Below are 114,378 nucleotides of genomic sequence, written 5' to 3'. Positions count from 1 at the left end.
GGGGGTGAGCCACAGCAGCGCGGGCGCGGTGACGGTCGTACGTCGGCCGTCGGCGCCCCGGTACCAGCCGCCGCCCGTGCTGATCACGACGGCCACGTGGTGGTCGAGGGTGCGGGGGCCGACCGTGGGCAGCGTGCCGTACTGGAGGCCGACGCCGAGGCAGACCAGGCCGAGGCGGTGGTGGGCGGGGCCGGGGCTGAAGAACCGCATCCAGGTGTGGTACATCGGCGCTCCTCCCGGCGTCGGGGACGGCGGACTTTTGTCCAAGCAGCGCCGATCTTCGTCCATGGCGCCGGTCGCCGCCAGGGCCGAGGCTCGGGTGCATGAGCGAGTTCACGGTGGGGGAATCCGACTTCCTGCTGGACGGGCGGCCGGTACGGCTGCTGTCCGGCGCGCTGCACTACTTCCGGGTGCACGAGGCGCAGTGGCGGCACCGGCTGGAGATGCTGCGGGCGATGGGCCTCAACTGCGTGGAGACGTACGTCCCGTGGAACCTGCACCAGCCGGGCCCGGGGCGCTTTCGGGACGTGCGGGCGGTCGGCCGGTTCCTGGACGCGGTCCGCGAGGCCGGCCTGTGGGCGATCGTGCGGCCGGGGCCGTACATCTGCGCCGAGTGGGAGAACGGCGGGCTTCCGCACTGGGTGACGGGCGAGCCGGGCACGCGCGCGCGTACCCGTGACGAGCGCTTCCTGTTCCACGTACGGAACTGGTTCCGCCCTCTGCTGCACGAGATCGTGCCCCGGCAGATCGACCGGGGCGGCCCGGTGATCATGGTGCAGGTCGAGAACGAGTACGGCAGCTACGGCTCGGACGCGGACTACCTCGAACAGCTCGCCGAGCTGCTGCGGGTCAAGGGGGTCACGGTGCCACTGTTCACCTCGGACGGCCCCGAGGACCACATGATCACCGGCGGCTCGCTGCCCGGGGTGCTCGCCACGGTGAACTTCGGCTCCCACGCGCGCGCGGCGTTCGAGACGCTGCGCCGCCATCGTCCCGGGGGCCCGCTGATGTGCATGGAGTTCTGGTGCGGCTGGTTCGACCACTGGGGCGGCGAACACGTCGTACGGGACCCCGGGGAGGCGGCCGGGGCGCTGCGGGAGATCCTGGAGTGCGGTGCCTCGGTGAACCTGTACATGGCGCACGGCGGGACGAGTTTCGGGGGCTGGGCGGGCGCCAACCGGGGCGGCGGCGAGCTGCACGAGGGTCCGCTGGAGCCGGACGCGACCTCGTACGACTACGACGCGCCGGTCGACGAGTACGGGCGCCCCACGGAGAAGTTCTGGCGCTTCCGCGAGGTGCTGGCCGAGTACCACCCCGATCCGCTGCCCGAACCGCCGCCGCTACCTGATCCGTTGGGTTCTCCAACGGAGGTGGCGCTCACCGAATGGGCACCCATGAGTGACGTCCTGGAGGCGCTCGGCGGCGAGGAGACCGTCACCCCCGTACCGCCGGCCTTCGAGGAACTGGACGTCGCCCGGGGCCTGGTGCGCTACGAGGTGAGCGTGCCGGGACCGCGGCAGCCGTACCCGCTGACGGTGCGCGGGCTCAGGGATCTCGCGGTGGTGTACGTGGACGGCGAGCGGGCCGGGGTGCTCACCGAGGAAGAGCCCCGGCTGAAGGAGCCCGTCGCCGGCCCCGCGCGCGTGGAGCTGTGGGTGGAGTCCCTGGGGAGGGTCAACTACGGGCCGCGGTGCGGCGAGGCGAAGGGCATCACCGGGGGCGTCCTGCACGAGCGGCAGTATCTGCACGGGGTACGCGCGCGCGGGCTCGATCTGGACGCCTTCGACGACGGCCTGGAGGCGGTGCCCTTCGGAGCGCTCTCCGGGGACGGCGCCCCGGGGCTGTACCGGGGCACCGTCACCGTCCGCGGGGCCGGGGACGCCCGGCTCGAACTGCCGGGCTGGACACGGGGCTTCGTCTGGGTCAACGGCTTCGCCCTCGGCCGCTACTGGTCCGTGGGACCGCAGCGGTCCCTGTACCTCCCCGGGCCGGTGCTGCGGGAGGGCGAGAACGAAGTGTGGGTGCTGGAGCTGCAGGAGGCGGGACCCGGGCCCGGCGCGCCGCGGCTGCTGCCGGTCTGATCCCCTCGTCGGCCGGCCGCTGCGGAGCGGCCGACGCGGTGCGCGAAAATCCGCTCACGCCCGCATAGAGTGGAAGGCGGTTCTGGGCGTCTCTGGGGGTCGGACGTGGCGAACGGCGGACCGGTCGAGCATGGCTACCCGCATCTGGAGACGGTGCGGGCCGCCATCACCGCGCTGTACAAACGGCTGTCGTACGACACCGTGCAGACCTTCTCGACCAGCGTGGCCCCCGCCGACGTGGCCTTCAGTGACGTGGACGACCTGCATCTGGGCGCGCAGCGGGTGGCCCGCGAGATCGTCCGGCACTTCCGGCTGCCCGATGCCCGGCTGATCGTCGGCTTCCGGGAGATGACCCACGCGGCCAATGTCGAACTGGCGGCGGGCCCCGAGTACTTCGTCGAGCTGAACGACCGCTTCCGTACCCACCGCAGGGACATCGGCGCGGCCCTCGCCCACGAGGTGACCCACGTCTATCTGCACCGCCTCGACCTCGCCTTCCCCACCACGGCGGAGAACGAGATCCTCACGGACACGGCGACGACCTACCTGGGCGCGGGCTGGCTGCTGCTGGACGCCTTCCGCGAGGACGGGGTCTCCTCCCAGAAGCTCGGCTATCTCACCCCCGAGGAGTTCGGCTACGTCCTCGCCAAGCGGTCCCTGCTCTTCGACGAGGATCCCTCCGTGTGGTTCACCAGTCCGCAGGCGTACACGGCCTACGCCAAGGGCATGGACCGGGCCCGGCGGGACCAGCAGCAGCCGCCGCTGACCGGGGCCGGCTGGGCGGGCCGCCGCCGCTACGCCCACGACCGGCGCCACGGCGTCCCGCCCGGAGCGCCCTACGCCTTCAGCCCCGACCCCGCCGGCCACCTCCGCGTCTCCTTCCCCTGCCCCACCTGCCACCAGCGCATCAGAGTGCCGGTGCGGGGGCGGGTACGGGCGCGGTGCGGGTTGTGCCGGACCGTGCTGGAGTGCGACACCTAGGTTCACGACACCGCTCAATTTATTTCGTTCGGACTAACGAAAGACTGCTAGCCTGAGCCCATGACCGAGGCAGACGCGAAGCGGGCCGAGACACTGCGGCACCTCATGGAAGTGGGGCGGAACCACAGCGCCGTGACGGTCATGTTCCACTCGGCGGTCGCCGCCAAGCAGGGACTGAACGCCACGGAGGAGAAGACCCTCGACCATCTCCAGCGGCAGGGTCCGCTCACCGCCAAGGACCTGGCTGAACTGACCGGACTCACCCCCGCCTCCGTCACCGGCCTGCTCGACCGGCTGGAGAGCAAGGGGTTCGTCCGCAGGGCCAAGCACCCTACGGACAAGCGCCGGGTGCTCGTCGAACCGAACCAGGAGAAGCTCGCCGAGCTGGCCGTGTTCTTCGAGGACTGGGCGCGTGACATCGTCGAGGCCTGCGAGGAGTTCAGCACCGACGAGCTGAACACGGTGGTCCGCTTCCTGTCCGTCATGAGCGAGCGGCAGCGCGCGGCCGCGGCCCGCCTGACGGGCTGAACTTCCCTACCCCTGGGCCCCGTACACCACTCCCGGCGGCTCCGCCTGCGCCAGCAGCTTCAGCGTGGCCTCCCCCGCCTCGGCCGGGGTCCAGCGCGCCCCCTTGTCCGCGCCGGGACCCGGGCGCCAGCCCTCCATGACGGTGATCCGGCCGCCCTCCGCCTCGAACACCCGGCCGGTCACGCCGGTGCACGCGGCGGAGCCGAGCCAGACGACCAGCGGGGAGACGTTCCCGGGGGCCATGGCGTCGAATCCGGCGGCCGGGGCCGCCATGGTCTCGGCGAAGGTACGTTCCGTCATGCGGGTGCGGGCCGCCGGGGCGACGGCATTGACCTGGACGCCGTAGCGGGCCAGTTCGGCCGCCGCAACGAGGGTCAGCCCGATGATCCCGGCCTTGGCGGCGCTGTAGTTCCCCTGCCCGACCGAGCCCAGCAGACCCGCCCCGCTGCTGGTGTTGACGATCCGGGCCGTCGGGGTGCGCCCGGCCCTGGCCTCGGCCCGCCAGTGCGCGGCGGCGTGCTTGAGGGGCAGGAAGTGACCCTTGAGGTGGACACGCAGCACGGCGTCCCAGTCGTCCTCGTCGAGGTTGACGAGCATACGGTCGCGCAGGAAACCGGCGTTGTTGACGAGGGTGTCGAGCCGGCCGTACGTCTCGACGGCGGTCCGGACCAGGGAGGCGGCCCCCTCGGTCGTCGCGATGTCGCCGCCGTGCGCGATCGCCTCGCCGCCCGCCTCCCGGATCTCCGCGACCACGGCCGCCGCCGGGCTGTCGGGTCCGGGCACTCCGTCCAGCCCGACGCCCAGGTCGTTGACGACGACCCGGGCGCCCTCGGCCGCGAAGGCGAGGGCGTGGGCGCGGCCCAGCCCCCGTCCGGCTCCGGTGACCACGACGACTCGCCCTGCGCAGATTCCGCTCATCCCAGGCCTCCCTGTCGGCGGTCTTCCTTGCCGTCTTCCCTGCCGTCTTCCTTGCGGTCTTCCTTGTTGACGGTCCCGGCGTCCAGGAAGGCGGGCCGCTCCCCGCCTCCGTGCACCAGCAGACTCGCCCCGCTGATGTAGGCGGCCGCGTCGGAGGCGAGGAAGACGGCGGCCGCGCCGACGTCCGAGGGGGTGGCCAGCCGTCCGAGCGGGACGGTGCGGGAGACGGCGGCGAGGCCGTCCGGGCCGCCGTAGTGCAGATGAGACAGCTCGGTGCGGACCATGCCGACGACCAGCGTGTTGACGCGGACCTCCGGCGCCCATTCCACGGCCATGGAGGCGGCCAGGTTCGCCAGGCCCGCCTTGGCCGCGCCGTAGGCCGCCGAGCCGGGCGAGGGACGGCCGCCGCTCACGCTGCCGATCATGACGACCGAGCCTCGGGCGCGCCGGAGATGGTCGTAGGCGGCCAGGGAAGCGGTCAGCGGGGTGACGAGGTTCAGCTCGACGACCCGGGCGTGCCGCTCGGCGTCCGCGTCGGTCAGCCGCCGGTACGGGGTGCCGCCCGCGTTGTTGACGAGGGCGTCGAGCCGGGGCAGCGCGGCGAAGAAGGCGCGGACGGCCGGCGGGTCGCGCAGGTCGAGGGGTGCGAACTCCACGCCGTCGAGGGGCTGTTCGGGGGGACGCCGGGCGCAGGCCAGCACCCGGGCGCCGGCCTGGGCGAAGGCCTGCGCGATGCCCGCCCCCACGCCCCGGGTGCCGCCGGTGACGACGACGGTTCTGCCGCGCAGCGAGTTGTCCACAGGCCCTGCCGCGGAGTTGTCCACAGGCTCTCCCGCTCGTCTTCGGCGACTGCTAGCTTCGAAGCCTCACACCTAACAAATGTTTGGTGGAAAGGCGTTGAGTGCGAAGGTAGCTGATGCGTCCATGGGTGTCTCCATGTCTGTCCCGGAAAAGGGGATTTCCGTAGTCACCGTCGACTTCCCGCCGGTGAACGCGCTGCCGGTGCGCGGCTGGTTCGCCCTGGCCGAGGCCGTGCGCGCGGCGGGCCGTGACCCCGGGGTGCGGTGCGTGGTGCTGGCCGCCGAGGGGCGCGGTTTCAACGCGGGCGTGGACATCAAGGAGATACAGGCGGACGGGCACGAGGCGCTGATCGGTGCCAACGAGGGCTGCGCGGAGGCCTTCGCGGCGGTGTACGAGTGCGAGACACCCGTGATAGCGGCGGTGCACGGGTTCTGTCTGGGCGGTGGGATAGGCCTGGTGGGGAACGCCGACGCGATCGTGGCGAGTGACGACGCCTTCTTCGGGCTGCCGGAGCTGGAGCGGGGCGCACTGGGTGCCGCCACGCATCTGGCCCGGCTGGTCCCGCAACACACGATGCGCGCGCTGTACTACACCGCGCGCACGGCGAGCGCCGCCGAGTTGCATGCGCACGGCTCGGTGTGGCGGGTGGTACCGCGTGCGGAGCTGCGTGCGGCGGCGCTGGAGCTGGCCGGCGAGATCGCCGCCAAGGACGGACGGCTGCTGCGCATGGCCAAGGCCGCCATCAACGGGATCGATCCCGTCGACGTGCGCCGCAGTTACCGCTTCGAACAGGGCTTCACGTTCGAGGCCAACCTCAGCGGACTGGCCGACCGGGTCCGCGACACGTTCGGGAAGGAGGGTGCGTAGGTGAGCGACAAGACGATGACCGCCGACGAGGTGGTCTCCCGGCTGTCCAGCGGGATGACCCTGGGCATCGGCGGCTGGGGTTCCCGGCGCAAGCCGATGGCACTGGTCAGGGCCCTGCTGAGAGCCGGGATCGGGGACCTCACGGTCATCTCGTACGGCGGCCCGGACATCGGCGTGCTGGCCGCGGCCGGCCGGATCCGCAGGCTGGTCACCGCCTTCGTCACCCTCGACTCCATCCCGCTCGAACCGCACTACCGGGCGGCCCGTGAGCGCGGGGACTTCGAGCTGACAGAGGTCGACGAGGGGATGTTCATGTGGGGGCTGCACGCGGCCGCCCACCGGCTGCCGTTCCTGCCGGTGCGGGCGGGCCTCGGCTCGGACGTGATGCGGGTCAACCCGGGTCTGCGGACGGTCACTTCGCCGTACGAGGACGGGGAGACGTTCGTGGCGATGCCCGCCTTGCGGATGGACGCGGCCCTGGTGCACGTCAACCGCGCCGACCGGCTGGGCAACGGGCAGTACCTGGGCCCGGACCCGTACTTCGACGACCTGTTCTGCGAGGCGGCGGACGCGGCCTACGTCTCCTGCGAACGGATCGTCGACACCGCCGAGCTGACGAAGGAGGCGGCCCCGCAGTCGCTGCTGCTCAAGCGGCTCGCGGTGACGGGTGTGGTCGAGGCACCGAACGGCGCGCACTTCACCTCCTGCGCACCGGACTACGGCCGGGACGAGGAGTTCCAGCGGGAGTACGCGGCCACGCCCTGGCCGGAGTTCGCGGCACGCTTCCTCGACGGGGACGAGCAGGCATACCGGTCGGCGGTGCAGGCCTGGCACCAGGAGCGGCCATGAACACCGTGAGCCGCGCCCCCTCTCCCCCGCCCACCCGCGCCGAGTACTGCGTGATCGCCTGCGCCGAGGCCTGGCGGGGCGGCGGGGAGATCCTGGCCAGTCCGATGGGCCTGATCCCGTCGCTGGGCGCGCGGCTGGCCCGGCTCACCTTCGCGCCGGACCTGCTGCTCACCGACGGCGAGGCGCTGCTGGTCCGCCCGGACGGCACTCCCGAGGGCTGGCTGCCCTACCGGCAGCATCTGGCCCTGGTGGCGGGAGGAAGCCGGCACGTGATGATGGGCGCGAGCCAGATCGACCGGTACGGCAACCAGAACATCTCCTGCATCGGCGACTGGACCCGGCCCCGCCGGCAGCTGCTCGGGGTGCGCGGGGCTCCGCTCAACACACTCAACAATCCGACGAGTTACTGGATCCCCAGACACTCCAGGCGGGTGTTCGTGGAAAAGGCGGACATGGTGTGCGGGGTGGGGTACGACCGGGCGGCGGAGCTGGGGAACACGGCCCGCTTCCACCGCATCCCCCGGGTCGTCTCCGACCTCGGCGTCTTCGACTTCGCCACCCCCGACCACTCGATGCGGCTGGCCTCGCTGCATCCGGGGGTGAGCGTGGAGCAGGTGCGGGAGGCGACGGGGTTCGCGCTCGCCGTGCCCGACGAGGTGCCGTACACCCGGGACCCCGGCGAGGAGGAGCTGCGGCTGATCCGTGAGGTGCTGGATCCGGCGGGGGCCCGCGCGCGTGAGGTGCCCGAGGGGGCGAGGGGGTGATGGAGACCGCGCTGACCCGGCTGGTCGGGGTCCGGCATCCGATCGTGCAGACCGGGATGGGCTGGGTGGCCGGCCCCCGGCTGGTCTCGGCGGCGGCGAACGCGGGGGCGCTCGGCATCCTTGCCTCCGCGACGATGACCGTCGACCAGCTGCGTGACGCGATACGGGAGGTCCGGTCGCGGACCCGGGCGCCGTTCGGGGTGAATCTGCGGGCCGACGCGGCCGATGCGGCCGATCGCGTGCAGATCATGCTGGACGAGGAGGTCCGGGTGGCCTCCTTCGCGCTGGCCCCCTCTGCCGAGCTGATCGCCCGGCTCAAGGAGGCCGGTGTGGTGGTCGTCCCGTCCGTCGGGGCACGGCGGCACGCCGAGAAGGTGGCCGCGTGGGGTGCCGACGCGGTGATCGTGCAGGGCGGCGAGGGCGGCGGGCACACCGGCGAGGTGGCGACGACCGTGCTGCTGCCGCAGGTGGTGGACGCGGTGCGGATACCGGTCGTGGCGGCGGGCGGCTTCTTCGACGGGCGGGGCCTGGTCGCGGCGCTGGCCTACGGGGCGGCCGGGGTGGCGATGGGTACGCGGTTCCTGCTCACCTCGGACTCGACGGTGCCGGACGCGGTGAAGGCCCGGTATCTGGCGGCGACGGTCCGGGACGTGACGGTCACCCGGGCGGTGGACGGGCTGCCGCACCGGATGCTGCGCACGGACCTGGTCGACACGCTGGAGCGGTCCGGCCGCATACGGACTCTCGCCCACGCGGTGCGGCGGGCCTCGGCCTTCCGGCGGCTGTCGGGGCTCACCTGGCGGCAGCTGGTCCGGGACGGCCAGGCCCTGAGGCACGGCAAGGAGCTGTCCTGGAGTCAGGTGCTGCTGGCCGCGAACACGCCGATGCTGCTGAAGTCGGCGATGGTGGACGGCCGTACGGACCTCGGGGTGATGGCGTCCGGGCAGGTCGCCGGGGTGATCGACGACCTGCCGTCGTGCGCGGAACTGGTGGAGCGGATCGTGAAGGAGGCGGAGGGGGTGCTGGAGCAGTTGGAGGGCCTCAGAGGCGTTCGATGATCGTCACGTTCGCCTGACCGCCGCCCTCGCACATCGTCTGGAGCCCGAACCGGCCGCCGGTGCGCTCCAGTTCGTGCAGCAAAGTCGTCATCAGGCGGACGCCGGTGGCGCCGAGCGGGTGGCCGAGGGCGATCGCGCCGCCGTTGACGTTGACCTTCTCCGGGTCGGCTCCGGTCTCCTTGAGCCAGGCGAGCACGACGGGGGCGAAGGCCTCGTTGATCTCCACGAGGTCGATGGCGTCGATGGTCAGGCCGGTCTTCTTCAGGGCGTGTGCGGTGGCCGGGATGGGCGCGGAGAGCATGCGGATGGGGTCCTCGCCGCGCACGGAGAGGTGGTGGACACGGGCCCGCGGGCGCAGCCCGTGTTCCCGTACCGCCCGCTCGGAGGCGAGCAGCATGGCCGCGGCTCCGTCGGAGACCTGGGAGGAGCAGGCCGCGGTGATGGTGCCGCGGTCGAGGACGGGCTTCAGTGCGGCCATCTTCTCCGGGGAGGTGTCCCGGCGTGGGCCCTCGTCGAGGGTGACCTCGCCGTAGGGGACGGTCTCGCGCTCGAAGCGGCCCGTGTCGATGGCCCAGACCGCCCGCCGGTGCGAGCGCAGGGCGAACTCCTCCTGGTCCGCGCGGCTGATGCCCCACTTGGCGGCGATCATCTCGGCGCCGGCGAACTGGTTGACGGGCTGGTCGCCGTAGCGGGCGCGCCAGCCGGTGCTGCCGAGGAAGGGGCCGTCGGTCAGGCCGAGGGGGCCGGCGGCCTGCCGGGAGGCGAAGGCGATGGGGATCTGGGACATGTTCTGCACCCCGCCCGCGACCACCAGGTCCTGGGTGCCGGAGAGCACGGCCTGCGCGGCGAAGTGCACGGCCTGCTGGGAGGAGCCGCACTGCCGGTCGACGGTCACGCCCGGCACCTCCTCGGGCAGCCCTGCGGCCAGCCAGCAGGTGCGGGCGATGTCCCCGGCCTGCGGCCCGACCGCGTCCAGGCAGCCGAAGACGACGTCCTCCACGGCGGCCGGGTCGATCCCGGCCCGCTGCACGAGCGCCTTCAGCACATGTGCGCCCAGGTCGGCGGGGTGGACCCCGCCGAGCCCTCCCCCGCGCCGCCCGACGGGCGTGCGGACCGCTTCGACGATGTAGGCCTCGGCCATGGCGACTCCCTCACAGGAAAGGGGTGTTCAGCGTGATGTCATTCGCGTACGGCGATCCCGTCCAGCACCATCGACAGGTACTGACGGGCGATCTCCTCGGGGCTGTGTTGTCCGCCGGGCCGGTACCAGGACGCGGCGACCCACACCGTGTCCCGGACGAACCGGTAGGTGAGCCGGACGTCCAGGTCGGCGCGGAAGACCCGCTCGGCGACCCCGCGTTCCAGCGTGGACAGCCAGGCCTTCTCGAACCGGCGCTGCGAGTCGGCGAGGAAGGCGAAGCGGTCCTGCGCCACGAGCTGCTTGCTCTCCTTCTGGTAGATCGCGACGGCGGCGCGGTGCCGGTCGATCTCCCGGAAGGACTCGGTGACCAGGGCCTCCAGGGTCTCGCGGGGCCCGAGCCCGGAGGCCAGGACGGTGTCGTAGCCGTCCCACAGCTCGTCCAGGAAGGTCCGCAGGATCTCCTCCAGCATCGACTCCTTGGAGTCGAAGTGGTAGTAGAGGCTGCCCGCGAGCATCCCGGCGTGGTCGGCGATGGTGCGGACGGTGGTGGCGTTGTAGCCCTGCTCGGCGAAGACCTCGGCGGCGGTGCCGAGGAGTTCGTGGCGGCGCGCCTGGGCGGCTGCGGCCGTGGGCTTCTTCGGGGCGGTCACCTGGGGCTTCTTCTTGGTCGGCACGAACCCATTGTGGTCTGCCGTTCGTCAGGGGTGCTGGCTGCTGACGGCGACGACCTCGCCGGTCAGGTACGAGGAGTAGCCGGAGGCCAGGAACACGATCACGTTGGCCACCTCCCAGGGCTCGGCGTACCGCCCGAAGGCCTCCCGCTCGGTGAGTTCCCGGAGCAGTTCGGGCGAGGTGACCTTCACCAGATGCGGATGCATGGCGAGGCTGGGCGCCACCGCGTTGACCCGCACCCCGTAGGCGGCCGCCTCGATCGCCGCGCACCGGGTCAGCGCCATCACGCCGGCCTTGGCGGCTGCGTAGTGGGCCTGCCCGGCCTGGGCGCGCCAGCCGACGACGGAGGCGTTGTTGACGATCACCCCGCCGCCGGTGTCCCGCAGGGCGCGCAGGGCGGCGCGGGTGCAGCGGAAGGTGCCGTTCAAGGTGACGTCGAGGACCCGGGACCACTGCTCGTCGGTCATGTCGACCAGGTCCGAAGTCCCGCCGAGACCCGCGTTGTTGACCACGATGTCGAGCTTTCCGTGCTCCCGTACGGCCGCCTCGAACAGGGCCCGCACCTGGGTCTCGTCGGTGACGTCGCAGGGCACCGCGGCCACCGCGCCGGGGAACTCCCGGCCCAGCCCGGCCTCGTGCTCCTTGAGACGGCGCGTGTGCGCGTCGCTGATCAGCACCCGGGCGCCCTCCTCCAGGAAGCGGCGCGCGGTCGCCCCGCCGATCCCCGCGCCGGCCGCCGCGGTGATGACGGCGGTACGCCCCTTCAGCAGCCCGTGCCCGGGCTCGTACGCCGGACTCTCGACGCCTGTCATAGGGCCACGCTAACCTACCAAACACTTGTTAGGGAAGGACGGTGACGGCGACCGTGGACCTGACCCACGCTCCGGCCGACGAGGAGTTCCGCGCCGAGGCCCGCGCCTGGCTGGCGGCACATGTGCCCCGCACCCCGCTCCCCTCCCTGGAGACCGCGGAGGGTTTCGCGGCGCACCGCGCCTGGGAGGCCGAACTGGCCGCGGACCGCTGGTCGGTGGTGTCCTGGCCCGAGGAGTACGGCGGGCGGGGCGCCGGGCTGCTGCGCTGGCTGGTCTTCGAGGAGGAGTACTGGGCGGCGGGGGCACCCGGCCGGGTCGGCCAGAACGGCATCAGCCTGCTCGCGCCGACCCTCTTCGACCACGGTACGGAGGAGCAACGCGCGCGCGTGCTGCCGCCGATGGCCTCCGCCGAGGTGGTCTGGGCGCAGGCCTGGTCCGAGCCGGAGGCGGGCTCCGACCTGGCCTCGCTCACCTCCAGGGCGGTGCGGACGGACGGCGGCTGGCTGCTGAGCGGCCTGAAGACCTGGTCCTCGCGGGCGGCCTTCGCCGACCGGGCCTTCGGCCTGTTCCGCAGCGACCCCGGGGCCCCGAAGCCGCATCAGGGGCTCACGTACCTGATGTTCGACCTGCGGGCACCGGGCGTCACCGTCCGCCCGATCGGCCGTCTGGACGGGAAGCCGGCCTTCGCGGAGCTGTTCCTGGACGAGGTGTTCGTGCCGGACGAGGACGTGATCGGCGAGCCCGGCCAGGGCTGGCGGATCGCGATGTCCACGACGGGCAACGAACGCGGCCTCACCCTGCGCTCCCCCGGCCGTTTCCTCGCCTCCGCCGCCCGGCTGTTGGAGCTGTGGCAGGCGCGGGGCCGCCCCGGGCACGCGCGCGCCCGGGTGGTCGACGCCCTGATCGGTGCCCGCGCCTACCAGCTGTTCACCTACGCGGCCGCCGGCCGCTTCCTGGAGGGCGCCGCGCTCGGCCCGGAGTCCAGCATGAACAAGGTGTTCTGGTCCGAGTACGACCTGGCACTGCACGAGACGGCGCTCGATCTGCTGGGCGAGGAGGGCGAGTCGGCGGACACGGACTGGGCGGAGGGGTACGTGTTCTCCCTGGCCGGGCCGATCTACGCGGGGACCAACGAGATCCAGCGCGACATCGTCGCCGAGCGCCTGCTCGGCCTGCCGAAGGGACGCCGCTGATGCGCTTCCTCCTCGACACCGAGCAGCATGCCTTCGCCGACTCGCTGCACGCGATGCTGACGGCGGCGGACACCCCGGCGGTGGTCCGGGACTGGAGCCGCGGCGACCATGCGGGCGGCCGCGCGCTGTGGCGTCGTGTCGCCGAGGCAGGGGTGTTCGGTCTCGTCGTGCCGGAGGAGTACGGGGGGCTGGGGCCGCACCCGGTGGAACTGGCCGTCGCGTTCGTGGAGTTGGGCAGGCACGCGGTGCCCGGGCCGCTGGTGGAGACGGTCGCGGCGGCCGTACTGCTCGGCGAGGGCGGGCCGGCCAAGCGGTTCCTGCCCGGGCTCGCGGCGGGCGAGCTCATCGCGACCGTGGCGACGCCCACCGGGTACGCCCTCGACGGCGACGCGGCCGCCCTCCACCTCGCCCCGACCCCCGAGGGACTGCACCTGTCCCCGGGTCCCGGCCCGGTCCGCCCCTCCCTCGACCCCGCCCGCCGCCTGACCCCGCTGGCCCCCGGCGGCGAACTCCTGACCCCCGACCCGTCGAGCGCCCACGCCCTGACCTGGGCACGCCTGGCCACCGCCGCCCAGGCCCTCGGCGTGGGACTCGCTCTGCTCGACCGGACGGTCGCCCATGTCAGACAGCGCACCCAGTTCGGTGTCCCCATCGGCTCGTTCCAGGCCGTCAAGCACCGCCTCGCCGACGCGAAGATCGCCCTGGAGTTCGCCCGCCCCCTGCTCTTCGGAGCGGCCATGTCCCTGCGCCCCGCGGACGTGGCCGCCGCCAAGCTGAAGGCCTGCGAGGCGGCCTACGCCACCGCTCGCACGGCACTCCAGCTGCACGGCGCGATCGGGTACACGGCGGAGTACGACCTGTCCCTGTGGCTGACCAAGGCCCGCGCCCTGCGCACCGCGTGGGGCACGCCCGAGGAGTGCGGGGACGCGGTGCTCGAAGCCGCCTGCTGAACGGTCGGGACCGGCCGGCGCACGACTCAGGCGGGCCGCACTATGCCCGCGGCGCGTGCGGCCGTGAGCCACTGGGGGAACTCGCCGACGAGACGGTCGTACAGCTCGGCGTCGGAGACCCGGCGTGGGTCCTGGCCCGCGTGGAAGAAGCCGGCGTTGTCCAGGGGCCGCTTGCCCGGGACGGCCAGCTCGTCCAGTTTGCGCAGGAACTCGAACTGGCGGCTGTCCGGGTCGCCGAAGCCGACGAACTGCCAGAACAGCGGCAGCCTGGCCGCCTTGCACAGGTAGCGTTCCGCGGCGAGCTTGTTGATCGGGCCGCCGTCGGTCTGGAAGACGACCAGTGCGGGGTCGGTGGCGCCGCTGTCCAGGTAGTGGTCGATGACGGCGTCCATCGCCAGGTGGTAGCTGGTCTTGCCCATGTGCCCGAGCCCGGCCGCGATCCGCTCGATGCGGCCCTCGTGGCCGGCGAGGGCGATGTCGGTGACCGCGTCGATGTCCGTGGAGAAGAACACCACCGGCACCCGTCCGTCGTCGTCCAGGTGCGCGGACAGGCTCAGCACCCGGTCGGCGAGCGCCTGCACGCTTCCGTCCTTGTAGTACGGCTTCATGGAACCCGAGTAGTCGACCACCAGGTACACCGCGGCCCGCAGCCCGTCCAGGCCGTGCTTGCGCAGGCAGACGCCGGCCGAGCGGTACGGCCCGACGAGCGCGGGTGCGGTCTCCTGCACCTTGCGCAGACTGATCGCGGCCACGGTTCCCCCCTGGGCTGTGCGAGAGGCCGAGCCTAAGGGACCAGGAGCCCCGGCTGTCTCTCCCGTCACATCGGTTCGCTATTTTGTTCGCCGCCGTCCCCACCGGCTCACCCTGTCCCGAACTTTCCTCAGAGGAGCCGGCCGTGACCACCGAGTCCGCCGTGACCACCTGCTTCCGTCACCCCAAGGTGGAGTCCCACGTTCGCTGCACGCGCTGCGACCGCTACATCTGCCCGTCCTGCATGCGGGAGGCTGCCGTCGGTCACCAGTGCGTGGAGTGCGTGCAGGAGGGCGCACGCTCGGTGCGGCAGGCGCGCACCGCGTTCGGCGGCCGGATCAGCACGGTGCCGCTGGTGACCTACGTGCTGATCGGGCTCAACGTGCTCGCCTACCTGGCCGAGATGGCGCGGCCGTCGGTCGAGGACCGGTTCGACATGCTGGGCACCGTGCCGGCGGGCTACTACCCGGAGGGCGTCGCCCACGGCGAGTGGTACCGGCTGCTGACCGGAGCGTTCCTGCACCTGACGCCCGCCGAGGGCACGTTCGGCATCGCGCACATCCTGATGAACATGCTGGCGCTGTGGAACGTCGGCCGGGTGGTCGAGGCCCAGCTGGGCCGGGTCCGCTATCTCGCCCTGTACCTGCTGTCGGCGCTCGGCGGCTCGGTCCTGGTGCTGCTGATCGCCCCCGAGACCCCCACGGTCGGCGCGTCCGGGGCCATCTTCGGGCTGGGCGCCGCGTACTACGTCATGGGCCGTCGGCTCGGCTACGACATGCGCGCGGTCAACCAGTACATGGGCGGTCTGCTGCTGTGGCTGGTGCTCTCCGCATGGGTGACCTCCTGGCAGGGCCACCTCGGCGGCCTGCTGGCGGGCGGGGTGGTGACCCTGGCGTACGCGTACGCGCCCCGGGACGGTCGCCGCGTGCTGATCCAGGCGGGCGCGTGCGTGGCCCTGCTGGTGCTGCTGCTGGTCCTCACCTGGGTCAAGGTCGCGGATCTCACGGGCGGCGCGGCCGCATGAGGCGAGCGGGAATCCTGCTGCTCGCCGCCGTGCCCGTGGTCGTGGCGGCGGCGGTGTTCGCCGCCGGCCCCGACCGGTCCGGCTCCTCGGAGGGCAAGGACGTCCCGGCCTCCCAGGAGGCGTCGGTCGTCGCCGACGCCCCGCCGGGCCTGGCCGCGCCCGCCAAGAAGGAGCTGGCGCAGCGGATCGTGGCCAGCGCCGAGAACTCCACGCTGGACTGGCGCAGCGCCTACGGCTACATCGAGGACATCGGTGACGGGCAGGGCTACACCGCCGGCGTCATCGGCTTCTGCACCGGCACCCACGACCTGCTCACCCTGGTCGAGCGCTACACCAGGGCCCACCCGGACAACGGCCTCGCGAAGTTCCTGCCGGCCCTCCGCGAGGTCGACGGCTCGGACTCCCACGAGGGCCTGGACCCGGGCTTCACCGCGGCCTGGAAGGCGGAGGCGCAGCTCCCGGCCTTCCGCAAGGCTCAGGACGAGGAGCGCGACCGCGTCTACTTCGACCCCGCCGTCCGCCGCGCCAAGCTCGACGGCCTCGGCACACTGGGCCAGTTCATCTACTACGACGCGATGGTCTACCACGGCCCCGGAACCGGCCCCGACAGCTTCCACGGCCTGCGCGCACGCGCCCTGAAGCAGGCCGACACCCCCGCCGAGGGCGGCAGCGAGAAGAACTACCTCGACATCTTCCTCGACATCCGCCGCCGGGCCATGAGGACGAAGAGACCGGGCGTCGACACCTCCCGCGTCGACACGGCCCAGCGGCGGTTCCTCTACGACGGCAACCTCGACCTGGACACCCCACTGGAGTGGCGGGTGTACGGGGAGCCGTACCGGATTCCCTAGGGAGTCAGGGACGTCAGCCGGCCCACTTCCGGCGCAGCACCTCCTCGGCGGGTTTGCCGCGCGGGGTGTACGCCAGGCGTGCCGGTGTCTCCCCGCTGTCCGGCCAGTCGTCCCACATCCACCAGCAGACGCCGGCCCACCACTTCCGGCCCTCGAAGGAGTCGAGGAGCGCCCGGTAGGCGGCGGCCTGTTCGGCGTTCGCCGGGTGGGTGCTGACGGTCCAGGAGTACGGGGCGGTGGTGGTGCCGCGCTGGCTGACGTAGCCGGCCTCGGTGAACAGGATCCGGCGGTGCCGGCGTGCCGAGTACGCGGCGAGCTTCTGCCGGATCGGGGCCCAGGCGCGGTTCAGCAGGGCGGGGTCGGTGGTGGCTTTCTCGGCGAGCGGCCAGTAGGCGTCGATGCCGATGAGGTCGAGGTCCTTCCAGAAGTGGATGTGCTGGTACTCGTCGTAGTTGGCGGCGTAGGTCAGCGGGCCGTCGTAGTGGTCGCGGACCGCCTCGATCACCTTCGTCCAGGCGGTGGTGTCGCCGGAGACCCCGGCGAGTTCGGTGCCGACCGCGAGCTGTTCGGCTCCGGTGTCGGCGGCGAGGTCCGCGTAGTGGGTGATGAAGCGGCGGTAGGCGGCGAACCAGGCGGCCCGGTCGCGGGGGCGGATCTCGGCGCGGTCGGCATCGCCGGGCAGGTCCACGTGCGGCTTGATCATCACCTTGAGGCCGGCCGCGTGGGCGCGCTGCACGATCCTGCGCAGGCTCGCGTCGCTCGCGGTCTCCTCCGTGGTGTGCGGGGCGGAGTCGGTGACCCGCTTCTGGTACCAGGTCGGGGTGAAGGTGACCCAGCGTGCCCCGGTGGCCTTGATGCCGCGCAGATAGCGGGGCGCGGCCGGGCTGTCGTAGTCGGTGCGGTACCACGAGGGCAGGGTGATGCCGCGCATGGTGGTGGTCCCGGTCTCCGGGCGGGAGGCGTGCGTGCCGCCGTGGGCGGGCCCCTTGCCCGCGCCGGTGGACACGCACCCGGTGACGACGGCGAGGACCGCCGCCATGACGGCGACGGTCCTCTTCCTCGGGGCGGGCGCCGTCACAGCGCCGCCGGGCTGACGAAGGTGTAGCCGAGTGCCTTGATGCCGTCGATCGTGTCCTTCAACGGCTGCACCGGGTAGTAGGGGTGGTAGAAGAAGCTCGCCACTCCGTCCCGTACAGCCAGGTTCGCCTTCGCCGACGCGATGAGGTCGGCGGGCAGGCGCGCCGGGTGGTTGTTGTACGCCTCCGGCTCGTAGTTGCCGATGTTCTCGGGCAGCACCTTGGTGCCGTACACGTCCTTCACCACGTACGGGAAGAACTGCCCGATGAACCGGTTCGGGTCGGCCGAGGCCCCGCTCAGCGTCCCGGCGAAGTAGAGCGAACGCTCCAGGCGTGCCGAGAAGTTGGCGCCGAAGACCTTGTAGTCGGCCGCGGAGCCCGCGTAGTGCGGGGTGGTCCACAGCGTCGGCCTGGGCAGGCCCGCCAGGGTGAACTGGGTGAGCGCGCTGGTGACCCGGGTCTGCGCCCAGAGGGCGGAGTCCTCGGCGACCGGGCCGTCGTGGACGACGTTGTTCGCGGCGTCGATGTGGGCCCGGTAGAACTCGAAGTCGTCGCCGGTCACCCCGTTGTAGGGGTTGTTGACGTTGCTGTACTGGTGCGTGTAGCCGTGGTCCATCAGGACCGCGCCCCTGGCCAGCATGTACTTCAGTGCGCTGACCACCTGCGGGCGCTGGGCGAGCGTGATCGTCTGCGGGACGCCGTTGTTGTAGGTGCCCTTGGGGTCCGTGTAGACGGGGATCACGTTGATGCCGTACGGGATGTTCTGCGCGTACAGGTAGTCGGCCATCGCCCGCAGTTCGGTGGGATCCGAGTCGGGGCTGATGTCCTCCAGGCGCACCATCGCCCGGTGCCGCTCGGCGGTGGCCGGGGCGAGGGCGTCGAAGAGCAGGTCCTCGAAGGCGATGACGCGGTCGGTCTCGGAGACGTAGGAGAACGGGATCTCACTGATGTAGGTGAGGTTGGCCGAGCGCACCGCCCAGCCGAAGGTGTGCCCGTTCGAGCTGTCCAGGCCCTCCGCGAGCCGGGTGACGGCCGCGTATCCGGGCCCCGTCAGGACGTTGGGGCGCAGCACGCCGCCGTCCTGCCCGGCCGGAATGGTGCGGGTCAGGGTCTGACCGCGGTACGTCACCTGCGTGACGTCGCCGATCGAACCGCCGTCCTCGTAGTACGACGTCGTCGGGTCCCAGCCGTACTTCTGCGTGAACTGGGGTACGCCCACCGCGCCCGCCATGTTCCAGATGTTGGCGCCCATCCAGATCACCGGCTTGGCACTCGCCGACGCGTCGGCGTAGAACGCGGCCGGGACGGCGTCCGGGGTGGCGCCGCCGTAGTACGTCGAGCCGATGTAGATCACGGTCGAGTACGAGCCGATCATTCCGGCGGTGTACTGCTGGACCGGCTTGGCCGTCACCGTGCCGAAGTGGCCGGCGAGGTTGGCCGCGGCCATCGCGTACAGCTCGCCCAGCTGCCCGTAGGGGCCCGCCGTGTCGTAGAGGACGAGTGCGGTCGGGGTGGCGTCGGCGGCCGCGTCGGCCGGGGCGAGCAGGGCCTTCTGCCGGGTCGCGGCGGTCGTGGTGCGGACCGGGTGGGCGGCCGCCGACACGCGGGTGGTCGGGGTGGTCTCCGGGTGCGGCCGGGTGCGCCGTGCCTGGTCGTCCTTGAGCTGGGATTCTGCCCAGCCCTTGAGGTCGACCCGGTTCAGCCCGGACCCGGTGCCGGTGGCCTCGCCCCAGTGCTGCCGCCCCCCGGCGGCCTGGGCGTTGGTGGCCAGGAATGTGCCGCTCAGCAGAGCGGCGACGAGTAGTAGAACGACGGAAATTCTGCTGTGTGCCCTCTTCCGGGGCGGGATCCCTCGTCTCACGATCTTCCCCCCACTTTGCCAAATGATTGACAAAGCATTTGGCGTCAGGAAGGCACCGATTCTTCTGGCCGGCGCGATGACTGTCAAATGTCCTTCTTGCTATCGGAAGGTCTGCTAAGTTCACCACCGCGCGTTGGGGACGCGCACCGAATATGGGGGGACAATGTACGGACGACCCGCCCTGGGGGCACTTCTGCCCATGGCAGGCGCGATGGCCGCACCGGAAGCGATACCCGGCCTGCCTTTGGCCAAAGCACTACAGGCGATAGCCGGGGCCGGATTTCTGTTCTATTGCCTGACGGCGTGCCTGATACTGCTGACCCGGATACGTCTGCGACGCCAGGGCCAGCGGATACGGGCGCATGCCGGAGGCAGCCGTGATCATTGAGCTGCTGCTGTGGTCGAGCATCACGCTGATTGTGATGGCCGGCTGCTACAACACCAGTCTTTTCCTTCTCTCTCGACGCAGAATTCGCCGTTCTCGAACAGATCGGCGAGAACGCTTCTACGTATTTCTGCTGGCGTGTCTGAACGAGGAGAAAGTTCTCGCGGAAAGCCTGGCGCGCATCACTTCGCTGCCCGCCGGGAATTTCATGGCGCTGGTCATAGACGACGGCTCCGACGATCGCACCAGCGACATCGCACGGGCCGCCGACCCGAACCTGGTCCGGCTGCACCGGCGCACTCCACCGAACGCACGCCGGGGCAAGGGCGCCGCACTCAACGACGGCGTGCGGCACCTCAGGGATTCCGGCCTGCTCGCCGGACACGACCCGGCGGACGTCGTGCTGTGCGTGGTGGACGCGGACGGGCGGCTCGACCCGCACGTCGTGCAGTCCGTCGACCCGTACTTCGACGACCCGGGTACGGGCGCGGTCCAGGTCTGCGTTCGTATGTACAACCGGGCCGAGGGGCTGCTCGCCCGCATGCAGGACATGGAGTTCGTCGTCTACGGCGACGTGTTCCAGAGCGCGCGGCGCTTCATCGGCAGCGTGGGCATGGGCGGCAACGGGCAGTTCATGCGTCTGTCGGCGCTCAACACGCTCGACGGGGACGGCCCGTGGAGCGACAGTCTCACCGAGGACCTGGACCTCGGGGTGCGGCTGATCGCCAAGGGCTGGACCAACATGCACTGCACCACCGCCGCGGTCTCCCAGCAGGCCGTGCTCAGCCTGCGGCGCCTGGTACGGCAGCGATCCCGCTGGTTCCAGGGCCATCTGCAGTCCGCCGGACTCGTCCCGCTCATCCTCAGGGACGTGCCGACCCGGCCGGCGCTGGACATGCTCTACCACCTGTCGAGCCCGGTCCTGATCCTGCTCACCTCGCTGCTGCCGGTCTCCTTCCTGGTCGCCCTGGGTGCCACCGTCGTGGCCTCCCTCCAGGTGGGACACCCGCTCGTGTCGCCCATGTGGCTGCTCGGTCCGTACGCGCTCTCGTTCACGGCCGCCTACACCTACGGCTTCGTGTACTTCAAGCGTGAGCGGGCGCTGGGTCTGGTGCGCTGTGTGCTCCTCGCCCATGTCTTCGTCTTCTACGGCTACATCTGGTTCTTCGCCGGCTGGTGGGGGTTCTGGCGGATGCTCACCGGCAAAAAGACCTGGCTGAAGACCGCGCGCACCTGAGGACCTTCGTCCCGCTCCCGCGGCTGAACGGCCGCGCATCTCTCATCTCTCATCTCTCCGCACCGCTCACGCGGTCCTGCGACGACCGCGCACGCCCTAGGGGGGCTTCCATGTCCACACCTCCGTCCACCCTGCCCGTACGCGCCATGCTCGTGCTGGGCACCCGGCCGGAAGCGATCAAACTGGCGCCGGTGGCACGGGCCATGGCCGACAGCGAGCAGTTCGAGCCGATCGTCGTCACCACCGGCCAGCACCGCGAGATGCTCCACCAGATGCTCGGCCTGCTCTGCGTCGACGTACGGATCGCGCTCGACGTGATGCGCAGCCGGCAGCAGCTGTCCGAGCTGACCGCCCGCCTGGTCGGCGAACTCGGCGAGGTCGTGCGGGAGCAGCGGCCCGACCTGGTCGTGGTGCAGGGGGACACCACGACCGCGCTGGCCGGCGCCCTGGCCGCCTTCTACGAGAAGATCCCGGTCGCCCACGTCGAGGCGGGGCTGCGCACCGGAGTCATCGACAACCCGTTCCCGGAGGAGCTGAACCGCAGCCTCATCGGACGCATCGCCCGCTGGCACTTCGCCCCGACCCCGCGCGCGGCACGGCAGCTCACCGGCGAGGGCGTCCCGGCGGAGCAGGTGTTCACCACCGGCAACACCGTCATCGACAACCTGCTGTGGGTGCTGACCGAGGGCACCGGCACCTCCGCGTTCCGCACCGGCGCCCGGCGGGTCCTGGTGACCCTGCACCGCCGGGAGAACCAGGGCGAGCGGATGCGCGGCATGGGCCGTGCGCTCACCCGGCTCGCCGGGCGCGGGGACGTGGAGATCGTGCTGCCGCTGCACAAGAGCCCCGCCGTACGGGACGCACTGCTGCCCGAACTCGACGGCCACGCCGGCATCTCGCTCGTCGAACCGCTCGGCTACCTGGACTTCGCGGCCACGCTGGCCGCGTGCGACCTGGTGCTCACCGACTCCGGCGGCATCCAGGAGGAGGCCCCGAGCCTGAGCAAGCCCACGCTGGTGCTGCGCACGACCACCGAACGCCCGGAGGCGGTCGAGGCGGGCGCGGCCCGGCTGATCGGCACGGACCCGGACGCCATCGTGACCTGGGCCGAGCGGCTGCTGGACGATCCGGTGGAGTACCGGCGGATGGCGGCCGCGGGCAACCCGTTCGGGGACGGCCTGGCCGCCGGCCGCGTACTGGCCCAACTGGCCGAGGACTTCGCCGCGGAAGTGCCCGTCGGCCTCACCGCTTCCGGGCCATACTCGACCGCATGACCCAGACGCCCCTGCGCATCGTTCGCCGGATCCCGCCGATCCCGCGGGGGCGCAGGGGCCGCCTGCTCACCACCCTGGCACTGGCGTTCACGCTGACCGCGCTCCTGGCGGTGGTCCTGGTCCAGTGCCGGGGCGACGCACCGCCGCCCAAGCCGTGGATCGACGGCACGATCCACGGCCGCTGGCTCTCGGTGTTCAACGGCCACGGCACCAACCTGGGCGACGACGACGCCCTGTCGCTCTCCCCCAGGGCCGCGGAAGGCCCCGGCGCCACACACGCGGGCCTGGTGGTGAGCACCGCCTCGTACACGGACGTGCGGTACACGGCACGGATGCGGACGGTGCGGCAGCTGCGCGATCCCGACCCGAACCCGTGGGAGGTCCCGTGGCTGGTCTGGGCGTACACCGATCCGGAGCACTTCTACTACATCACCCTCAAGCCCAACGGCTGGGAGCTGGGGAAGCGGGATCCTGCCTATCCGGGAGGCCAGCGCTTCCTGGCTACCGGGCGGACGGTCTACCCGGTGGGCGCCTGGTACACGGTCCGGGTGGAGCAGAACGGTGCGGGCCTCACCGTCGCGGTGGGCGGAAAGCACCTGGTGACCTTCACCGACACCGAACGGCCGTACACCACGGGCAGGGTGGGGGCGTACACCGAGGACGCGACCGTGAAGTTCGAGGGGCTGAAGGCGAGTTCGCGCTGAAGGGCGGCGCCTCGCGCCGAAAAAGGCGGCGACGCCTGCCCACGTCCGGTCGGGGACTGTGGGGCAGGCGCCGCCAGTGTTCCGTACGCCTTTGTACGGGACGTTCTTGTGATGAACCGTCAGACCATCAGCGAGCGGTCCGTCGGGCGGATCGGGGCCGGCAGGTCGCTGGCTCCGGTCAGGTGGCGGTCGACACCGCGGGCGGCCGAGCGGCCCTCCGCGATCGCCCACACGATGAGGGACTGGCCGCGGCCGGCGTCACCGGCGACGAACACACCCGGCACGTTGGTCTGGAAGTCGGCGTCGCGGGCGATGTTACCGCGCTCGTCGAGGGCCAGGCCGAACTGCTCCACCACGCCGTTCTCCCGGTCGGTTCCGGTGAAGCCCATGGCGAGGGTGACCAGCTGGGCCGGGATCTTGCGCTCGGTGCCCGGCTTCGGGGTCAGCTTGCCGTCGACGAACTCGACCTCGGACAGGTGCAGCCACTGCACGTTGCCGTCCTCGTCGCCCTCGAAGTGGGTGGTCGAGACGGAGTAGACCCGCTCGCCGCCCTCTTCGTGCGCCGAGGTGACCTTGTAGAGCATCGGGAAGGTCGGCCAGGGCTGGCTGGTCGGGTGCCGCTCGTCGTTCGGGCGGGGCATGATCTCCAGCTGGGTGACGGAGGCCGCGCCCTGGCGGTGGGCGGTGCCCACGCAGTCGGCGCCGGTGTCGCCACCGCCGATGACGACGACGTGCTTGCCCTCGGCCGAGATCGGCGCGGTGACGTAGTCGCCCTCCTGCACCTTGTTGGCCAGCGGCAGGAACTCCATCGCCTGGTAGATGCCCTTGAGCTCGCGGCCCGGCACCGGCAGGTCACGGGCGGTCGTGGCGCCGGCGGCGATCACGATCGCGTCGTACCGCTTCTTCAGGTCCGTCGCCTTCAGGTCCCGGCCGATCTCGATGCCGGTGCGGAAGCGGGTGCCCTCCGCGCGCATCTGCTCGATACGGCGGTTGATGTGCCGCTTCTCCATCTTGAACTCGGGGATGCCGTACCGGAGGAGGCCTCCGATGCGGTCCGCGCGCTCGTAGACGGCGACCGTGTGGCCGGCCCGGGTCAGCTGCTGGGCGGCGGCGAGACCCGCCGGGCCCGAGCCGATGACCGCGACCGTCTTGCCGGACAGGCGCTCGGGGATCTGCGGGGCGACGTCCCCGGTCTCCCACGCCTTGTCGATGATCGAGACCTCGACGTTCTTGATGGTGACCGGCTGCTGGTTGATGCCGAGCACACACGCCGACTCACAGGGGGCCGGGCAGAGGCGACCGGTGAACTCCGGGAAGTTGTTGGTCGCGTGCAGGCGCTCGGAGGCGGCCGCCCAGTCCTCGCGGTAGGCGTAGTCGTTCCACTCGGGGATCAGGTTCCCCAGCGGACAGCCGTTGTGGCAGAACGGGATGCCGCAGTCCATGCACCGGCTGGCCTGCTTGCTGATGATCGGCAGCAGGGAGCCGGGGACGTAGACCTCGTTCCAGTCCTTGACGCGCTCGGTGACGGGGCGGGTCTTGGCGACCTCACGGCCGTGGTTCAGGAAGCCCTTCGGGTCAGCCATTGATCGCCGCCTCCATCATCTTCTCGGTGATCTCGGTCTCGGTGAGACCGGCTCGCTCGGCGGCGTCCTTGGCGGCGAGCACTGCCTTGTACGTGCTGGGGATGATCTTGCTGAACCGCTCCGCGGCCGCGTCCCAGTCGGCCAGCAGCTTCTCGGCGACCGTCGAGCCGGACTCCTCGGCGTGGCGGCGCACCACGCCGTGCAGCCACTGCTTGTCCGTGTCGTCCAGCGCCTCGACGGCGCCGGCGTTGCCGACGTTGACGTTGTCCCGGTCGAGGTCGATGACGTACGCGACACCGCCGGACATGCCCGCCGCGAAGTTGCGGCCGGTCGGGCCGAGGACGACCGCGTGACCGCCGGTCATGTACTCGCAGCCGTGGTCGCCCACGCCCTCGGAGACGACCAGCGCGCCGGAGTTGCGGACGCAGAACCGCTCACCGGTACGGCCGCGCAGGAACAGCTCGCCGCCGGTGGCGCCGTAGGCGATGGTGTTGCCCGCGATGGTCGAGTACTCGGCGAGGTGGTCGGCCGCGCGGTCCGGGCGGACGACGACGCGACCGCCGGAGAGGCCCTTGCCGACGTAGTCGTTGGCGTCGCCCTCCAGGCGCAGCGTGACACCGCGCGGCAGGAACGCGCCGAAGGACTGGCCGGCGGAGCCGGTGAAGGTGATGTCGATGGTGTCGTCGGGCAGGCCCGCGCCGCCGAACTTCTTCGTCACCTCGTGGCCGAGCATGGTGCCGACCGTGCGGTTGATGTTGCGGATGGCGACCTGGGCGCGCACCGGCTGGGCCTCGGTGGCGTCCGAGGCGGCGAGCGCGTCCGCGGCCAGCTTGATCAGCTCGTTGTCCAGGGCCTTCTCCAGGCCGTGGTCCTGCTCGACGATCTGGTGGCGCACCGCGCCCTCGGGCAGCGACGGAACGTGGAACAGCGGCTCCAGGTCCAGGCCCTGCGCCTTCCAGTGGTCGACGGCACGGGTGACGTCGAGCGCCTCGGCGTGGCCGACGGCCTCCTCGATGGAGCGGAAGCCCAGCTCGGCGAGGATCTCGCGGACCTCCTCGGCGATGAACTGGAAGAAGTTCACCACGTACTCGGCCTTGCCGGCGAAGCGGTCGCGCAGCGTCGGGTTCTGGGTGGCGATGCCGACCGGGCAGGTGTCCAGGTGGCAGACGCGCATCATGATGCAGCCGGAGACGACGAGCGGAGCGGTCGCGAAACCGAACTCCTCGGCGCCCAGCAGCGCGGCGATGACCACGTCACGGCCGGTCTTCAGCTGGCCGTCCGTCTGGACCACGATCCGGTCGCGCAGGCCGTTGAGCAGCAGCGTCTGCTGCGTCTCGGCCAGGCCCAGCTCCCAGGGACCGCCCGCGTGCTTCAGCGAGGTCAGCGGGGAGGCACCCGTACCGCCGTCGTGACCCGAGATGAGGACGACGTCCGCGTGCGCCTTGGACACACCGGCCGCGACCGTGCCGACGCCGACCTCCGACACCAGCTTCACGTGGATACGTGCCGCCGGGTTGGCGTTCTTGAGGTCGTGGATCAGCTGGGCCAGGTCCTCGATGGAGTAGATGTCGTGGTGCGGCGGCGGGGAGATCAGGCCCACGCCCGGCGTCGAGTGACGCGTCTTGGCGACCCACGGGTAGACCTTGTGGCCGGGCAGCTGGCCGCCCTCGCCGGGCTTGGCGCCCTGCGCCATCTTGATCTGGATGTCGTCCGCGTTGACCAGGTACTCGGAGGTCACACCGAAGCGGCCGGAGGCGACCTGCTTGATGCTGGACCGGCGCGCCGGGTCGTACAGGCGCTCCGGGTCCTCGCCGCCCTCACCGGTGTTGGACTTGCCGCCCAGCTGGTTCATGGCGATGGCGAGGGTCTCGTGCGCCTCCTTGGAGATGGAGCCGTACGACATCGCGCCGGTCGAGAACCGCTTGACGATCTCGCCGGCCGGCTCGACCTCGTCGATGGAGATCGACGGGCGGTCCGACGTGAAGCCGAACAGACCGCGCAGCGTCATCAGGCGCTCGGACTGCTCGTTCACCCGCTCGGTGTACTTCTTGAAGATGTCGTAGCGGCCGGAGCGCGCGGAGTGCTGGAGGCGGAAGACCGTCTCCGGGTCGAACAGGTGCGGCTCGCCCTCGCGGCGCCACTGGTACTCGCCGCCGATCTCCAGCGCGCGGTGCGCCGGGGCGATGCCGGAGGCCGGGTAGGCCTTGGCGTGGCGGGCGGCGACCTCCTTGGCGATGACGTCGATGCCGACGCCGCCGATCTTGGTGGCGGTGCCGTTGAAGTACTTCTCGACGAAGGTGTCGTCCAGGCCGACGGCCTCGAAGACCTGCGCGCCGCGGTAGGAGGCGACGGTCGAGATGCCCATCTTGGACATGACCTTCAGGACGCCCTTGCCGAGGGCGTAGATCAGGTTGCGGATGGCCTTCTCGGACTCGATGTCCGACAGGAAGGTGCCCGCGCGGACCAGGTCCTCGACGGACTCCATCGCCAGGTACGGGTTCACGGCCGCGGCGCCGAAGCCGATGAGCAGCGCGACGTGGTGGACCTCGCGGACGTCGCCGGCCTCGACCAGCAGGCCCACGTGGGTGCGCTGCTTGGTGCGGATGAGGTGGTGGTGGACGGCCGCGGTGAGCAGCAGCGACGGGATCGGCGCGTGCTCGGCGTCCGAGTGCCGGTCCGAGAGGACGATCAGCCGGGCGCCGTTCTCGATGGCCGCGTCGGCCTCGGCGCAGATCTCGTCTATGCGCGCGGCGAGGGAGTCACCGCCGCCGGAGACCCGGTACAGGCCGGAGAGCGTCGCGGCCTTGAAGCCGGGCATGTCGCCGTCGGCGTTGATGTGGATGAGCTTGGCCAGCTCGTCGTTGTCGATCACCGGGAAGGGCAGGGTGACCGTACGGCAGGACGCGGCGGTCGGGTCCAGCAGGTTGCCCTCGGGGCCCAGCGAGGAGCGCAGGGAGGTGACCAGCTCTTCACGGATCGCGTCCAGCGGCGGGTTGGTGACCTGCGCGAACAGCTGGGTGAAGTAGTCGAAGAGCAGCCGGGGGCGCTCGGAGAGGGCGGCGATCGGCGAGTCGGTGCCCATGGAGCCGATCGGCTCGGCGCCGGCCTTGGCCATCGGCGCCAGGATGACGCGCAGCTCCTCCTCGGTGTAGCCGAAGGTCTGCTGGCGGCGGGTGACCGAGGCGTGGGTGTGGACGATGTGCTCGCGCTCGGGCAGGTCGCCCAGCTCGATCTCGCCGGCCTCCAGCCACTCGGCGTAGGGAGCCTCGGCGGCGAGCTGCGCCTTGATCTCGTCGTCCTCGATGATGCGGTGCTCGACGGTGTCGACGAGGAACATCTTGCCGGGCTGCAGCCGGCCCTTGCGGACGACCTTGGCCGGGTCGATGTCGAGGACGCCGACCTCGGAGCCGAGGACGACGAGGCCTTCGTCGGTGACCCAGTAGCGGCCGGGGCGCAGACCGTTGCGGTCGAGCACGGCGCCGACCTGGGTGCCGTCGGTGAAGGTGACGCAGGCGGGGCCGTCCCAGGGCTCCATCATCGTGGAGTGGAACTGGTAGAACGCGCGCCGGGCCGGCTCCATGGAGTCGTGGTTCTCCCACGCCTCCGGGATCATCATCAGCACGGAGTGCGGGAGCGAGCGGCCGCCGAGGTGGAGCAGCTCGAGCACCTCGTCGAAGGAGGCCGAGTCGGAGGCGTCCGGCGTACACACCGGGAAGACGCGCTCGAGGTCGCCGTTGCCGAACAGGTCGGAGACCAGCTGCGACTCGCGGGCGCGCATCCAGTTGCGGTTGCCCTTGACGGTGTTGATCTCACCGTTGTGGGCGACGAAGCGGTAGGGGTGCGCGAGCGGCCACGACGGGAAGGTGTTCGTGGAGAAGCGCGAGTGGACGAGCGCGATGGCCGAGGCGAAGCGGCGGTCGGACAGGTCCGGGAAGAAGGGCTCCAGCTGGCCGGTGGTCAGCATGCCCTTGTAGACGATCGTGCGGGCGGAGAGGGACGGGAAGTAGACACCGACCTCCCGCTCGGCGCGCTTGCGCAGCACGAAGGCCTTGCGGTCCAGCGCGATGCCCTCGCTGGCGCCGTCGGTGACGAAGACCTGCCGGAAGGCCGGCATGGTGGACCGGGCGGTGGCGCCCAGCAGTTCCGGCGCGACGGGGACCTCGCGCCAGCCGAGGACGGTCAGGCCCTCGTCGGCCGCGATCGTCTCGATCTTCGAGATGGCGTCCTGGGTCCCGTCCGTCGGCAGGAAGGCGATGCCTACGGCATACGAGCCCGCCGCGGGAAGGTCGAATCCGGCCACCTCACGGAAGAAGGCGTCCGGCACCTGGGAGAGGATGCCCGCGCCGTCGCCGGAGTCGGGCTCCGAGCCGGTGGCGCCGCGGTGCTCGAGGTTGCGCAGAACAGTCAGCGCCTGCTCGACCAGCGCATGGCTCGCCTCACCGGTGAGGGTGGCCACGAATCCGACGCCACAGGCGTCGTGCTCGTTGCGGGGGTCGTACATACCCTGCGCAGCAGGGCGAGCATCCATGAACGACCAGTTCTGGCCATTCGCGGAATGCTGGGACGGCTGGCGCGGCGTACGCATCGGCTCTCCCGTCGTCGTCATGTGGCATGTGGCAAGTGCCGAGGGACGACGTTGGCCCTCTGCGGAGTGCAAAATTTCGTGCAGGTTACATGATGGAGCGGTTCTCGGGAACCGGATACTCCGTTCCAACATGCGGACGCCGCCCGGGTTTGCGGCAGGTGCCGCAGGGTCACGGCAGCGCCGCACACGAGCGGCGGAAAGTATGGGGGGACCGAGCGGGACAAGATCGATCAGATCGGCGTCCGTCGGCCCGAGGGGGCCGGGGGGAGCGTCTTCACTCCTCCCGCGAGTGCGCCGCAGGCGTCATTGCCCACAGCGCTTACGGCTCATGCCCGCTGGTTAAGCATTCGAAACCAGCAAGTAACGGCTACTTATGCGGCCCATCGCATAGGTAGCGGTCGAGCTATCCTACGGCCGTTCCGAACAGGCTGCCCAGGGCGTACGTCACACCGGCCGCCGCACCGCCCAGCGCGAGCTGCCTGAGGCCGCTGTACCACCAGCTCCGCGCGGTCACCTTGGCCACCACGGCACCGCAGCCGAAGAGCCCGGCGAGCGCGAGGAGCACGGCCGGCCAGAGGGCGGTCGCGCCCAGCAGGAACGGCAGGACGGGCAGCAGCGCGCCAAGCGCGAAGGACCCGAACGACGACACGGCCGCGACCAGCGGCGACGGCAGATCGCCGGGGTCGATGCCCAGCTCCTCGCGGGCGTGGATCTCCAGTGCCTGCTCGGGATCCTCGGACAGCTGCCGGGCGACCTCACGGGCCAGCTCCGGCTCGACTCCGCGGGCCACGTAGAGCGCCGCCAGCTCGTCCTCCTCGTCCTGCGGGTGCTTGCGCAGTTCCCGCCGCTCGACGTCGAGTTCGGCCTCGACGAGTTCGCGCTGCGAGGCGACGGAGGTGTACTCGCCGGCCGCCATGGAGAAGGCGCCGGCGGCGAGGCCGGCGAGCCCGGTGATGACGATCGTCTGATGGCTGACGGAACCGCCGGCCACGCCGGTCATCAGGGCGAGGTTGGAGACCAGGCCGTCCATGGCGCCGAAGACGGCGGGACGCAGCCAACCGCCGTTCACATCCCGGTGCGTGTGGTTGTCACGGTGCGCCTCGTGCAGCGCCGCCTCGGTTTCGATGATGGCCATGCGGTCCCCCAGGAAGATTAGCCAAAGCTAACTTTGGATGAGTTCTACTTTTCGACAACCCCGAACCTACGCCGATAATTTCATCGCCGCCAGCAAGGAAAGGCTCGGCTAACCTGCGGTTTTACCGCCGAACGCTCATCCGTGATCATGACTGCTCAGATGCCGACCGGGTGACACGGCGGCCGCCGAGGCTCACCCGCACCCCTCCCGTGGGAGACATCCGCAAAGGTCCCGCGAAGGAGAGGCCGCCCATGGCATCGATCGCCTGCACTCCCCCGGCCGCGGCGCCCGGAGACGCTGCCGGACTCCGCGAACGGGCCCGCGGCGCCCTGCTCGGCCTGGCCGTCGGAGACGCACTCGGAGCGCCCGCGGAGAACCTGAAGCCCTCCGAGATCCGCGCCCGCTGGGGCCGCATCACGGGGTACGTCACCGAGACGCCGTCCGGCACCGACGACACCGAGTACGCGATCTTCTCGGGCCTGCTGCTGGCCCGGCACGGCTCGGCACTCACCCCCGCCCATGTCGAGGCCGCCTGGCACGAGTGGATCGCCGACCGGGCCGAGGGCCCCTTCCGCGGCGCGGGCTTCAGCGAGCGGGGCACGCTGGAGAACCTCCGCCGTGGCCTCGCGGCCCCCATCTCCGCCCAGCACCGGCACGCCTGGAGCGACGGGCTGGCGATGCGGGCGGCACCCTTCGGCGTCTTCGCGGCGGGCCGACCCGCCGAAGCGGCCCGCCTGGTGGCGATCGACGGCCTGGTCAGCCATGAGGGCGAGGGCATCTACGGCGGCCAGGCGGTCGCGGCGGGAGTGGCGGCGGCGATGGCGGGCGCCTCGCCCGCCGTGGTGATCGCCTCGGCGCTCGCCGTCGTGCCGGAGGACTCCTGGACGGCCCGCTCGCTGCGGCGCGCGGTGACCGTGGCCCACCGCGGCGAACGCGCGGTCCGCTCCGCGGTGGTCATCGGCGGTTACCCCTGGACCGACCTGGCCCCCGAGGCCGTCGCCCTCGCCTTCGGCGCGTACGCGGCGGCCGACGGCGACTTCCGGGAGGCGGTCCTCACGGCGGTCAACATGGGCCGCGACGCGGACACGACAGCGGCGGTGGCCGGCGCCCTGTCGGGCGCGACCCAGGGCATCTCGGCGATCCCCCCGGACTGGGCCTCGGCCATCGGCCCGGCCCGCGGCCGCTGCCTGCCCTCCATGGCCGGCCACCACATCCTGGACGTGGCAGAGCTACTGGTGCCGGAGGAAGGCGGGAAGTGGGGGGCGGGGGTGGTACGGCCGGACTTTCTACCGGAGGACGCACGGTGGCTCGGCCCGACCACTTCACAGCCGACGGAGCCCCCCACACCCCGCCCGGCCACTTCTCGGCCGACCGAACCCTCCACACCCTTCCCGGCCACTCCTCACCCGACCGAACCCTCCACACCCCGCCCGGCCACTCCTCACCCGACCGAACCCTCCACACCCCGCCCAACCACTCCTCACCCGACCGAACCCTCCACACCCCGCCCAACCACTCCTCACCCGACCGAACCCCCCACACCCCGCCCAGCCACATGTCAGCCAACCGAGTCGGGTGGTGGGTGGGCGAAGGTCCGGGGGTCCAGGGGGCGGAGCCCCCTGGTCGGTGCGGGTAACTCCGGGCAGCAGGACAGCGAGCCGGTGTCATGACGCGCCGTATCGAAGGACTCCTGCTGGGCCTGGCCGCAGGCGACGCCGCCGGCTGGCCCGCCGCCCGGCACCGCGCCGCCAGGATGCCCGAGTGGACCCGCCGCCTGACCCGCGAACTGGACACCTTCGCCGAGCAGAACGCCACCACCACCCTCCCCGTACCGATCGCGCTCAACCAGCCCCCGGAACCGCTCCGCCTAGGCCCCTCCGATGACGCCGAGTGGGCCGCGTTCGCCGCGGAAGCGGTTCTGCGGGCCGGCGACGACGACGTACTCGGCGACCTCAGCCGGGAACGCCGTATGCGCGCCGCCATCGACCTCACCTGGACCGCCGTAGCCTCCGAAGTCGCCGCGGCAGCGGACCGCGCCCCCGAGATCGAGTCCGCCGTACTGCCCCTGCGCGCCCGCATCTCCGTCCGCGCCGGCCTCGGCAACCTCGCCGCCGGCCTGCGCCCGCCCGCCACCGGCCACGACAACCCGCACTACTTCGACGACGCCGCCTGCGTCCGCGCCTGCGTCCTCGCGGTGGCCCACCCGGGCGACCCCCAACGCGCCGCCGATCTCGCCGAGTTCGACGCCCGCTACACCCAGGACGGCGACGGCGTGCACGGCGCCCGCGCGATGGCGGCGGCCCTCGCACTCGCCCTCACCGGTACGGACCCGGACACCTGCGTGGCGGCCGCGGTCGCCGAACTCCCCGCGGCGACGGAGATCGGCCGCAACACCCGCCACGCCCTCGCCCTGGCCGAGGACAGCGAGTCGGCGTTCGCCCTGGTCCCCCTCCTGGAACACCAGATCGTCGACCACGTCTACAGCTACGGCATCGCCGCCGCCGAGACCGTCCCCGTGGCCCTGGCCCTCGCCACGGCCGCCCGGGGCCGGCTCGCCGAGGCCGTCCCCGCCGCCGCCTGTCTGTCCCGGGTCGCCGACTCCGCCCCCGCCCTCGCGGGCGCGCTCACCGGCGCCCTGGGCGGCGGCGCAGCCGTCCCGGCGAGCTGGCGGGACGCCTGCCGCACGCTGTCCGGCTGCGCCCTGCCCCGCCTCACCGGCACCGACCTGGTGGAACTCGCCGGACTCCTGGAAGCCGCACAACGGGCCCGACCAGGAGGATGATTCGGGGCATGACGCCCATAGGAGAAGAAAGCCGTGGGTCCAATCTGGACGAACGGATCACCGGAGCCCTGGTCGGAGCCGCCGTCGGCGACGCGCTCGGCGGCCCCGTCGAGGGCTACTCCCCCGACCAGATCACCGAGCGGCACGGCGGCCGGGTGCACGGCGTCGTCGGCCCCTGGCACGGCGACGCCTGGCGCACGGCCCGCCCCATCGCCCCGTACCACAAGGGCGACGGCCACGTCACCGACGACACCCTGATGACCCACGCGCTGGTCCGGGTCTACGCCCGCGTCCGTGACCACCTCGACGCGTACGCCGTCGCCGACCACCTGGTCCCGGACCTGATGACCAACCCGCGCTGGATCCCCGAGCTGGAGGCCGAGGCCCTGCCGCTGCAGCGCCTCTTCCTCGCCGAGAAGTGGCTCGTGGCACGGCTGGCCTACGGCCATGTCGACCCCCGGGAAGCGGGCGTCGGCAACATCGTCAACTGCGGTGCGGCGATGTACATGGCCCCCGTCGGCCTGGTCAACGCGGCCAACCCGGCCGGGGCGTACGCCGAGGCGCTGGACATCGCGGGTGCGCACCAGTCGTCGTACGGCCGTGAGGCCGCCGGAGTCCTCGCCGCGGCGGTCGCCGCCGCCACCGCACCGGGCGCGACCCCGGACTCGGTGGTGACCGCCTGCCTGTCCCTGGCGAAGGACGGCACGCGCGCGGCGATCGAGAAGGTCTGCGAAGTGGCGTGCGAACACGGCGACTTCGAGTCGGCCCTGGTCCCGCTCCGGCAGGCGGTGTCCCCGTACGACACGGTCGGCCCCGACTACCGCGCCCCCTCCCTCGGCGCCCGCCGCCCCTCCCGGCTGCACTCCATCGAGGAACTGCCCGTCGCCCTCGCCATGTTGCTGGTCTCCGGCGGCGACTACCGCCAGGCGGTCCTGGGCGCGGTCAACTACGGCCGCGACTGCGACTCGATCGCCACGATGGCCGGCGCGCTCGCGGGCGCCCTGGGCTCCCCCGTGCCCGAGGACTGGGCGAAGACGGTGGCGGAGGCGAGCCGCCTGGACCTGTGGGAGCCGGCCCGCACCCTGGCCGCGGTCACCCGCGAGGTCTTCGCACAGGACGTACACCGCCGACGCGCACACGAGCAGGCCTTCGCGTCGCTCGGAGGCACGCCATGCTCCGCCTGACCTGGGTCCAGCCGGAGGACCTGCTGGGCCACGAGCTGCACCAGGCCCGCCTGGACGGCCGGGAACCGTCGAGGATCGAGGCGCGATGGCGCGCGGCGGGAGGCCTGGAGCCTCCGGAGCGAGCGGGAGCCTCCCCGAACCGCGCGTCCCGCTACCTACGCCTCCTCGCCGAAGACCTGCTGGACGAACTGGCCGACCTGCCGAGCAAGTTGGCGGAGGACGAGCCGACGGACCTGGCGAAGATCAAGGCCCTGTGCCCGGACTGGCCCCCGCAGGTGAGTGCCCCCGCCCCCACCCCCCTCACCCTCGAAGCGTCCTGGCTCGGCAGAGCCATCGGCTGCCTCCTCGGCAAACCCGTCGAGAAACTCCCCCTCGACGGCATCCGCGCCCTCGCCAAGGCAACCGGGAACTGGCCCCTGACCACGTACTTCACGGCAAGGGGCGTCCCCGGGGACCTCCTCGCCCAGTACCCCTGGAACCGCCGCTCGGCCACCACCTCCCTCGCCGAGAACATCGACGGCATGCCCGAGGACGACGACCTCAACTACCCCCTCCTCAACCTGCTCCTGCTGGGGCGCCACGGAAGGGCCTTCACCACCACCGACGTGGCACAGCTCTGGCTCGACGAACTCCCGCCCGGCCGCACCTTCACCGCCGAACGCATCGCCTTCCGCAACCTCCTCACCGGCATCGAACCCCCGCACACCGCCCGCCACCGCAACCCGTTCCGCGAATGGATCGGCGCCCTGATCCGTGCCGACGTGCACGGCTGGACCAACCCCGGCGACCCCGGGGCCGCCGCCGAACAGGCCCATCGCGACGCGCGCCTCACCCACACCGCCAACGGCGTCTACGCGGCGATGTTCACGGCCGCCACCCTCGCCGCGGCGGCCACCGGCACCCACGACATCCACGCCTGCCTGCACACCGGCCGCACGGTGGTCCCACCCCGCTCCCGCCTGGCACGGGCGATCGACCACGCCCTCCGGTCGGCGAGGAGGCACCAGGACTTCGACGATGTCGTGGACGAACTCCACGCCACCTACTCCGCGACCCACCACTGGGTCCACGCCGTCCCCAACACCGCCCTGATCGTCGCCGCGCTCACCCACGCGGACGGCGACTTCACCGGCTCCGTCTGCCGTGCCGTGTCCGGCGGCTGGGACACCGACTCGGCCGGAGCGACCGCCGGCAGCATCGCCGGTCTGCTCGCCGGCACGCCGGGCGCGCTCCCCGAGCGCTGGCGGGCCCCGCTGAAGAACCGGCTCGCCACCACCGTCGCCGACTTCGACGGCACCGGCTTCGACACCCTCGCCCACCTCACGCACCTGGAGGCGACCCGCCCATGACCCACATCGCCGTCCTCGGCAGCACCAACATGGACCTCGTCACCTACGTCACCAAGGCTCCGCAGCGCGGCGAGACCGTGACGGGACGGGAGTTCCGTACGATCCCCGGCGGCAAGGGCGCCAACCAGGCGATCGCCGCGGCCCGCGCCGGCGCCACGGTCACGATGATCGGCGCGGTCGGCAACGACGCCTTCGGCGTGCGGCTGCGCGACACCCTCGAACACTCCGGTGTGGACACCGACTTCCTGCGCACGGTCGAGGGCCCGTCCGGCACCGCGCACATCGTGGTGGACGACGAGGGCGGCAACTCCATCGTCGTCATCCCGGGCGCGAACGGCACCGTCGACCATCTCGCACCCGGCGACGAGGGCTTGCTCGCCTCCGTCGACGCGCTGCTGCTCCAGCTGGAGATCCCGCTGGCCGCGGTCGTCGCGGGCGCGCAGGCGGCGCGCAGACACGGCGTCCGTACGGTCCTCACCCCGGCCCCCGCCCAGCCGCTCCCGCCGGAACTCCTCGCCGCGACCGACCTGTTGGTCCCCAACGAGTACGAGGCCGTCACCCTCACCGGCCGCACCGACCCGCGGGAGGCAGCCGCCGCCCTGCTCGACGTGGTGCCGGAGGTCGTCGTCACCCTGGGCGCGACCGGCAGCCTGTATCTGGCCCGGGGCGCCGAACCCCTGGTGGTGCCCGCGCCCCGGGTGAAGGCCGTGGACTCCACCGCGGCGGGCGACACCTTCGTCGGCGCGCTCGCGGTGGCCCTCGCCGAGGAGAAACCGGTGCGGGAGGCCCTGTCCTGGGCGGCCGCGGCGGCGGCCCTGTCCGTGCAGCGGGAGGGGGCGTCGACGTCGATGCCGTACCGCCCGGAGATCGACGCGCAGTTCACGGCATGAGCAGCCCCGCGAACACCCCGCAGCCCCTCACCGGCCTGCGCGTCCTGGACCTGGCCACCCTCTTCGCCGGCCCCATGGCCGCCACCCTGCTCGGCGACTTCGGCGCCGAGGTGATCAAAGTGGAGCATCCGGACCGGCCCGACCCGTCCCGTGGGCACGGCCCGGCGAAGCACGGGGTCGGCCTGTGGTGGAAGGTGCTCGGCCGCAACAAGCGCACCATCACCCTCGACCTGTCCAAGCCCGGCGGCCGCGCGACCCTGCTCCGGCTCGCCGCCACCGCCGACGTGGTGATCGAGAACTTCCGCCCCGGCACCCTGGAGAAGTGGGAGCTGGGCTGGGCGGAGCTGTCCGCCGTCAACCCGCGGCTGGTCCTCGCCCGGGTCACGGCCTTCGGCCAGTTCGGCCCCTACGCGCACCGGCCCGGCTTCGGCACCCTCGCCGAGGCGCTGAGCGGCTTCGCGGCCCTCACCGGCGAACCGGACGCACCGCCGACGCTCCCGCCGTTCGGGCTCGCGGACTCGGTCGCCGGTCTGGCCACGGCGTACTCCGTGCTGACGGCCCTGTCCGCGCGGGACCGGACCGGCGAGGGGCAGGTCGTGGACATGGCAATCATCGAACCGATCCTCGCCGTCCTCGGCCCCCAGCCCACCTGGTACGACCAGCTCGGCTACGTCCAGGAACGCACCGGCAACCGGTCCGCGAACAACGCCCCGCGCAACACCTATCGCACCGCCGACGGCCGCTGGGTCGCCGTCTCCACCTCCGCGCAGTCGGTGGCGGAGCGGGTGCTGCGGCTGGTGGGCCGCCCGGAGCTGATCGAGGAGCCGTGGTTCGCCACGGGCACGGACCGGGCCGCGCACGCCGACGTCCTGGACGAGGCGGTGGGCTCCTGGATCGCGGCCCGCACCCGCGCCGAGGTCCTCGCGGCCTTCGAGAAGGCTGATGCGGCGGTCGCCCCGGTCCAGGACGCCCGGGACGTCCTGGCGGACCCCCAGTACCAGGCCCTGGACACGGTCACCACCGTCACCGACCCGGAGCTGGGCCCGCTGCGCATGCAGAACGTCCTCTTCCGGCTGTCCGCGACGCCCGGCGCGATCCGCTGGGCCGGCCGCCCGCACGGCGCCGACACGGAGGCGGTGCTCACCGAGCTGGGCCTCGCCCCGGCCGAGCTGCGCGCCCTGCGCGAGGAGGGCGCCCTGTGACGCCGTTCCCGCTGACCTGGCTGTACGTCCCCGGCGACCGCCCGCACGTCGTGGCCAAGGCGCTGGCCGCGGGCGCCGACGTGGTGGTGATCGACCTGGAGGACGCGGTCGCCCCCGACCGCAAGGAGTACGCGCGCGCGGCCACGGCCGAGCGTCTGGGCGAGCCGCAGCCCGTCCCGGTCCACGTCCGCGTCAACGCCCTCGACGGCCCCTGGGCGGCCGCCGACCTGACGGCGCTGGCCACGCTGCCGGGCATGTCCGGGCTACGGCTCCCGAAGGTGACGTCCCCGGGCCAGATCAGGCAGGTCGCCGTGGCCACGCCCGTCCCCCTGTACGCCCTGCTGGAGTCGGCCCTCGGCATCGAGCACGCCTTCGCCATCGCCACCGCCCACCCGTCCCTGCGGGGCGTCTCCCTCGGCGAGGCCGACCTCCGGGCCGACCTGGGCGTACGGGCCGACGCGGGTCTCGACTGGCCCCGCTCGCGGGTGGTCGTCGCCGCCCGCGCGGCCGGCCTGGCACCGCCGCCCCAGTCCGTCCACCCCGACATCCGCGACCTGGACGGCCTGGCCACCTCCTGCGCCCGCGGCCGCGCCCTCGGCTTCCTGGGCCGCGCGGCGATCCACCCGCGGCAGCTGCCGGTGATCGAGCGGGCGTATCTGCCCACGTACGCGGAGATCGAGGCAGCGGAAACGATCATCAAGGCAGCGGCGACGAACGAGGGCGCCCAGGCCCTCCCCGACGGCCGCTTCGTCGACGCGGCGGTGGTGGCGGCGGCGCAGCGGACCCTGTCGTTGGGGCGGAGTCGCTGAACTTCTTCCCCCACACACTGAGGGCGCCCAGAAGATTCCGGGCGCCCTCGGTGTCGTACAACCAGTCGTCAGCTCTTCTTCGCCGACTCCGGCTCGTCCTTCGCCTCCACGGCATCCGGCTCGGCCTTGTCCTCGACCTCGGTGTCGGCCTCGGCGTCGGCCTTGGCGTCGGCCTTGGTGTCGGCTTCCTCACCGTCGGCCTCAGCACCTGAGGCGTCCTCGGCCGGACCGTCGGAGGCACCCGGTTCGACAACCGCCTCCCGGCCGGGCCGCTTCTTCGCCGACACCACGATGTACGTCACCGCCAGCAGGAACACGATCATCGCGGTCCAGTCGTTGAGGCGGAGGCCCAGGATGTGGTGGGCGTCGTCGACGCGCATGTACTCGATCCAGCCGCGGCCCACGCAGTACGCGGCGACGTACAGGGCGAAGGCCCGGCCGTGGCCCAGCTGGAAGCGGCGGTCGGCCCAGATGACCAGGAGGGCGACGCCGATGCACCACAGGGACTCGTAGAGGAAGGTCGGGTGGTAGTAGCCCGGCACCCGGCCGCCCTCGGAGGAGGTGATGTGCAGCGCCCACGGAACATGCGTCTCGCGCCCGTACAGCTCCTGGTTGAACCAGTTGCCCCAGCGGCCGATGGCCTGCGCGAAGGCGATGCCGGGGGCGATGGCGTCGGCGTAGGCGGGCAGCGGGATGCCCCGGCGCCGGCAGCCGATCCAGGCGCCCACCGCGCCGAGCGCGATCGCGCCCCAGATACCGAGGCCGCCCTCCCACACCTTGAAGGCGTCCACCCAGTCACGGCCCGCGCTGAAGTACAGCTCGTAGTCCGTGATCACGTGGTAGAGCCGACCGCCGACGAGACCGAAGGGAACGGCCCATACGGCGATGTCGGCAACCGTGCCGGCTCGCCCGCCCCGGGCGATCCAGCGCCTGTTGCCGAGCCAGACGGCGACGAAGACGCCGATGATGATGCAGAAGGCGTAGGCGCGCAGCGGGATCGGACCGAGGTTCCAGACCCCGCGCGACGGACTGGGAATGTAGGCAAGTTCCATGGCAAGGTCGACGCTACCGTGCCGGGCCGTGGGGACGGCAAGCAGCCCGGCTACGGGTCCATAACGGGGACGTGAGAAACACGCTTACCCGCGGTTCGCCTCCTCCACCATCTGCTTCAGCTTCGCCGGGGTCATCGTCTGGTCCGCGTAGATGTTCTTGCCGCCGAACAGGACGGTGGGCGTGCCGCTGAAGCCGCCGGCCTGGAAGGCCTTGTGGGACTTGTTCACCCAGCTGTCGTGGGTGCCGTCCTTGACGCACTTCTGGAAGGCGGGGGTGTCGAGGCCCTTCACCTTGCCGGCCAGCTGGATCAGCTTGGCGTTGTCCGCGAAGGTGTCGTCGGTCTCTTTGGGCTGGTTCTCGTAGAGCACGTCGTGGTAGTCGCGGAACTTTCCGGCGTCCTGGGCGCAGGCGGCGGCGTTGGCGGCGCGCAGGGAGCCGGTGCCGCCGAGATTGCCGTCGATCAGCCGGACCAGGTGGTACTCGACTCTGAGCTTGCCCGCGTCGGTGAGTTCGTGGAGCGTGGGCCGGTACATCGTCTCGAAGGCCTGGCAGGCCGGGCAGCGGAAGTCCTCCCAGACCGTGAGTGTCGCCTTGGCGCCGTCCTTGCCGACCGGGATCGCGAGACTGTCCTTGCCCTGCGCGCCCGAGGGCGCCACGACCGGGCCCGCGCTGCTGCTCTTCTCCTTGCCCGAGTTGGCGGCGATCACGCCGATCACCGCCGCGAGCCCCAGGACGCAGACGACGCTCGCGCCCACGATCAGCGCGCGCCGTCGCTTCTCCGCGGCCTTCTGCTTCTCGCGCTCGACCGCCAGCCGCTCCCGGGCGGTGCGCTTTCCGTCACGGTTCTTCTCGCTCACACCCCCAGAACGAACCGGGGAGGCGCAGCGCGCCTCCCCGGCCTGAGGTCCACCCGTTCGGACTACGCCTGTCCGCGTACGCCCTTCGCCAGCTCGCCCGCGAGCCCGCGCACGGCGTCGAGGCCGGAGGCGTGGTCCGGGGCGTCCAGCATCCGCTTCACGAACGCCGAGCCGACGATGACACCGTCGGCGAAGCCGGCGACCTCGGCGGCCTGGGCCGCGTCGGAGACGCCGAGGCCGACGCACACCGGCAGCGCGGTGCCGGTGGCCCGGGTGCGCTCGACCAGGTCGTGGGCCTGCGCACCGACCGACGCACGGGTGCCGGTGACACCCATCAGCGAGGCCGCGTAGACGAAGCCGCTGCCCGCCGCGGTGATCTGGGCGAGCCGCGCGTCCTTGCTGCTCGGGGCGACGACGAAGACGGTGGCGAGGCCGTGCTTCTCCGCGTGCTCCCTCCACAGGCCCGCCTCCTGGACCGGCAGGTCGGGCAGGATGCAGCCCGCGCCGCCCGCCTCGGCCAGCTCGGCGGTGAAGCGCTCGACGCCGTAGCGGTCGATGGGGTTCCAGTACGTCATCACGAGCACCGGCTTCCCGGTCGCCTCGTGCGCCTCGCGCACCGTCCGCATGACGTCCGCGATCCTGACCCCGCCGCGCAGGGCGATGTCGTCGGCGGTCTGGATCACCGGGCCGTCGAGGACCGGGTCGCTGTGCGGCAGACCGACCTCGACGACGTCGGCGCCGCCGTCGAAGACGGCCTTGATCGCCTCGATGCCGCCGTCCACGGTGGGGAAGCCGGCCGGGAGGTAGGCGATGAGGGCGGAGCGCCCCTCCGCCTTGGCGGCGGCGAGGGTGTCGGACAGCAGCTGAATGTTCCCGCTCACTTGGCGTCCCCCTCGATCTCGGCGGTGTCGGCTTCGTTGGCGGCCACCTCGGCGTCGGTGTCGTAGAGGCCGAAGTAGCGCGCCGCGGTGTCCATGTCCTTGTCGCCGCGGCCGGACAGGTTGACCACGATCAGCCCGTCCTTGCCCAGCTCCTTGCCGACCTCCAGGGCGCCGGCCAGGGCGTGGGCGCTCTCGATGGCCGGGATGATGCCCTCGGTCCGCGACAGCAGGCGCAGGGCCTGCATGGCGGCGTCGTCGGTGATCGCGCGGTACTCGCCGCGGCCGCTGTCGCGCAGGTAGGAGTGCTCCGGGCCGACGCCCGGGTAGTCCAGACCGGCCGAGATGGAGTACGGCTCGGTGATCTGGCCCTCGTCGTCCTGCAGGACGTAGGAGCGGGAGCCGTGCAGGATGCCGGGCTCGCCCGCGGTCAGGGTGGCCGCGTGCTCGCCGGTCTCCACGCCGTGCCCGGCCGGCTCGCAGCCGATCAGGCGGACGCCCTCGTCGGGGATGAAGGCGTGGAAGAGGCCGATGGCGTTGGAGCCGCCGCCGACGCAGGCGACGGCGGCGTCGGGGAGCCGGCCGGCGCGCTCCAGGAGCTGGCGCCGCGCCTCCACGCCGATCACCCGGTGGAAGTCGCGGACCATGGCCGGGAAGGGGTGCGGGCCGGCGACCGTACCGAACAGGTAGTGGGTGTGGTCGACGTTGGCGACCCAGTCCCGGAACGCCTCGTTGATGGCGTCCTTCAGCGTGCGGCTGCCGGACTTCACGGCGACGACCTCGGCGCCGAGCATGCGCATACGGGCCACGTTGAGGGCCTGGCGCTGGGTGTCGATCTCGCCCATGTAGATGGTGCAGTCGAGGCCGAAGAGGGCGCAGGCGGTGGCCGTGGCGACGCCGTGCTGGCCGGCGCCGGTCTCCGCGATGACGCGGGTCTTGCCCATGCGCTTGGTGAGCAGCGCCTGGCCGAGCACGTTGTTGATCTTGTGGGAGCCGGTGTGGTTCAGGTCTTCCCGCTTGAGGAACACCCGGGCACCGCCGGCGTGTTCGGCGAACCTCGGCACCTCGGTCAGGGCGCTGGGGCGGCCGGTGTAGTTGACGAGCAGGTCGTCGAGCTCGCGGGCGAACTCGGGGTCGTGCTTCGCCTTCTCGTACTCGACGGCGACCTCGTCCACGGCGGCGACGAGGGCCTCCGGGATGAACTTGCCGCCGAAGGCGCCGAAGTAGCCTTCCACGCTCGGGACCTGACCCTCGGGGTCAGGGATGAAGAACTGGCTGGGCATGCGAAATCCTCACGGTGAGTGGTGTGTGAACAGCACTGGTCGCCGTGGGGGCGGGGTTTTGTCGGTCGAGTGCCGACCGTCAGTGGCTGGTCGCGCCCACGCGGCGGAGCCGCGTATTCGGGCACTGCCCCGCGCCCCCGAGGGGGCGCTGCCATCGCATGCCGTTGACCTGCCCGGGCTCGTCACCGATGACGTACCGCACCCGTCGGCCGTGCACCCTGCGGGCGGGCGCGCGGCAGCCACGCGGGCGGCAGCCGCGCGCGAGGCGGGCGTACCGGTCCGCGGCCTTGACGGGCGTGGTCGGAGTCATCGCGGCAAGCCTAGCCGTTGATCAGCTTCGGCCGTGCCGCAGTGCGGGGTGCTCGCCCGCCGCGACCAGGTCGGAGACCGCGGTCTTCGGGTCCTTGCCGGTGACCAGGGACTCGCCCACCAGGACCGCGTCCGCACCGGCGTTGGCGTACGCGATCAGGTCGTGCGGCCCGCGCACACCGGACTCGGCGACCTTGATGATGCCCTCGGGGATCTCCGGAGCCACCCGCTCGAAGGTGCCGCGGTCGACCTCCAGGGTCTTCAGGTTGCGCGCGTTGACGCCGATGATCTTGGCGCCCGCGGCCACGGCCCGCTCGACCTCCTCCTCGTCGTGCACCTCGACGAGCGGGGTGAGTCCGATGGAGACGGCACGCTCGATCAGCGACTCGAGAGCCGGCTGGTCCAGGGCGGCCACGATCAGCAGCACGAGGTCGGCGCCGTACGCCCGGGCCTCCCACAGCTGGTACGACGTGACGATGAAGTCCTTGCGCAGGACGGGGATGTCCACGCGCGCGCGGACGGCCTCAAGGTCGGCCAGCGAGCCGCCGAAGCGGCGCTGTTCGGTGAGGACGGAGATGACTGCGGCACCGCCCGCCTCGTAGTCCGCGGCGAGCCCGGCCGGGTCGGCGATCGCGGCCAGCGCGCCCTTGGAGGGGCTGGAGCGCTTGACCTCGCAGATCACCTTGACAGCGTCGCCCTTGAGCGCGGCAACCCCGTCCTTGGCGGCGGGGGCCTTCGCCGCACGCTCCTTGAGCTCGTCGAGGCTGACGCGTGCCTGCCGCTCCGCGAGGTCGGCACGGACTCCGTCGATGATCTCGTCGAGCACACTCACGCGAGCGGCCCCCTTTCAGACGGTTGTTCCTTTGGGTTCTGATTGAAAACCCTTGGTCACTCCGATGGTATCCGGAGGTCCACTATGGCCCTGCATCCGATCTATACCGGTCCCACGACCTGGACATTCCGTGGGCGGTCCGGGAGCGGTCCACGAGAGCGGTCTAGGGGTGCAGCCAGCCGCCGCCCGGCAGGTTCCGGACCACGGTGAAGACCAGCAGCAACGCGCCGACGCTCCACATCTGCACCCGCCCGAGTTCGATCCGCACCCGTCGGCCGCGCACCGCGCGGACCACCCAGACGGTCCACAGCACCGCGAAGCCGAAGTAGGCGGCGACGCCCATCGCGTTGTCGTGCAGGGCGGAGAGGAAGTCACCGTGGACGAAGGCGTGCGCGCTGCGCAGTCCGCCGCAGCCGGGGCAGTACAGGCCGGTCAGCCGGTACAGGGGGCACACCGGGTAGTGGCCGGGCTCGTTCGGGTCCACCGTGCCGACGTACGCGAAGGCCCCGCCGACGGCCGCGAGCAGGCTGGCCGGAAGAGCGAGCCGCCCCCACAGGGCGGGCGGCGGGCTGGTGCGCGGGGCGCTACGACTGTCGGCATTCACGCTGGCATTCTGCCCCGCACGCCCCCGCCACGCGCGCGAGGGGCGTCCTCGGCGGCACCGTCTCGCCCGGGCCTGCGCGCAGCGGTCGGCGACGCACGCTCCCCCCTCCTGCCCGCGATACGCGCAAGGGACAGCCCTGGCGTCACTGACTCGCATGGCCCGCGACCAGCAGCCGGCGAAGCACGCCCCCGATACGCCCACGCCACCCGCAAGCGGCAGCCCCGGCAACGCCACCCGCCCGGGCCCGCGCCCGTCGGCGACGTGCGCCCCCAGCCCCCGTATGCCCCCACGGCACACGCAAGCGGCAGCCCGGCGGCGCTGACTCGCACGGCCCGCGACCAGCAGCCGGCGAAGCACGCCCCCGCCTGCCCTACGCCCCGACAGCACGCTCAAGGGGCAGCCCCAGCGGAGCTACCCCACCCGGGCCCGCGCGCAGCCATCGGCGACGCACGCTCCCGCCCCCGATCCCCCACAACACGCGAAAGGGGCGGCCCGTACCCTCTTCGGGTTGCGGTCGCCCCTCGCGGGAAGCGGTGGTGCTCAGCTCTCGGCGGTGACCGGCTCGCGGGTCGCGGTGGGGGTCGCGTGCGCGACGGCGGCTGACTTCTTCGGCTGGCCGAGGCCCATGGCGCGCATGGCGGAGCCGACGACGCCACCGAGGACCACGATCACCATGCCGGCCCAGAAGCCGATCGGCTGGGCCATCACCATGAAGGCGCCCGCGACGCAGAAACCGATGAAGGCGATGGTGACGCCGGTCCAGGCGGCCGGGGTGTGACCGTGGCTGCTGCCCGCCATGACTTGCTCCTCGTTGCTGTGTGTCCTAGTCCGAGCCGGACGCTCGTCGTCCATTGTCCCGTACGCGCACGCGTGCCGGACGCGGGGGTGGCGTCTGGTTCGCCACATCCAGCGACCGCCAAGGGGGTACTGCCCGGGCGCTCAGGCCCCGGTCGGGTCCTCGCCGCGGTCGAGGGCCTTCCAGATCTCCTCGGGCCGCTCGGGGTCCACCGGGCGCGCCGTGCGCCGCGGGCGGTCGGCCCCGCGCTCGTAGCGGCCGGACATGGCGGGCCACAGGCTGCCGTAGCGCAGGGCGAGCAGCCCGGCGAGCAGGATCAGGACGCCGGCGGCGGCGGCGACGTACGGCCAGCCGGTGTGGCTGAGGGCGGCGACCGTGGCCGAGGTGTCGCCGGTGGCCTGGGCGGCCTTCTCGTCCAGCGCGGAGCTGTCGGAGGCCCCCATGAGGGCGGCGGCGACGGTGCCCGCGCCGGAGAGGGCGAGCAGCGCGGCGACGGCGAGGCGGCCCGCCCTGCGGACGGCGAAGACGGCGACGAGCGCGGCGAGGCCCACTATGGCGAGGGCCGCCGGGACGCCCGTGACGTCGCTGCCCTTGGCGGTCAGCGGGAACGCGCCGCCGGCCACCGTGGCGGTGCCCTCCGCCCAGCGCTGCCGGGTCGCGAGCAGCGCCACGGCCGCGCCGAGCGCACCACACAGCAGAGCGACGGCGAGGCTCCGCCGACCGGACCGGACGGGCGCGGCGGCTTCGGAACGGGGGTTCGGTACGGCAGTCACGTACTCCACTATCGCCTGAACCCCGGGCGAACCATCACCCGGGGTTCACATCAGACGGTCCCTACCGTCCGAGACGATTCGCCGTGTGGACCGCCCGCAGTACCGCGGCGGCCTTGTTGCGGCACTCCTGGTCCTCGGCGACCGGGTCCGAGTCGGCAACGATGCCCGCGCCGGCCTGCACATAGGCCGTGCCGTCGCGGAGCAGGGCCGTGCGGATGGCGATGGCGGTGTCGGAGTCGCCGGCGAAGTCGAGGTAGCCGACGCAGCCGCCGTAGAGGCCGCGCCGGGACGGCTCCAGTTCGTCGATGATCTGCATGGCGCGGGGCTTGGGGGCGCCGGAGAGGGTGCCCGCCGGGAAGCACGCGGTCAGCACGTCGAAGGCGGTACGGCCCTCGGCCACCTTGCCGGTGACCGTCGAGACGATGTGCATCACGTGCGAGTAGCGCTCGATGGACATGAAGTCCACGACCTCCACCGAGCCGGGCTCGCAGACCCGGCCGAGGTCGTTGCGCCCCAGGTCGACCAGCATCAGGTGCTCGGCGCGCTCCTTGGGGTCGGCGAGCAGCTCCTCGCCGAGGGCCTGGTCCTCCTGCGGGGTGGCGCCGCGGTGCCGGGTGCCGGCGATGGGGTGGACCATCGCGCGCCCGTCCTCGACCTTCACCAGCGCCTCGGGGGACGAGCCGACGACGTCGAACCCGTCGAAGCGGAAGAGATACATGTACGGCGACGGGTTGGTGGCCCGCAGGACCCGGTACACGTCCAGCGCGCTCGCCGTGCACGGGGTCTCGAAGCGCTGGGAGGGCACGACCTGGAAGGCCTCGCCCGCGCGGATCCGCTCCTTGACGTCCTCCACGGCCGCCTGGAAGTCGGGGCCGCCCCACAGGGCGGTGTACTCCGGGAGTTCGGAGGGCGGGAGGACGGCGGGTGGCTGGGCGACCGCGCGGGACAGGTCCGCCTCCATCGCGTCGAGCCGGGCCACGGCGTCCGCGTACGCCTCGTCGACACCCGTGTCGAGGTCGTTGTGGTTGATCGCGTTGGCGATCAGCAGGACCGAGCCCTCCCAGTGGTCCATGACGGCGAGGTCGCTGGTGAGGAGCAAGGTCAGCTCGGGCAGCTTCAGGTCGTCGCGCTCGCCGGGGCCGATCTTCTCCAGTCGGCGGACGATGTCGTAGCCCAGGTAGCCGACCATGCCGCCGGTGAAGGGCGGCATGCCCTCCTGGTGCGGGGTGTGCAGGGCCTGGAGGGTGGCGCGCAGGGCGGCGAGCGGGTCACCGCCGGTGGGGACGCCGACGGGCGGGGCGCCGAGCCAGTGGGCCTCGCCGTCCCGGGTGGTGAGGGTCGCGGCGGAGCGCACGCCCACGAAGGAGTAGCGGGACCAGGAGCGGCCGTTCTCCGCGGACTCCAGCAGGAAGGTGCCGGGGCGTTCGGCGGCGAGCTTGCGGTAGAGCGCGACCGGGGTGTCGCCGTCGGCGAGGAGCTTGCGCGTGACCGGGATGACGCGTCGGTCGGTGGCGAGCTTGCGGAAGGTCTCGAGGTCCATGGCGGCTGACCTTACTGATTCTGTGCCCGTACGCCGGAATCGGCGTCCTTGAGCAGCACATCCTCGTCGAAGCAGGTACGGGCGCCGGTGTGGCAGGCGGCGCCGACCTGGTCGACCTTGACCAGCACGGTGTCGGCGTCGCAGTCCAGGGCGACGGACTTGACCCACTGGAAGTGGCCGGAGGTGTCGCCCTTGACCCAGTACTCCTGGCGGCTGCGCGACCAGTAGGTGCAGCGGCCCGTGGTCAGCGTGCGGTGCAGCGCCTCGTCGTCCATCCAGCCGAGCATCAGCACCTCGCCGGTGTCGTACTGCTGGGCGATGGCCGGGAGGAGCCCGTCGGCGCTGCGCTTCAGGCGCGCGGCGATCTCGGGGTCGAGGCTGCTGGGCGGAGGCGTACTGGTCATGCCTGCCATTGTGCCGCGCGGCACTGACGGTGACGGTCCGTGTCCACTGTGCGGACTTACCGTGTGGTCGTAGGCTGATTCCATGTCGACCTTCGCGCAGCGTGAACGGCTTCTGCTCGCCGACCTCTTGGAAACCACCGGTCCGGACGCCCCGACCCTCTGCGAGGGGTGGCAGACGCGCGATCTGGCCGCGCACGTGGTGGTGCGGGAGCGGCGGCCGGACGCGGCCGGGGGCACGCTGATCAAGCAGCTCGCGCCGCGGCTGGAGAAGGTGATGGCCGAGTACGCCGCGAAGCCGTACGAGGAGCTGATCCAGCTGATCCGTACGGGCCCGCCGCGTTTCTCGCCCTTCCAGCTCAAGCAGGTCGACGAGGCGGCCAACATCGTGGAGTTCTACGTCCACACGGAGGACGTCCGGCGTGCCCAGCCGGACTGGACCCCGCGTGAGCTGGACCCCGTCTTCCAGGAGTCGCTGTGGTCCCGGCTGGAGCGCACCGCCCGGCTGCTGGGCCGGGGTGTGCCGACGGGTCTGGTCCTCAGGCGCCCGGACGGCCAGACGGCCGTCGCCCACCGGGGCGCGCCCGTGGTGACGGTGACGGGCGAGCCGTCGGAGCTGCTGATGTTCGCGTTCGGCCGGCAGAGCACGGCGCGGGTCGAGCTGGACGGCGACGAGAACGCGATCGCCAAGCTGCACGAGTACAGGCAGCTGGGCATCTGAGAGGCACCTCATGATCAAGGTCGGGATGACCGGCGTGTACGTGGACGACGTGGCGAAGGCGCACGCCTTCTACACGGACGTCCTGGGCTTCGAGACCCGTACCCATCTGGACCTGGGCGGCGGCACGCTCTTCATCACCGTCGGCGCGCGCGGCGGGGCCCAGCCGGATCTCCAGCTGCTGCTGGAGTCCGGCGAGGGCCCGATCGCGGAGCCGTACCGCCGGGCCCTGTACGAGGCGGGGATTCCGTGCATCGTCTTCTCGGTGGACGACATCCAGGCGGAGTACAAGCGGCTGGTGAACCTCGGTGTGCACTTCACGCACGAGCCGCAGGAGCAGGGTCCGGTGATCGCGGCCGTGCTCGACGACACGGTCGGCAACCTGATCCAGCTGGCCCAGCCCAAGCCGGCCCACGGCTGAGCCTCGGGCCGAGTCTCAGCGGGGCAGCTCGGCCCGGCGCAGGCCCGGGACGTACAGGGCGACGACCCCGCCGAGGCCGCAGACGACGGCGCTGACGACGTAGACCGGGCCGAGGCCGAAGGCGCCGATCGCGGCGGCAGCGAACGGCATGCTCAGCGGGGCGAGTCCGAGGCTGACCAGGCCGGCGACGGCCGTGACCCGGCCGAGGTAGGCGGGGTCGGCCTGGGTCTGCAGCAGGGCCCCGCACATGGCTCCGCTGAGACCCGCGAGGAGTCCGACGAGCAGGGCCACCCCGACGGCACCGGCGAGACTCGGGACGTAGGCGAGGGCGCCGATCGCGACGGAGCCCGCGAGGATGGCGTACGCGGCGACCAGCCCGGCGCGCGGCAGCCGCCCCCGGACGGTGAGCAGCAGCGAGGCGGCGCCCGCGCCGGCGCCGAACCCGGCGAGGATCCAGCCCATCCCGGAGGCGCCCCAGCCGCGCCGGTCGGCGAGCAGGGTCAGGCCGACGTTGAACGGCCCGACGAAGCCGAAGTCGCCGAGGGCGATGGCCAGCATCAGCGGGGCGAGGACGCGGTGGCCGCGGATGTAGCGCAGGCCGGCCCGCAGATCCCGCCAGGGGGACGCCTTTCCGTCGGCCGTCCCGTCGTCGGCCGGCAGCTCCCGCACCCGTACGGAGACCAGCAGCGGTACCGACACCGCGATGAGCAGGCCGGCCAGGGCGAAGGCGGTCGCCGCGCCGCCGAGTGCCACGCCGAGGCCGCCGAGCGGGGCCCCGATGACGCCGGCGCAGCGGATGGCGAGGCCGCGCATGCCCTGCACCCGGGCGAGCTGCCCCTTGCCGGTGATCCTGGCCGGGAGGGCACCCACGGCGGGCATGAACACGGCGTCGACGGTGCCGAAGACCAGGGCAAGCAGGGCGAGCGGCCACAGCCCGGGGCTGTTGAGGAACAGCAGGGCGGCCACCGCGAGGACGGCGGCACAGCGCACGGCGTCGCTGCCGATGACGACACGGCGCGGGCCCAGCCGGTCGGCGAGCACTCCCCCGCCGAGCATCAGCACGGCCCGCGGCACCGCGCTGACCGACATCACGACACCGGCCTGCGCGGGGGTTCCGGCCTGGACGGCGGCCCAGGAGAGGGCGATGTAGTAGATGCTGTCGCCCAGCATCGAGGAGGTGTAGGCACCGAGCCAGCGCAGGACGTTGGGGTCGCGGTGGGCGGCCTCTTCGAGCTGCCGCGCGGGTATGTCGGTCAGGACGGTCATGACGGTGCCCTCTCTCAGACGCGGAACGGGAAGCCGTACACGTGCAGCGCGACGTGCTCGCGCCCTTCGGTCTCGCCCGCTGCCTCGGCGGACCGGCCCTTCTCGTCGTACTTCCTGACCAGGGCGAGCAACTCCTCCCGGAGTTCGTTCAGTTCGCCCGCGGTGAGGCGGAAGAGGGACTCGCTGTCGGGTGCGGCGGCGTTCCACTCGGCGCTCCAGGTGGAGCGCTCGTCGAGGTAGCGGCGGTACATCTCGGCACGCTGGTCGTGGAAGAGCCGGGTCGCCGCCAGGTGTGCGGCCGCCTTCTCGGGGGCGTCCCGGAAGTCCTTGTCGCGGATGCTCACCCCCTCCGAGGAGGGCTGCCACCAGCGTTCCCGGCCGTCCGCGCTCTGCGGCTCGGCCTCCTCGATGAGGCCGTGCTCGGCCAGCTTGCGCAGGTGGTAGCTGACCAGCGAGACGGCCTCGTCCACCTGGTCGGCGAGGTGCGAGGCGGTGGCCTTGTCGGCCACGCACAGGGCTCGGTACAGCTTCATCCGCAGCGGGTGGGCGAGCGCCTTCAGCGTGCCCACGTCCGTGATGGGACGGCTCCCCTTGGCTGTCATGCACCCAACGCTAGATAGGAAAGAAAAGTTGCACAATAGATTTTGCGCAACTTTCCTTTCCTATCTGCCGAAGCTCAGCGCAGCGTCACCGCACCGGGTGCCCCGCCTCCCGCAGCGTCGCCTTCACCTGGCCGATGCGCAGGTCGCCGAAGTGGAAAACGGAGGCGGCCAGGACCGCGTCCGCGCCCGCCTCGATGGCCGGCGGGAAGTCCGTCAGCTTGCCCGCGCCGCCCGAGGCGATCACCGGGACGGTGACGTGCTTGCGGACGGCCGCGATCATCTCCAGGTCGTAGCCGTCTTTGGTGCCGTCGGCGTCCATGGAGTTCAGCAGGATCTCGCCGGCGCCCAGATCGGCGGCCCGGTGCGCCCACTCGACGGCATCCATGCCGGTGCCGCGGCGGCCGCCGTGGGTGGTGACCTCGAAGGATCCGGACTCGCTGCGCCGCGCGTCCACCGACAGCACCAGCACCTGCCGGCCGAAGCGCTCGGCGATCTCGCGGATCAGGTCCGGGCGGGCGATGGCCGCCGTGTTGACGCCCACCTTGTCGGCGCCGGCCCGCAGCAGCTTGTCCACGTCCTCGGCCGTGCGGACGCCGCCGCCGACGGTCAGCGGGATGAACACCTGCTCCGCGGTGCGGCGCACCACGTCGTACGTCGTCTCGCGGTTGCCGGACGAGGCGGTGATGTCCAGGAACGTCAGCTCGTCGGCGCCCTCGGCGTCGTACACCTTGGCCATCTCGACGGGGTCGCCCGCGTCGCGCAGGTTCTGGAAGTTGACGCCCTTGACCACCCGGCCGTTGTCCACGTCCAGGCAGGGGATGACTCGGACCGCCAGGGTCATGAGTTCACGGCTCCTCTGAATGCCTCTAGTTCCACTTCGACCAGGATGCGCGGGTCGACGAAGCCCTCCACGACCAGCAGCGTGGAAACGGGCCGCACCGCGTCGAAGAGGTCCTTGTGGGCCCGGCCCGCCTCGTCGACGTCCCGCGCATGGGTCAGATACATCCGCGTGCGGATCACGGACTCGATACCGAGCCCGAACTCCGCGATCGCCTCCAGTGCGCCGGTGAACGCCACCTTGGCCTGCTCGTACGGGTCGCCCTCCCCGTACAGCACACGGCCCCGGAAGGACGTCGTGCCCGCCACCAGCACCCGGTCACCCGCCGCCACGGCGCGCGCGAACCCGAAACTCTCTTCCCAGGGACTTCCGCTCTGCACGCGCCGCACGGCATCGGTCATGACGACACAGCCTCCAAGGCCTCTTCCAGGGTGAACGCCTTCGCGTACAGGGCCTTCCCGACGATGGAGCCCTCGACACCGAGGGGTACCAGCTCGGCGATGGCGCGGAGGTCGGCCAGCGACGACACGCCGCCGGACGCCACGACCGGCCGGTCCGTCGCGGCGCAGACGTTCTTCAGCAGCTCCAGGTTCGGGCCCTGGAGGGTGCCGTCCTTGGCGATGTCGGTGACGACGTAGCGGGCGCAGCCCTCCTTGTTGAGGCGCTCCAGCGTCTCGTAGAGGTCGCCGCCGTCCCGGGTCCAGCCGCGGCCGCGCAGGGTCGTGCCGCGCACGTCCAGGCCGACCGCGATCTTGTCGCCGTGCTCGGCGATGACCTTGGCGACCCACTCCGGGGTCTCCAGGGCGGCGGTGCCGAGGTTCACCCGGGTGCAGCCGGTGGCCAGGGCGGCCGCCAGGGAGGCGTCGTCCCGGATACCGCCGGACAGCTCCACCTTGATGTCCATCGCCTTGGCGACCTCGCTGATCAGCTCCCGGTTGTCGCCGGTGCCGAAGGCGGCGTCCAGGTCGACCAGGTGCAGCCACTCGGCGCCCGAGCGCTGCCAGGCGAGGGCCGCCTCCAGCGGGGAGCCGTAGGACGTCTCGGTCCCGGACTCGCCGTGCACGAGGCGGACGGCCTGGCCGTCACGGACGTCGACGGCGGGGAGGAGTTCGAGCTTGGCCATGGTCTACAGGGTTCCGATCCAGTTGGTGAGGAGCTGGGCACCGGCGTCGCCGGACTTCTCGGGGTGGAACTGGGTGGCCCACAGGGCACCGTTCTCCACGGCCGCCACGAAGGGCTTGCCGTGCGTCGACCAGGTCACCCGGGGCTGGTGCATGACCGGGTTGTTGGTCTCCAGGGTCCAGTCGTGGACGGCATAGGAGTGCACGAAGTAGAAGCGGGCGTCCCGGTCCAGGCCGGCGAACAGCTCCGAGTCGAGCGGGGCGTCGACGGTGTTCCAGCCCATGTGGGGCACGATGTCGGCCTGGAGCGGCTCGACCGTGCCGGGCCACTCGTCGAGGCCCTCGGTCTCCACGCCGTGCTCGATGCCGTTCGCGAACAGGATCTGCATGCCGACGCAGATGCCCATCACCGGCCGCCCGCCGGACAGCCGGCGGTCGATGATCCAGTCACCGCGGGCGCCGCGCAGCCCCTGCATACAGGCGGCGAACGCGCCGACGCCCGGCACCAGCAGGCCGTCGGCGTTCATCGCCCGGTCGAAGTCGCGCGTTATCTCGACGTCGGCCCCCACGCGCGCGAGAGCGCGTTCGGCGGAGCGGACGTTGCCGAAACCGTAGTCGAAGACGACTACTCGCTTGCCGGTGCTCAATTCCACACCTCCAGCCTCAGGACGCCCGCGACGAGGCACATGCCCGCGCCGATGGACAGCAGCACGATGAGGCTCGTGGGCATCTTCTGCTTGGCGAAGGAGATGATGCCGCCGACCAGGAAGAGACCGACGACGATCAGGACGGTGGACAGACCGTTCATGGGTTACAGCGCGCCCTTCGTGGAGGGGAGGATGCCGGCCGCGCGCGGGTCGCGCTCGCTGGCGTAGCGCAGAGCCCGGGCGAGCGCCTTGAACTGGCACTCCACGATGTGGTGCGCGTTGCGCCCGTAGGGCACGTGCACGTGCAGCGCGATCTGCGCCTGGGCGACGAAGGACTCCAGGATGTGCCGGGTCATCGTCGTGTCGTACTCGCCGATCATCGGCGCCATGTTCTCGGGCTCGGTGTGCACGAGGTAGGGGCGGCCGGACAGGTCCACGGTGACCTGGGCGAGGGACTCGTCCAGCGGGACCGTGCAGTTGCCGAAGCGGTAGATGCCCACCTTGTCGCCGAGGGCCTGCTTGAAGGCGGCACCGAGCGCGAGGGCGGTGTCCTCGATGGTGTGGTGGGAGTCGATGTGCAGGTCGCCGTCGGTCTTCACGGTCAGGTCGAACAGACCGTGCCGGCCGAGCTGGTCGAGCATGTGGTCGTAGAAGCCGACGCCGGTGGCGATGTCGGTCCGCCCGGTGCCGTCGAGGTCTATCTCGACGAGGACCGAGGTCTCCTTGGTGGTGCGCTCCACACGTCCTACGCGGCTCATGCCTCAAACTCCTTCTTCAGTTCCCGAACCGCGTCGAGGAACGCGTCGTTCTCTTCGGGGGTTCCGGCGGACACCCGCAGCCACCCCGGTACGCCGTTGTCCCGGACCAGGACGCCCCGGTCCAGAATCTTCTGCCAGGCCTCGTGGGCGCTCTCGAACCGCCCGAACTGCACGAAGTTCGCGTCCGACGCGGTGACGTCGTAACCGATCGCCCGCAGTTCGGCGACCAGCCGGTCCCGCTCCGACTTCAGCTGCTCGACGTACTTCAGCAGCGTCTCGGTGTGCTCCAGGGCGGCCAGGGCGGTCGCCTGGGTGATCGCCGAGAGGTGGTACGGCAGCCGGACGAGCTGTACGGCGTCCACGACCGCGGGGTGCGCGGCGAGGTAGCCGAGGCGCAGGCCGGCCGCGCCGAACGCCTTCGACATGGTGCGGGAGACGACCAGGTGCGGCCGGCCCTCCAGCAGCGGCAGCAGCGAGTCGCCGTGGCTGAACTCGATGTAGGCCTCGTCGACGACGACCATGGACGGCTTGGCCGCCTGGGCCGCGTCGTACAGCGCGAGGACCGTCTCCGGCGGAACCGCGTTGCCGGTGGGGTTGTTGGGGGTGGTGATGAAGACGACGTCGGGCTTGTGCTCGGCGATGGCCCGCTCGGCCACGGCGAGGTCGATGTCGAAGTCCTCGTTGCGAGGACCCGAGATCCAGCCCGTCCCCGTACCGCGCGCGATGAGCGCGTGCATCGAGTACGACGGCTCGAAGCCGATGGCGGTGCGGCCCGGTCCGCCGAAGGTCTGCAGCAGTTGCTGGATGACCTCGTTGGAGCCGTTGGCGGCCCACACGTTCTCGATGCCGAGCGGGTACTTGCCGGTCTTCGTCAGGTACTTGGCCAGCTCGGTGCGGAGCTGGACCGCGTCCCGGTCGGGGTAGCGGTTCAGGTCGCGGGCGGCCTCCCGCACGCGCTCCGTGATCCGCTCGACCAGCGGCTCGGGCAGCGGGTACGGGTTCTCGTTGGTGTTCAGCCGTACGGGGACGTCCAACTGGGGCGCGCCATAGGGGGACTTGCCGCGCAGCTCGTCCCGTACGGGAAGATCGTCGATTCCGAAGTTCACTTGCTCTCAGGCACCTTCCAACCGAACCTCGCCTTGATCGCCGCGCCGTGCGCGGGCAGGTCCTCCGCCTCCGCCAGCGTCACCACGTGGTGCGCGACCTCGGCCAGCGCGTCCTTGGTGTAGTCCACGACGTGGATGCCACGCAGGAAGGACTGGACGGACAGGCCGGAGGAGTGGCAGGCGCAGCCGCCGGTGGGCAGCACGTGGTTGGACCCGGCCGCGTAGTCGCCGAGCGAGACGGGGGACCAGGGGCCGATGAAGATCGCGCCCGCGTTCCTCACCCGGTCCGCGACCGCGGCGGCGTCGGCGGTCTGGATCTCCAGGTGCTCGGCGCCGTACGCGTCGACGACCCTGAGGCCCTCCTCGATGCCGTCGACCAGGACGATCGCGGACTGCTTGCCGCTGAGGGCCGGGACGATCCGGTCCTCGATGTGCTTGGTGGCCGCGACCTGCGGCTCCAGCTCCTTCGCCACCGCGTCCGCCAGTTCGACCGAGTCGGTGACCAGCACGGCCGCCGCCATCGGGTCGTGCTCGGCCTGGCTGATCAGGTCCGAGGCCACGTGCACCGGGTCGGCGGTGTCGTCCGCGAGGACCGCGATCTCGGTCGGACCGGCCTCGGCGTCGATGCCGATCTTGCCGGTGAAGTAGCGCTTGGCCGCGGCCACCCAGATGTTGCCGGGGCCGGTGACCATGTTGGCGGGCGGGCAGGACTCGGTGCCGTACGCGAACATCGCGACGGCGGTGGCGCCGCCGGCCGCGTAGACCTCGTCCACGCCGAGCAGGGCGCACGCGGCGAGGATCGTCGGGTGCGGCAGCCCCCCGAACTCCGCCTGGGCCGGGGAGGCGAGCGCGATCGACTCGACGCCGGCCTCCTGCGCGGGCACCACGTTCATGACCACGGAGGACGGGTAGACCGAGCGGCCGCCCGGGGCGTACAGCCCGACGCGGTCGACCGGCACCCACTTCTCGGTGACGGACCCGCCGGGCACGACCTTGGTGGTGTGCGTCGAACGGCGCTGCGCACGGTGGACCAGGCGGGTGCGGCGGATGGACTCCTCCAGGGCCGCGCGCACGGCCGGGTCGAGGGCCTCCAGCGCGTCGGCGAGCGCCTGGGCCGGGACACGGACGGATTCCAGCCGTACTCCGTCGAACTTCTCGGCGAAGTCGATCAGCGCCGCGTCACCCCGATGATGCACGGCCTCGCAGATCGGACGCACCTTCTCCAGGGCGGCCTGAACGTCGAAGTCGGCTCGGGGCAGCAGGTCGCGCAGGGCGGGGCCCTCGGGAAGGGCGTCGCCGCGCAGATCGATTCGGGAGATCACGGTGTCAATTCTCTCAGACCGGGGTCGGGAGCCGTCCGCGCGTATCAATGGCTGATACAGAACGCGGGACAGTGGGCGGTACATAGCCTGGCCGGAATCCGGAAGATCGCGGGGGGTCTGGGGGTATCCCCCCAGAAGGCACAGCACATCGTGTGTATCAGGCGTCACTCAGCGGGCATGAACGGGTGTACGAGGAAGGTGACAGCGAGTAGTCAGAGGAGGAAGGAGGAGCGGTGACCGAGGGGGCCGGCATCCACGCCGGGGACCTGCCGGACGACCTGACCGCGGCCGAGGCGGGCATGTGGCAGGCCTTCCGCAACGGCAGCGTGTACGACCTGAGCAGCGGGGACGCCGTCGTGGACGATCCGCACGGCGGGCATCCCTGGGGACCCGAGCGGAGCGTCCGGGCGCGCATCATCTGCTGGCTGCTGCTGGACGGGCCGCCCGCGCTCGCGGGCCGGGTGTCCTCCCTGAAGCTGACCGGCGTGCGGGTCACCGGCACGGTGGAGCTGGCGGGCGGCACGGTCACGCCGTACATGGAGCTGCGCGGCTGCCGCTTCGACGACCAGATCCTCCTGCCCGAGGCCCGGTTCACGACCCTGCGTCTGGTGGACTGCGCGGTGCCGCGCCTGGAGGCGGCCCGGGTGCACACCGAGGGCGATCTGCACCTGCCGCGCTGCCGCTTCCAGAACGGGGTGCGACTGACCGACGCGCACATCGGCACGGACCTGTTGCTCAACCAGGCGATCGTCTACCGGGACCGCAGCGGCCGCTCGATCGCCGCGGACGGCATGACCGTGGGCCAGGACCTGCAGGCGGAACTGCTGGAGTCGCACGGCGAGCTGAGCCTGCGCAGCGCCAAGATCGGGGTCTCGCTGAGCCTGCGGGGAGCGAGACTGGCCAACCCGTACGCGCGCCTGGCCCTGAACGCCCCCCAGCTGACCGTGGGGCGCACCCTGTATCTGACCCCGGCCGGCGTGGGCAACCCGCTGCTGAGCGGGACGACCCCCGCGCGCGGGACACGCATCCAGCGCTTCGAGTGCCGGGGCGGGATACGGCTGGACGACGGGCGGTTCGGGGACGCCGTGGACCTGGAGCGGGCCCGGTTCGGCTTCACCGACGACCAGGAGCTGTCGCTGCGCCGGGTGCAGACGCCCGAGCTGCGCTTCCTCGGGGACCGGCCGCAGCGCGGGAAGGTGGTGCTGTCCGGCGCGCGGATCGTCAACCTGGTGGACCACGCGGGCAGCTGGCCGGGCCCGGGCAGCCTCCACATGGGCGGCTTCGCGTACGAGAACCTCGTACCGCAGGGACCGTTCCCGCTGACCCGGCGGCTGGACTGGGTGGCGGCGGCCACCGCCGAGTACAACCCGGAGCCGTACGAGCGGCTGGCCACCGTGCTGCGGGCGGCCGGGGAGGACGAGGACGCCCGCGAGGTGCTGCTCGCCAAGCAGCGCCGGCGCCGCGAGACGCTGCCGCTGGCCGCCAAGTCCTGGGGGTACGTCCAGGACTGGACGGTGGCGTACGGCTACCGGCCGGGCCGGGCCGCGGTGTGGATGGCGGTGCTGTGGGCGGCGGGCACGCTGGCCTTCTCGCACGCCGGCCATCCGCCGGTGAACCCCGGCGGCCATCCGTCCTGGAGTGCCGCCCTGTTCACGCTGGACCTGCTGCTGCCGGTGATCGACCTGGGCCAGGTCGGCCAGTGGCAGCTGCGCGGCGGCTGGCAGTGGCTGGCCGCGGCGATGATCCTGCTGGGCTGGATCCTGGCGACGACGGTGGCGGCGGGGGCGACCCGGCTGCTGCGGCGGGGCTGACGCCCGGTTCACCGGCACGTACGGATGCCCGGTTCATCGACATGTACGTCACATTGGTCAGGTACACCACATTAGTTGAACAATCACCTTTTACTTGTCCTTGACCGTCGGGCGTACAACCTTCCATGACTTGCCCGGACCCTCTGGCGCACGCCCGACCTGCGGACTTTCAATGGTCGACACCATGGCTCTGCTGCCGGCGTTCTTCCGCCCCACACGGATGACACGACGTGCCTCACGCCCCGCCGACCCACCGGCGGCCGGCGACGAGGCCGTCCTCGACGCGCCCGACGAACGCCTGTCCCCCGCGCTGGTCGCGGCCGGCCGGGGCGAGTTCGGCGCCGCCTCCGCTCTGCTCGCCACCACGCGCGCGGCGGCCGAGTGGGAGGACCACGACCGCTACGCCAGGCGCCTCGCGGCCTTCGCCCGCTCGCGCTCCGAGTGGTTCGAGGCCTGGCGCGCGGCCGCCCCGGACGACCCCGACGTCGCGCTCGTCGCGGCGCAGCTGGCGGTGGACCGCGCCTGGCCCTCCCCGGCCCGCGCCGAGCTGCTGCGCGAGGTGAGCCCGCTGATCACGGCCGCTGCCCGGGCCGACGACCGCGATCCGGTGCCCTGGCGGATCGCGCTCGACCACGCGAGGGGCTCCCGGGCCGGGCACCGCTACTTCGAGGAGCTGTGGGAGGCGGCGGTCCGGCGCGCCCCGCACCACTACGGCTGCCATGTGGCCGCCCTGCGCTACCTGGGCACCTCCTGGCACGGCTCGCACCGCGAGTGCTTCGACTTCGCCGACCTGGCCGCGCAGGACGCCCCGGCCGACTCGCTCGTCCAGGCGCTGCCGGCCCGGGCGGCCCTCTCCTACCTGACCGACGGCTGCGGCCCCGAGGTACCGCGCGAGCGGCTGGAGGCGGCTGCCGACCGGGCGATCGCGCTCTCCGGCCGGTTCCCGGCGGCCACACCCTGGCCCGCCGAGATCCGCAACAAGCTGGTGTACGTCCTGGCCCGGCTGGAACGCTGGGAGGACGCCCGCACCCAGCTGCGTCTGATCGGCCCGTACGCCACCTCGTTCCCCTGGGACCGGTTCTCCGACGACCCGCTGGGCCGCTTCCTGCGGCTGCGCGAGGCACTGCTCACGACCGCTCCCGGAACCACCGTGACCGAACTGCTGGCGGCACCCGCTCGACCGCGGAACGAACACCGCGGCCGAGCCCCCGCCCCCGACCATTAGGCTGGGGCGTCGTGACCACCGTCCGTCTCCCTCTCTTCCCGCTGAACTCGGCGCTGTTCCCCGGGCTCGTGCTGCCCCTGAACATCTTCGAGGAGCGCTATCGCGCCATGATGCGCGAGCTGCTGAAGACCCCCGAGGACGAACCGCGCCGGTTCGCCGTCGTGGCGATCCGCGACGGCCACGAGGTGGCAGCGAGCGCGCCGGGCATGCCCGATCCGACCGCACAGCCCGAGCGGGGCCCGGCCGCGGGCTTCGGCCCGGACCCGCTCAAGTCCTTCCACGGCGTGGGCTGTGTGGCGGACGCGGCGACCATCCGGGAGCGCGCCGACGGCACGTTCGAGGTGCTGGCGACCGGGACGACCCGGGTACGGCTGCTGTCCGTGGACGCGTCGGGCCCGTACCTGACGGCGGAGCTGGAGGAGCTGCCGGAGGACCCCGGCGACGAGGCGGGCGCCCTGGCCGAGGGCGTCCTGCGCGCCTTCCGGCAGTACCAGAAGCGCCTCGCGGGAGCCCGCGAGCGCTCCCTCTCCTCGGGCGCCGACCTCCCGGACGACCCCTCGGTGGTCTCCTACCTGGTGGCGGCCGCGATGGTCCTGGACACCCCGACCAAGCAACGGCTGCTGCAGGCGCCGGACACCGCCTCCCGGCTCCGGGACGAGCTGAAACTCCTTCGCTCGGAGACGGCCATCATCCGTAACCTTCCGTCGTTGCCCGCGTTCGAGCTGACGCGGACGCCGACCAGCCTGAACTGAGCGAACCGAGGCCGACACCCCGATGGCGAAGAAGTCGAAGAAGCAGCAGCAGTCCGGAGGCACTCCCGCGACGGTGTCCCTGACGGCGGCGGGCGTGGACTTCACCCTCCACTCCTACGACCACGACCCCGCCCACCCCTCCTACGGCGAGGAGGCGGCGGAGGCGATGGGCGTCTCCCCCGACCGGGTCTTCAAGACCCTGGTGGCCGACGTGGACGGCGCGCTGACGGTGGCGGTGGTCCCGGTCTCCGGCACCCTCGACCTCAAGGCCCTGGCCGCGGCGGTGGGCGGCAAGCGGGCGACGATGGCCGACCCCACCCTCGCCGAACGCACCACCGGATACGTCCGCGGCGGCATCTCCCCCTTGGGCCAGCGCAAGAAGCTCCGCACCGTCCTGGACGACTCGGCCGAGTCCCACGCCACGATCTGTATCTCGGCGGGCCGCAGGGGCTTGGAGGTGGAACTGTCTCCGGAGGATCTGACGAAGCTGACGGAGGCGGTACTGGCACCGATCGGGCGCGGCTGACGGGCTTACGCCAGCGGGGCTCCGTACGAGTCCTTCGGGGCCGGCCCGTGCGGATACGGCTCCTCAGGATCCCGCGGTCCGAACAACGCCGTGAGCCCCAGATGCACCAGCACCGCGGCCAACGGCCAAGCCAGCAGCGCCCCCTTCGCCCCCAGCTTCAACGGCGCCGAGAAGGTGACCCCCTTCCCCACCGCCTTCGCGTGAGCGATCACATCGGACCCGGGCCCCAGCCAGAGGCCGAGCCGCCACGCCAGCACCGACCCGAGCAGGGCGCCCAGCCCGAGTGCCACCACGAGAGGCACACCCCCACGCCGCCGGAACAGAAACACGACGACCGCGCTGACCAGCCCGAAGGCCAACCCCAGCAGCGTGAACGTCCCGTCCACCCCGGCCGCCTGCTCCCCCTCGGTGTCCTTGAGGTAGACGACCCAGCTCTTGTCGACCTCGTCCCCCACCAGCGGCACATGCGGCGCCAGCCACCACCACAGCAGCCCGAACAACACCCCGCCCAGCGCCACTGCTATCGCGATCACGACGGCTTCCCGGACTTCGGTCTTCATCCCAGGGCCGTCCTGTTCGTACTGGCCTCCCACCGGCGCCCCGGCCGGCGGCGGCGCCTGCCAGACCTGGTGCGGGGAGTCGTCGTGCGGCGGCGGAGGCGGAGTCAGCGGTGCGGTCACTCTGACATCGTGCCAGGTCGCGCTGTGGGCCGCGTCATCGGACGGCTGCCCTGCGGTACGCCCAGGTCGCCACGGCCAGCGAGATCACTCCGACCCCCGCGCAGACTCCCAGGTCAGCGAGGACGACGGCCCAGTCCGGGTGGGCCTCGAAGGTCCGCGCGTAGGCCTCCACGCCGTAGGTCGACGGCAGCAGGTCCCGGGCCAGCCGTACGATCTCCGGCATCCGGTCGGCCGGCAGCACACCGAGCAGCAGCGCCGCCGACATGCCGAGCTGCCCGAGCAGCGTGGCCAGCTCGGGCCGCGGCGCGAGCAGCCCGCAGGCGGCGCCGAGCCCGGCGAGCGCGGCCCCGGCGAGCGGAACGACCGCCACCAGGATCCAGAGGTTGGACAGCGGCAGCCCGAACAGCACACAGCCGAAGACGGCGGTCACGAGGGTCCCCGGCACGGTGAAGGAGGCGTACGCCCCCGCCGCGCCCAGCACCACCGCCGCGGGCGGCACCGGCAGCGTGGCGTAGTGGTCGAGCCCGCCGCTGGCCCGCAGCTGCCCGAAGTACTGCGACAGCAGATTGAGCGCGACGTACGCGACGACGAGCACCGAGGACCCGGCCACCACGGACTGGGCCTCGCTGCCGCTGTCGACGACACCGCGCATCATCACGGCGATGCCGACGGACTGGAAGGTCGCCACGAACAGCAGCGGAATGCGCGCCACCCGGGCCCGGGACAGCTGGGCCCGGTAGACGGCCACCAGCGACGGCCACAGCCGCGCGGGCGGTGCCAGCTCGTCCGCGGGCCGGGCCGGTTCCGGCACGGCCCGGGCACCGCCCGGCAGAACCTCCGCGGGTACGACACTCACGACGAGCTGCTCCTCTTCCCTACGGCAGCCGCGCCGCCGTCCCACAGGGACCATACGGATACGACGATCCTCGCGCTCACGCCTTCACCAGCCCCTGCCGTGCCGCCCCGCCCAGCGCCAGGTACACGTCCTCCAGGCTGGGCGTGGCGAGCGTGAAGTCGTCCAGGGCGGCGAAGGCGGCCCCGCCGGTCACCGTGGCGACGACGGCCCGGGCCTCCTCGGGTGCGAGCCGGAGCGTCCAGCGCCGGCCGGACTCCACGGCCCGTTCGCGCAGCACGGCGACCTCGGGCACGTCCAGCGGTGCCCGCTCCCGCCACACCAGCTCCACCCGCACCTCGCCGGAGACCTGTTCCTTCAGCCCGGCCGGGGTGTCGCAGGCGATGACCCGGCCCTCGTCCAGGACGGCGACCCGGTCGAGGACGGTCTCGGCCTCGATGACGTTGTGGGTGACCAGCAGCACGGTCGCACCGTGTTCGGCCCGCCGCCGGTCCACGGCCGCCCACACCGCGCGCCGGGCCACGGGGTCCATGCCGGTGGTCGGCTCGTCCAGCACGAGCAGCGGCCGCCGGCCGACGAGGGCGGCGGCGAGGCAGGCGAGCCGCCGCTGTCCGCCGGACAGCTTCTTCAGCGCCCGCCCGGCGATCGGCGTGAGCCCCAGTTCGTCGAGTACGGCGTCCCGCTCGGCGCGCGCCTGCCGTACGTCCAGGCCGCGCAGGCGTCCGGTGGTCTCGGCGGCGAGGGCGACGGTCAGCTCGTCCAGGGCGGAGGACTCCTGCCCCAGGTAGGCGAGAATCCGCGCGGCCCGCTCGGGGTGCCGGACGATGTCGTGGCCGAGGATCTCGACGCTGCCGGTGTCCGGCCGCAGCAGTCCGGTGAGCTGTCGTACGAGGGTGGACTTGCCGGCGCCGTTCGGCCCGAGCAGCCCGAAGATCTCCCCGCGCCGTACGTCCAGTTCCACGCCGTCGGTGGCCCGCACCTCGGGTGTACCCGGTGTTCCGCGCCGCCCCTTCACGGGCGGGTAGGTCTTGCTGAGCCCGCGCACGCGTACGACCTCGTCCTGCCGAAGTGCCTGTCCCGCGCGCGTACTCACAAGGCACGAGACTACGGGGTCCGGCCCCTTTACTCGCCTTTGGGGCCACTTCTGTACTTGACCGGTAAGAAAAGAACGGTCATTCCCCGGCAGGGGCGTGTTCGGCCGCCGCCGGCACGTCGACCTCCCGCCAGAACCCCGCCCGGATGGCGTAACGGTCGTGCTCGTCGATCTGGTCGTCCTTGTGGGCGAGCAGCCCGAAGCGGGCGGCGTAGCGCAGCAGCTCGCCGTCGATGCGGTGCGGGATGCGCGGGTACATCGTGGACAGCCGCTGCAGATGGCTCTGGTCGCCGAGCCGGGACATCCACCGGCGCGCGAAGACCTGCCCCACCTCGTACGGGTCGCCGCCGACCGTGGTGATGTCCTCCTCCCGGTCGGCCCACCGCTGCTCGGCGGTGGTGAGCTGGGCCAGCGTCGGCATGGAGGCGACCTCGGGCGGCTCGGAGACCCCACCCGGCCGGTCCACCCAGCCCTTGTCGGAGGACCACCTGAGGGTCGCGGTCGTCGGATGCTGCACGGCGTGCACGCCGGGTGCGCGCAGCGCGGCGAGGTCCTTGGGGGTGGGTACGCCCTTGGGGGCGGGCACCCGCTCCTGCGCTCCGTTCTCGGACGCGGCGGCCGGCGCGTGTGCACCCTCCTCGGCCGGGCTCTCGGCGGCCGTGCCGAGCGCGGACTCGGGCAGCGGCGCGGAGAGGATGGCGGCGATCTCGGGGCGGGGCGCGGGCGACGGTGCGCAGACGCCGGTCAGCTCCTTGGCGCGGACCGCCTGGGTGATCCAGGCCCGGTCCAGTACGCGCCGCTCGTCGGCCTCGGCGACCAGGTCCTCGGACTGGTTGTAGTCCCCGTCGGCGGCCTGCACGGCCCACAGGTGGACGGCGACGCCGTGCTCCTTGGCGGCCATCATGCCGGGCAGCAGGTCACCGTCGCCGGTGACCAGGACGACGTCGGAGCAGGCGCGGTTGCGGGCCAGCTCGGTCAGCTCGGCGTGCATGGCGGCGTCCACGCCCTTCTGGGCCCAGCGTCCGTCACTGCGGGTGAGGGCGCCCAGCCGGACGGTGACCCGGGGCATCACACGCAGCCGGCGGTGCTCCGGCTGGGGGACCCGGTCGGGGGCGCCGTCGAACCAGTAGATGCGCAGCAGCGGGCGCTCGGTCTCCGACTCGGCGCGTTCGCGCAATGCCTGGATCAGCGCGGCGTGGTCGACGGTGATCCGGGACCGCGAGGGCTCACCGGCGAGGAGGCTGGCGGCGGCTCCCAGCAGATACCCGGCGTCCACCAGGACGATGCAACGGTCCACGCGACTCACCCTCTTCCCTGGAGGCTTTTGCTTCGGACTTCCTTCGAGTCTGCCCGACCACGCGGGGGTTAACGGCCGGAACTGGATCTTCGGCGTGGCGTTTGCGCGTCCCGCTCGTCCACCAAGCCTGTCACACACGGTAATTATCCGACATGCGCGTGATGTCAGCTTATGTGAATCTGGTCGCGGCCCTGGCCCCTAGATCCCCCACAGGAGGCAGATCACCATGGCCAAGAACAAGAACCGCAAGGGTGGCTCGCAGAACCGCGCGCCGCAGGCCGAGCAGGCTCACGAGCACGCACAGCGGTCGTCCACGGAGGCGCACGAGTCTCCGGCGCACGTCCCGGGCAGCCCCTCGGATGTCGCTCGTAAGAAGCAGAAGAGCTTCGGCCACAACTAAAGGGCAGTTGAAGCCCAGGCACACGGAAGGGGCGTACCCGTTGAGGGTGCGCCCCTTCCCGCTGCATCCGCTCAGCCCGCCAGGCAGGACGGGCCGAGCAGCACCTTCAGGTCTCCGAAGAGCGCCGGGTCCGGCTTCACGCGGTGCCGGTCCAGGCGCAGCACCGTCGTCTTCCGCGGCCCCTGGAGCTTGATCCGGACCTCGCTCTCGCCCTTGTGGTGGCTGAGGATCTCGCCGAGGCGGCTGACCATCGGCGGGGTGACCTTGACCGCCGGGATGGTGAGGATCACCGGCGCGTTGGTGCCCGCGTTCGACAGGTCGGGCACCTGGAGCTCCATCGCGACCAGCCGCGGCACGTCCTCGCGCTTGTCGAGCCGGCCCTTGACGAACACGACCGCGTCCTCGACGAGTTGGGTCGACACGAGCTGGTACGTCGCCGGGAAGAACATGCACTCGATGGAACCGGCGAGGTCCTCGACCGTGGCGATCGCCCAGGCGTTGCCCTGCTTGGTCATCTTGCGCTGCAGCCCCGAGATGATGCCGCCGATGGTGACCACCGCGCCGTCCGCGTGCTCGCCTCCGGTGAGCTGGGCGATGCCCGCGTCGGCCTTGTCGGACAGCACATGCTCCAGACCGAAGAGCGGGTGGTCGGAGACGTACAGACCGAGCATCTCCCGCTCCTGGGCGAGGAGATAGGTCTTGTCCCACTCCTCGGTGGTGAACTCCACGTCCAGTCCGAAGCCGGGCTCGCTGGAGTCCTCCTCGCCCATGCCGCCGAAGAGGTCGAACTGTCCCTCGGCCTCCTTGCGCTTGACCGCGACCACGTTGTCGATCATCGGCTCGTACTGGGCCGTGAGCCCCTTGCGGGTGTGGCCCATGGTGTCGAAGGCGCCGGCCTTGATCAGCGACTCCGTGGTGCGCTTGTTGCAGGCGACCGCCTCGACCTTGTCGAGGTAGTCGGGGAAGGAGGCGTACTTGCCCTTGGCCTTGCGGCTCCTGATGATCGACTCCACCACGTTCGTACCGACGTTACGAACGGCTTCGAGGCCGAAGAGGATCACGTCGTCGCCCTGGGCGGCGAAGTTGTGCACCGACTCGTTGACGTTGGGCGGGAGCACCTTGATGCCCATGCGGCGGCACTCGTTCAGATAGACGGCGGACTTGTCCTTGTCGTCCTTGACGGAGGTCAGCAGTCCGGCCATGTACTCGGCGGGGTGGTTCGCCTTGAGGTAGGCGGTCCAGTACGAGACCAGGCCGTACGCGGCGGAGTGCGCCTTGTTGAACGCGTATCCGGCGAAGGGGACCAGCACGTCCCACAGGGCCTGGATCGCCTCGTCGCTGTAGCCGTTCTTCTGGGCACCGGCTTGGAAGATGGTGAAGTTCTTCGCCAGTTCGTCGGGCTTCTTCTTACCCATGACTCGGCGGAGGATGTCGGCCTCGCCGAGCGAGTACCCGGCGATGATCTGGGCGGCCTTCTGCACCTGCTCCTGGTAGACGATCAGGCCGTAGGTGACGGCCAGGACCTCTTCCAGGGGCTCCTCCAGCTCCTTGTGGATCGGGGTGATCTCCTGGAGCTTGTTCTTACGCAGGGCGTAGTTGGTGTGTGAGTCCATGCCCATCGGGCCCGGACGGTAGAGCGCGGAGACGGCGGAGATGTCTTCGAAGTTGTCGGGCTTCATCAGGCGCAGCAGCGAGCGCATGGGGCCGCCGTCGAACTGGAAGACGCCCAGGGTGTCGCCGCGCTGGAGGAGTTCGAAGGTCTTCGGATCGTCGAGCGGCAGGGCCAGCAGGTCGAGGTCGATGCCCTTGTTGGACTTCACCATCTTGACGGCGTCGTCCATGATCGTCAGGTTGCGCAGGCCGAGGAAGTCCATCTTCAGCAGGCCGAGCGACTCGCACTGCGGATAGTCCCACTGCGTGATGGTCACGCCGTCCGTGTGGCGCACCCAGATCGGGGCGTGGTCGACGATGGGCTCGCTGGACATGATCACGCCGGCGGCGTGCACACCCATCTGCCGCACCAGGCCCTCGACGCCCTTCGCGGTGTCGATGACCTTCTTGACGTCCGGCTCGTTCTCGTACATCCCGCGGATCTCGCCGGCCTCGTTGTAGCGCGGGTGCGAGGGGTTGGTGATGCCGTCGAGGTCGATGCCCTTGCCGAGGACGTCGGCGGGCATCGCCTTGGTGAGGCGGTCGCCCATGGCGTACGGGTAGCCCAGCACGCGCGCGGAGTCCTTGATCGCGTTCTTGGCCTTGATCTTGCCGTAGGTGCCGATCATGGCGACCTTGTCGGCGCCGTACTTCTCGGTCACGTACCTGATCACCTCGACGCGCCGACGCTCGTCGAAGTCGATGTCGACATCGGGCATCGAGATGCGCTCGGGGTTGAGGAACCGCTCGAAGATCAGGCCGTGCGGGATCGGGTCGAGGTCGGTGATGCCCATGGCGTACGCCACGATCGAACCGGCCGCGGAGCCACGACCCGGACCGACCGCGATGCCCTGGCTCTTGGCCCACATGATGAAGTCGGCGACCACGAGGAAGTAGCCCGGGAACCCCATCGAGATGATGGTGTCCATCTCGTACTCGACCTGCTTCATACGGTCGTCCGGGATGCCGCCCGGGAAGCGGCGGTTCATGCCGCGCATGGTCTCCTCGCGGAACCAGGTGACCTCGGTGTAGCCCTCGGGGATGTCGAACTTCGGCATGAGGTTCTTCGCCTCGAACATGCCGGTGGTGTCCACCATCTCGGCGACGAGGAGCGTGTTGGCGCAGCCCTCCTGCCAGGCGTCCGAGGAGTCGATGGCGTACATCTCGTCCGTGGACTTCAGGTAGTAGCCGGTGCCGTCGAACTTGAAGCGGTCCGGGTCGGAGAGGTTCTTGCCGGTCTGGATGCAGAGCAGGGCGTCGTGGGCGGTCGCCTCGTGCGCGTACGTGTAGTGCGAGTCGTTGGTGACCAGCGGGGGGATGCCGAGCTTCTTGCCGATCTCCAGGAGGCCGTCGCGGACCCGGTGCTCGATCTCGATGCCGTGGTCCATCAGCTCCAGGAAGTAGCGGTCCTTGCCGAAGATGTCCTGGTAGTCGGCGGCGGCCTTGAGGGCCTCGTCGTACTGGCCGAGGCGCAGCCGGGTCTGGAGCTCGCCGGAGGGGCAGCCGGTGGAGGCGACGATCCCCTCGGACCACTGGGCGATGGTCTCCTTGTCCATCCGGGGCCACTTCTGCAGCCAGCCCTCGGCGTAGGCGTCGGAGGAGAGCCGGAAGAGGTTGTGCAGGCCCGTGCTGTTCACGGCCCACATCGTCTTGTGGGTGTAACCACCGGAACCGGAGACGTCGTCGCGCTTCTGGTGCGGCTGGCCCCACTGGATCTTGCGCTTGTTGCGCCGGGACTCGGGGGCGACATACGCCTCGATCCCGATGATCGGGGTGATTCCGGCTTTCTTCGCGGTGTGGAAGAAGTCGTACGCGCCGTGGAGGTTGCCGTGGTCGGACATGGCGATGTGCGTCATGCCCATCTCGTTGCAGGCGTTGAACATGTCCTTGAGCCGCGCGGCACCGTCCAGCAGCGAGTACTGGGTGTGGACGTGCAGGTGCGTGAAGGGCGGCTTGGACACGGTGAGGCCTCCAGGGGAAACACTCGGCGACGGGTGGCGGACAGTTCTGGGGTCAGCGTCGAAGTCTATGCCTCGGGACTGACACCCGACGGGCACTCCCACGTACCTTCGTGCGTTGGAGACGGCAGAAACGCTGTCGTACAGGCACTGCACCAGGAGGCACCCCGCGATGTCGGTCCCCCAGCTCAACGACGAGCAGCGCGGCGAGGAGATCCTCGCCGTCTTCGACACCGCCTTCGGCCGGCTCCTGGCCGCCGACCCGGCCGCGTTCCGGGTGAAGTTCCGGAAGATGGCGGCCTCGGCGTTCGCCTTCTACCGGGGCACGGCGGCCCTCTTCTACCGCGACCTCGACGCCGAGAAGCGCGGCGGCCCGTACCTGGACGACCGCACCTCGCGCGTGTGGATCCACGGCGACCTGCACGCCGAGAACTTCGGCACCTACATGGACTCCAACGGCCGCCTGGTCTTCAACGTCAACGACTTCGACGAGGCCTATGTCGGCCCCTTCACCTGGGACCTCAAGCGGTTCTCGGCCTCCATCGCGCTCATCGGGTACGCGAAGGCGCTCAGCGACGAGCAGATCACCGAGCTGGTGACGATCTACGCGGCCGCCTACCGCGAGCGCATCCACGCCCTGGCCACCGGCGCCAAGAGCGACGAGGTACCGCCGTTCACGCTGGACACCGCGCAGGGTCCACTGCTGGACGCGCTGCGTGACGCCCGCTCGCTGACCCGTTTCGAGCTGCTGGACTCGATGACCGAGATCCGCGACTTCGAGCGCCGCTTCGCCCCGGGCGGCGGCTCCATCGAGCTGGACGCCGCCACCCGCTACAAGGTGCTGGCCGCCTTCGACGGCTACCTGGAGACCCTGCCGGACTCCTCCCTGGCCCGCCCGGACTCGTACCGGGTGAAGGACGTCGTGGGCCGCCGCGGCATCGGCATCGGCTCGGCGGGCCTGCCGTCGTACAACATCCTCCTGGAGGGCCACAGCGACGCCCTGGAGAACGATGTCGTGATCTACATCAAGCAGGCCCAGACCCCGGCCGTCTCCCGGCACATCACGGACCCGGCGATCGCGGGGTACTTCCAGCACGAGGGCCACCGCACGGTGATCTCCCAGCGCGCCCTGCAGGCGCACGCCGACCCGTGGCTGGGCTGGACCGAGCTGGACGGCGCTGGCCAGCTGGTCGCCGAGGTCTCGCCGTACGCGGTCGACCTGGACTGGGGCGACATCGACGACCCGGAGGAGATCGCGGCCGTCGTCGCCGACCTCGGCCGGGCCACGGCCACGATGCACGCGGCGGCGGACGACACCTCCGGCGAGTCGCTGGTGCCGTTCTCCACCGAGCGGGCCATCGACGCGGCGCTCGCGTCCGACGAGGAGGGCTTCGCCCCCCTGCTGGTGGACTTCGCGCACGGCTACGGCGCACGCGCGCGTGCCGACCACCAGATCTTCGTCGACCTGTTCCGCAACGGCCGGATTCCTGGGCTGTAACTTCGCACACTCACAGGCACCCTTTAGGGGTCTCTTACTCGCGTACGTGACAGACTCTGCTCTCGCTATGGACATATCCGGGACCCAGCTCAGAGCCGCGCGCGCGGCGCTGTTCACGGCCGTGGTCGTGACGCTCAGCACCGCGTCGCACGTCCTGCTGTCCAGGGCCCCGCTGCCGGTGGCGACCGTGGCCGCGGTCGCCGGCGGCGTGTTCCTGACCGCGTACGCGCTGGCGGGCCGCGAGCGCGGCTTCGGCCGGATCGCGGCCCTGCTGATCCCGCTGGAGCTGGCCGCGGACACCGTGTTCACCACCGGCCAGCACGCCTGTTACGGCAGGGCGGGCGGCCCGGTGGCCGGACCGCTGCGCGCCCTCGGCCTGGACGTGCTGTGCCAGGGCAGCGTGGGCACCCCGCTGGCCCAGGTGACCGGCGCCTCGGACCGCGGCTCCGGGGCACTGCTCGCGCACGCCAGCCCGGCCGCCTCCTGGCTGCTGCTCGCCGCGCACATCGGCGTGGGACTGCTCGCCGCCGCCTGGCTGCGGCGGGGCGAGCGGGCCCTGACCCAACTGCTGCGCGCGGTCGCGGCCACGACCTTCCGGCCGCTGCTGCTGGCGGTGGCCGCGGTCGCCGTACGGCTCTCCCCGGCGCGCCGGCTGCCGCGCCCGGCCCCGCGTCCGGTCGCCGCCCGCGACCGGCTCCTCGTGCACTCCCTGGGACGGCGTGGACCGCCGTGCTCACCGGCATTCGCCTGAGCACGATCAGTCCCCCATACGTATCCCGCGTACGGCATGTGCGCGTCCCACACGGAGATCACCAACATGAGCAAGCGGAACAGTCAGGCGTCGAAGTCGGCGGCCCGGGAGCGGCTGCGCCAGGAGCGCGAGCGGCAGGCCAAGCGCGCCAAGGTCAGGCGGCAGGTCATCGTGGCCGCCTCGGTCGTGGGCGTGCTGGCCGCGGCCGGCGGCATCGGCTACGCCGTCGTCCAGATGAACAAGCCCAGCTACTGGGAGGGCCTGAAGGACGCCTCGGTCGTCGCCCCGGCCAACACCACGGGCACGAAGGGCACCACCGTCGTCATCGGCAAGGACACCGCCAAGAAGACCCTCAAGGTCTACGAGGACCCGCGCTGCCCGGTGTGCGCCGCGTTCGAGCAGACCGTCGGCTCGACGGTGAAGAAGGACATCGACGCCGGCAAGTACAAGATCCAGTTCATCAGCGGCACGTTCATCGACAACCACGACAACGGCGTGGGCTCCAAGAACGCGCTGAGCGCACTGGGCGCGGCGCTCAACGTCAGCCCCGAGGCGTTCCTCGAGTACAAGACCGCGCTGTACTCCACGAAGTGGCACCCGGACGAGAACACCGACAAGTTCAAGGACGACAGCTACCTCATCAAGGTCGCCGACACCGTGCCCGCGCTGAAGAGCAACGCGAAGTTCCAGGACGCGGTCAAGAAGGGCACCTACGACGCCTGGGCGATGGCCATGTCGAAGACCTTCGACGACAACAAGGACGGCGTGACGGGCACCCCGAGCTTCGTCATGGACGGCAAGAAGCTCACCACCGGCAACCAGGGCAACCCGCCCATGTCGGTGGCCGACTTCAACACGGCGGTGGACGCGGCTCTCAAGGGCTGACGCCTATCTGGCGATTCGTCAGAATCTGATCACCGCATGAAGAGCGGGCGAACTTTCGGAGTTCGCCCGCTCTTGCGCATACCGATCAGTAACCTGATGGGTCGTGACCAGTCGATACCAGCCATCCGAGGCCGCCAAGCGCCTCAACTCCCTTTCGCCCCGCCGCCGTACGGTCGTCAAGGCCGCGGCGGCGACCGCTGTCCTGGCCGGCCCGCTCGCCGCCGCCCTCCCGGCGCGCGCCGCCACGGACGCCCCCGCCTTCCTGCACGGCGTCGCCTCGGGCGACCCGCTGCCCGACGGCGTCCTGCTGTGGACCCGGGTGACCCCCACCCCCGAGGCGATACCCGGCTCCGGGCTCGGCCCGGACACCGAGGTGAGCTGGGTCGTCGCCAAGGACAAGGCGCTGACGACCATCGTCGCCAAGGGCTCGACCACGGCGAGCGCGGCCTCCGACCACACCGTCAAGGCCGACATCCGCGGCCTGGAGCCGGCCACCGACTACTGGTTCCGCTTCTCGGCCGGCGGCACCGACTCCCCGGTGGCGCGCACCCGCACCGCGCCGGCGGCGGACGCTGCCGTCCCCGGCCTGCGCTTCGGCGTGGTCTCCTGCGCCAACTGGGAGGCCGGCTACTTCTCCGCCTACCGCCACCTCGCGGCCCGCAGCGACCTCGACGCCTGGCTGCACCTCGGCGACTACATCTACGAGTACAAGTCCGGCGAGTACGCGGCCCGGGGCACGGTCGTCCGCCCGCACGCCCCCACGAACGAGATCATCACCCTCGCCGACTACCGGATCCGGCACGCGAAGTACAAGACCGACCCCGACCTGCAGGCGCTGCACCTGAAGGCGCCGGTCGTCGCGATCTGGGACGACCACGAGTTCGCCGACAACGCCTGGTCGGGCGGCGCGGTCAACCACACCGAGGGCGCCGAGGGCACCTGGACGGCTCGTCAGGCCGCCGCCAAGCAGGCCTACTTCGAGTGGATGCCGGTCCGTCCCGCGATCGCCGGCACCACCTACCGCCGGCTGCGCTTCGGCAAGCTCGCCGACCTCTCCCTGCTGGACCTGCGCTCCTTCCGCTCCCAGCAGGCCGCGACGGCCAGCGGCTCGGTGGACGACCCGAACCGTACGATCACCGGCCGGGCCCAGCTCGACTGGCTGAAGGCCGGACTGAAGGCCTCCGACACCAAGTGGCGGCTGGTCGGCAACTCGGTGATGATCTCGCCGTTCTCCTTCGGCTCCCTCTCCGCCGACCTGTTCAAGCCGCTCGCCAAGCTGCTCGGGCTGCCGCAGGAGGGCATCGCCGCCAACACCGACCAGTGGGACGGCTACACCGACGACCGCCGCGAGCTGCTGGACCACCTGCGCTCCAACGCCATCGGCAACACCGTCTTCCTGACCGGTGACATCCACATGGCGTGGGCCAACGACGTGCCGGTGGACGCGGGCACCTACCCGCTGTCGGCCTCGGCGGCCACCGAGTTCGTGGTGACCTCGGTGACCTCCGACAACCTCGACGACATCGTGAAGGTCCCCGAGGGCACCGTCTCCGCGATCGCCTCGCCGCTCATCAAGGCTGCCAACCGGCACGTCCACTGGGTGGACACCGACCGCCACGGCTACGGCGTCCTGGACATCACCTCCGACCGTGCGCAGATGGACTACTACGTCCTGTCCGACCGCACGGCCGCCGACGCGACCTCCTCCTGGGTGCGTTCGTACCGCACCCGCAGCGGCACGCAGAAGGTGGAGCGCACCTACGACCCGGTGTAGCCGAGCCTTACAGGCTGTCGAGGAAGCCGAGCGCCACCCGCCAGGTGGCCTCGGCAGCCTCCGCGTCGTAGTCCGGCAGCCCGGGGTCGGTGTACAGGTGCCCCGCCCCGGCGTACCGGTAGACCTCCACGTCCGCCCCCGCCCTGCCCATCTGCAGGTACCAGGCGCTCAGCCAGTCGTCCGTCTCGAACGGGTCCGGCTCGGCCACGTGCAGCTGCACCGGCAACTCGTCCACCCGCGTGTTCGGCGCGAGGTCCGAGGTGCCGTGCAGGAGCAGCAGGCCGCGTGCCTTCTCGTCGCCGAGGGCCAGGGTCTGCGCGATGGAGGCGCCGAGCGAGAACCCGGCGTACACGAGCCCCCGCTCCGAGTACGGCGCCGCCGCCAGCACGGCCCGCTTGAGCAGCTCCTCCTTGCCGATCCGCTCCTTGAACTCCATCCCCTCCTCGACCGTCTCGAACGTGCGCCCCTCGAAGAGGTCCGGCGTCCACACCTCGTGGCCCGCCGCGCGCAGCCGGTCCGCGGCCTCGCGCACCGCGGGCCTGAGCCCGTAGGTCGAGTGCAAGAGCATGATGTTCATGAGGCCATGGTGCCAGCCGGGTACGACAACGCCGTAGCGCGGCCTTTCCCGGGTGCGCCGCGAAGTCGCAGGTTCATGACGCCGCGAGCCTGGTAAGACGCGAAGACATGGAGAATGTGCTCCGCCCCCTCATCGTGCTCGGCGGCTCGGTCCTGCTCACCCTGGCCATCGGCTGGGCCACCGACCGACTGCTGCGCAAGGCCGACGAACGAAACCCCGAAACCCCTCTGTGGGACCTGCTGCGGCGCGGCCGCATCCCCTATCAACTCGTGCTGTGCGCCGCCCTGCTCAGAGGCTCCTACGACCACGCGAACCTGCTGCAGCGGCATCACACCGGCGTGGGCCGGACCCTGACCCTGGTGCTGATCGGGTCCGCCGCCTGGCTGGTGATCCGGATCGCCGCGGCGGTCGTCGAGACCTCCTACACCCGGTACGCGCGGGCCCACCCGGACGCCGCCCGGGTGCGCCGGGTGCGCACCCAGGTGGAGCTGATCATGCGGGTGGTCTCCGCGATCGTGATCGTGGTGGCGAGCGCCTCGATGCTGCTGACGTTCCCGGCAATGCGCGCGGCCGGTGCCTCGCTGCTGGCCTCCGCCGGCATCCTCGGCATCGTCGCCGGCGTCGCCGCCCAGTCGACGCTGTCGAACATGTTCGCGGGGCTGCAGATCGCCTTCGGCGACATGGTGCGTATCGGCGACACGGTGGTGGTGGACGGCGAGTGGGGCACGGTGGAGGAGATCACCCTGACCTTCCTGACGGTACGGACCTGGGACGAGCGACGGATCACGATGCCGGTGTCGTACTTCACCTCCAAACCCTTCGAGAACTGGTCGCGGGGCACTCCGCAGATGACGGGCACCGTCTTCTGGCACCTCGACCACGGCGCGCCGATCGAGGCGATGCGCGAGAGGCTCCGCGACATCCTGCGTCAGTGCCCGGCCTGGGACGGCCGCAATTACAACCTGTACGTGACGGACGCCACCCCGAACACCATCCAGGTGCGCGCCCTGGTGACCGCGAAGGACGCGGACGACATCTGGACGGTCCGGGTCACCGTCCGCGAGCAGATGATCACCTGGCTGTCGGCCGAACACCCCTACGCCCTGCCCCGCGTCAACACCGCCGACGCGGTCCTGCCGCCGGGGCTGACCGCACGGTCCGTCAACGGCCCCGCTCGCTACCCCCGTTGACCTGGATCACCTGCGAGGTGACATGCCCGGCTTCGGGCGAGGCCAGCCAGCGCAGGGTCGCGGCCACATCCCCGGGTATGCCGGCGCGGCCGGTCACGGTGTCGGCGATGAGCCGCTGCCGCCGCGCCTGGTCCATGGTGTCTCCGAAGAACTCGGTGTCCTCGATGTACCCGGGTGCCACCACGTTCACGGTGATGCCGCGTGGCCCCAGCTCACGGGCGAGGTCATGGGCATAGGGATGCAGCCCCGCCTTGGCCGCCGCGTACGCGCCGCTGCCCGAACCCCGGTACGCGGCAATGGAACTGAGGAAGAGCACCCGGCCGCCGGGCTCGGCGAGCCGGTCCTTGAGGGCTTCGGTGAGGAGGGCGGCCGTGAGTGTGTTCAGCCGGAAGTTGACCGTCCAGTTGTGGAACACCCGGTCGAGGGGGTCGTCGCTGCCGGCCGGGGGCTCCAGCTGCCCCGCGCCGCCCGCGCTGTGCACGAGCACGTCGACGGTGCCGAACTCCTCGGCCACGAACCGGGCGACGCCCCGCACGTCACCGGGTTCGGCCAGATCCGCGGCATAGGTGAGCGCCCTGGGCACCCCTGCCTTCTCCAGCACCTCCGCGCGCCGCCCGAGCAGCAGCACCCGGTCCCCGTCCGCGGCGAAGGCGTGCGCCGTCGCGAGGCCAATTCCCGTACCGCCACCACTGATCACGATGTTGCGAGTCATGATCCGAGAGTACGAACGCCGCCCGGCGCACGCTTCCGGTTATCCACAACCCCGGTCTGCTTGTATGAGAATCAGCGCAGGCTCCGCACATCGAGATGCCTCAGCACCCGGTCCACGATCTCCGGATCCGCCCCGGGCTCACTCCGTGCGGCCAACACCTCGTGCCGAGCCGCACTCAGCATCTCCCCTTGGATCCGCCTCACCCGCTTCACCCGCCGCTCCCGCTGCTGGTGCGCCTCCCGCCGCTCCGCCTCCCCCATGTCCGGGCTGATCCGGATCCCGATGTCGAAGGCCCGCCGCAACATCTGCTCCGCCAGCTCCTCCGGCAACTCCTCCACCTGCTCGATCTCCCGCAGCCTCCGCCTGGCGGCCTTCGTGGCCCGTCGCGCCAGCTCCTCCTCGAACTCCGTCTCCCGCTCGGAGTCGGCCCGCACCCCCAGCCGCTTCACCAGCCAGGGCAGTGTCAGCCCCTGCAGCACCAGCGTGGCGATGATCACCCCGAAGGCGATGAAGACGATCTCGTCGCGGTCGGGGAAGGGGGATCCGTCGTCCGTCTTGAGCGGGATCGCGAGCGCCAGCGCCACCGAGGCCACCCCACGCATCCCGGACCACCACATCACGACGGTCTCGCGCCAGCTCACCGGGATGTCCTCGTCGTAGTCCCGCAGCGCGTGCAGCCGCTTGGTCAGCCAGGTCGCGGGCACCAGCCACAGCAGCCGTACGAGGACGACGACGCCGACGATCGTGGCGGACCAGCCGATCAGCTCGCCCCAGCGCCCGGTCGCCGTCCTGATCGCGTTGTGCAGTTCGAGGCCGATCAGCCCGAAGGCGACACCGGTGACGAGCGTGTCGATGATGTCCCAGAAGGTGTACCCGGCCAGCCGGGTCATCACGTCGTCGGCATCGGTGGCGTACTCGGCGAGGAAGAGGGCCGTGGTGAGTACGGCGAGCACCCCGGACCCGTGCAGCTCCTCCGCGAGGACGTAGGAGGCGTACGGCACCAGCAGGGTCAGCCCGATCTGCAGGGTGGGGTCGCCGAGCAGGTCCATCAGCTTGTTCGCGCCCCAGCCGAGGGCCAGCCCGATCACGACGGCGACCACGGCCGACAGGACCAGGTCGACACCGGCTCGCCAGGCCGAGAACTCCCCGCTCACGGCGGCGGCGATCGCCACGTGGTAGAGCACGATGGCCGTGACGTCGTTGAAGAGCCCCTCGCCCTCCAGGATCGACACCAGACGGCGCGGCAGTCCGAGCTGCCCGGCGACGGCGGTGGCCGCGACCGGGTCCGGCGGGGCGATCAGGGCGCCCAGCGCCACGGCGGCGGCGACCGGCAGACCGGGCACGATCGCATGGGCGACGGCGGCCACACACACTGTCGTCACGAACACCAGGGCGACCGCCAGCAGGAAGATCGGCCGCTTGTTCGCCGTGAACTGCCGCCACGAGGTCCGCCGTACGGCGGCGTAGAGCAGCGGCGGCAGCAGTCCGGGCAGGATCAGCTCGGGCGGGATCTCCACGTCGGGCACGAAGTCGGTCACCGCCAGAGCCCCGCCGAACACGGTCATCAGCACCGGCGCCGGCAACCCCAACCGGTCCCCCACCGGGACGCTCACCAGGGCCCCGAGCAGCACCACGAACAACAGAGCCAACTGATCCACGGCCGGCGCTCCGGGAGTCGACGATCACACGGCAGATGTCCAGCCTGCCACGGCCCCCCGCGCACCGGCCGTCACGGCGCCTCGGCTACAGGACGCGCCGCATCGCCCGGTGCGGGATCCCGGCCTCCGGGTACTCCGGGCCGTACGCCTCGTACCCGAGGCGCTCGTAGAAGCCCAGGGCGTGGGTCTGCGCGTGCAGGTCCACGGCGGCCAGGCCACGCGCGCGTGCCGCCTCCTCGATGGCGCGCACCAGGGCCACGCCGACGCCCAGCCCGCGCGCCTCACGGGCGACGGCGAGCCGCCCCAGGGCGCCCACCGAGGCGTCCCCGCCGGTCTTCGCGGCGGCCGCCTCGCCGTACAGCAGCCGGCCGGTGCCGAGCGGCACGCCGTCCTCGCGGACCGCCAGCACATGCACGGCGGCTGCGTCGTACGCGTCGTACTCGATGTCCTGCGGAACACCCTGCTCGACGACGAAGACCTCCTTGCGCACCGCGAAGCAGGCCTCGCGGTCGGCGGCGTCCTCGGCGATCCGGACGGTGTACGGCGTGCTCACCCGTACGTCTCCTCGCGGACCAGGTCGAGGGCGCTCTGCAGGTCCTCCGGGTAGTCGCACGCGAACTCTACCCACTGCCCGTCCCCGGGGTGCTCGAAGCCGAGCCGCACCGCGTGCAGCCACTGGCGGGTCAGGCGCAGCCGCTTGGCGAGGGTCGGGTCGGCGCCGTAGGTCAGGTCGCCGACGCAGGGGTGGCGGTGGGCGGCCATGTGGACGCGGATCTGGTGGGTGCGGCCGGTCTCCAGCTTCACGTCGAGCAGGGAGGCGGCGCGGAAGGCCTCGATGAGGTCGTAGTGGGTCACGGAGGGCTTGCCGTCGGCCGTGACCGCCCACTTGTAGTCGTGGTTCGGGTGCCGGCCGATCGGAGCGTCGATCGTGCCGCTCGTCGGGTCCGGGTGGCCCTGGACGAGGGTGTGGTAGCGCTTGTCGACCGTGCGCTCCTTGAACTGGCGCTTGAGCGACGTGTACGCGTACTCGGACTTCGCCACGACCATCAGGCCGGAGGTGCCGACGTCGAGGCGGTGCACGATGCCCTGGCGCTCGGCGGCGCCGGAGGTGGAGATCCGGTACCCGGCGGCGGCGAGTCCGCCGATGACGGTCGGGCCGGTCCAGCCCGGCGAGGGGTGCGCGGCCACGCCGACCGGCTTGACGATCACGACCACGTCATCGTCGTCGTGCACGATCTCCATGCCCTCGACCGGCTCGGCGACCACCTGCACGGGCGCGGGCGCCTGGGGCATCTCGACCTCGAGCCAGGCGCCTCCGCTCACCCGCTCCGACTTGCCGACCACCGTCCCGTCGACCTGGACCTTGCCGGCCGCGGCCAGCTCCGCCGCCTTGGTGCGGGAGAAGCCGAACATGCGGGAGATGGCGGCGTCGACGCGCTCGCCCTCCAGGCCGTCGGGCACGGGCAGGGTACGGATCTCGGGAATCGTGCTCACCCGACGAGTATGCCGGACGGCTCCGACGCTCCCGACCGAGCCTGTGGACAACGACCCCGCGCCGGCCGGTGTCAGTCCTTGTGGACGGTGCCGTCGGGGTCCAGGCCGCGGAAGGACAGCAGCACGATCAGGATGCCGCCGCACACGATCGCCGAGTCGGCCAGGTTGAACACCGCGAAGCCCTTGGGCGCGATGAAGTCCACGACCTCGCCCTGGAAGATCCCGGGCTCCCGGAAGATCCGGTCGGTCAGGTTACCGAGCGCGCCGCCGAGCAGCAGGCCGAGGGCGATCGCCCAGGGGAAGCTGTAGAGCTTGCGGGCCAGGCGGATGATCACCACGATCACGGCGGCCGCGATGAGCGTGAAGATGATCGTGAAGGCCGCGCCGAAGCCGAAGGCGGCGCCCGGGTTGCGGATGGCGTGCAGCTCCAGCAGGTCCCCGATCACCTGGATCGGAGCGTGGTGCTCCAGCTTCGCGACCACGATCATCTTGCTGATCAGGTCGAGGGCGTACGCGAACGCGGCCACCGCGAACAGCACGGCGATCCGGCGCCCGCGCCCGGTCCGCTGCGGTGCCGCCGCCTCCTGCTCACCCGCGTCGGGCACACCGGACGTCCGCTCGCCGCTGTCGTCCGGGGTGTCCGGCGTACCGATGATGCGCTCCGCCTCTGCCACGTGAGTCCCTCAACCTAGGTGCCTGACTGAGGACGAGAGTACGGCACACCCCGGGGGACCCTCGTGCTCAGGAGCGACGTTCCTGCTTCTGCTTGCACTCCACACACAGAGTGGCCCTCGGGAACGCCTGCATGCGGGCCTTGCCGATGGGATTACCGCAGTTCTCGCACAGGCCGTAGGTGCCCGCGTCGAGCCGTTCCAGGGCGCGCTCGGTCTGGATCAGCATCTCGCGCGCGTTGGCCGCCAGCGCCATCTCGTGCTCGCGCGTGATGTTCTTGGTGCCGGTGTCGGCCTGGTCGTCGCCGGCGCCGTCCCCGGAGTCCCGCATCAGGCCCACCAGGGAGGCCTCGGAGGAGCTGATCTCGGTCCGCAGCCGCTCCGCCTCGGACTGCAGCTCGGCGCGGGCCTCCTCGACCTCTTCCGGGGTCCAGGGGTCCTCGCCCGGGCGCACCGCCAGCTCGCCGGGCTCCACCGCGGCGACCCGCGCCTTGGGAACGGCGGTCTGCTCCGCCGTGGCCGTGCCAGGAGTCTTCTTCGCAACCACCGTCGTGGCTCCCGTCTGCTTCGCGGCCCGCGCCGCGCCCGCTTTCTTGGCCGTGCTCTTCCCGGCCGCCCCCGTGGAGACGCCCTCGGCGACCGCCTTCCCGCCGGCGGCCTTCTTCCCGCCCGCCTTCTCGGCAGCCCCCTCCACGACAGCTCCGGCACCCGTCTCCTCGACAGCCACCTCCTCGGAGGCCGTCTCCTCCACCACCACCTTCCTGCCCACCTTCTTCGCGCCGGCCGCCTCCTTGACGGCCCCCTTCTTGCCACCCGCCTTCGCGGTGGCCGCCTTCTTGGCACCCGCCTTCGCGCTGGCCGCCTTCTTGACGGCAGCCGTCCCCTTGGCGATCGCTTCGTCGGCAGCCGTCTCCTTGGCCATCGCTTCCTCGGCAGCCGTCTCCTTCGCAGCCGCCTTCCTGGCCACCGTTTTCGTGGCCGAGTCCTTGGCAGCCGTCCCCTTGGCAGCCGGTTCCTTCAGCGCGGCCTTCGTAGCCACAGCCTTCGTGGCGCGGTCCACGGCGGCGGTCCCCTTGACGGCCGATTCCTTTGCCGCAGCCTTCTTGGCCACCGCCTTCGTGGCACGGTCCTCGGCGGCCGTCACCTCGGCGGCCGATTCCCTCGCCGCCACCTTCGTGGCCGAGTCCTTGGCAGCCGCTCTCTTCGTAGCTGCCGTCCTCGTAGCTGCCGTTTCTGTGGCGATGGTCTTCGAAGCCGCAGCCTTCTCGGCCACTGCCTCCTTGGTCGCAGCCTCCGTGGCCACCGCCCCCTTGCCCGCCGTCCTCCCAGCCGCAGTCTTCCTGTCCGTCGTCTTCCCAACCGTCGCCTTCTCGACCACGGCCTCCTCGGCCACCGCCTCCCTGGCCGCCGCCCCCTTGCCCGCCGTCCTCTCAGCCGCAGCCCTCTTGGCCGTCGTCCTCCCAGCCGTCGCCTCCTCGACCGCAGCCTCCCCGGCCACCGCCACCTTGGCCACGGCTTTCCTGGCAGCAGGCTTGGTGCCGGCCTCCACAGCCGCCGTCCGCTTCCCTGCCTTCCCGACCGCCGTGCCCTTCCCGGCGGCTTCCCTGACCCCCGCACTCTTCCCGGCGGCTTCCCTGACCCCCGCGCCCCTCCCGGCCTCCCCGACCGCCGTACCCTTCCCGCGGCCCGGGGTCGCCGTCGGCCCCGCCCCCGCCGCCGCAGAGCCCTTCTTCGCCGCAGGACCCTGCTTCCGCCCGGCCGAGGCGGCACTCGCCCTCTTCGCGGCAGCGCCCGGGCCCTCCGCGGGTGGCTTTCTCGGTGTCTTGGCTGTCGCCGTGCTGCCCGGGGGCAGGGGGGAGCGCTCCGCTCCGTCGGCGCGGGTGTGGACCGTCTTCGGCGGTCCCGTCCGCCCGGCCGAGGCGGCACCCGCGCGCGTGGTCTTCTTGCCGCCGGCTCCCTTGGCCTCGCCGCCGGAGGCGGCCGCGCCCCGGGAGCGGCCGGTCGCCGGCAGCTGTACGGCGGTCTTCTTCGCCACCATGGCCGCGACCCCTTCACATATTGTGAACTTGCTCGCGAATCGTGCTGGGACGATAAATCGACTTGAGTCCCGCGGCAACGGGGCACACCGCCCGATTCGCCCGCCCGCACCCCCCGCGCAGCGGACCTGCATCCGTTGTGCCCAGCTCCCCGCCGGGTAATCCGCCGAGCCGGGCGCGCCCGCATACGGGCACCTGTACCCCTCGCCATTCGGGTCACCCCGCACCCTCCCCGACCAGGCCCCGGGGCGGGCCCGAAAAGCGGTCGGCCGCTGTCCGCGCGGCGCCGTACACTGGGCGGAGCGAAAAGCGTGGATGGGGACGAGTAGCGACGTACGCAGCCCAGAGCGACCCGGGGACGGTGTGAGCCCGGGGGCGAGCGCGACGCGAAGATCACCCCGGAGCCGCCGGAAGAAAGCCGTGGAGGACCCACGGCGAGTAGAGCCGGCTTCGCGACCCCAATGAGGGGGCTCACCGGCGCGTACGGCGCGCAGGGGAGCCAAGGAGGGTGGTACCGCGGGAGCGCGCCGCACACGGCGTAGCAGGAAAGAAGGCTCTCGTCCCTCCGACGGAAGGCAGCAAGTCCGTTGGAGGATGCTCGCAGATGACAGCGCCGACGTACCGCCAGGTGCCCGCCCAGGTCGACCTGCCCGCGCTTGAGCACGCGGTGCTCGACTTCTGGCGCGACCAGAAGATCTTCGCCAAGAGCCTGGAGCAGTCCGAGGGCCGCCCGGAGTGGGTGTTCTACGAGGGCCCGCCCACCGCGAACGGCATGCCCGGCGCCCACCACATCGAGGCGCGGGTCTTCAAGGACGTCTTCCCCCGCTTCCGCACCATGCGCGGCTACCACGTGGCCCGCAAGGCCGGCTGGGACTGTCACGGCCTGCCGGTGGAGCTGACCGTCGAGAAGGAGCTCGGCTTCAGCGGCAAGCAGGACATCGAGGCGTACGGCATCGCCGCCTTCAACGACAAGTGCCGCGCGTCCGTGCTCCGCCACACCGACGCCTTCGAAGAGCTCACGACCCGTATGGGCTACTGGGTCGACCTCAACGACGCGTACGTCACGATGGACCCCGAGTACATCGAGTCGGTCTGGTGGTCGCTGAAGGAGATCTTCAACAAGGACCTGCTGGTCCAGGACCACCGCGTCGCCCCCTGGTGCCCGCGCTGCGGCACCGGCCTGTCCGACCACGAGCTGGCGCAGGGCTACGAGACGGTCGTCGACCCGTCCGTGTACGTCCGTTTCCCGCTCACCTCCGGACCGCTCGCCGGCGAAGCCGCGCTCCTGGTGTGGACGACGACCCCGTGGACCCTGGTGTCCAACACGGCGGTCGCCGCGCACCCCGACGTGACCTACGTCGTCGCGACCGACGGCGAGGAGAAGCTCGTCGTCGCCGAGCCGCTCGTCGCCAAGGCGCTCGGCGAGGGCTGGGAGACCACGGGCCAGACCTTCACCGGCGCCGAGATGGAGCGCTGGAACTACCGACGTCCGTTCGAGCTCGTGGAGTTCCCGGAGCCGGCTCACTACGTGGTGAACGCCGAGTACGTCACCACCGAGGACGGTACGGGTCTGGTCCACCAGTCCCCCGCCTTCGGTGAGGACGACCTCAAGGTCTGCCGCTCCTACGGCCTGCCGGTCGTGAACCCGGTCCGCCCGGACGGCACCTTCGAGGAGGACGTCCCGCTGGTCGGCGGCGCCTTCTTCAAGAAGGCGGACGAAAAGCTCACCGCGGACCTCCAGCAGCGCGGTCTGCTCTTCAAGCACATCCCGTACGAGCACAGCTACCCGCACTGCTGGCGCTGCCACACCGCGCTGCTCTACTACGCGCAGCCCTCCTGGTACATCCGCACCACGGCGGTCAAGGACCGCCTGATCCAGGAGAACGAGAAGACCAACTGGTTCCCGGAGACGGTCAAGCACGGCCGCTTCGGCGACTGGCTGAACAACAACATCGACTGGGCGCTGTCCCGCAACCGCTACTGGGGCACCCCGCTGCCGATCTGGCGCTGCGAGGACGACCACCTCACCTGCGTCGGCTCCCGCGCGGAGCTGACCGAGCTGACCGGCACCGACCAGTCGGGCCTGGACCCGCACCGCCCGTACATCGACGAGGTCACCTTCGCCTGCCGTCACGACGGCTGCGGCAAGACGGCCACGCGCGTGCCGGAGGTCATCGACGCCTGGTACGACTCGGGCTCGATGCCGTTCGCGCAGTGGGGCTACCCGTACAAGAACAAGGAGCTGTTCGAGAGCCGGTACCCGGCGCAGTTCATCTCCGAGGCGATCGACCAGACGCGCGGGTGGTTCTACACCCTGATGGCCGTCGGCACACTCGTCTTCGACAAGTCGTCGTACGAGAACGTCGTCTGCCTGGGCCACATCCTCGCCGAGGACGGCCGCAAGATGTCCAAGCACCTGGGCAACATCCTGCAGCCGATCCCGCTCATGGACCAGCACGGCGCGGACGCGGTGCGCTGGTTCATGGCGGCCGGCGGTTCCCCGTGGGCGGCCCGCCGGGTCGGCCACGGCACCATCCAGGAGGTCGTCCGCAAGACGCTGCTGACGTACTGGAACACGGTGGCCTTCCAGGCGCTCTACGCCCGTACGTCGAACTGGGCGCCGTCCGCCGCGGACCCGGCCCCGGCCGACCGCCCGCTGCTGGACCGCTGGCTGCTGTCCGAGCTCCACGCGCTCACCGACCAGGTGACCCAGGCGCTGGAGGCGTACGACACCCAGCGCGCCGGCAAGCTGCTGTCCGCGTTCGTCGACGACCTGTCCAACTGGTACGTCCGCCGCTCGCGCCGCCGCTTCTGGCAGGGCGACAAGGCCGCGCTGCGCACGCTGCACGAGGTGCTGGAGACCGTCACGAAGCTGATGGCCCCGATCACCCCGTTCATCACCGAGCGGGTGTGGCAGGACCTGGTCGTGCCGGTGACCCCGGGCGCCCCGGAGTCGGTGCACCTGGCCTCCTGGCCCGAGGCGGACCTGGGCGCGATCAACCCGGACCTGTCGAAGCAGATGCTCCTGGTCCGCCGGCTGGTGGAGCTGGGCCGCGCCACGCGCGCGGAGTCGGGCGTCAAGACGCGCCAGCCGCTGTCCCGGGCCCTCATCGCCGCCACCGGCTTCGAGAACCTGGACCCCGAGCTGCACGTCCAGATCACCGAGGAGCTGAACGTCACCTCCCTGGCGTCCCTGTCCGAGGTCGGCGGCTCGCTGGTGGACACGACCGCCAAGGCCAACTTCCGCGCCCTGGGCAAGCGGTTCGGCAAGCGCGTCCAGGACGTGGCCAAGGCCATCGCGAACGCGGACGCGGCGGCGCTGTCCCTGGCCCTGCGCGAGGGCACGGCGTCGGTCGAGGTCGACGGGGAGACGGTCACCCTCGCCCCGGACGAGGTGATCATCACGGAGACCCCGCGCGAGGGCTGGTCGGTGGCGTCCGACTCGGGCGCGACGGTCGCCCTGGACCTGGAGATCACCGAGGTGCTGCGGCAGGCGGGCCTGGCCCGGGACGCGATCCGGCTGATCCAGGAGGCCCGCAAGAACAGCGGCCTGGACGTCGCCGACCGGATCGCCCTGCGCTGGACCTCCACGGACCCGGCGGTCATCGCGGCGCTGTCCGAGCACGCTGAGCTGATCGCCGACGAGGTCCTGTCGACCGACTTCGGCCAGGGTGAGGCGGACGGCACGTACGGCGACGCGTTCACCGACGAAGGTCTGTCGCTGACGTTCCGGCTGCGCAAGGTGTAAGCACCGGCTGTTCGAGAAGGGCCCGGTCTCCAGCGAGGAGGCCGGGCCCTTCTTCATGGGTTCCGGTCGGAGCACGTACTGTGCCCCCGCAGATCGACGCAGCCCCGCGCCCCTCAGGTACTCGTACGTACTCCTCCTCAACACGCGTAAAAAGGGCGGGGCCCCGGACCGAAGTCCGGGGCCCCGCCCTCTTGAACGCTGCCGACGCCGTTGTCGTACTAGTGTCCGCGGGCCGTCAGTTGTCGTCCTCGTCGATCAGGAACCCGCGCATCGGCGAGGGTGCCTGGCCCATCGGGGACGGACCCTGCGGACGGACCGGAGCCATGGGCTGGGTCATCGCGGGGGTCATCTGCTGCTGGCCGCCGTAGGACGGGGCGGACGGAGCAGGAGGGCCGCCCATCGTCTGGTTGCCGCCGTAGGACGGGGCACTCGCGCCGGCCGGAGCCATGGAGGGCGCCGGGGACGGCGGGAGCGACGCGGTGGCCGGGGTGCGCGGCGGAGCCAGGGAGTCGTCGGCCTGCGTCTCCAGCTGGCGCAGCTGCGACTCCAGGTACGACTTCAGACGCGTGCGGTACTCGCGCTCGAAGCCGCGCAGGTCCTCGACCTTGCGCTCCAGCGTGGCGCGCGCGGACTCCAGGGAGCCCATGGCAACGCGGTGCTTCTCCTGCGCGTCCCGCTCCAGCGCGTCGGCCTTGGCACGGGCGTCACGCTCCAGACCCTCGGCGCGGCTGCGGGCCTCGCCGACGATCTTGTTGGCCTCGGAGCGGGCCTCGGCGATCGCCTGGTCGGCGGTCTGCTGGGCCAGCGAGAGGACTCGGGCGGCGCTGTCGCCACCGGGGCCCTGACCGGGGCCGCCCATCGGACCGCCCATGGGGCCGCCCATCGGACCACCCATCTGCTGCTGCATGGGCGGCTGACCACCCATGGGGCCCTGACCCATCGGACCCTGACCCATAGGACCCTGACCCATAGGACCCTGGCCCATCGGGCCGGGACCCTGCGGGCCGCCCTGACCGCCGGGGCCGGCGGGCAGCTGCGGGGCACCGCTCGGCAGCTGGGGCGGACCACCCATGGGGCCACCCATCTGCTGCTGCGGCGGGCCCGATATGCCGGCGGGCACCGGAGCGCCGGGACCTCGCATGCCCTGCTGAGGCATTCCTTGCTGAGGCATTCCTTGCTGAGGCATCCCCTGCTGAGGCATCCCCTGCTGCTGATCCTGCGGCTCCGGAGGCTTGCGCATGTTCTGCTGGTTCTGGGCAGCAGCGCGCGTGGCCGCGGCCAGCTTGGCGCGCAGGTCCTCGTTCTCGCGGAGCAGACGGGTCAGTTCGGCTTCGACCTCGTCGAGGAAGGCATCGACCTCGTCCTCGTCATAGCCTTCTCGGAGGCGGACGGTCGTGAACTGCTTGTTCCGCACGTCCTCGGGGGTCAACGGCATCTCTTCACCTCAACGTAGTCATCGGCAGTCGGCAAGACCGTATCGTCCACCCTCATCACAGGAAGCTCTGCACAACGGAGATGAGGATGTAGACGATGATCATCAGTACGAAGAAGGACAGGTCGAGCGCCACGCCCCCGAGACGCAGCGGCGGAATGAACCGCCGCAGAAGCTTCAGCGGTGGATCGGTGACAGTGTAGGTGGCCTCCAGGACGACCACCATCGCCTTGCCGGGTTGCCACGAGCGGGCGAACTGGAAGACATAGTCCATGACCAGCCGGAAGATCAGCACGACGAGGAACACCATCAGCGCGATGTAGATCACCTGCGCGAACACGCTCATGGCCTGGGCTTCCCTCTCCCCTGTTCCGTACTTCTTTTCCGGTGGTGCGTCTCAGCTCTGGTTGAAGAACCCGCCCTCTGCGATGCGGGCCTTGTCCTCCGCCGTGACATCGACGTTAGCAGGAGACAACAGAAACACCTTCTGCGTCACCCGCTCGATGCTGCCGTGAAGACCAAACACCAAACCAGCCGCAAAGTCGACAAGTCGCTTCGCGTCTGTGTCATCCATCTCAGTCAGATTCATGATCACCGGGGTGCCCTCACGGAAGTGTTCCCCGATGGTACGGGCCTCGTTGTAGGTCCGCGGGTGAAGCGTGGTGATCCGGTAAGGCTCTCGTTCCGACACGACCTTGGGCATGATCACCGGTGCGTTCTTCTCCAGGGACTGACGTTCTTGTGTGATGGACGCCACGGGCGCGATGCGCGCCGGACGTCCGGATTCCGCGGCGAGCGAAGTCGAACGGGCCACCGGTTCGCGCTGCGCGGGCGGTTGCACGATTCGCACCTCTTCGTCCCTTTGGGACTGATGTGCACTGTGCGACTGGTGTGACGACTCGTGCCGTCGGTGGTCCCGCTCGGGCTCCGGGTCCAGTTCGGGCTCGAAGTCGTCGTCGGGGTCGAATCCGCGGCCGTCGTACCCATCGTCCTCCACGAGGCCGAGGTAGACCGCCATCTTGCGCATCGCGCCGGCCATGCTCTGAGTCCTCCGCTCTGTGGTGGATCGACTGACGACTGCCAAGTGCCCGCGATCCACGAGGTCGTTGTGCCCGCCTTCACAGGCATTGACCATATTTTCTGCTGTGGTCCGACTTCTTGGCGACGTTACCCGAGCCTGGGGCGGACTCCGAGTACCGCAGTGCCGACGCGCACATGTGTCGCCCCGGCTGCCACGGCCTGTTCGAGGTCCGCACTCATCCCTGCCGACACCATGGTTGCAGCCGGATGAGTTCGGCGCAGGTCAGTCGACAAATCCATGAGGCGCTCGAATGCCGCCTGTTCGCGTCCCGCGTACTCTCCGGTGAGCGGAGCGACGGTCATCAGCCCGTCGAGCCGCAGCCCGGGTGAACCGGCCACGAGGTCGGCCAACTCTTCGATTCCGCCGGGCGCCACGCCACCGCGCTCGCCCCGCAGGCTCTCGCCGGCGTCGAGCGCGACCTGGATGAGACACCCCACCTCGCGCTCCGCCCGCACGGCCTCGGTCGACAGCGCCGTGACGAGTCGCGCGCGGTCCACGGACTGCACGACATCGGCATAACCGACCACAGAACGTGCCTTGTTGGTCTGCAACTGACCGACAAAATGCCACTTAAGGGGCAGATCTGTGCAGGCTGCGGCCTTCGGTGCCGCATCCTGGTCGCGGTTCTCGGCGACATGAATCACACCGAGTTCCGACAAAATCCGCACATCGCTCGCCGGATAGGTCTTGGTGACCACGATCAGGGTCACCTCTTCCCGCCCCCGCCCGGCCGCCGCACACGCTGCGGCGATGCGCTGCTCCACTTTCGCCAGATTTCCGGCGAGTTCGGTCTTACGGTCCGTCATGCCCCATCAGTCCAGCCAGACATAGCCCGCGAGCCGCCCGGTGGTGCGGTCACGGCGGTACGAGAAGTGATCGCCCGACTCCAGCGTGCACACCGGCGATTGCGCCCGGTCGCACACTCCGAGCCGGTCGAGCTGCGCGTGCACTCCGGCGCTCACGTCGACCGCGGGCGTGCCCCAGCTCGTTTCGGCGTGCGCCGCCGGCTCGACGGCGGCCACTTCGGCGCGCATCTGCTCCGGTACCTCGTAGCACCGGCCGCAGACGGCCGGTCCGGTGCGGGCGACGATACGGGCCGGTTCGGCACCGAGTTCGGTCATGGCCCGTACGGCGGCGGGGACGATCCCCTTGACCATGCCGGGCCGCCCGGCGTGGGCCGCGGCCACGACCCCGGCGACGGGGTCGGCCAGCAGCACCGGCACGCAGTCGGCGGTGAGGACGGCGAGAGCCAGTCCCCGGCGGACGGTGATGATCGCGTCGACCTCAGGGACAGGCCGTTCGCCCCAGGGCGCGTCCACGACGGCCACGTCGGCGCCGTGCACCTGGTTCATCCAGACGACCCGACCGGCGTCCAGCCCGAGGGACTTCGCCGCCAGCTCTCGGTTCTCCCGCACCGCCGCGGCCTCGTCCCCGACGGCCCCGCCGAGGTTGAGCTCCTCATACGGAGCGGCGCTCACCCCGCCCCACCGGTCGGTGAAGGCGAAGTGCGCGCCGCTCACGCTCTCGCGCTGTCCTATCACTTCAGGAAGTCCGGGACGTCCAGTTCCTCCGCCGCGCTGTCCGAGTAGCTCCGCGAGGACGGGACCGGCGGGGCGGCCGGGATGTCGGCCACCGGCTCGGGCGCCGGCTCCGGCTCCTCCTTCGGGGTCACACTGCCGAGCGAGCCGAAGGACGGGCGGCTCTCCGGCTGGCGTGCCGGAGCGGGCTCGTCGCGGCGGGGCGCGGAGGAGGCGGAGGCCGAGCCGAGGATGTTGTCCCGGCGGGCCGGCGGCTGGCCGCCGTCGAAGCCGGCCGCGATCACGGTGACCCGCACCTCGTCGCCGAGGGCGTCGTCGATGACCGCGCCGAAGATGATGTTGGCCTCGGGGTGGGCGGCCTCGCTGACCAGCTGGGCCGCCTCGTTGATCTCGAACAGGCCTAGGTCGGAGCCGCCGGAGATGGAGAGCAGGACGCCCCGGGCGCCGTCGATGGACGCCTCCAGGAGCGGCGAGGAGATCGCCATCTCGGCGGCGGCCACCGCGCGGTCGTCGCCGCGGGCCGAGCCGATACCCATCAGGGCCGAACCGGCCTCGGACATGACCGACTTGACGTCGGCGAAGTCGAGGTTGATCAGACCGGGGGTGGTGATGAGGTCGGTGATGCCCTGGACACCGGAGAGCAGGACCTGGTCGGCCGACTTGAAGGCGTCGAGCACCGAGACCTGGCGGTCCGAGATGGACAGCAGCCGGTCGTTCGGGATGACGATGAGCGTGTCGACCTCTTCGCGCAGTTCGGCGATGCCGTCCTCGGCCTGGTTGGCGCGGCGCCGCCCCTCGAAGGTGAACGGGCGGGTGACCACGCCGATGGTGAGGGCGCCGAGGGAGCGCGCGATGTTGGCCACGACGGGCGCGCCGCCGGTGCCGGTGCCGCCGCCTTCACCGGCCGTCACGAAGACCATGTCGGCCCCCTTGAGGACCTCCTCGATCTCCTCGCGGTGGTCCTCGGCGGCCTTGCGGCCGACGGCCGGGTTGGCGCCGGCGCCGAGTCCGCGGGTGAGTTCACGGCCGACGTCGAGCTTGACGTCGGCGTCGCTCATCAACAGCGCCTGCGCGTCCGTGTTGATGGCGATGAACTCGACGCCCTTGAGACCGACCTCGATCATCCGGTTGATGGCATTGACACCACCGCCGCCGACACCGATGACCTTGATGACTGCGAGGTAGTTCTGCGGTGCTGCCACGTCGAAGGCCTCTCGCCTCGAATTACGTTGTCGCCTCCGGGCGGTTCCCCGCACCGGGACGACGGATGCCGAATGGGACGGTCCGAACGCCGACCCGAACCCTAACCCTGAAGTTTAGGGTTACCAGTGTGTCTGTTCCCTGGAGTCTTCTGAACAGGACACTAAGTCGACAAGTGGCGCCCGTTCAACGAACACGCCGAACCTCCCGTTTTTCTTTTCACCCTATGTGATCAGCCGTAGCAGTGCCCAACCAGGGTGCTGGCCTGCGCTGATGTGCGTCAACTCCCGGATGACGCAGGGGCGGTGGGGACGCTGACATCGAAGTGCCGCGCACCGGGAGCTGCTTTCATGAGAGCCGTGAGAGCCCGCGCCTTGACGCGGCCGCTCCCCCCGCTACCCCACGCCACCGTGCGGCCGTCGCCCAACTCCAGCGAGATGTCGTCGTAGGAACGGACTTGGACGGTCCGGGTGTCCCGCGCGACCGCGGCCGGCAGATCGCCGGCGACCTGGACCGCCTCGCGCACCAGCCGGTCGGTGCCGAAACGCCGGAAGCTCGCGGAACCGGAACCCGACCGGGATGCGGTCAATTCCAGCGTCGGAACGCCTTTCGGCGCCTGCGAAACCGTAGCGAAACGGACACCTTCATCGTCGACTTCGACGAAGTTCCCGGCTTTTCGGACAAGCAGCACGGGGGTGCGCTCGACCACTTTCAGGCCGATTCCATGGGGCCAGGAACGGACGACATCAACGGTGTCAATTCGGGGCAATTTCCGGCGAAGTCGGGCTTCGATGGCGTCCGTGTCGACGGAAATCATCGGATCCCCGACCGGTACGGAGGCGACCTCGCGCACGTCGGCGGGGGTCAGTACGCGGGTACCCGTGACCGAGACCTGCCGCACGCGCAGCCACGAGGAGCCGTACAACGCCCAAGCGGAACCCGCCCCGAGGAGCACCAGGGCGACAGTCAGGATGACGATCGTACGAAGGCGGGGTCTGCTCAACCGCCGCGCGGGCGGCGGGCCGGACGACTCCTGCTGGCGTTCACCGCGCTCGGCGGTCGTCGGTCCGGCCACGCTCACTGCCCCTTCGTCATACGGTCCTATCGGCGCGAGGCGATCGCCTCGTACACCATGCCGACGAGCAGCTCGTCGGCGTCCCGGCGGCCGAACTCGCTTGCCGAGCGGGACATCTCGTACAGCCGGTGCGGGTCGGCGAGCACGGGCAGCACGTTCTGCTGGACCCACTCGGGCGTGAGTTCCGCGTCGTCGACCAGGAGGCCGCCGCCGGCCTTGACCACCGGCTGGGCGTTCAGCCGCTGTTCGCCGTTGCCGATGGGCAGCGGGACGTAGGCGGCCGGGAGCCCGACGGCGGAGAGTTCGGCGACGGTCATCGCGCCCGCGCGGCACAGCATCATGTCCGCCGCGGCGTACGCGAGGTCCATCCGGTCCAGGTAACTTACCGGGATGTAGGGGGGCATTCCCGGCATCTGCTGCACCTGCGGCAGTTCGTTCTTCGGGCCGACCGCGTGCAGGATCTGGATACCGGCCTGCTGCAGCCAGGGGGCGACCTGCTGGACGACCTCGTTGAGGCGCCGGGCGCCCTGGGAGCCGCCGGTGACGAGCAGCGTCGGCAGGTTCGGGTCGAGCCCGAACATCGCGCGGGCCTCGGGGCGGGCGGCGGCGCGGTCCAGGGTGGCGATGGAGCGGCGCAGCGGGATGCCGATGTAGCGGGCGTCGCGCAGCTTGCTGTCCGGGGTGGAGACGGCGACCCGGGCCGCGTACCGCGAGCCGATCTTGTTGGCCAGGCCCGGCCGCGCGTTGGCCTCGTGGATCACGATGGGCACACCGAGCCGCTTGGCGGCCAGGTAGCCGGGCAGGGCGACGTACCCGCCGAAGCCGACCACACAGTCGGCCTTGGTGCGCTCCAGGATCTGCTCGGCGGCCTTGATCGTGCCGCGCAGCCGGCCCGGGACGGTGATCAGCTCGGGCGTGGGCTTGCGGGGCAGCGGCACCGCGGGGATCAGCGCCAGCTCGTAGCCGCGCTCCGGGACGAGCCGGGTCTCAAGTCCGCGTTCCGTGCCCAGGGCTGTGATCCCCACGGTCGGATCCTGCCTGCGCAGGGCGTCCGCGAGGGCGAGCGCGGGCTCGATGTGGCCGGCGGTCCCCCCACCAGCGAGTACGACATGCACCGAAATTCACCGCTCTCCGGACGAACGCGCCGCTGAGGCACGCCGTCGCATCGTGTTCCATCTCCGAGGCCCCCGATTCATCCTGGTGCCTCCAGCCCGCTTTCTACCAAAGCGAGGCTGCCGCATCGCAAGCGCCGCCCGCGCAGCGGGGTCGTCGCGTGCGAAGGCGATCAGCAGCCCGATGGCGAACATGGTCGGCAGCAGGGCGGACCCTCCGTAGGAGAACAGCGGGAGGGGGACGCCGGCGATCGGCAGCAGGCCGAGCACCGCACCGATGTTGATCACCGCCTGGGCGATGATCCAGGTGGTCACGCCTCCCGCGGCGTACCTCACGAAGGGGTCCTCCGTGCGTCCGGCCACGCGGATACCCGCATAGCCTAGAGCCGCGAACAGGGCGAGCACCGACAGCGTCCCCGCCAGGCCCAGTTCCTCACCGGTGACGGCGAAGATGAAGTCGGTGTGCGCTTCCGGCAGTTGGCCCCATTTTTCCACACTCGCACCGAGACCGGATCCGAAGAGTCCGCCGGAGGCCAGGGCGTAGATCCCGTGCACGGCCTGCCAGCAGTCGGCGACCCCTGACCTCGGCTCGGTGGCGCCGATGCAGGCGAGCCGGGCCATCCGGTTGGGGCTGGTCTTGATGAGGACGACACCGATCAGACCGGCGATGGAGAGCACCCCGGCGAACAGCCGGGTCGGTGCCCCCGCGAGCCACAGCAGGCCGAACAGGATCGCCGTGAGGATGATCGCGGTGCCCATGTCGCCGCCGAGCATGATCAGGCCCAGCAGCAGGAAGGCGACCGGCACCAGCGGCACCAGCATGTGCTTCCACTGGGTCAGCAGCTTCTTCTCCTGCTTGCGGGCGATCAGGTCCGCGCCCCACAGCACCAGGGCGAGCTTGCCGAACTCGCTGGGCTGGATCTGGAAGGAGCCGCCCAGGGAGATCCAGTTCTGGTTGCCGTTGACCGCCATCCCTATCCCCGGCACCTGCACCAGGGCCATCAGGAAGACGGCACCGGCGAGGATCGGGTAGGCCAGCGCCCGGTGCAGCTTCACCGGCATGCGGGAGGCGGCGAGCAGCAGTCCGCCACCGATCGCGGCGGCCAGGAACTGCTTGCGGAAGAAGTACGACCCCGGCAGCGACAGCTGCAGCGCGGTGATCTGGGAGGCCGAGTAGACCATCACCAGGCCCAGCACGGTGATCAGCAGGCTGCCGCCGAGGATCAGGTAGTAGGCGGTCAGCGGGCGGTCCCAGGCCTTGTGCGCGCGCGTGTAGAGCCGCAGGAAGGGGTTCTCGCCCGGCGGCCGGGGTGTCGCGGGCCTTTTGGCGGCGCGCTGAACCGGAGGACGGCCTGTACGGCTACTGGACATCACCAGCTCCTCGCACCCGCCGACCAAACCCGAGCCACATCCGCCTCACGCGTCCCTCCAAGGGCCCGAAGCACCCCAGGTGACCGAGACCCGCCGTCAGGCGCCCGCGCCGAGTTCGCGGACCGCCGCCGCGAACGCGTCACCGCGCTGGTTGTAGTTGGTGAACATGTCCATGGAGGCGCAGGCCGGGGCCAGCAGCACCGTGTCGCCGGGCTGCGCGAGCCGCTTCGCCTCCGTCACCGCCTGGAGCATCGCCCCAGTGTCGGTCCGTTCGAGGTCGACGACGGGTACTTCCGGGGCGTGTCGCGCGAGGGCCTCGCGGATCAGGGCGCGATCGGCGCCGATCAGGACGGCACCGCGAAGTCGCTTTGCCGACTTGGCGACCAGCTCGTCGAAGGTCGCCCCCTTCGCCAGACCGCCCGCAATCCATACGATCGGTTCATATGCCGCCAACGAGGCTTCCGCGGCATGGGTGTTGGTCGCCTTGGAGTCGTCCACGTACGCCACCCCGTCGAGGTCGGCGACGTGCGCGATGCGGTGGGCGTCCGGCCGGAAGGCCCGCAGGCCGTCGCGTACGGCCTTGGCGGGCACCCCGAAGGCACGCGCGAGGCCCGCCGCGGCAAGGGCGTTGGCGATGTTGTGCGGGGCCGGCGGGTTGACGTCGGAGACCTCGGCCAGCTCCTGCGCGTTCTTGTGGCGGTCCTCCACGAAGGCGCGGTCGACCAGGATGCCCTCCACGACACCGAGTTGGGAGGGACCCGGGGTGCCGAGGGTGAAGCCGATGGCGCGGCAGCCCTCCTCCACGTCCGCCTCGCGCACCAGGTCCTCGGTGAGCTTGTCGGCCACGTTGTAGACGCAGGCGACCCGATTGCCCTCGTAGATACGGCCCTTGTCGGCGGCGTAGGCCTCCATGGAGCCGTGCCAGTCGAGGTGGTCCGGGGCGAGGTTCAGGACGACCGCGGAGTGGGCGCGCAGGGAGGGCGCCCAGTGGAGCTGGTAGCTGGAGAGTTCGACGGCCAGGACGTCGTACTGCTCCTCGCCGAGGACCGCGTCCAGCAGGGAGACGCCGATGTTGCCGACGGCGGCGGTGCGCAGGCCGGCGGCCTTCAGGATCGACGCCAGCATCTGGACGGTGGTGGTCTTGCCGTTGGTGCCGGTCACGGCCAGCCAGGGGGCCGCGTCGGGACCCCGCAGGCGCCAGGCCAGCTCCACGTCGCCCCAGACGGGCACGCCCGCCTTCCCGGCCGCGAGGAACAGCGGCTTGTCCGGCTTCCAGCCGGGCGCGGTGACGATCAGCTCGGTGCCTTCCGGCAGGGTCGCCCCGTCGCCGAGGCGCACGGTGATGCCGAGCGCCTCCAGCTCCGCGGCCTGCTCACGCGCGCGTGCGTCGTCGCCGTCGTTGACGACCGTGACGATCGCCCCGCGCGCGTGCAGCACTTTCGCCGCCGGGACGCCGGAGACGCCGAGCCCGGCGACGGTGACGTGCTTGCCCTGGAAGTCAGAAGGCACCGAGGAGGTCACTTGTCCGCTGCCCATCCCGCGTAGAAGAGGCCAAGTCCGACAATCACACAGATTCCCTGGATGATCCAGAAGCGGACCACCACCAGGACTTCGGACCAGCCCTTGAGTTCGAAGTGGTGCTGGAGTGGCGCCATCCGGAAGACGCGCCTGCCGGTGAGCCGGAAGGAGCCGACCTGGATGACGACCGACATGGTGATGAGGACGAACAGGCCGCCCATGATGGCCACCAGCAGCTCCGTGCGGGAGAGGATGGCCAGGCCCGTCAGCACACCGCCGAGGGCGAGCGAACCGGTGTCGCCCATGAAGATCTTCGCCGGCGAGGTGTTCCACCACAGGAAGCCCAGGCAGGCGCCCATCAGGGCGGAGGCGATCACGGCGAGGTCGAGCGGGTCGCGCACCTCGTAGCAGGCGGCCGGGTTGGTCAGGGTGCCCGCGTTGGCGCAGGACTCCTGGAACTGCCAGACGCCGATGAACGTGTAGGCACCGAAGACGAGGACGGAGGCGCCGGTGGCGAGGCCGTCCAGACCGTCGGTGAGGTTCACGCCGTTGGACATCGCGAGGATCATGAACAGCGCCCAGACGACGAACAGCACCGGGCCGATCGACCAGCCGAAGTCCGTGATGAACGACAGCTTGGTGGAGGCCGGGGTGTTGCCCCTGGCGTCGGAGAACATCAGCGACAGCACCGCGAAGGAGATGCCGACGATCAGCTGGCCGGCCATCTTCGCCTTGGCCCGCAGGCCCAGCGACCGCCGCTTGACGATCTTGATGTAGTCGTCGAGGAAGCCGACCAGACCCATGCCGAACATCAGGCCGAGGACCAGCAGTCCGGAGTAGGTCGGGGCGTAGCCGGTGATGAGCTTGCTCAGGAAGTACGCGGCGATCGTCGCCAGGATGAAGGCGATACCACCCATGGTGGGCGTACCGCGCTTGCTGGCGTGCTCGCGCGGGCCGTCGTCGCGGATGTACTGGCCGTACCCCTTGCGGGCCAGCAGCTTGATCAGCAGCGGGGTCCCGATCAGGGTCAGGAAGAGGCCGATGACTCCCGAGAACAGGATCTGCTTCATCATCGGGCGGCAACCTCACCCTCGGCACCGGTCTCGACGAGCGCCTGGGCGACGCTTTCGAGCCCCACCGAACGGGACGCCTTCACGAGTACGACGTCCCCTGGGCGCAACTCGCTGCGCAACAGGTCGACCGCCGCCTGTGCGTCGGACACGTGCACCGACTCCTCACCCCACGAACCCTCGTTATATGCGCCCAGTTGCAGCCAGGAGGCTTCGATCCCCCCGACCGCGACGAGCTTGCTGACGTTGAGCCGGACGGCGAGCCGTCCGACGGCGTCGTGCTCGGCGAGCGCCTCGTCCCCCAGCTCGGCCATCTTGCCGAGCACCGCCCACGTGCGGCGCCCCTTGCCCATGGCCGCGAGCGCCCTGAGGGCGGCCCGCATGGACTCGGGGTTGGCGTTGTAGGCGTCGTTGACGATGGTCACGCCGTCCGGGCGCTCGGTGACCTCCATCCGCCAGCGGGAGAGGGAGCCCGCCTCGGAGAGCGCGGTGGCGATCTCTTCCGCGGACAGGCCCAGCTCATGGGCGACGGCGGCCGCGGCGAGCGCGTTCGACACGTGGTGCTCACCGTACAGGCGCATGGTCACATCGCTTGCACCGGAGGGTGTGTGAAGTCTGAAGGCGGGCTGTCCGCTGTCCGTGAGTCGCACGTTCTCGGCGCGTACGTCCGCTTCGGCCGACTCTCCGAAAAGGACCACCTTCGCCTTGGTACGGGAGGCCATGGCACGTACCAACGGGTCGTCGGCGTTGAGGATCGCCGCGCCGTCCTCGGGCAGCGCCTCCACCAGCTCGCCCTTGGCCCGGGCGATCTGCTCGCGGCCGCCGAACTCGCCGATGTGGGCGGTGCCGACGTTGAGCACCAGGCCGATCCTCGGCGGGGTCAGGTCGGTGAGGTAGCGGATGTGCCCGATGCCGCGGGCGCCCATCTCCAGCACGAGGAACCTCGTCTCCTCGGTGGCGGACAGGGCGGTCAGCGGCAGCCCGATCTCGTTGTTGAGCGAGCCGGGCGTGAACACGGTCGGCGCCTTGCTCCGGAGCACCTGGGCGATGAGGTCCTTGGTGCTGGTCTTGCCGGCGGAGCCGGTCAGGGCGACGAGGGTCGCGCCGAGCCGTCGTACGACATGGCGGGCGAGGGCGCCGAGGGCGGTCTGGACGTCCTCGACGACGATCGCGGGCACGCCGACGGGGCGCGACGCCAGTACGGCGACCGCGCCCGCCTCCACGACGGCCCGCGCGTAGTCGTGGCCGTCCACGCGTTCACCGACGAACGCGGCGAACAGGGTGCCGGGCACCACCTCGCGGGAGTCCCGGACGACCGGTCCGGTGACCTGGACGGACGGATCCGGTATGTCGTGCGTCTGCCCGCCGACGACTGCTGCGATCTCGGCGAGGGAGAGGGCGATCACAAGTTCATCCCTGGGTCTTCTGGATAGCTTCGCGAAGCACCTGGCGGTCGTCGAAGGGACGGACCACGCCGGCGATGTCCTGGCCCTGCTCGTGGCCCTTGCCCGCGACCAGCACGGTGTCGCCGGGCTGTGCGCGGCCCACGGCGGCCTCGATCGCGGCGGCCCGGTCCTCGAACAGGAGCACCTCGCCGCGCTCGTGCGCGGGCACGGAGGCCGCGCCCTGGAGCATGGTCGCGAGGATCGCGAGGGGGTCCTCGGAGCGGGGGTTGTCGGAGGTCAGTACGGCCGTGTCGGAGAGCCGGGCCGCGGCGGCGCCCATAGGGGCGCGCTTGGTCCGGTCGCGGTCGCCGCCGCAGCCGAGGACGACGTGCAGGCGGCCCTTGGTGACCTTGCGCAGCGCCTTGAGCACCGACTCCACGGCGTCGGTCTTGTGGGCGTAGTCGACGACCGCGAGGTAGGGCTGCCCGGCGTCCACCCGCTCCAGACGGCCCGGGACGCCCGGTACGGCGGCGATGCCGTCGGCGGCGACCTGCGGGTCGAGGCCGGCCGCGGCGAGGGCGACGACGGCGGCGAGGGTGTTCGCCACGTTGAAGGGACCCGGCAGCGGCGACTTGGCGTGGATGCGCTCGCCCTCGGGGCCGACGACCGTGAACGTCGAGTCCATGGGGCCGACCTGGACGTCCTCGGCGCGCCAGTCGGCGTCGGGGTGGCCCTCGGCGGAGAAGGTGACGACCGGGACGGTCGCCTCCCGCGCGAGCCGGCGGCCGTACTCGTCGTCGGCGTTGATCACGCCGAGTCTGCTGCGTTTCGGCGTGAACAGCTGCGCTTTGGCCCGGAAGTAGTCCTCCATGTCGGAGTGGAACTCCATGTGCTCCGGGCTGAGGTTGTTGAACACGGCGATGTCGAAGACGCAGCCGTCGACCCGGCCGAGGACGAGAGCGTGGCTGGAGACCTCCATGGCGACCGCCTCGACACCGCGTTCGCGCATGACGGCGAACAGGGCCTGCAGGTCGGTGGCTTCGGGGGTGGTGCGCTCGGACTTGATGCGCTCCTCGCCGATGCGCATCTCCACGGTGCCGATGAGGCCGGTGTCGCGGGTGGTCTTCAGACCGCCCTCGACCAGGTAGGCGGTGGTGGTCTTGCCGGAGGTGCCGGTGATGCCGATCTGGAGCAGGCCGCGGCCGGGGTGGCCGTAGATCGTCGCCGCCAGTTCGCCCATCCGCGCGCGGGGGTCGTCCACGACCAGGACCGGCAGTCCGGTCGCGGCTGCGCGCTCGGCGCCCGTCGGGTCGGTCAGCACGGCGACCGCGCCGAGGCCTGCGGCCTGGGTGACGAAGTCGGCGCCGTGCAGGCGGGCACCCGGGAGGGCGGCGTACAGGTCGCCGGGGCGGACGGCGCGCGAGTCGTGGGTGATCCCCGTGATCTCGGCGGCGGCGTCCGGAGCGGCGGCACCCAGCTGATCGGCCAGTTCCGCGAGGGGTGTGGCGGAGACCTGAACCGGTCGCGGCGGTCCCGGATATGTCACGGAAGCGCCCTTCTGGGTGGTTTGGGACTGATCAGCGTGTGGCACGGCGGTGAGCGTACCGGGCGCACCCGCTCCGGAGCGAAGTGAGGGCTCTGCGGCGCCTTGGTTCCCGGAATCGGGGGTGATCGTTCTCACGGGCTCGTTCCTGGTGGTCTTCCGGTGGTGCGGGGTGGGGCTGATCAGGGCTTGTAGTCGACGGGCAGGTTCGCGGCCTTCGCCCCGGTCGGCGGGACCTGGAGGGTCTTCAGGGCGAACTCCATCACCTGCTTGTAGATGGGTCCGCAGATCTGGCCGCCGAAGTAGTTGCCGGACGTGGCGTTCTGGATCGCGCAGTAGACGGTGATCCGCGGGTTGTCCGCGGGTGCGAATCCGGCGAAGGACGAGGTGTAGCCGCGGTAGCGGCCGGTGGCCGGATCCACGCGGTTGGCCGTGCCGGTCTTGCCCGCGACCCGGTATCCGGGGATGCGGGCCTTGACGCCGGTGCCCTGCTCGTCGTCCACGACGGACTCCAGCATCTGGGCGAGGGACCTGGCCGTCTTCTCGCTGACCACGCGGGTCTTCCGGGGCTTCGAAGCGGGGGTGAAGCGGCCGTCGGCGCCCTCGGTGCCGCGCACCAGGGTGGGCTCGACGCGGACACCGCCGTTGGCGATCGTCGAGTACACGGAGGCGGCCTGCATGGCGCTCAGGGAGAAGCCCTGGCCGAAAGGAATCGTGTACTGCTGCGACGTCGACCACTTGTCGGCGGGCGCGAGGATGCCTCTGGTCTCGCCGGGGAAGCCGAGCCCGGTGGGGCCGCCGATGCCGAACTTGCGCAGGTACGAGTAGAGGACCTTGTTGGCCTCCGGCTGGGTCTTGCCGAGCTGGCCGGCGGCGAGGATGGTGCCGATGTTGCTGGACTTGGCGAGCACGCCGTTGAGCGTGAGGTTCCAGGTGCGGTGGTCGATGTCGTCCTGGAAGAGCCGGTCGCCGCGGTGCAGCCGGTTCGGTACGACGACGTGCGTGAGCGGGGTGGCCGCGTTCTGCTCCAGCACCGCCGCCATCGACATCACCTTGGCGGTGGAGCCGGGCTCGTAGGCGTCCTGGACGGCCGCGTTGCCCATGGCCGACCCGTCGGCCTTCGACAGGTCGTTCGGGTCGAAGCCGGGCGAGTTGGCCATGGCCAGGATCTCGCCGGTGCGGGTGTCCTGGACGATGACGTAGCCGCGGTCCGCCTTGGACTTCTTCACCTGTTCGGTGATGGCGTTCTGGGCGGCCCACTGGATGTCGCGGTCGATGGTCAGCTCGACGTCGCTGCCGGGCACGGCGGGCGTCTCCGCCGAGCCCGCGGTGGGCACCTCACGGCCGCCGGACTGGGCGTAGCGGATCTTGCCGGCCTTGCCGGTCAGCTGCTTGTTCAGCTCCTGCTCGATGCCGCCGCCGCCCTTGCCCTCGGCGTTGACCCAGCCCAGTATCCCGGCGGCGAGGTCGCCGTTGGGGTACACGCGCTGGCTGCTGGGGTCGGCGAAGACTCCGGCGAGCACGTTGGCCGTGTTGTTGTCGGTGTCGGCCTTCTTGGCGAGTGCGCTCTTCAGGTCCTTGATCTGCTTCCAGACCTGCGGGGTCTGCCGGGTGGCGAGCCGGGTGTAGCGCGACAGCTTGTTCGCGGGCCTGAGCTTCCTGACGATCGTGGCCTGGTCCTGGCCGAGGATCGGCGCGAGCAGCGCGGCGGCCTGTTCGGGTCCGTCGTCGATCTTGAGCTGTTTGACGGTGAACATCGTCGGGTCGGCCGTGATGTCGTACGCGTCCTCGCTGATGGCCAGGGCCACGCCGTTGCGGTCGGTGATCTGGCCACGCTCGGCGGCCAGGGTGTGCACGACGTACCGGTTCTGTTCGGCCTTGGCCGCGTACGCGCTGGCGTCGACGGCCTGGACCTGGAGCAGCCGTACGACGAAGGCGAGCAGCACCAGGGTGAGCGCGAGGGCGACCATGCGCAGCCGGGGGCGGGGGCTGCCGAGCCGGAGGGCGGGCGGGGGCATGGGCCGGGCCCCGCTCGGCCGCCGGGCCGGACGGGCGCCGGGCCCGGGCTGCCGCCGTACGGCGCCCCGCGGCCGGGGCGGCTTCGCGGGGCCGGGCACGCGGCGGCGCGGCGGTTGCCTTTCTCCAGAAGTGTCTGACACTTCCGTCACCTGCCGGGGGTCGGGGTGGGCGCGGGCTGGAGGATGGTGGGCGGTGGCGGCACCGCCCCTTCCGGTGCGGCCGCCGGGGCCGGAGCCGAGGGGAGGGGGGTGGCGGGCGGCTGTGTCGGCGCGGCCGAAGGGGAGGAGACCGAGGGGCTCGCGGGGGACACGGAAGGACCAGGGGCCGGAATCATGGTCTCCGGGGCGACCGGCTGGGTGAACGAGGCGGGCTCGGGGCTGGCCGCGTTCGGTACGCCCTTGACGGTGCCGTCGGAACCGAGGAAGGCCGGGTCGCCGCCGGGGACCATGCCGAGTGCGCGGGCACGGCGCTGGAGCGCGTCGGGGGACGAGTAGGCGTCGATGTCCCGTTGCAGGGCCTGTTCCTCGTCGGTGAGGCTCTTCGTCTGCTTCTGCAGGTCGTCGAGTTTGAACGAGCCTTCGCTGAGCGCGGAGTTGAGCACCAGCAGCCCGATGAGGCCGCCACCGAGCAGCAGGACGACGAGGAGCACGAACGGGGTGCGGCCCGCGCGGGCACGGCCGGCCGGAATGAGCCGGACGAGCCGGGCGGCCCTCCCCCTGAGTTCGGGTTTCCTACTCACTGGGCCTCCGGTGGCTCCGGCACACCGACGGGTGAGTCCGGAAACCCAACCGACCCGATTCGCTCACTCGGCGTCCTCCCTGATGCGCTCGGCACCCCGCAGCCGGGCCGGGGCGGCCCTGCGGTTCTCGGCGACCTCTTCCTCGGTGGGAAGTTCGGCACCGCGCGTGAGCAGCTTGAGCCGCGGCTGGTAGCGCTCGGGCACGACCGGCAGTCCCGGCGGCGCGGTGGACGCGGCGCCGGCCGCGAACACCTGCTTCACCAGCCGGTCCTCCAGCGAGTGGTACGACAGCACGGCGATGCGCCCGCCGACGTCGAGGGCCTTCACCGCGGCCGGGATCGCCCGCTCCAGGACGGACAGCTCGCCGTTGACCTCGATGCGCAGCGCCTGGAAGGTGCGCTTGGCCGGGTTGCCTCCGGTGCGCTTGGCGGCCTGCGGCAGCGCGTCCCGGATCAGCTCGACGAGCCGGGCGCTGTTGCTGAACGGCTCCTTCTCGCGTTCCCGGACGATCGCGGAGACGATCCGCTTGGCCTGCTTCTCCTCGCCGTAGGCGCGCAGGATCCGCACCAGCTCGCCCGCCGGATAGGTGTTGAGGACCTCGGCGGCACTGATGCCGGTCGTCTGGTCCATGCGCATGTCGAGGGGGGCGTCCTGGGCGTAGGCGAAGCCGCGGTCGGCCTCGTCCAGCTGCATGGAGGAGACGCCGAGGTCGAACAGGACGCCCTGCGCGCGCGGGATGCGGAGCCGCTGCAGTACCTCGGGCAGCTCGTCGTAGACCGCGTGCACCAGGGTGGCCCGCTCGCCGAAGGACGCGAGCCGCTCGCCGGACAGGCGCAGCGCCTCCTTGTCCCGGTCGAGGGCGACGAGCCGCGCCTCGGGGAACCGCGTCAGCAGTGCCTCGCTGTGGCCGCCGAGGCCGAGGGTGCAGTCGACGACCACCGCTCCCGGCCGCTCCAGGGCGGGCGCCAGCAGATCCAGGCACCGCTGGAGCATCACCGGGACGTGTCGACTCTGGCTCAAGGGGGCCTCTCAGTTCCGGCGGGCGTCGCACGCACCGCCGGGTCCCCGCCCGCTCCGTGAAGGGGAGGCCTGCCGGCGCCGGAAGCGTCAGCCGACCGGGAGCGGGAGGAGGCCGAGCCGTACGTACGCGCCGCGCACGTGGGGAGACGGTCCGGATGTGTGCCGGGGTCTCCGGGGGGTTTCACCAGCAGGGAGAGCCGCCCCTCCCGCTTCGCGTCACTTTAGTCCACCGTGTCTCGCGGTCAATCAACCGGCCTGCGCGTCGCGTAGCGCGCCTCGGACGGAGTGGCAATTCGAAAAGATTCACCCGTCCGGCCTACGTTTGCCCTCCGTGTGGGTTAGCTCACAACAAGCCACGATGACGTTCTTTGTCCGCTCTCACAGCAGGCCTGGACCGAGGGTGACCAGTAACGTCGTGACTATGACGACTTCCGCAGCAGTTCCCACTGGATCCGAAGGCGCCATAACCAGCGACGGCACCGTGACGGACCGCTTGGTGGAGGCGAACGAACACTACGCCTCCGCGTTCACCGACCCCGGTATGGACGCCCGGCCCGTCCTGCACGTGGCCGTGGTGGCCTGTATGGACGCCCGACTCGACCTGCACGCCGCGCTCGGCCTGGAGCTCGGCGACTGCCACACCATCCGCAACGCGGGCGGCGTGGTGACCGACGACGTGATCCGCTCCCTGACCATCAGCCAGCGCAAGCTCGGCACCCGCAGCATCGTCCTGATCCACCACACCGGCTGCGGTCTGGAGGCCCTCACCGAGGACTTCCGCACCGAGCTGGAGATGGAGGTCGGCCAGCGTCCGGCGTGGGCGGTGGAGTCCTTCCGGGACGTCGACCAGGACGTGCGCCAGTCCATGCAGCGGGTGCGCACCTCGCCGTTCCTGCTGCACACCGACGACGTGCGCGGGTTCGTCTTCGACGTGCGCACCGGTCTGCTGCGCGAGGTCGACCCGGCCTGACACCTGGTCTGAACCTGGCCCGACCGGGGCCGCCGGTCCGCCCCGAACACCCCGCCCTGCCCACCCGGCACCCCCGCCCTGCGAAAACATTCCGCCGCACGGCATCGAAAACGGTGGTCGAAAAGGCCGTAAGACCGACATCGTGCGGGCAGTTGTCCACAGGCGAGTGACACGAATCGGTAACGGCAGCAAGAATGCGGGGTGTGGGCGTCGCGTGGAACCTTTTCCGCGCGGTGTCCGTGTTTTCGGGGTGGGCCGGTTTCGCATCGCAGAGCGTCGGCCCGAGTAAGAACGGGCCGAGGAGGGCCGGGTGACGACCTATGACGATCGAGCGAGCCTCACTGATCTGACCGCCACTGTGGAGCGTGTCCGCAGTTCGGTGGAGGGTGTGATCGAGGGCAAGCCCGAGGTCGTACGGCTTTCGCTGACCGTACTGCTCGCCGAGGGACACCTGTTGATCGAGGATGTCCCCGGAGTGGGCAAGACCATGCTCGCCAAGGCACTGGCGCGGTCCATCGACTGCACGGTGCGGCGTATCCAGTTCACGCCCGACCTGCTGCCCTCGGACATCACCGGGGTGTCCATCTGGGACCAGCAGCGCCGGGACTTCGAGTTCAAGCCGGGCGCCATCTTCGCGCAGATCGTGATCGGCGACGAGATCAACCGCGCCTCGCCCAAGACCCAGTCGGCGCTGCTGGAGTCCATGGAGGAGCGGCAGGTCACCATCGACGGGCAGACCTATGAACTGCCCAGCCCCTTCATGGTGGTGGCCACGCAGAACCCGGTGGAGATGGAGGGCACCTATCCGCTGCCCGAGGCCCAGCGCGACCGCTTCATGGCGCGGGTCTCCGTCGGCTACCCGAGCATCGAGGCCGAGTTGCAGATGCTCGACATCCACGGCGGCGTGAGCCCGCTGGAGGACCTCCAGCCGGTGGCGCACGCGCACGAGATCGTGAAGCTGATCGAGGCGGTGCGCGGGGTGCACGTCTCCGAGGCGGTGCGGCGGTACGCGGTCGAGCTGGTCGCGGCCACCCGCACGCACCCCGACCTCAGACTCGGCGCCTCCCCGCGCGCGACGCTGCATCTGCTGCGCGCGGCCAAGGCGTCCGCCGCCCTCAGCGGCCGGGAGTACGCACTTCCGGACGACGTCCAGGCGCTCGCCGTCGCCGTCCTCGCCCACCGGCTGCTGCCCACCGCGCAGGCGCAGCTCAACCGGCGTACGGCCGAACAGGTGGTGCTGGAGATCCTGCAGCACACCCCGGTGCCGGCCGCACCGCAGCAGCAGAGCGGCTTCGGCGGTCTGGGCCGGGGTGTGCCGGCCTATCCGCAGCAGCCCCCGCGGAGTCTGTGATGAGCGCCGGGGGGACGGGGCAGGCGGAGCCCGATCGCGGGGAGGCGGGCGGGGTCCGCACGGCTCTGGCGGGGCTGACCACCCGTGGCCGTTCCTTCCTGGCCGCCGGGATCGCGGCCGCGATCTGCGCGTATGTGCTGGGCCAGAGCGATCTGCTGCGGGTGGGCCTGCTGCTGGCCGTGCTGCCCCTGCTCTGCGCGACCGTGCTCTACCGCACGCGCTACCGGGTGGCCGGCAGCCGCCGGCTCTCCCCCGCGCGCGTGCCCGCCGGCAGCGAGGCCCGGGTGCACCTGCGGGTGGACAACGTCTCCCGGCTGCCCACGGGCCTGCTGATGCTCCAGGACCGGGTGCCCTACGTCCTCGGGCCCCGGCCGCGTTTCGTGCTGGACCGGGTGGAGCCGGGCGGCCGCCGCGAGGTGTCCTACCGGGTCCGCTCGGACCTGCGCGGCCGCTATCCGCTCGGCCCGCTGCAGCTGCGGCTGACCGACCCCTTCGGGATGTGCGAACTCACCCGCTCCTTCTCGACCTACGACACGCTGACCGTCATCCCGCGTGTGGAGCCGCTGGCGCCGGTCCGGCTCAGCGGCGAGGCCAGGGGGTACGGCGACGGGCGGCAGCGCTCGCTGGCCCTCGCGGGCGAGGACGACGTGATCCCGCGCGGGTACCGCTACGGCGACGACCTGCGCCGCGTGCACTGGCGCTCCACCGCGCGCTACGGCGAGCTGATGGTGCGCCGCGAGGAGCAGCCGCGCCGCTCCCGCTGCACGGTCCTGCTGGACACCCGGGGCATCGGCTACGAGGGCGCGGGCCCCGACTCGGCCTTCGAGTGGGCCGTCTCGGGCACCGCGTCGGTGCTGGTGCACATGCTCGAACGGGGCTTCTCGGTACGCCTGCTGACCGACAACGGCAGCTCGGTGCCCGGCGAGGGCGCCGACGGGTTCGCGGGCTCCGGCCAGGACAGCGCGGACGCGGCCGGGCTGATGATGGACACCCTCGCGGTGATCGACCACTCCGACGGCACGGGCCTGTCCCGGGCGTACGACCTGCTGCGCGGCGGGAACGAGGGGCTGCTGATCGCCTTCCTGGGCGATCTCGACGAGGAGCAGGCCGCGGTGGTCGCGAAGATGCGCCAACGCAGCGGCGGTGCGGTCGCGTTCGTGCTGGACCCGGACACCTGGGTGCGGGAGACGCCGGACGTGCCCGGCCCGGGCGCCCGGCACGAGGAGCGGCTGCGCATGCTGCGCGAGGCGGGCTGGACCGCGCTGGGCGTGCCGCGCGGCGCCTCGCTGAACGATCTGTGGCGGCAGGCGGACCGGGAACGCTCGGGCCTGACCGCCGTGAGCGGGGAGGCACTGTGATGAGCGGGCGGGCACGACTGGCCCTGTGCGCCGCGGCGGCCACGCTGATGGCCGCGTGCGCCCTGCTGCCCCTGGTCGACCAGCCCACGTGGCTGTTCCAGACGGTGCTGCTGGTCGCCGTGCAGACCGGGGTGGGCGCGGCAGCCCGGCGGGTGCCGCTGGCCCGGCCGCTGACCGTGGCGGCGCAGGTCCTGGTCACGCTGATGCTGCTGACCCTGGTCTTCGCCCGGCAGCAGGCGTTCTTCGGGCTCGTCCCGGGCCCGGAGGCCTTCCGGCACTTCGGCGACCTGCTCCAGCAGGGCTCGGACGACGTCAGCCGGTACGCGATACCGGCACCGCTGACCGACGGCATCAAGCTGATGCTGATCGGCGGTGTCATGGTGATCGGCCTGCTGGTGGACACCCTCGCGGTGACCTTCCGCAGCGCGGCCCCGGCCGGGCTGCCGCTGCTCGCGCTGTACTCGGTGGCCGCGGGGCTGTCCGACGGCGGCACCGACTGGCTGTGGTTCCTGGTCGCGGCGGCCGGCTATCTGATGCTGCTGCTCGCCGAGGGCCGGGACCGGCTGGCCCAGTGGGGCCGGGTCTTCGGCGGCGCGCCCCGCGCTCCGGGCGACCCGGACGGCGGCGCGGTGGCCCCGGTGCGCACCGGACGCCGGATCGGCGCGGTCGCCCTCGGTGTCGCCCTGGTGGTCCCGGCCGCCCTGCCCGCGATGCAGGGCGGCCTGCTGGACGGCACCGGAGCGGGCGTCGGCGCGGGCAACGGGAACGGCGGCACGATCTCCGCGGTCAACCCCCTGGTGTCGCTGCGCGACAGCCTGAACGTGGAGAACGACCGCCAGGTGCTGTCCCTGAAGACCAGTGCGGGCGACCTCTCGGACATGTACCTGCGGATCGTCTCGCTGGACGACTTCGACGGCACCACCTGGAAGCCGTCCCAGCGGCACATCGTCGGCGTGCCGGACGTCTTCCCCACGCCCGTCGGCCTGGGCACGGGCATCAAGCGCTCCACCGTGAAGACGACGGTCACGGCGGCGGACTGGTACGCGCAGGACTGGTTGCCGATGCCGTACCCGCCGAGCGGGGTGCGGATCAGCGGCAACTGGCGGTACGAGCCCGTCGGCATGACGCTCGTCGGAGACCACGGGCAGAACACGCGCGGCGAGACCTACCAGGTGAACAGCCTGGACGTGCAGCCGACCGCGGACCAGCTGGCCGCGGCCGCCCAGCCGCCGGCCGCGCTGAAGCGTGAGTACACCAAGGTGCCGTCCAAGCTGCCGAAGGTGGTGGCCCAAACCGCCAAGGCGATCACCGCGGGCTCGGCGAGCCACTACGAGGAGGCGGTCAAGCTCCAGGACTACTTCGCCGTGTCCGGCGGCTTCCAGTACGACACCCAGGTGGAGGTCGGCCGCGGCCCGGACGCGATCGCGACCTTCCTGAAGAAGAAGCAGGGCTTCTGCGTCCACTTCTCCTTCGCCATGGCGGCGATGGCCCGCACGCTCGGCATCCCGGCCCGGGTCGCGGTGGGCTTCGCGCCCGGGACCCCGCAGGCGGACGGCTCGGTCTCGGTGACCCTGAAGGACGCGCACGCCTGGCCCGAGCTGTACTTCGAGGGCGTCGGCTGGACCCGCTTCGAGCCGACTCCGACCCGGGGCACCGTGCCGTCGTACACCCAGTCGAACACGCCCGGCTCCTCGCAGCCGGACGAGGCCCTGCCGTCCCGCGGGTCGTCGACGGCGCCCTCCGTGTCGGCTTCGCCGAGCGAGAGCTGCACGTCCCAGCAGCGCAAACTTGAGGCATGCGACAGCCCGTCCGCCGCGGTGGCGCAGCCCGACGGTGGCGGCGGTTCGTGGCGCTGGCTGTGGTACGCACTGATCGGGCTCGGCGGCCTGGTGGTCCTGGCGATCCCGCTGGCGCCGATGCTGTGGCGGGCGCGGGTGCGGTCCGTACGGCTCGGGGCGCACGCGCGGACCGAGGAAGGCGCGGCGGCCCACGCGCTGGCGGCCTGGCAGGAGCTGACCGGCAGCGCCTGGGACGTGGGCATCCTGCCGGACGAGTCGCAGACGCCGCGCAAGGCCGCCGCCCGGATCGTGCGGCTGGGGCATCTCGACCCGGCGGCCGGGGCCTCCGTGCACCGGGTGGCGGACGCGCTGGAGCAGGTGCTGTACGCGCCCCGGCCGCGCCCGGTGGCGGGCCTGGCCGAGGACGTGCGCCGGGTGGTCGCCGCCCTGAACGGCAGCGTGAACAGGTGGTCGCGGCTGCGGGCGCGGTTCGCGCCGCGGTCGGCCGTGCAGGTGCTGTGGGCGGTGTCGGCCCGGTGGGCGGCGCTCAGGGCGCGTGCGGTGGCGGCCCGGCCGACGCTGCGCAGGCCTTCGGGGCAGCAGGGCTGAGTCCGGAGAACGCGTGAGGGGTGACCACCGGCTGGTGGTCACCCCTCACGGATGTCTGCTGTTGTGTGCGCGAACCGCCGAGCGGCTAATGGCCCTGCTGCTCGTCCCGGCGGCGCTGCCAGCGCTGCTCGATCCGGTCCATCATGGAGCGCTTCTGCCGTACCTGGCGGCGCGGGGCACTTGCGGGCTGCTCACCCGGCTTGGGGGCCTTCCGCCAGCCTGTGACGGCGAGTACGGCACAGCCCAGCATGACGAGGAAGCCCACCACGCTGACCCAGATCTGCTGTGCGACCATTCCGGCCATGAGGAGCGCGATACCCACGAGGAAGCCCGCGACCGCCTGGTAGACCCGCCGCCGGGTGTACGTCCGCAGCCCACTTCCCTCAAGCGCCGACGCGAACTTGGGATCTTCGGCGTACAGCGCTCGCTCCATCTGCTCGAGCATGCGCTGCTCGTGCTCCGAGAGCGGCACGGAGTCCTCCTCATCGTGCAGTCGCCGGGGCGACTCGGGGGTCCCTTCAGGATAGGCAGGGAATCGCCCCCGTGAAACCCGCCCCTCTACGCCAATAGGCCAACCGGAATCCGCCATGGCCGTCCCGGCTCGCTGAGGCTTCCATTCCCCGGCGGCCGACCCGTCATGCCGGACGGTATACCTCGATCATACGGCGCAAACCGCTCGATCGGGGGTCTTGTGGCGTACTCCATCTGCCGCCAAGTCCCTGATCAGCGCCGGATCTCGGAAGGCCGCTCAGACCTCCGCGGCCCCCGACGTCTCACCGAGCACATGGAGCTGGGTGGCGACGGAGTGGAACGCGGGCAACTCGGCCGCCGCGGCCTCCAGCTTGAGCAGGGCGTCGAGGGCGCCGGGCTCGGTGTCCACCAGGACACCGGGCACCAGGTCGGCGAAGACCCGCACGCCGTGTACGGCGCCGATCTTCAGGCCCGCGCCCTCGACCAGCGCGGTGAGCTGCTCCGCGGTGAAGCGGCGCGGCATCGGGTCGCCGGCGCCCCAGCGGCCCTCCGGGTCCTCCAGGGCCTGCTTGGCCTCCTTGAAGTGGCCGGCGAGCGCCCGCGCGAGGACGGCACCGCCGAGACCGGCGGCGAGGACGCTGAGGACGCCCTCGGAGCGCAGCGCGGCGACCGCGTTGCGGACGCCCTCGGCGGGGTCGTCGACGTACTCCAGGACACCGTGGCACAGCACGGCGTCGTAGCCGCCGCGCTCGACCACCTCGAACAGGCCGTGGGCATCGCCCTGGACGCCCTTGACCCGGTCGGCGACACCGGCCTCGGCGGCGCGGCGCTCCAGCGCGAACAGCGCGTTCGGGCTGGGGTCGACGACGGTGACGCGGTGCCCGAGGCGGGCGAGCGGCACGGCGAAGTTGCCGCTGCCGCCTCCGGTGTCGAGCACGTCCAGCGAGTCCCGCCCCGTGGCCTTGACCCGGCGGTCGAGGGCGTCCTGGAGGACCTCCCAGACCACGGCGGTACGGAGAGAGGCGCGGGGGCGCATCGGGTCCGACACGGCAGTTGACTCCTCGGCAGGGCGGGCGGCTTCCGGTGAACTCCACCCTATTGCCTCCGGCGCCGTACCTGGTCACCGCGGAGGTGTACTGCCGTGTCCGTCCCGCCTGGCGGACCGTCGCGGTCAGCCCGCGTCCGGGAGGCGGCCGCGAGGGCCCGGGCCGCTTCGCTCGTCGGTGTCCTGGCGGGGCTGGGGCAGGACGGGCTGGAGCACCAGCATCCGCTCCACGATGCGGAGGAACATCGCCACGTCGCGTATCAGGTCGTCGGCGTCCCGCTGTCCGGCCGCTCCCTGGATGCCCGCCTCGGCGCGGGCGCGGCGGGCGGCGCCGGAGGCGAAGAGCGCGCTCCACTCGGTCAGTTCGGGGGCGATCTCGGGAAGCACCTCCCAGGCGCTGCGGATGCGGGCCCGGCGGCGCGGGGAGGTCTCGGGGCGGGCCCGGGCGGCGAGCACGGCGGCGGCGGTGCGCAGAGCGGCCAGGTGGGCCGCCGCATAGCGCTCGTTGGGGGTTTCCAGGACGGTGGCCTCTTCGAGGCCGGCCCGGGCCAGGGTCAGCAGGTCGAGGGCGGCGGGCGGGGCCGTGGTCCGGCGGAGCACGGGGTGCACATCGCTCGCCGGGCCGGTCAGTGAGGGGGCAGGGCCGGTGGCGCGGCGCCGATGGGCGGCGGCTGCGGACGAGTTGGCCATGACGAACCTCCTGTCGTCTGGGTGACGGCACAGGTGCCGTATGTGCCCATCGTGAGGTATGGCACTGACAATCCGTTCTGACCTGGGCTTTTGCTTCGATCGTAGGTTCGGGCGTATTTTTGCACTGACCAGTCAGTTCAAAAAGATGCAACCAGGCAGGGGGGCGTGTGGACGGCGTGGACGTCACAGCCGAGGGCCTAGGGCTCAAGGGGCCACGGGGGTGGGCCTTCCGCGGCATCACCTTCGACGCGAAGCCAGGCTCGCTGATCGCGATCGAGGGACCGTCCGGCTCCGGCCGTACGTGCCTGCTGCTCGCGCTCACGGGACGGATGAAGCCCACCGAGGGCGCGGCCACGGTGGGCGGGTCCGGGATCCCCCGGCACATGGCGGCCGTGCGCCGGATCGGCGCCGTGGCCAACGTGGCCGGTGTCACCGACCTGGAACCGGCCCTGACCGTCGGGGAGCACCTGCGCGAGCGGGCCCTGCTGCAGCGCAGGTTCGGCGACTCGCCGCGCGCGCTGCTGAGTCCGCGGGCGGACCGCGCCCGCGAGGCACGACTGCGCGTCGACGCGGCCCTGGCCGCCGCCGGACTCGACCTGGAGACGCTCCCCAAGGGCCCCCGCACGGCCGTACGTGATCTCGAGCGGCTTCAGGAGCTGCGCCTGTCCATCGCGCTGGCCCTCCTCGGCCGGCCGGGGCTGCTCGGTGTGGACGACGTCGAGACGAAGCTCTCCGACGCCGAGCGCGCCGAGGTCTGGGACCTGCTGCGGTCCCTCACGCGCGCGGGGACGACGGTCGTGGCGGTGTGCCGCACCGCCCCCGAGGACTGCGTCGCCGTCCCCACCCACCGAGGCGAGGACACGAGCGGTCGCGGCGAAGACACGGAAGACAAGAGCGAGAAGAGCGAAACGAAGGGGGAGGCCGATGCGCTCGCCGAGGCTGGCCGCGCTTGAGCTGAGGCGCTTCGGGCGCGGGAAGCTGCCGCGCGCGGCCCTGGTCGCGCTGCTCGTGCTGCCCCTGCTCTACGGCGCCCTGTACCTGTGGTCGTTCTGGGATCCGTACGGCCGCCTGGACCGCATCCCGGTGGCCCTGGTCAACGACGACAAGGGCGCCACCGCGGGCGGGAAGAAGCTCACGGCCGGCGACGACATCGTGGCCGGGCTGCGCGACAGCCGGACCTTCGCGTGGCACGAGGTGAGCGACGCCGAGGCCCGCGAGGGCGTCGAGGACGGCACGTACTACCTGTCGCTGACGATGCCGGCCGACTTCAGCGAGCGGATCGCCTCCAGTTCGGGCGACTCCCCGGAGACGGGCGCGCTCCGGGTGCGCACGAACGACGCGAACAACTACATCGTCGGCCAGATCTCCCGGACGGTCTTCAGCGAGGTCCGCACGGCCGCGTCCACCAAGGCGTCCCGGACCTTCCTGGACAAGATCTTCATCTCGTTCTCCGGCATCCACGACAAGACCGTGACGGCGGCCGACGGTGCCGACCGGCTCAAGGGCGGCATCGGAAAGGCGGAGAAGGGTTCCAAGGACCTCGCGGACGGCCTGAAGGACGCCAAGAGCGGCAGCGGCAGGCTCTCCAAGGGCCTGACGAAGCTCACCACGGGCGCGAGCGACCTGGAGGACGGCTCACAGCGGGTCGCGGACGGCACCCAGGCCCTCGCCGACAACGTCAACGGCGTCTACCGGAAGGCCGGCCCCTTCCTGAAGGACAACGGGAAGACCATCGGGGACACCGCTCAACTGGTCGCCGACTCGGCCAAGGCGGTCCGCCACAACCTCGACGTCCTGGTGAAGCTCGCACCGGGTGCGGCCAGGACCGCCCATGCCTCCTCCGCCGTCCTGGACGAGGTCTACCGGACGCACTGCGAGACCGCGACCCTCCCCGACCCCATCTGCCCGGACCTGAAGAAGGCCAGGCAGGCCGCCGCCGACGTGGCCACCGTCGCCGACGACCTCAACACCCTGATCGCCGACCAGGACGGCGACCTGAAGACGATGCAGGCCAACCTCGGCACGCTCCAGACGCAGGCCCAGGCCCTGGCCGAGCGCGCGCCGCACCTCTACGAGGACGTGAACGACGCCGTCGGGAAGATCAACCGGCTGAACGACGGCGCGGCCGAGGTCGCCGCGGGCGCCAAGCAGCTCCATGCCGGACTGGGCACCGCCGGGATCGGCGCGGTCAAGCTCGACCAGGGCATCGGAACGGCCGAGTCGGGTGCCGAGACCCTGAGCGGCGGCATGTACAAGCTGGTCGACGGCTCCGGAAAGCTCGCCGGCGGTCTGCACGACGGTGCGAAGAAGATCCCCGACTACGACAGGCAGGACCGCGACCAG

At 71.4% G+C, this 114,378-nt stretch carries 104 protein-coding genes and 1 pseudogene (2 of these 105 only partly in view); 40 read left to right on the top strand and 65 right to left on the bottom strand.

Annotated features, from left to right (window positions below; genetic code table 11):
• On the bottom strand, positions 1–225 hold the 5' end (the start) of the coding sequence (locus BEK98_RS32315; protein ID WP_094220273.1) for a helix-turn-helix domain-containing protein. Its footprint begins 654 nt before the window's first position; only the first 225 of its 879 coding nucleotides appear in the window; it begins with the start codon at positions 223–225; the stop codon falls past the left edge of the window.
• Positions 226–323: 98 nt separating this feature from the next.
• Here BEK98_RS32315 and BEK98_RS32310 point away from each other — a divergent pair, with 98 nt between their 5' ends.
• The 3 genes from BEK98_RS32310 (at position 324) to BEK98_RS32300 (ending at position 3,590) form a co-directional block, all read left to right on the top strand.
• A complete protein-coding gene (locus tag BEK98_RS32310) occupies positions 324–2,081 on the top strand; it encodes a glycoside hydrolase family 35 protein (RefSeq protein WP_094220272.1) in 1,758 nt (585 codons plus the stop codon).
• A gap of 105 nt (positions 2,082–2,186) precedes the next feature.
• Positions 2,187–3,062 carry a hypothetical protein gene (locus BEK98_RS32305; protein WP_094220271.1) on the top strand — a complete coding sequence of 292 codons (876 nt, stop codon included), beginning with the start codon at positions 2,187–2,189 and terminating at the stop codon, positions 3,060–3,062.
• 60 nt (positions 3,063–3,122) lie between these two features.
• Positions 3,123–3,590, top strand: a complete 468-nt coding sequence (locus BEK98_RS32300) for a MarR family winged helix-turn-helix transcriptional regulator (RefSeq protein ID WP_094220270.1) — start codon at positions 3,123–3,125, stop codon at positions 3,588–3,590.
• A gap of 6 nt (positions 3,591–3,596) precedes the next feature.
• On the opposite strand, the gene BEK98_RS32295 is transcribed toward BEK98_RS32300, so the two are convergent.
• Together BEK98_RS32295 and BEK98_RS32290 are read right to left on the bottom strand one after the other, a co-directional pair.
• Positions 3,597–4,508, bottom strand: coding sequence for an SDR family oxidoreductase (locus BEK98_RS32295; protein ID WP_094220269.1), 912 nt, complete (start codon positions 4,506–4,508; stop codon positions 3,597–3,599).
• Positions 4,505–5,332 (bottom strand): SDR family oxidoreductase, encoded by an 828-nt coding sequence (locus tag BEK98_RS32290; protein WP_244202086.1) that lies wholly within the window; start codon positions 5,330–5,332, stop codon positions 4,505–4,507. Before BEK98_RS32290 ends, BEK98_RS32295 begins: the two co-directional genes overlap by 4 nt.
• A gap of 100 nt (positions 5,333–5,432) precedes the next feature.
• On the opposite strand from BEK98_RS32290, the gene BEK98_RS32285 reads away from it, so the two are divergent.
• From BEK98_RS32285 to BEK98_RS32270, 4 genes are read left to right on the top strand one after another with little or no spacing between them, the layout of a single operon-like run.
• Positions 5,433–6,176, top strand: coding sequence for an enoyl-CoA hydratase family protein (locus tag BEK98_RS32285; protein WP_094220268.1), 744 nt, complete (start codon positions 5,433–5,435; stop codon positions 6,174–6,176).
• Positions 6,177–7,025, top strand: a complete 849-nt coding sequence (locus tag BEK98_RS32280; RefSeq protein WP_094220267.1) for a CoA transferase subunit A — start codon at positions 6,177–6,179, stop codon at positions 7,023–7,025.
• Positions 7,022–7,789, top strand: a complete 768-nt coding sequence (locus BEK98_RS32275) for a CoA-transferase subunit beta (RefSeq protein WP_094220266.1) — start codon at positions 7,022–7,024, stop codon at positions 7,787–7,789. The genes BEK98_RS32280 and BEK98_RS32275 overlap by 4 nt, the downstream gene beginning before the upstream one ends.
• Entirely contained in the window at positions 7,789–8,847 is a 1,059-nt protein-coding gene (locus BEK98_RS32270) for an NAD(P)H-dependent flavin oxidoreductase (RefSeq protein ID WP_094220265.1), read from the top strand. The genes BEK98_RS32275 and BEK98_RS32270 overlap by 1 nt, the downstream gene beginning before the upstream one ends.
• Here the strand turns inward: BEK98_RS32270 and BEK98_RS32265 are convergent.
• The 3 genes from BEK98_RS32265 to BEK98_RS32255 are packed head-to-tail and all read right to left on the bottom strand — an operon-like array spanning position 8,831 to position 11,472.
• Positions 8,831–9,988 (bottom strand): acetyl-CoA C-acetyltransferase, encoded by a 1,158-nt coding sequence (locus tag BEK98_RS32265; RefSeq protein ID WP_094220264.1) that lies wholly within the window; start codon positions 9,986–9,988, stop codon positions 8,831–8,833. The genes BEK98_RS32270 and BEK98_RS32265 overlap by 17 nt on opposite strands.
• 38 nt (positions 9,989–10,026) lie before the next feature.
• Positions 10,027–10,662, bottom strand: coding sequence for a TetR/AcrR family transcriptional regulator (locus tag BEK98_RS32260; protein ID WP_094220263.1), 636 nt, complete (start codon positions 10,660–10,662; stop codon positions 10,027–10,029).
• A gap of 24 nt (positions 10,663–10,686) precedes the next feature.
• Positions 10,687–11,472: an SDR family oxidoreductase gene (locus BEK98_RS32255; protein ID WP_094220262.1), complete on the bottom strand. Its 786-nt coding sequence runs from the start codon at positions 11,470–11,472 to the stop codon at positions 10,687–10,689.
• A 53-nt stretch (positions 11,473–11,525) separates the two neighbouring features.
• Between BEK98_RS32255 and BEK98_RS32250 the strand changes: the two genes are divergently transcribed.
• Both BEK98_RS32250 and BEK98_RS32245 read left to right on the top strand, forming a co-directional pair.
• Positions 11,526–12,665 carry an acyl-CoA dehydrogenase family protein gene (locus BEK98_RS32250; RefSeq protein ID WP_094220313.1) on the top strand — a complete coding sequence of 380 codons (1,140 nt, stop codon included), beginning with the start codon at positions 11,526–11,528 and terminating at the stop codon, positions 12,663–12,665.
• On the top strand, positions 12,665–13,615 hold the full coding sequence (locus BEK98_RS32245) for an acyl-CoA dehydrogenase family protein (protein ID WP_094220261.1): 951 nt from the start codon (positions 12,665–12,667) through the stop codon (positions 13,613–13,615). Before BEK98_RS32250 ends, BEK98_RS32245 begins: the two co-directional genes overlap by 1 nt.
• A gap of 26 nt (positions 13,616–13,641) precedes the next feature.
• Here BEK98_RS32245 and BEK98_RS32240 read toward each other — a convergent pair whose 3' ends face one another.
• Positions 13,642–14,367, bottom strand: coding sequence for a vWA domain-containing protein (locus BEK98_RS32240; protein WP_094220260.1), 726 nt, complete (start codon positions 14,365–14,367; stop codon positions 13,642–13,644).
• 143 nt (positions 14,368–14,510) lie between these two features.
• Between BEK98_RS32240 and BEK98_RS32235 the strand changes: the two genes are divergently transcribed.
• On the top strand, positions 14,511–15,389 hold the full coding sequence (locus BEK98_RS32235) for a rhomboid family intramembrane serine protease (protein WP_094220259.1): 879 nt from the start codon (positions 14,511–14,513) through the stop codon (positions 15,387–15,389).
• Positions 15,386–16,240, top strand: a complete 855-nt coding sequence (locus BEK98_RS32230) for a chitosanase (protein ID WP_094220258.1) — start codon at positions 15,386–15,388, stop codon at positions 16,238–16,240. Before BEK98_RS32235 ends, BEK98_RS32230 begins: the two co-directional genes overlap by 4 nt.
• Positions 16,241–16,253: 13 nt before the next feature.
• On the opposite strand, the gene BEK98_RS32225 is transcribed toward BEK98_RS32230, so the two are convergent.
• The 3 genes from BEK98_RS32225 to BEK98_RS49155 all read right to left on the bottom strand — a co-directional run bounded on the left by BEK98_RS32225 (position 16,254) and on the right by BEK98_RS49155 (position 19,586).
• The gene (locus tag BEK98_RS32225; protein WP_094220257.1) at positions 16,254–17,279 is read right to left on the bottom strand and encodes a glycoside hydrolase family 113; all 1,026 of its coding nucleotides are present in this window, start codon (positions 17,277–17,279) and stop codon (positions 16,254–16,256) included.
• Between the two features lie 35 nt (positions 17,280–17,314).
• Positions 17,315–19,177, bottom strand: coding sequence for a DUF2334 domain-containing protein (locus tag BEK98_RS32220; RefSeq protein ID WP_244202085.1), 1,863 nt, complete (start codon positions 19,175–19,177; stop codon positions 17,315–17,317).
• A 256-nt stretch (positions 19,178–19,433) separates the two neighbouring features.
• Entirely contained in the window at positions 19,434–19,586 is a 153-nt protein-coding gene (locus tag BEK98_RS49155) for a hypothetical protein (protein ID WP_167444300.1), read from the bottom strand.
• Between BEK98_RS49155 and BEK98_RS32215 the strand changes: the two genes are divergently transcribed.
• From BEK98_RS32215 to BEK98_RS32205, 3 genes are all read left to right on the top strand, one after another.
• Positions 19,540–20,799, top strand: a complete 1,260-nt coding sequence (locus BEK98_RS32215; protein ID WP_244202084.1) for a glycosyltransferase — start codon at positions 19,540–19,542, stop codon at positions 20,797–20,799. The genes BEK98_RS49155 and BEK98_RS32215 overlap by 47 nt on opposite strands.
• A gap of 110 nt (positions 20,800–20,909) precedes the next feature.
• On the top strand, positions 20,910–22,073 hold the full coding sequence (gene wecB / locus BEK98_RS32210) for a non-hydrolyzing UDP-N-acetylglucosamine 2-epimerase (RefSeq protein ID WP_094220256.1): 1,164 nt from the start codon (positions 20,910–20,912) through the stop codon (positions 22,071–22,073).
• The gene (locus tag BEK98_RS32205) at positions 22,070–22,777 is read left to right on the top strand and encodes a LamG domain-containing protein (RefSeq protein ID WP_244202083.1); all 708 of its coding nucleotides are present in this window, start codon (positions 22,070–22,072) and stop codon (positions 22,775–22,777) included. Before wecB ends, BEK98_RS32205 begins: the two co-directional genes overlap by 4 nt.
• A 119-nt stretch (positions 22,778–22,896) precedes the next feature.
• Here BEK98_RS32205 and BEK98_RS32200 read toward each other — a convergent pair whose 3' ends face one another.
• The 3 genes from BEK98_RS32200 to BEK98_RS32190 form a co-directional block, all read right to left on the bottom strand.
• Positions 22,897–24,360, bottom strand: a complete 1,464-nt coding sequence (locus tag BEK98_RS32200; protein ID WP_094220255.1) for a glutamate synthase subunit beta — start codon at positions 24,358–24,360, stop codon at positions 22,897–22,899.
• A complete protein-coding gene (gltB, locus tag BEK98_RS32195; protein WP_208643297.1) occupies positions 24,353–28,945 on the bottom strand; it encodes a glutamate synthase large subunit in 4,593 nt (1,530 codons plus the stop codon). Before gltB ends, BEK98_RS32200 begins: the two co-directional genes overlap by 8 nt.
• A gap of 403 nt (positions 28,946–29,348) precedes the next feature.
• Positions 29,349–30,080 (bottom strand): VIT1/CCC1 transporter family protein, encoded by a 732-nt coding sequence (locus BEK98_RS32190; RefSeq protein WP_094220253.1) that lies wholly within the window; start codon positions 30,078–30,080, stop codon positions 29,349–29,351.
• Positions 30,081–30,331: 251 nt separating this feature from the next.
• Between BEK98_RS32190 and BEK98_RS32185 the strand changes: the two are divergent.
• From BEK98_RS32185 to BEK98_RS32155, 7 genes and pseudogenes are all read left to right on the top strand, one after another.
• A pseudogene (locus BEK98_RS32185) lies at positions 30,332–31,354 on the top strand (ADP-ribosylglycohydrolase family protein); the annotation flags it as partial.
• A gap of 392 nt (positions 31,355–31,746) precedes the next feature.
• On the top strand, positions 31,747–32,862 hold the full coding sequence (locus BEK98_RS32180) for an ADP-ribosylglycohydrolase family protein (RefSeq protein WP_094220252.1): 1,116 nt from the start codon (positions 31,747–31,749) through the stop codon (positions 32,860–32,862).
• Between the two features lie 8 nt (positions 32,863–32,870).
• Positions 32,871–34,046, top strand: coding sequence for an ADP-ribosylglycohydrolase family protein (locus BEK98_RS32175; RefSeq protein ID WP_094220251.1), 1,176 nt, complete (start codon positions 32,871–32,873; stop codon positions 34,044–34,046).
• Entirely contained in the window at positions 34,034–35,395 is a 1,362-nt protein-coding gene (locus BEK98_RS32170; RefSeq protein ID WP_094220250.1) for an ADP-ribosylglycohydrolase family protein, read from the top strand. The genes BEK98_RS32175 and BEK98_RS32170 overlap by 13 nt, the downstream gene beginning before the upstream one ends.
• Positions 35,392–36,285, top strand: coding sequence for a ribokinase (rbsK, locus tag BEK98_RS32165; RefSeq protein ID WP_094220249.1), 894 nt, complete (start codon positions 35,392–35,394; stop codon positions 36,283–36,285). Before BEK98_RS32170 ends, rbsK begins: the two co-directional genes overlap by 4 nt.
• Positions 36,282–37,487 carry a CaiB/BaiF CoA transferase family protein gene (locus BEK98_RS32160; protein ID WP_094220248.1) on the top strand — a complete coding sequence of 402 codons (1,206 nt, stop codon included), beginning with the start codon at positions 36,282–36,284 and terminating at the stop codon, positions 37,485–37,487. Before rbsK ends, BEK98_RS32160 begins: the two co-directional genes overlap by 4 nt.
• Positions 37,484–38,296, top strand: a complete 813-nt coding sequence (locus tag BEK98_RS32155; RefSeq protein ID WP_094220247.1) for an HpcH/HpaI aldolase/citrate lyase family protein — start codon at positions 37,484–37,486, stop codon at positions 38,294–38,296. Before BEK98_RS32160 ends, BEK98_RS32155 begins: the two co-directional genes overlap by 4 nt.
• Before the next feature lie 68 nt (positions 38,297–38,364).
• Here BEK98_RS32155 and lgt read toward each other — a convergent pair whose 3' ends face one another.
• The 11 genes from lgt to hisI all read right to left on the bottom strand — a co-directional run bounded on the left by lgt (position 38,365) and on the right by hisI (position 47,625).
• Entirely contained in the window at positions 38,365–39,348 is a 984-nt protein-coding gene (gene lgt / locus BEK98_RS32150; RefSeq protein WP_094220246.1) for a prolipoprotein diacylglyceryl transferase, read from the bottom strand.
• Positions 39,349–39,432: 84 nt separating this feature from the next.
• Positions 39,433–40,206, bottom strand: coding sequence for a DsbA family protein (locus BEK98_RS32145; RefSeq protein ID WP_094220245.1), 774 nt, complete (start codon positions 40,204–40,206; stop codon positions 39,433–39,435).
• Between the two features lie 62 nt (positions 40,207–40,268).
• Entirely contained in the window at positions 40,269–41,087 is an 819-nt protein-coding gene (trpA, locus tag BEK98_RS32140) for a tryptophan synthase subunit alpha (RefSeq protein WP_094220244.1), read from the bottom strand.
• Positions 41,084–42,367 carry a tryptophan synthase subunit beta gene (gene trpB, locus BEK98_RS32135; protein WP_094220243.1) on the bottom strand — a complete coding sequence of 428 codons (1,284 nt, stop codon included), beginning with the start codon at positions 42,365–42,367 and terminating at the stop codon, positions 41,084–41,086. The genes trpA and trpB overlap by 4 nt, the downstream gene beginning before the upstream one ends.
• Positions 42,368–42,446: 79 nt before the next feature.
• The gene (gene trpM, locus BEK98_RS32130) at positions 42,447–42,677 is read right to left on the bottom strand and encodes a tryptophan biosynthesis modulator TrpM (RefSeq protein WP_094220242.1); all 231 of its coding nucleotides are present in this window, start codon (positions 42,675–42,677) and stop codon (positions 42,447–42,449) included.
• Positions 42,678–42,698: 21 nt separating this feature from the next.
• Complete coding sequence (trpC, locus tag BEK98_RS32125; RefSeq protein WP_094220241.1) at positions 42,699–43,508, bottom strand: indole-3-glycerol phosphate synthase TrpC; 810 nt, start codon at positions 43,506–43,508, stop codon at positions 42,699–42,701.
• A gap of 163 nt (positions 43,509–43,671) precedes the next feature.
• Positions 43,672–44,112 (bottom strand): DUF2752 domain-containing protein, encoded by a 441-nt coding sequence (locus BEK98_RS32120; RefSeq protein ID WP_244202082.1) that lies wholly within the window; start codon positions 44,110–44,112, stop codon positions 43,672–43,674.
• A gap of 540 nt (positions 44,113–44,652) precedes the next feature.
• A complete protein-coding gene (locus BEK98_RS32115; protein WP_094220239.1) occupies positions 44,653–44,910 on the bottom strand; it encodes an HGxxPAAW family protein in 258 nt (85 codons plus the stop codon).
• Between the two features lie 141 nt (positions 44,911–45,051).
• Complete coding sequence (locus tag BEK98_RS32110) at positions 45,052–45,690, bottom strand: TIGR02234 family membrane protein (RefSeq protein ID WP_094220238.1); 639 nt, start codon at positions 45,688–45,690, stop codon at positions 45,052–45,054.
• Between the two features lie 52 nt (positions 45,691–45,742).
• Positions 45,743–47,221: an anthranilate synthase component I gene (locus tag BEK98_RS32105; protein WP_094220237.1), complete on the bottom strand. Its 1,479-nt coding sequence runs from the start codon at positions 47,219–47,221 to the stop codon at positions 45,743–45,745.
• A gap of 11 nt (positions 47,222–47,232) precedes the next feature.
• Positions 47,233–47,625, bottom strand: coding sequence for a phosphoribosyl-AMP cyclohydrolase (gene hisI / locus BEK98_RS32100; protein ID WP_094220309.1), 393 nt, complete (start codon positions 47,623–47,625; stop codon positions 47,233–47,235).
• An 82-nt stretch (positions 47,626–47,707) separates the two neighbouring features.
• Here hisI and BEK98_RS32095 point away from each other — a divergent pair, with 82 nt between their 5' ends.
• Positions 47,708–48,343: a TIGR03085 family metal-binding protein gene (locus tag BEK98_RS32095; RefSeq protein ID WP_094220236.1), complete on the top strand. Its 636-nt coding sequence runs from the start codon at positions 47,708–47,710 to the stop codon at positions 48,341–48,343.
• 10 nt (positions 48,344–48,353) lie between these two features.
• Positions 48,354–48,761, top strand: a complete 408-nt coding sequence (locus BEK98_RS32090) for a VOC family protein (protein ID WP_094220235.1) — start codon at positions 48,354–48,356, stop codon at positions 48,759–48,761.
• Between the two features lie 15 nt (positions 48,762–48,776).
• Here the strand turns inward: BEK98_RS32090 and BEK98_RS32085 are convergent, their stop codons facing one another.
• The 10 genes from BEK98_RS32085 to hisD form a co-directional block, all read right to left on the bottom strand.
• Positions 48,777–50,027 carry an MFS transporter gene (locus BEK98_RS32085; protein WP_094220234.1) on the bottom strand — a complete coding sequence of 417 codons (1,251 nt, stop codon included), beginning with the start codon at positions 50,025–50,027 and terminating at the stop codon, positions 48,777–48,779.
• A gap of 14 nt (positions 50,028–50,041) precedes the next feature.
• Positions 50,042–50,629 carry an ArsR/SmtB family transcription factor gene (locus tag BEK98_RS32080; RefSeq protein WP_094220233.1) on the bottom strand — a complete coding sequence of 196 codons (588 nt, stop codon included), beginning with the start codon at positions 50,627–50,629 and terminating at the stop codon, positions 50,042–50,044.
• An 85-nt stretch (positions 50,630–50,714) separates the two neighbouring features.
• A complete protein-coding gene (gene hisF / locus BEK98_RS32075) occupies positions 50,715–51,470 on the bottom strand; it encodes an imidazole glycerol phosphate synthase subunit HisF (protein WP_094220232.1) in 756 nt (251 codons plus the stop codon).
• The gene (locus BEK98_RS32070; RefSeq protein WP_094220231.1) at positions 51,467–51,868 is read right to left on the bottom strand and encodes a RidA family protein; all 402 of its coding nucleotides are present in this window, start codon (positions 51,866–51,868) and stop codon (positions 51,467–51,469) included. The genes hisF and BEK98_RS32070 overlap by 4 nt, the downstream gene beginning before the upstream one ends.
• Complete coding sequence (gene priA / locus BEK98_RS32065; RefSeq protein WP_094220230.1) at positions 51,865–52,590, bottom strand: bifunctional 1-(5-phosphoribosyl)-5-((5-phosphoribosylamino)methylideneamino)imidazole-4-carboxamide isomerase/phosphoribosylanthranilate isomerase PriA; 726 nt, start codon at positions 52,588–52,590, stop codon at positions 51,865–51,867. Before priA ends, BEK98_RS32070 begins: the two co-directional genes overlap by 4 nt.
• 3 nt (positions 52,591–52,593) lie before the next feature.
• Complete coding sequence (gene hisH, locus BEK98_RS32060) at positions 52,594–53,235, bottom strand: imidazole glycerol phosphate synthase subunit HisH (RefSeq protein WP_094220229.1); 642 nt, start codon at positions 53,233–53,235, stop codon at positions 52,594–52,596.
• Positions 53,232–53,396 carry a hypothetical protein gene (locus tag BEK98_RS49150; RefSeq protein WP_167444304.1) on the bottom strand — a complete coding sequence of 55 codons (165 nt, stop codon included), beginning with the start codon at positions 53,394–53,396 and terminating at the stop codon, positions 53,232–53,234. The genes hisH and BEK98_RS49150 overlap by 4 nt, the downstream gene beginning before the upstream one ends.
• 3 nt (positions 53,397–53,399) lie before the next feature.
• Complete coding sequence (gene hisB / locus BEK98_RS32055) at positions 53,400–53,993, bottom strand: imidazoleglycerol-phosphate dehydratase HisB (RefSeq protein WP_030783530.1); 594 nt, start codon at positions 53,991–53,993, stop codon at positions 53,400–53,402.
• Positions 53,990–55,099 (bottom strand): histidinol-phosphate transaminase, encoded by a 1,110-nt coding sequence (locus BEK98_RS32050; RefSeq protein ID WP_094220228.1) that lies wholly within the window; start codon positions 55,097–55,099, stop codon positions 53,990–53,992. Before BEK98_RS32050 ends, hisB begins: the two co-directional genes overlap by 4 nt.
• The gene (gene hisD, locus BEK98_RS32045) at positions 55,096–56,421 is read right to left on the bottom strand and encodes a histidinol dehydrogenase (protein ID WP_094220227.1); all 1,326 of its coding nucleotides are present in this window, start codon (positions 56,419–56,421) and stop codon (positions 55,096–55,098) included. The genes BEK98_RS32050 and hisD overlap by 4 nt, the downstream gene beginning before the upstream one ends.
• 233 nt (positions 56,422–56,654) lie before the next feature.
• On the opposite strand from hisD, the gene BEK98_RS32040 reads away from it, so the two are divergent.
• From BEK98_RS32040 to ybaK, 4 genes are all read left to right on the top strand, one after another.
• Positions 56,655–58,232, top strand: a complete 1,578-nt coding sequence (locus BEK98_RS32040; protein ID WP_094220226.1) for an oxidoreductase — start codon at positions 56,655–56,657, stop codon at positions 58,230–58,232.
• A 172-nt stretch (positions 58,233–58,404) separates the two neighbouring features.
• Entirely contained in the window at positions 58,405–59,457 is a 1,053-nt protein-coding gene (locus tag BEK98_RS32035; protein ID WP_094220225.1) for a hypothetical protein, read from the top strand.
• Positions 59,458–59,468: 11 nt separating this feature from the next.
• Positions 59,469–60,209, top strand: coding sequence for an LON peptidase substrate-binding domain-containing protein (locus BEK98_RS32030; protein WP_094220224.1), 741 nt, complete (start codon positions 59,469–59,471; stop codon positions 60,207–60,209).
• A 22-nt stretch (positions 60,210–60,231) separates the two neighbouring features.
• Positions 60,232–60,735 (top strand): Cys-tRNA(Pro) deacylase, encoded by a 504-nt coding sequence (gene ybaK, locus BEK98_RS32025; protein WP_094220223.1) that lies wholly within the window; start codon positions 60,232–60,234, stop codon positions 60,733–60,735.
• A 5-nt stretch (positions 60,736–60,740) separates the two neighbouring features.
• On the opposite strand, the gene BEK98_RS32020 is transcribed toward ybaK, so the two are convergent.
• The 4 genes from BEK98_RS32020 to BEK98_RS32005 form a co-directional block, all read right to left on the bottom strand.
• The gene (locus BEK98_RS32020) at positions 60,741–61,415 is read right to left on the bottom strand and encodes an AAA family ATPase (RefSeq protein ID WP_094220222.1); all 675 of its coding nucleotides are present in this window, start codon (positions 61,413–61,415) and stop codon (positions 60,741–60,743) included.
• Positions 61,416–61,449: 34 nt separating this feature from the next.
• A complete protein-coding gene (locus BEK98_RS32015) occupies positions 61,450–62,271 on the bottom strand; it encodes an ABC transporter permease (RefSeq protein WP_094220221.1) in 822 nt (273 codons plus the stop codon).
• A 76-nt stretch (positions 62,272–62,347) separates the two neighbouring features.
• Positions 62,348–63,361, bottom strand: coding sequence for an ABC transporter ATP-binding protein (locus BEK98_RS32010; RefSeq protein ID WP_094220220.1), 1,014 nt, complete (start codon positions 63,359–63,361; stop codon positions 62,348–62,350).
• Positions 63,362–63,440: 79 nt separating this feature from the next.
• Entirely contained in the window at positions 63,441–64,658 is a 1,218-nt protein-coding gene (locus BEK98_RS32005) for an NYN domain-containing protein (protein WP_094220219.1), read from the bottom strand.
• Positions 64,659–64,884: 226 nt separating this feature from the next.
• Between BEK98_RS32005 and BEK98_RS49145 the strand changes: the two genes are divergently transcribed.
• A complete protein-coding gene (locus tag BEK98_RS49145) occupies positions 64,885–65,058 on the top strand; it encodes a hypothetical protein (RefSeq protein ID WP_167444303.1) in 174 nt (57 codons plus the stop codon).
• 71 nt (positions 65,059–65,129) lie between these two features.
• On the opposite strand, the gene dnaE is transcribed toward BEK98_RS49145, so the two are convergent.
• On the bottom strand, positions 65,130–68,669 hold the full coding sequence (gene dnaE, locus BEK98_RS32000) for a DNA polymerase III subunit alpha (RefSeq protein WP_094220218.1): 3,540 nt from the start codon (positions 68,667–68,669) through the stop codon (positions 65,130–65,132).
• 169 nt (positions 68,670–68,838) lie between these two features.
• On the opposite strand from dnaE, the gene BEK98_RS31995 reads away from it, so the two are divergent.
• The 4 genes from BEK98_RS31995 to BEK98_RS31980 all read left to right on the top strand — a co-directional run bounded on the left by BEK98_RS31995 (position 68,839) and on the right by BEK98_RS31980 (position 73,574).
• On the top strand, positions 68,839–70,164 hold the full coding sequence (locus tag BEK98_RS31995; protein ID WP_094220217.1) for a DUF2252 domain-containing protein: 1,326 nt from the start codon (positions 68,839–68,841) through the stop codon (positions 70,162–70,164).
• Positions 70,165–70,231: 67 nt separating this feature from the next.
• Positions 70,232–70,915, top strand: coding sequence for a hypothetical protein (locus tag BEK98_RS31990; RefSeq protein WP_094220216.1), 684 nt, complete (start codon positions 70,232–70,234; stop codon positions 70,913–70,915).
• 66 nt (positions 70,916–70,981) lie between these two features.
• The gene (locus BEK98_RS31985; RefSeq protein WP_094220308.1) at positions 70,982–71,800 is read left to right on the top strand and encodes a thioredoxin domain-containing protein; all 819 of its coding nucleotides are present in this window, start codon (positions 70,982–70,984) and stop codon (positions 71,798–71,800) included.
• A gap of 103 nt (positions 71,801–71,903) precedes the next feature.
• Positions 71,904–73,574 (top strand): alkaline phosphatase D family protein, encoded by a 1,671-nt coding sequence (locus tag BEK98_RS31980; protein WP_094220215.1) that lies wholly within the window; start codon positions 71,904–71,906, stop codon positions 73,572–73,574.
• Positions 73,575–73,581: 7 nt separating this feature from the next.
• Here the strand turns inward: BEK98_RS31980 and BEK98_RS31975 are convergent, their stop codons facing one another.
• Positions 73,582–74,151: a dienelactone hydrolase family protein gene (locus BEK98_RS31975; RefSeq protein ID WP_094220214.1), complete on the bottom strand. Its 570-nt coding sequence runs from the start codon at positions 74,149–74,151 to the stop codon at positions 73,582–73,584.
• A gap of 107 nt (positions 74,152–74,258) precedes the next feature.
• On the opposite strand from BEK98_RS31975, the gene BEK98_RS31970 reads away from it, so the two are divergent.
• Positions 74,259–75,341, top strand: coding sequence for a mechanosensitive ion channel family protein (locus tag BEK98_RS31970; RefSeq protein WP_094220213.1), 1,083 nt, complete (start codon positions 74,259–74,261; stop codon positions 75,339–75,341).
• On the opposite strand, the gene BEK98_RS31965 is transcribed toward BEK98_RS31970, so the two are convergent.
• The 6 genes from BEK98_RS31965 to BEK98_RS51360 all read right to left on the bottom strand — a co-directional run bounded on the left by BEK98_RS31965 (position 75,313) and on the right by BEK98_RS51360 (position 81,020).
• Positions 75,313–76,053, bottom strand: a complete 741-nt coding sequence (locus tag BEK98_RS31965; protein WP_094220212.1) for an SDR family NAD(P)-dependent oxidoreductase — start codon at positions 76,051–76,053, stop codon at positions 75,313–75,315. The genes BEK98_RS31970 and BEK98_RS31965 overlap by 29 nt on opposite strands.
• Positions 76,054–76,124: 71 nt before the next feature.
• Positions 76,125–77,711, bottom strand: a complete 1,587-nt coding sequence (locus BEK98_RS31960) for a Na+/H+ antiporter (RefSeq protein WP_094220211.1) — start codon at positions 77,709–77,711, stop codon at positions 76,125–76,127.
• 85 nt (positions 77,712–77,796) lie between these two features.
• Entirely contained in the window at positions 77,797–78,264 is a 468-nt protein-coding gene (locus BEK98_RS31955) for a GNAT family N-acetyltransferase (RefSeq protein WP_094220210.1), read from the bottom strand.
• Positions 78,261–79,205 carry an RluA family pseudouridine synthase gene (locus BEK98_RS31950; RefSeq protein ID WP_094220209.1) on the bottom strand — a complete coding sequence of 315 codons (945 nt, stop codon included), beginning with the start codon at positions 79,203–79,205 and terminating at the stop codon, positions 78,261–78,263. Before BEK98_RS31950 ends, BEK98_RS31955 begins: the two co-directional genes overlap by 4 nt.
• A 71-nt stretch (positions 79,206–79,276) precedes the next feature.
• Positions 79,277–79,879 carry a signal peptidase II gene (gene lspA / locus BEK98_RS31945; RefSeq protein WP_094220208.1) on the bottom strand — a complete coding sequence of 201 codons (603 nt, stop codon included), beginning with the start codon at positions 79,877–79,879 and terminating at the stop codon, positions 79,277–79,279.
• Between the two features lie 67 nt (positions 79,880–79,946).
• On the bottom strand, positions 79,947–81,020 hold the full coding sequence (locus BEK98_RS51360; protein WP_425276637.1) for a TraR/DksA family transcriptional regulator: 1,074 nt from the start codon (positions 81,018–81,020) through the stop codon (positions 79,947–79,949).
• Between the two features lie 1,496 nt (positions 81,021–82,516).
• Here BEK98_RS51360 and ileS point away from each other — a divergent pair.
• Positions 82,517–85,660 (top strand): isoleucine--tRNA ligase, encoded by a 3,144-nt coding sequence (gene ileS / locus BEK98_RS31930; protein WP_094220206.1) that lies wholly within the window; start codon positions 82,517–82,519, stop codon positions 85,658–85,660.
• A gap of 235 nt (positions 85,661–85,895) precedes the next feature.
• On the opposite strand, the gene BEK98_RS31925 is transcribed toward ileS, so the two are convergent.
• The 16 genes from BEK98_RS31925 to rsmH form a co-directional block, all read right to left on the bottom strand.
• Positions 85,896–87,095: a DivIVA domain-containing protein gene (locus BEK98_RS31925; protein WP_094220205.1), complete on the bottom strand. Its 1,200-nt coding sequence runs from the start codon at positions 87,093–87,095 to the stop codon at positions 85,896–85,898.
• A 55-nt stretch (positions 87,096–87,150) separates the two neighbouring features.
• Positions 87,151–87,438 carry a YggT family protein gene (locus tag BEK98_RS31920; protein ID WP_094220204.1) on the bottom strand — a complete coding sequence of 96 codons (288 nt, stop codon included), beginning with the start codon at positions 87,436–87,438 and terminating at the stop codon, positions 87,151–87,153.
• A gap of 51 nt (positions 87,439–87,489) precedes the next feature.
• Positions 87,490–88,131 carry a cell division protein SepF gene (locus BEK98_RS31915; protein ID WP_094220203.1) on the bottom strand — a complete coding sequence of 214 codons (642 nt, stop codon included), beginning with the start codon at positions 88,129–88,131 and terminating at the stop codon, positions 87,490–87,492.
• Positions 88,132–88,259: 128 nt separating this feature from the next.
• Complete coding sequence (locus BEK98_RS31910; RefSeq protein WP_094220202.1) at positions 88,260–88,979, bottom strand: YggS family pyridoxal phosphate-dependent enzyme; 720 nt, start codon at positions 88,977–88,979, stop codon at positions 88,260–88,262.
• A gap of 6 nt (positions 88,980–88,985) precedes the next feature.
• Positions 88,986–89,714: a peptidoglycan editing factor PgeF gene (gene pgeF / locus BEK98_RS31905; RefSeq protein WP_094220201.1), complete on the bottom strand. Its 729-nt coding sequence runs from the start codon at positions 89,712–89,714 to the stop codon at positions 88,986–88,988.
• Entirely contained in the window at positions 89,711–90,913 is a 1,203-nt protein-coding gene (ftsZ, locus tag BEK98_RS31900; RefSeq protein ID WP_094220200.1) for a cell division protein FtsZ, read from the bottom strand. The genes pgeF and ftsZ overlap by 4 nt, the downstream gene beginning before the upstream one ends.
• Positions 90,914–91,191: 278 nt before the next feature.
• A complete protein-coding gene (locus tag BEK98_RS31895) occupies positions 91,192–91,986 on the bottom strand; it encodes a cell division protein FtsQ/DivIB (RefSeq protein ID WP_094220307.1) in 795 nt (264 codons plus the stop codon).
• A 26-nt stretch (positions 91,987–92,012) separates the two neighbouring features.
• Positions 92,013–93,101: an undecaprenyldiphospho-muramoylpentapeptide beta-N-acetylglucosaminyltransferase gene (murG, locus tag BEK98_RS31890; protein WP_094220199.1), complete on the bottom strand. Its 1,089-nt coding sequence runs from the start codon at positions 93,099–93,101 to the stop codon at positions 92,013–92,015.
• Positions 93,102–93,107: 6 nt separating this feature from the next.
• Complete coding sequence (gene ftsW / locus BEK98_RS31885) at positions 93,108–94,469, bottom strand: putative lipid II flippase FtsW (RefSeq protein ID WP_094220198.1); 1,362 nt, start codon at positions 94,467–94,469, stop codon at positions 93,108–93,110.
• Between the two features lie 96 nt (positions 94,470–94,565).
• Positions 94,566–96,005: a UDP-N-acetylmuramoyl-L-alanine--D-glutamate ligase gene (murD, locus tag BEK98_RS31880; protein WP_208643296.1), complete on the bottom strand. Its 1,440-nt coding sequence runs from the start codon at positions 96,003–96,005 to the stop codon at positions 94,566–94,568.
• A complete protein-coding gene (gene mraY, locus BEK98_RS31875; RefSeq protein ID WP_094220306.1) occupies positions 95,987–97,057 on the bottom strand; it encodes a phospho-N-acetylmuramoyl-pentapeptide-transferase in 1,071 nt (356 codons plus the stop codon). Before mraY ends, murD begins: the two co-directional genes overlap by 19 nt.
• Positions 97,057–98,463, bottom strand: coding sequence for a UDP-N-acetylmuramoyl-tripeptide--D-alanyl-D-alanine ligase (locus BEK98_RS31870; protein WP_094220196.1), 1,407 nt, complete (start codon positions 98,461–98,463; stop codon positions 97,057–97,059). The genes mraY and BEK98_RS31870 overlap by 1 nt, the downstream gene beginning before the upstream one ends.
• Positions 98,464–98,467: 4 nt before the next feature.
• Complete coding sequence (locus BEK98_RS31865; protein ID WP_425276636.1) at positions 98,468–100,123, bottom strand: UDP-N-acetylmuramoyl-L-alanyl-D-glutamate--2,6-diaminopimelate ligase; 1,656 nt, start codon at positions 100,121–100,123, stop codon at positions 98,468–98,470.
• 44 nt (positions 100,124–100,167) lie between these two features.
• Positions 100,168–102,144: a peptidoglycan D,D-transpeptidase FtsI family protein gene (locus BEK98_RS31860; RefSeq protein WP_279635492.1), complete on the bottom strand. Its 1,977-nt coding sequence runs from the start codon at positions 102,142–102,144 to the stop codon at positions 100,168–100,170.
• Positions 102,145–102,149: 5 nt separating this feature from the next.
• On the bottom strand, positions 102,150–102,743 hold the full coding sequence (gene ftsL / locus BEK98_RS31855; protein ID WP_094220193.1) for a cell division protein FtsL: 594 nt from the start codon (positions 102,741–102,743) through the stop codon (positions 102,150–102,152).
• A gap of 63 nt (positions 102,744–102,806) precedes the next feature.
• Complete coding sequence (gene rsmH, locus BEK98_RS31850; protein WP_094220192.1) at positions 102,807–103,763, bottom strand: 16S rRNA (cytosine(1402)-N(4))-methyltransferase RsmH; 957 nt, start codon at positions 103,761–103,763, stop codon at positions 102,807–102,809.
• A 358-nt stretch (positions 103,764–104,121) separates the two neighbouring features.
• Here rsmH and BEK98_RS31845 point away from each other — a divergent pair, with 358 nt between their 5' ends.
• From BEK98_RS31845 to BEK98_RS31830, 4 genes are all read left to right on the top strand, one after another.
• Positions 104,122–104,733: a beta-class carbonic anhydrase gene (locus BEK98_RS31845; protein ID WP_208643295.1), complete on the top strand. Its 612-nt coding sequence runs from the start codon at positions 104,122–104,124 to the stop codon at positions 104,731–104,733.
• A gap of 310 nt (positions 104,734–105,043) precedes the next feature.
• Positions 105,044–106,084: an AAA family ATPase gene (locus tag BEK98_RS31840; protein ID WP_094220190.1), complete on the top strand. Its 1,041-nt coding sequence runs from the start codon at positions 105,044–105,046 to the stop codon at positions 106,082–106,084.
• Positions 106,084–107,442, top strand: coding sequence for a DUF58 domain-containing protein (locus tag BEK98_RS31835; protein WP_094220189.1), 1,359 nt, complete (start codon positions 106,084–106,086; stop codon positions 107,440–107,442). Before BEK98_RS31840 ends, BEK98_RS31835 begins: the two co-directional genes overlap by 1 nt.
• On the top strand, positions 107,442–109,829 hold the full coding sequence (locus BEK98_RS31830) for a transglutaminase TgpA family protein (protein WP_094220188.1): 2,388 nt from the start codon (positions 107,442–107,444) through the stop codon (positions 109,827–109,829). The genes BEK98_RS31835 and BEK98_RS31830 overlap by 1 nt, the downstream gene beginning before the upstream one ends.
• A gap of 85 nt (positions 109,830–109,914) precedes the next feature.
• On the opposite strand, the gene BEK98_RS31825 is transcribed toward BEK98_RS31830, so the two are convergent.
• The 3 genes from BEK98_RS31825 to BEK98_RS31815 all read right to left on the bottom strand — a co-directional run bounded on the left by BEK98_RS31825 (position 109,915) and on the right by BEK98_RS31815 (position 112,035).
• Positions 109,915–110,301 (bottom strand): DUF3040 domain-containing protein, encoded by a 387-nt coding sequence (locus tag BEK98_RS31825; RefSeq protein ID WP_094220187.1) that lies wholly within the window; start codon positions 110,299–110,301, stop codon positions 109,915–109,917.
• 276 nt (positions 110,302–110,577) lie between these two features.
• A complete protein-coding gene (locus BEK98_RS31820; protein ID WP_094220186.1) occupies positions 110,578–111,348 on the bottom strand; it encodes a methyltransferase in 771 nt (256 codons plus the stop codon).
• A 123-nt stretch (positions 111,349–111,471) separates the two neighbouring features.
• Positions 111,472–112,035 (bottom strand): SAV_6107 family HEPN domain-containing protein, encoded by a 564-nt coding sequence (locus BEK98_RS31815; RefSeq protein ID WP_094220185.1) that lies wholly within the window; start codon positions 112,033–112,035, stop codon positions 111,472–111,474.
• A gap of 167 nt (positions 112,036–112,202) precedes the next feature.
• Between BEK98_RS31815 and BEK98_RS31810 the strand changes: the two genes are divergently transcribed.
• Together BEK98_RS31810 and BEK98_RS31805 are read left to right on the top strand one after the other, a co-directional pair.
• Positions 112,203–112,988 carry an ATP-binding cassette domain-containing protein gene (locus BEK98_RS31810; protein ID WP_094220184.1) on the top strand — a complete coding sequence of 262 codons (786 nt, stop codon included), beginning with the start codon at positions 112,203–112,205 and terminating at the stop codon, positions 112,986–112,988.
• Positions 112,960–114,378 carry the 5' portion of a YhgE/Pip family protein gene (locus tag BEK98_RS31805; RefSeq protein ID WP_094220183.1) on the top strand. Its footprint extends 666 nt past the window's final position, so the window shows 1,419 of its 2,085 coding nt (coding positions 1–1,419); its start codon is at positions 112,960–112,962; its stop codon lies off the right edge, out of view. The genes BEK98_RS31810 and BEK98_RS31805 overlap by 29 nt, the downstream gene beginning before the upstream one ends.

It is taken from the genome of Streptomyces diastatochromogenes, assembly GCF_002242805.1.
GTDB classification, from domain to species: Bacteria; Actinomycetota; Actinomycetes; order Streptomycetales; family Streptomycetaceae; genus Streptomyces; species Streptomyces diastatochromogenes.
The sequence above is the reverse complement of the archived record's forward strand: the minus strand, read 5'-3'. Positions and strand labels throughout refer to the sequence as shown.

Bases quoted from the DNA above. Each gene is read 5' to 3' on its own strand.
- ileS (WP_094220206.1), top strand. From the start codon at position 82,517: ATGACAGCGCCGACGTACCGCCAGGTGCCCGCCCAGGTCGACCTGCCC.
- BEK98_RS32265 (WP_094220264.1), bottom strand. From the start codon at position 9,988: ATGGCCGAGGCCTACATCGTCGAAGCGGTCCGCACGCCCGTCGGGCGG.
- BEK98_RS32175 (WP_094220251.1), top strand. From the start codon at position 32,871: ATGACGCCCATAGGAGAAGAAAGCCGTGGGTCCAATCTGGACGAACGG.
- BEK98_RS32200 (WP_094220255.1), bottom strand. From the start codon at position 24,360: ATGGCTGACCCGAAGGGCTTCCTGAACCACGGCCGTGAGGTCGCCAAG.
- priA (WP_094220230.1), bottom strand. From the start codon at position 52,590: ATGGCCAAGCTCGAACTCCTCCCCGCCGTCGACGTCCGTGACGGCCAG.
- BEK98_RS31970 (WP_094220213.1), top strand. From the start codon at position 74,259: ATGGAGAATGTGCTCCGCCCCCTCATCGTGCTCGGCGGCTCGGTCCTG.
- ybaK (WP_094220223.1), top strand. From the start codon at position 60,232: ATGGCGAAGAAGTCGAAGAAGCAGCAGCAGTCCGGAGGCACTCCCGCG.
- BEK98_RS32085 (WP_094220234.1), bottom strand. From the start codon at position 50,027: ATGACCGTCCTGACCGACATACCCGCGCGGCAGCTCGAAGAGGCCGCC.
- BEK98_RS32115 (WP_094220239.1), bottom strand. From the start codon at position 44,910: ATGGCGGGCAGCAGCCACGGTCACACCCCGGCCGCCTGGACCGGCGTC.
- BEK98_RS32215 (WP_244202084.1), top strand. From the start codon at position 19,540: ATGCCGGAGGCAGCCGTGATCATTGAGCTGCTGCTGTGGTCGAGCATC.
- BEK98_RS31830 (WP_094220188.1), top strand. From the start codon at position 107,442: ATGAGCGGGCGGGCACGACTGGCCCTGTGCGCCGCGGCGGCCACGCTG.
- BEK98_RS31920 (WP_094220204.1), bottom strand. From the start codon at position 87,438: ATGAGCGTGTTCGCGCAGGTGATCTACATCGCGCTGATGGTGTTCCTC.
- BEK98_RS49150 (WP_167444304.1), bottom strand. From the start codon at position 53,396: ATGAACGGTCTGTCCACCGTCCTGATCGTCGTCGGTCTCTTCCTGGTC.
- BEK98_RS32310 (WP_094220272.1), top strand. From the start codon at position 324: ATGAGCGAGTTCACGGTGGGGGAATCCGACTTCCTGCTGGACGGGCGG.
- BEK98_RS31925 (WP_094220205.1), bottom strand. From the start codon at position 87,095: ATGCCGTTGACCCCCGAGGACGTGCGGAACAAGCAGTTCACGACCGTC.
- BEK98_RS32090 (WP_094220235.1), top strand. From the start codon at position 48,354: ATGATCAAGGTCGGGATGACCGGCGTGTACGTGGACGACGTGGCGAAG.
- BEK98_RS32105 (WP_094220237.1), bottom strand. From the start codon at position 47,221: ATGGACCTCGAGACCTTCCGCAAGCTCGCCACCGACCGACGCGTCATC.
- rbsK (WP_094220249.1), top strand. From the start codon at position 35,392: ATGACCCACATCGCCGTCCTCGGCAGCACCAACATGGACCTCGTCACC.
- BEK98_RS31995 (WP_094220217.1), top strand. From the start codon at position 68,839: ATGTCGGTCCCCCAGCTCAACGACGAGCAGCGCGGCGAGGAGATCCTC.
- BEK98_RS32070 (WP_094220231.1), bottom strand. From the start codon at position 51,868: ATGACCGATGCCGTGCGGCGCGTGCAGAGCGGAAGTCCCTGGGAAGAG.
- BEK98_RS32270 (WP_094220265.1), top strand. From the start codon at position 7,789: ATGGAGACCGCGCTGACCCGGCTGGTCGGGGTCCGGCATCCGATCGTG.
- hisF (WP_094220232.1), bottom strand. From the start codon at position 51,470: ATGACCCTGGCGGTCCGAGTCATCCCCTGCCTGGACGTGGACAACGGC.
- murD (WP_208643296.1), bottom strand. From the start codon at position 96,005: ATGGGCAGCGGACAAGTGACCTCCTCGGTGCCTTCTGACTTCCAGGGC.
- BEK98_RS32170 (WP_094220250.1), top strand. From the start codon at position 34,034: ATGCTCCGCCTGACCTGGGTCCAGCCGGAGGACCTGCTGGGCCACGAG.
- BEK98_RS32190 (WP_094220253.1), bottom strand. From the start codon at position 30,080: ATGGCCATCATCGAAACCGAGGCGGCGCTGCACGAGGCGCACCGTGAC.
- BEK98_RS32255 (WP_094220262.1), bottom strand. From the start codon at position 11,472: ATGACAGGCGTCGAGAGTCCGGCGTACGAGCCCGGGCACGGGCTGCTG.
- BEK98_RS32295 (WP_094220269.1), bottom strand. From the start codon at position 4,508: ATGAGCGGAATCTGCGCAGGGCGAGTCGTCGTGGTCACCGGAGCCGGA.
- BEK98_RS32160 (WP_094220248.1), top strand. From the start codon at position 36,282: ATGAGCAGCCCCGCGAACACCCCGCAGCCCCTCACCGGCCTGCGCGTC.
- BEK98_RS31815 (WP_094220185.1), bottom strand. From the start codon at position 112,035: ATGGCCAACTCGTCCGCAGCCGCCGCCCATCGGCGCCGCGCCACCGGC.
- gltB (WP_208643297.1), bottom strand. From the start codon at position 28,945: ATGCGTACGCCGCGCCAGCCGTCCCAGCATTCCGCGAATGGCCAGAAC.
- BEK98_RS32080 (WP_094220233.1), bottom strand. From the start codon at position 50,629: ATGACAGCCAAGGGGAGCCGTCCCATCACGGACGTGGGCACGCTGAAG.
- trpM (WP_094220242.1), bottom strand. From the start codon at position 42,677: ATGACTCCGACCACGCCCGTCAAGGCCGCGGACCGGTACGCCCGCCTC.
- BEK98_RS31985 (WP_094220308.1), top strand. From the start codon at position 70,982: ATGAGCAAGCGGAACAGTCAGGCGTCGAAGTCGGCGGCCCGGGAGCGG.
- BEK98_RS31845 (WP_208643295.1), top strand. From the start codon at position 104,122: ATGACGTTCTTTGTCCGCTCTCACAGCAGGCCTGGACCGAGGGTGACC.
- BEK98_RS32275 (WP_094220266.1), top strand. From the start codon at position 7,022: ATGAACACCGTGAGCCGCGCCCCCTCTCCCCCGCCCACCCGCGCCGAG.
- BEK98_RS31910 (WP_094220202.1), bottom strand. From the start codon at position 88,979: ATGACGGACCGTAAGACCGAACTCGCCGGAAATCTGGCGAAAGTGGAG.
- BEK98_RS32180 (WP_094220252.1), top strand. From the start codon at position 31,747: ATGACGCGCCGTATCGAAGGACTCCTGCTGGGCCTGGCCGCAGGCGAC.
- BEK98_RS32230 (WP_094220258.1), top strand. From the start codon at position 15,386: ATGAGGCGAGCGGGAATCCTGCTGCTCGCCGCCGTGCCCGTGGTCGTG.
- BEK98_RS49145 (WP_167444303.1), top strand. From the start codon at position 64,885: ATGGCCAAGAACAAGAACCGCAAGGGTGGCTCGCAGAACCGCGCGCCG.
- BEK98_RS32205 (WP_244202083.1), top strand. From the start codon at position 22,070: ATGACCCAGACGCCCCTGCGCATCGTTCGCCGGATCCCGCCGATCCCG.
- mraY (WP_094220306.1), bottom strand. From the start codon at position 97,057: ATGAAGCAGATCCTGTTCTCGGGAGTCATCGGCCTCTTCCTGACCCTG.
- trpB (WP_094220243.1), bottom strand. From the start codon at position 42,367: ATGCCCAGCCAGTTCTTCATCCCTGACCCCGAGGGTCAGGTCCCGAGC.
- BEK98_RS32300 (WP_094220270.1), top strand. From the start codon at position 3,123: ATGACCGAGGCAGACGCGAAGCGGGCCGAGACACTGCGGCACCTCATG.
- BEK98_RS32095 (WP_094220236.1), top strand. From the start codon at position 47,708: ATGTCGACCTTCGCGCAGCGTGAACGGCTTCTGCTCGCCGACCTCTTG.
- BEK98_RS31965 (WP_094220212.1), bottom strand. From the start codon at position 76,053: ATGACTCGCAACATCGTGATCAGTGGTGGCGGTACGGGAATTGGCCTC.
- lgt (WP_094220246.1), bottom strand. From the start codon at position 39,348: ATGGAACTTGCCTACATTCCCAGTCCGTCGCGCGGGGTCTGGAACCTC.
- BEK98_RS32225 (WP_094220257.1), bottom strand. From the start codon at position 17,279: ATGGCGGCGGTCCTCGCCGTCGTCACCGGGTGCGTGTCCACCGGCGCG.
- wecB (WP_094220256.1), top strand. From the start codon at position 20,910: ATGTCCACACCTCCGTCCACCCTGCCCGTACGCGCCATGCTCGTGCTG.
- hisI (WP_094220309.1), bottom strand. From the start codon at position 47,625: ATGACCAGTACGCCTCCGCCCAGCAGCCTCGACCCCGAGATCGCCGCG.
- ftsW (WP_094220198.1), bottom strand. From the start codon at position 94,469: ATGTCCAGTAGCCGTACAGGCCGTCCTCCGGTTCAGCGCGCCGCCAAA.
- BEK98_RS49155 (WP_167444300.1), bottom strand. From the start codon at position 19,586: ATGCTCGACCACAGCAGCAGCTCAATGATCACGGCTGCCTCCGGCATG.
- BEK98_RS32245 (WP_094220261.1), top strand. From the start codon at position 12,665: ATGCGCTTCCTCCTCGACACCGAGCAGCATGCCTTCGCCGACTCGCTG.
- BEK98_RS31915 (WP_094220203.1), bottom strand. From the start codon at position 88,131: ATGGCCGGCGCGATGCGCAAGATGGCGGTCTACCTCGGCCTCGTGGAG.
- hisB (WP_030783530.1), bottom strand. From the start codon at position 53,993: ATGAGCCGCGTAGGACGTGTGGAGCGCACCACCAAGGAGACCTCGGTC.
- BEK98_RS31975 (WP_094220214.1), bottom strand. From the start codon at position 74,151: ATGAACATCATGCTCTTGCACTCGACCTACGGGCTCAGGCCCGCGGTG.
- BEK98_RS32035 (WP_094220225.1), top strand. From the start codon at position 58,405: ATGGTCGACACCATGGCTCTGCTGCCGGCGTTCTTCCGCCCCACACGG.
- BEK98_RS32285 (WP_094220268.1), top strand. From the start codon at position 5,433: ATGGGTGTCTCCATGTCTGTCCCGGAAAAGGGGATTTCCGTAGTCACC.
- BEK98_RS31990 (WP_094220216.1), top strand. From the start codon at position 70,232: ATGGACATATCCGGGACCCAGCTCAGAGCCGCGCGCGCGGCGCTGTTC.
- BEK98_RS31835 (WP_094220189.1), top strand. From the start codon at position 106,084: ATGAGCGCCGGGGGGACGGGGCAGGCGGAGCCCGATCGCGGGGAGGCG.